Below are 91,611 nucleotides of genomic sequence, written 5' to 3'. Positions count from 1 at the left end.
CGGCTTTGCGGACGGCTTGCGCCGTCAACTCGCCCCGCAGGGCACCCATGTCCTCGAGGTCCTCCCACCGTCTACGGACACGCCCATGAACGCCGAAGCCACGGGGAAGAAACTGACTCCCGAGCAGGTGGCGGCGGTCACGATGAAGGCTCTTCAGCGGGGGCGGAGCATGGCATTCCCCGGTCAGACGAAAGTCATGCCCGCCATGCTGCGCATCGCGCCGGGCATACTGCGACGCGTCGTCGCCGGGCTCTGAACCCCATAGGAAACCCTTGACGGTGCAGGCCAGTGCAGTCAGGACGTGCCCGATGGGCGTTTTCCGCAGGCCCCGGTGGCGAGTTCGGGCGTCCCAGGACGAGCGGTCTGCCGACGTTCGACACCGTCGTTGCGGACCAAGTCGAATTCCTGACCCGCCACGTCCTGAACAAGTGACCGGCCGGTTCCGGATTGAAAGGATTCTCCATGTCCAAGTTCCCCCTCCAATTGGTGCCTTCCCGCAGAGCGCTGACGACCGGGCGCTTCATCGTCGCGGCCACCCACTTGTTCAGCCCGCGACTGGCCGCGCAGTTTTTCCGGCTCGCGGCTAGCGGCACTCCCGCGATCCCTTATTCGCGGATGTTCGCGATCCGCAACGCTGCTCTCGGGCTGGGGCTGCAACGGATGGACAGTTTCACCAGGCCCCAGCAGCAGCAGTTTCTTGCGGTGAACATCGTCATGGACTCGGTCGACGCCGCCGCTTTCCTGGCTGCGGGCCTGCGGCGCGACGTCAGCCGTACCTCGGCCATGCTGTCCGCTGCCGTGGCTCTTTCGGCGGTGGTAGCCGGTTCCACGGCCCTCATCGAGCACAAGCGAGCGGCCGCCCGAGAAACGGGGCCAACAGCGACGGCGCTGTCGAACAGCGACTGCAAGTGACCGCACCGGCGTGGCCCCGCGGCTGATCCACCGCACTGCCTCCATTGGTTGGAAGCCGCAGAGGCCGGGTCACCGGCTGCTCGCACTGGTGGTGATCGCGGGGCGGACGTCGAGAGCGAGGATGCCGCCGGTGAGGGTGAGGGCGGGGCGGCCGGGGGTGGAGAAGACGAGGCCGGAGCTGAAGCCCCAGGACCTCACCTTGACTCCGATCCACGACGGCGCGCTCAACGACCGCAACAACGGCCTACCGCACCAAGTACGCCGCCGCCCTCGCCTACGTCCCGCTGGTGGTCGCCGACCGGTGCCGCGCCGCCACCCTCGAGCTCACCCCCCGCTGACCGAAGCCGGCCAGTCCCTCGCAAGGAATACCTCGTGACCACATTCGCCTTCATCCGAGGACTCGGAATCCGGCTGGGCGGACGTGGCACGGGTGGATCTCATCTGATGCCGACTGGCGTGTGGCGTCGGCGATGCCCGCTCGGGTTCACATCTCGTCCACAATTGCTCTCGGCGGGGGTCTTGTTGGTGTCGCGGATTGCTGCTCGTCGTGCTTCGGACCCGGCTCGGATCGGGCGCTTCCGGGTGGTCGGGGTGCTGGGCGCGGGTGGGATGGGCACTGTGTACGCCGCGGTAGGGGAGCGGGGTGAGCGGGTAGCGGTGAAGGCTGTGCACGCCGGGCAGGCTGCAGATGACCAGTTCCGGGCCCGATTCCGGCGCGAGGTGCAGGTTCTGATGTGCGGTCGGTGCTTGGTGGGCCGGAACCGCGTCGGCTTTCCCCGGCGGCACGAGGGCGGTACTGCTCCGCGGCCAGGACCAGATCGGCGGCGCGCCGCATCGGACATCTCGGGGGCTCGTGGCCGACGCGCCGCATCACGATGACTGAGTCGACAGCCGTGGGCGTCGTGGTGGGGTTCGACTGATCAAGGACCCGGCTTCTCGCCGCAGCTTGTCACTGTGTTCTCGCCGTGCGGTTGTGGCCGCGGCCTGTCACGGACTCGGATGCTGCGATGAAGGCTTGTACGAGGGGACGGTTGTCTCCTCGGCGGGTGGCCATGAAGATCCGGCTCATGGTGGGAGGTCCGTCGAGTTCGAGGCGCCGGGCACCTGCGGGGAGCAATGTCGTGACGCTGTAAGGGGCGATGGTGACGCCAAGGCCGGTGGCGACGAGCAGGATGATGGTGTGCCAGTTTGAGCACTCCTGCGCGGCCTGGACGTCGATGCCGGCGTCACGCAACAGCTGCGTGTTCAGGTCGAACGCCTGGGCTCCCGCTGAACGCGGGAACAGGATCAGCGGGTCGGTGGCCAGCGCCGCTGCTTCCACATGATCAGCCCTTGCGGCTGGGTGGTCCGCGGGGACGACGGCCACGAGTCGTTCCGTTGTCAGCGGGGAAAGGCCGATGTCGTCCCGCTCATCAGCATCCCGCACGATCCCGATGTCGGCCGTGCCCCGCTCCAGAGCCGCCAGGACATCGACGGTGAAGCCGTCGTGCAGTTTGACCTGGACGTCTGGGCGGCAGCGGGAGAATGCACGGATCCGTTCGCCGACGATCGCCGTCGCGGAGGTGATGAAGGCGATATCCAGGCGGCCGGCCTCGCCGCGTCCGACGCGGCCGGCCTCGTCGAGGTCGGCCGCCAGGCGGCCCAGAAGGTCCCTCGCCCGTGGCTGGAACGCCGCTCCCGCGTCCGTGAGGCGGACACTTCGTGAGGTCCGCCGGAACAGCTCAACGCCGATGATCTTCTCGAGGTGCTTGATCTGCTGGGACAGGGCGGGCTGAGCGATGTTCAGTCGCCGGGCGGCACGGCCGAAGTGCAGTTCCTCGGCCACAGCCAGAAAGTACCGCAGGTGCCGGAGCTCGATTCGCTGATCCATAGTTCAAGGTTATTGATACGGGCTACTGCGTGTATTGGACATATGAGTACGTGGGGCCGGAGGCTGGCGGGGAACTACACCCGAAGGGAAACCCGCCTCATGCCGCACCCCTCTGCTCCCACTGTGGTTTCCTCGATCGCCTCGCCATGTGATGCCGATGCGTTCCGCGCGTTGAACGAGGAGTGGATCTCTCGCCTGTTCACCCTGCAGGAAGAGGACCGGGCGGTTCTCGGGGACCCGTTCGGCCGCATCGTGGACCTGGGCGGTGATGTGCTCCTGGCGCGCGAGCGGGGCAGCGGCGCTGCTGTCGGTTGCGTCGCGCTCTTGGCTTATCCGGACGCCGTGTTCGAGCTGGCGAAAATGGCCGTGGCCCCCGCCGCGCAGGGACGCGGCATCGGCCGCCAACTCGTAGCCGCAGCAATCGACCGAGCCCAGGCACTTGGTGCGGCCCGACTGTTCCTCGGCACGAACAGCAAGCTGGCTTCCGCCATCCACCTGTACGAGGAAGCCGGATTCGTCAGGATCACCCGCAGCCGTCTGCCCGTAGCCGACTATTACGCCCGCGCCGACATCCTCATGGAACTGAGGTGACCCCCGACAGCGTCCGGGGCTCTGCGGAATTGTTGCCGTCCTGCAGTGGTGTCCGCGGCGCCCTGGAAGTGACTGGCTTCGTCCATGACCAAGAGTTATCCCGCAGCACTGGGCTCGTCCCAGCGCCTGCCATGCTGCTGACGCGCACCCCCTTCGCTCTGATGCCTACAAGAAGGTAGGCCGCACGGTGTGGGGGAGGCGCTCAGTCCAGAGCAGCGGTAACTGCCTCAGACACCGTCAGCCCCGCCTCCTGGATCCGCTGACGCATGTCTCCTTCGTACAGCCAGGCGCACGCCTCGATCGCTGGGTGGAGTTCAGCCAGGATCAACGCCGCACGTTTCGGCACGTGGGTTTCTTCCCTCCAAGCCGTTCCACAGCGATCGATCGCCTCGCGCAGCTGAAGGAGCGCCTGCTCGTCGAACCCCTCGTTCATGCGCAGGGGGATCACAAAACGATCCGCCGCCTCTTCCAGACGACTGACCGAGTCTGTCTCCATGTGTGCCTCCGTCTTGGGCCGTTCGCAGCGCAGTAGGACGATCTTCTCGCGGCTGGTGTGATCACGGCGGCACAGGCGTCCTGGATGGCACCGTTCAGCGGGCTGAGCCCGCGCTGCTTCGGCAAGCTCGTGACCGCTCTGCGCCGCGAGGCAGCGGACACGGTCCGCCGAGGCCGGCCATGGGGCCTGCCCTTGGAGGACCGCGTCCTGCTGGTCGCGGCGTACGGGCGCACCAACGTGACGCTGCGCCAGCTCGCGCCGCTGTTCGGAATCTCGAAGCCTGCGGCCGACCGCGTCATCAACCGCCTCGCACCGCTGCTCGCCCTGCGGCCGCGCCGCCGGTTTTGCAAGGACGCTGTGCTCCTCGTGGACGGCACCTTGGTCCCCACGCCTGAGCATGCGGTGGCCGAGCAGACGACGGCTACCGCGGCACTGGCCTGGTGCTCCCGCACCGTCGTGAAGCAAGCCGAACAAGCGACAGAAGGCGGCGGTCACCAAAGCGTGAGTCGGCCCCAGGGGGTGGTGCCGGGGGCCGTCGGTTCACTGATCCGCGGCGCTCAGCCGACCAGTCCCGTCATCGTGTGCGGCCCTACCGCCGGTTCGAGCAGCGACAACGTCCGCTGCCGCGCATCGAGACCGACGCGGATGCCGACCGGCATCGGCAGATTCGGGCCGGCATGCCCGAACTCGACGTTTCCCAGGACCGGGATGTCACGGTCGCCGAGGACGTCGAGGACTATCTCGGACAGGGTCGGGGACGCGCCGGGCTCGAGTCCACTGACCTCGCGCGGAACGCCAACGACCATGCCGGAGATCCGATCGAGGATGCCGCTGTGTCGCATCACCTGCAGATAGCTCCACACGTACGATGCCAGGCCGCCCGTCTCCTCCCAGAACAGCACCGCGCCATCGAACCATTCGAGCGGCAGCGCGAAACGCGTCGCCTGCGCCAGCACGATGCGATTGATCACCCCGCCGATCAGCCGACCTTCGACACGACCAGGACGCCAGCACTCCCACGTCGGGCTCGCATGCAGCGCACCGATCGCCGCGGTACCGGTCAGCAACCCGGAGTAGAGCTTCTCGAGTTCCGCTTGGCGCGCCACGGGCGCAGACTGCCAGTGCCCGCCGAAGCCAGGGACGGCCATGTCGGCATGGAACCCGACCAGACCCGTGCGCGCATAGAGCACCAGATGCAGCAGCGAGATGTCGCTGTAGCCCAGGATCGGCTTGGGGTCGGCCCTGATCGCCTCGACGTCGATCAGGTCAAGGTAGCCGAGCGCCGTCTGGCCACCGTCACTCGCGATGATCGCGCGCACCTCAGGATCCCGCAGAAGACCATTGAGCTCCCCGGCGATCTCCGCCGGCGTGGCCGCGCTCCACCAATGGCGGCGTCCTACTGCGAGTAGCGGAGCCCGACGCACGCGGAATCCTATCCGCTCGAGCACGACCACCGTCCGCTCGACGTTGGGCTCGTAAGCGGCCGGAAGCGGACCGGACAGCGATGCGATGACAACGAGATCTCCGGGCCTCAGGGCACGCGGTCGAAGCAGTCGTGGCAGTGCAGAACCGGTCATGGCGTCAGTGTTGCCGGTGCCATTGGCAGGGGCATGCGATTTTCGCCGGTCGTCCGCCCCCGCGCAGGCCCTTCTCGCTGCGGATGCGGGCTCGCTCGCGGCGCTGGGCCGCGAGGACAGCTGGATGGCGGGCGTTGGTGTTGCGCCAGCGCAGGTAGGCGTGCAGGGCGTGAGTCTGGACGGTGTGGTTGAGGTGGTGGGAGTTGGCGACGGTGAATTGCCGCAGTTTCCCGAAATGGGTCTCGATAGGGTTGGCCCAGGACACGTAAGTCGGGGTGAAGCACAGCTCGACCCGGTTCTTCCTCGCCCAGCGCCGGATCGTGCCGCCCTTGTGGGCGGATAGGTTGTCGGACGGACGTCACCGCACATCCAACCGGCACGACCACCAACCCGACGAACCGCTAGCCATGCCAGGTCAGTTGATCATTGCGGGACTACCTTTAGCGGGGCGCGCTATCTGCGCCGCCACGGGAGTTCCGCCTGATAGTCGTCCTCGTGGGTGAGGCCCTTGATGATGGCCTCGCCGATCTCTGCGAACTGGCGGACCTGGTCAGGCGTGAGGTGGTCGAACATCGCCCGGCGCGCCGCCGCGACGTGGCCGGGGGCTGCGGCGGCGAGGACGGCGAAGCCTTCGTCGGTGAGTACGGCGAGTTGGCCGCGCTGGTCCGTCGGGTCGGCGGTGCGTCTCGCCCAGCCGCGTTTTTCCAGCGCCGACAGTGCGTGCGAGAGCCGGCTGCGGGTGACCTTCAGGTGCTCGGCGAGGTCACTCATCCGCAGCGACCTGTCGGGGGCCACGGACAACCGGCTGAGCAGGTTGTACGTCGCGTGTGACAGGCCGGCGGCCCGTTGCAGCTGCCGCTCCAGGTAGTCGCCCATCAGCGTGGAGATGTCGATGTAGGCCAGCCAGGCGCGCATCTCCTCCTCGGAGAGCCAGGGGGTGTCGCTCATCGCACCAGCATATCCGAAGGTTTGTACTCTCAAACAAATCGGGCTATCGTCGCCCCGGATGTTTGAGAGCTCAAACTCTTGGAGGCGTCATGAGGATCACCAGGAAAGCCGGGGCCGCGCTGGTGGCGGCCGTCGTGGCGATGGGGGCCGGCGCGAGCTACGCCGCCGCCGCTGCGAGCACGAAGGCAACGCCCGACGCGTCGGGCGAGCAGGCAAAGCTGCAGGCGCTCTACCGCCAGGCCGAGGCCGATGGCGGCGAAGTGACCGTCTACATGGGCGGCGACAAGCCGGGACAGTGGGATTTCATCGCCAAGGCGTTCGCCGCGCAGTTCCCCGGCGTCAAAATCCATCTGGTCACCGATCTGAGCAAGGTCCACGACGCTCGGATCGACAACCAGATCGCCACCCACGACCAAGTGGCTGACGTGGCCGTGCTGCAGACCGTGCAGGACTTCGACCGCTGGAAGGGCGCCGGCCAGTTGCTGAAGTACCGGCCCATCGGCTCGGACAAGGTCTTCGACAACGCCAAGGACGCGCAGGGCTACTGGACCGGCGTGTTCTACGGCGCCTTCGCCGACATGGTGAACACCGAGGCGGCCGGGTCGGATCCGTCAGCGTTCACTGCGGCCGACCTGCTGAAGCCGGAGTTCAAGAAGAAGCTGATCTTCACGTACCCGAACGATGACGACGCCGTCCTCTACGACTTCAAGCTGACCGTCCACAAGTACGGCTGGAGCTGGCTGCGTTCCCTGGTCGCACAGAACCCCAAGTTCGTGCGCGGCACGCCGTTCTCGGCCGGACCCGTGGCGGCCGGGGACTACCTGGCGACGCTCGGCACGGCGGGCGATCCGACGCCGAACGCGACCATGATCTTCCCGGCGAACGACCCGTTCAACAGCTGGGTGCAGCACGGTGCGATCTTCAAGAACGCTCCGCACAAGGCCGCCGCGAAGCTCTTCCTGAGCTGGCTGACGTCGCGGACGGCCCAGCAACAGTTGATCGCTCCGTGGACCTGGTCGATACGCAAGGATGTCGCTCCGCCGGCCGGGCTGCGGCCGCTGGCCACATATCACCAGACCGATGTGGCCGGGTTTGAGGCGTTCATGAGCGACCGGGACGCGGTGGAGCGGTTCCGCTCGCAGGTGCAGCTCTACGTCGGCCAGGTCGTCGGTCCGGACCCGGCCGACCCGACCAACACCCTCGGATTGACTCCCGGCAAGTTCTGACCGGACCCGGTTCCGGGTGGGCGCCGACCACAGGGCCGGCGCCCACCGGCGCCCATCGACGTATCGGGACGGATGAGTTCGTCATGGACTGTGCCGAGCCGCCGCACGATCACTGGCCTGTGACTGCGATCGCGTGGCGGCTTGCGCACCTGGTCGATGCGTTCGGGATCCCGAGGAGTCCGATGCCATCGTCGTTTCCTGGATGCGGTTACTGAGATTCGAGGCGTGATGTCGTCGGCACGAAGGGGCCCGTGAACTGGGGGGCATTCCCCTCACCGAGCGACACCAGGCGGTGATCAACAATAATGGGGTGAAGCATGGGGGGCTGATCGAACATGCTGGCTCGGTGCTGCACAATGAAGAGCAACCGTTGTCCGGTGGGAACGTTAGCGCTGGTGTGGTCCGCGTCGGAGACACCGTTCGCCGCCCGACCGGACCGTGGACTCCCGCAGTGCACGCCCTGCTGACTCACCTGTATGAGGTGGGGTTCCGGGCGGCACCTCGCCCACTGGGCATCGACGACCAAGGCCGTGAAGTTCTGACCTTCGTGCACGGCCACGTGGTCTGGCCCGATCGGTTTTCTCTGCTCGAGTCCGCTCGGAACCTGGCCGGGGTGGCAGGGCTGATCCGGGACTTCCACGATGCCGTGCGGGGCTTCACACCACCGGCTGACGCGCACTGGCAGGTGTTGATCCCCGCCGAGGGCAGCGACATCATCGCCCATCACGATCTGGCCCCGTGGAACCTCGTGGTCGCAGGCGAGGCCGAGTGGGCCTTCATCGACTGGGACACCGCCGGCCCCGGTTCCCGTCTGTGGGACGTCGCGTACGCCATGCACGGGTTCATTCCGCTGTCCGCTCATCCGGACTGGCAACGCCCCGACGCCGCAGACCGGCTGCGCGTCTTCGCCGACGCCTACGGCCTCGACGAAGACGAACGCCGTCGCCTGGTTCCCCTACTCGGACGCCGAACGCGATCCATGCACGTCTTCCTGCGCGAGCAAGCCGCCCGGGGTGTCCAGCCCTGGGCAACCCTGTGGACCGAAGGCCACGGCGACGCCTGGCGAAACGATGCCGAATACATCGAGCAGCGCGAAGACCAGTGGAAGCACGCCCTGCTCGGCGGTTGATCTCGTCTCCGACCTCCGGCCCTGAAGGATGATCTTTCGCTGATGTCACTGGGCGACAGGGGATATCCCCAGTTCACAGGGCCTTTACTGTCGGCGACATCGCGCAGGAAAGCTCAGTAGTGCATTCATGCCGCAACCGCAAAGGTCCCGTGTGGGAGCGGACCCTGGTAGGACGCTGGGTGTGACGCGTAGACAACTCACCGACGAGCAATGAGCGGTGTGCATCGTCATATTGCTGGTGACGGGCCTGGTGTGAGGATCGTGAGCTACTCGCGCCGGTCGTCGGCCGGTGTCCACAGCGAAGACCGTCTGACATGTCGTTCGGGGCCGTTCTGGGGTTCTGCTGTGCTTGCCGCGGTACCGCTCCTGCGATCCGTCACCGGACTGGTTCGAGACTCAGGGCCCTCGTCGCCGAACTTCCGGTGGCGGTTTATCGAGCGGTGAGGACGTGTGCCCACGGCTCGTCGATGTCGGCCAGGCCCAGCACGGCGACCACGTTGTCGAGCATTCCGGCGCCGAACCAGCGCCGCACGGCGTCGTCGTCGCCCAGCAGTTGCCGGACAGTGTCGACCTGCTTGGCGTAGCACCGGCGCACAGCCTGCGCCACCAGCGGCTCGCCGACGGCACAGTTCGCGTGCATGAGGAAACGCAGGATGTTCCGGTCCGCGACGAGTGCGGCGTAGGCGCCGCGTGCGGCATCCAACGCTGTCTCGGGAGCCGGCCCCGCCCCACCCGACGCCGGCGCATGCGCGACCAGCGTCTCGGTCATGACGACGGACACGTGGTCCACCGCCGCCGCGAACAGTGCTTCCTTGTTCGGGTACAGGCGGTAGAGATACGGCTGAGAGATACCGACCCACTCTGCGATCTCGTGCGTCGTCGTACCGTAGAAACCTTTTTGCGCGAAGCAGTCGACCGCGGCGGCCATGATGGCCCGACGGCGTTCATCGCTCTTCGTGCTGGTACCGGCGGCAGGCATGGTCGTCAGTCAAACACGGCTCCTCTCAGCCTCCAAAAGTCACGCTGCGCTCAGAGTCCGGGCGCACGTCGGAAGGCGTGAGCGCCTCGATCGCCACCAGCGGGTTCCAGTAGTCCAGGTAATGGGTGATGAGCCCGTCGTCGTCGGTCCGCACGACGGAGATGCATGTCTGCTCGTACGGCTTGCCGGTCGGCAGCGCCGTGCCCTTCGAACGGAATTCGGCGATCACCAGGCCGGGATCGACTGTGTCGTGGAAGACCAGGTCGACGAACTCCACGTCGAAGGTCTCGGGAAAGTTGCTCATGTGCGCGACCAGCGCGTCCCGCCCCGTCACCCGCTGGGGTACGCCGGCCGGCGCGTAGGGGAACTCAAGCACTGCGTCCGGGGCGAACAGCTCCACCCATTCGTCGACGCGTCCTGCGGCGGTGAGGCGCAGGTGCTCGGCCAGGGCGTGCTGAGCAGAGGCGCGGCGGTTGGCGTGGTCTTCCGTGACGGTCATCTTCACTCCTGCATTAGTGGTCGACCTATAACCTACCTCACCGGCAGCGGTTACGCTTAGGGGGCCCCTGGAGGGCGCCCGCAGGATGCGCACCGGCACGGTCGGCGTGAGCTTCTCCAGCATCGATCTCGGCGCGCCCTTCGGCGGCGTCAAGGCCGGCGGACTGGGGCGCGAGCTGGGCCATGGGGGGCTGTCGGCGTACGTCGAGTTCAAGTCCGTCCATCTGCGCCGCTGAGTCGTTCGAGTTCGGCGGTGTGCGGTGCTCAAGGAAGGCGGCACTTGCCGGAGGCACCCTTAGCCGGCCGGCGGCTCGTCGGCTGGCTCATATGTGGATCAGGCTCTGTAGTGATGCGGTAATCAGGGCTTGAGGACCGCCAGCACATGGTCGAGCGAAACGCTGGCGGGGTCACTCATCTCGACGCCGTCGAACGTCTGCCAGATGCAGGCCGCGGTCCCGTCCTCCCGCAGCGGATGCAGATCCGCCAATTCCGCGTCGTCGCGGAAGCTGTTGAACGCTTCTTCGGAGTCCCACTCGACGACGAACAGCACCTGTCGCGGCGCGAGGCCACCCGTAAGGTGCGGACATTCGCCGCTGGGCGAAGAAGAACAAGGTCGAACTGTGCTTCACCCCGCCCTACGCCTCCTGGGCCAACCCGATCGAGGCCCACTTCGGCCCGCTGCGGCAGTTCACCCTGGCCAACTCCCACCACCGCAGCCACCCCGCACAGACCCGGGCGCTGCACCGCTACCTGCGCTGGCGCAGCGCCAACGCCCGCCCCCGACGTCCTCGCCGCACAACGCCGAGAGCGTGTCCGCATCCGCAGCGAGAAAGGCATCCGCTGGGGCGAACGCCCCCTCACCCCAGCGGCCTGAACACACCCGGCGAACCTGATGCGGTCACAGCACGAGCAGATGGTTGGTTGCTGTCGAGGCTCAGGATCCTGGGGCTAGGAAAAGGCTTTGACGCGCGGTTCGCTGTTCATCGATGGTGAGCCGGACGTCCGGACCGAGCGGTCACGAACCGCCGCGTCCGCGACGGCTACACCACGGTGAGGGAGTTGTGGATGATTGTTGTGTCGGCCGCTTCGGGGGCCTTCGGCCGACTGGTCATCGACCAGTTGCTGGCCCAGTGCCCCGCTGATCGCGTCGTTGCCGCGGTGCGCAATCCCCAAGGGGCCGCGGATCTCGCCGCTCGCGGGGTCCGTGTCCGCCTCGGTGACTACGATGACCCGGCAACGCTGCGCACCGCGTTCAAGGGAGCCGACCGGCTGCTGCTGATCTCCTCTCCGGAGCTGGAACCCTCCCGCCGCGCCGGCCAGCACCAGGCAGCCATCGACGCGGCGCGCACCGCCGGAGTCGGGGCGATCATCTACACCAGTTTCCTGGGTGCCGACACTCAGGCCCAGGGTGTCACCGCAGCTCATCACGCCACCGAGCGCACCCTGTTCGCAAGCGGGCTGCCCCACACGCTGTTGCGCCACCCCTACTACAGCGAGGCATTCCTCAACGCGGGCCTGCGCGCCGCCGTCACCTCGGGTGAACTGGCCAGCGGTACCGGCGGGCGTGGCATCAATACCGTTTTCCGCAGCGAACTTGCCGAGGCCGCCGCCCGCGTCCTCACCGAGGACTGCCACCTCGGCCGCGCCTACGACTTCACCGGCAACCTGTGGACCTACAGCCAACTCGCCCACACACTCAGCCGTATCTCCGGCAGACCCGTCGTCCACCGAGAAAGGCGCGGCCGCGCGCCCGGTGCCCAGGGCTGGCTTGAAGACCAGGTCCGTGCCGGCGCACTGGAGCGACAGACCGACGATCTCCAGCACGTCCTCGGCCACCCACCCGCCACCCTCGACCAGGCCGTCACCGCAATCCTCACCCAACCGACCCCACCAGCCGCCAGTCCTGCCCCGGAGTGACATCGCTCCTCCGCGGCAAAGGGGCAGCCACCGGCTCCAGGTGGTGATCGCCTGATCCGGGCGTAACTCGGCCCGCTGATGGGTAATCCGCGGCGGCTGGGCGCTCGGATCCGTCGGCGAGAGGAGAGAAGGCATCGCTTTGCTCAGCGCCGGCTTCCGCTTCTGCGGGTGGAGCTTCGCCGGGCGGACCAGCCGGACCCCGCGCCGGCCGAGTGCACTGCGAGGAAAGCAAGCCCGGCAAGCATGAGGCTCGTCGGGCTGAAGATCACCTCGGTCGACGTCTCGGTGACACGGATGATAAACGCGATGACGAAGAGGGCGGCTGCCACGAATGCCAGCACCTGGTGATGCGGTGAACGGGGCTACCGGGACTGCCGCTACCGGGAACATCCTGGGCTGCCAGCCCGCGGGTCGACCCATCTCGATACATGTCGAGCTCGTGAACAGATCCGGTGGGCGGTTTCACGGACGCGATCCGTGCCAGTATGGGAAATGGACAGGCCGCCACCGAGCACCCGGATTCTGATCGGATGCCGCGGCCGGCCGTCTGCGACAGTGAGGAGCGCCCCATGGGCGCGAACACGGCCGAAGCCGGGGTACCTGACTCCATTCATGAGCTGACGGACCGGCTGACGGCCTCCTACGCCAACCTGCTGACGGCTGCGATCGTGCGGGACGTGGTACAGGACTGCTACCAGCCGCTCAGCAACGCTCGCATCCCCACCTACGTGCCGATCCTCGTCGAGCACAGCAGCCGCGCCAAGCTACGGCAACTTACCCGGCGCTCCGATCCCACGGTTCTCCTTCGCGAGCACTCCGGCGGGATGCGAGGCCACTCGATGACGCGGGCGTATCGAAGGGTTCGAGTCGCCCTGACCCGCTCGCGGTAAGCGCGGCTCCCAGCGCCGGTGATGAGTGGCTGTGTCAGTTTCTGCGGGAGCCATTGCGCTGCCGCGAATCGTGATTGCAACCCCTGTGACGTGGCTGTCGTCATCTGCATGCGCGGGGTCTGTTGTCGCCGGCCGTCGTCGAGCAGTACTCCGATGGGCCGTGCATGAGGGCGCTGGGCAGTGCGAGGAAGGCGGTCTGACAGCGGCCGATGCCGCAGGGGACATGCCCTTTGACGAGGTCCAGGGCCGGGCCGTTGAGGCGATTATGGAGGAAGTGCGCAGCAGGAAGCACCGGCGGGCCGATGTCCTGCTGGAGCGGTTCGTGGTGAGTGCCCATCCCATCTCACCGCGCTCGGCGAGCTGCGGACAGCATGGCAAGAGGCCGATCACGACCGGTGTGCCGCCGATCGCCTCGTCGGGGACGTGCCGCACTCAGGGCGAGTGCTGCCACGAAGAATGCCGGTCAGGCGTAAGGGATCCCGTCGTTGGGGGGCCGTGATCCGGATCCGGTCCTCCCCGGCTCACATCGCTCAACCTGCACGTGCGCCAACTGCGGTAGCAGTGAGGCCAGTTCGATGTCACACGCGCCCGGCCTGCCCGAACGATGGGCGCCAGTCCCCGGCAACACCGACTGGATCAACACCTGCGAAAGTCTTGCAGGACCCATATGGGCGAGTTGGGTCGCGAGTCGTTCGGGGGTGCCTTTGGATGCTTGATCGGCGATGCTGTCGGGCGGCACGGGTGCGATGGTGTCCGCGGCCAGGGACTTCTACCTCTGGTGGTGAAGTGCAGATGCGCTGTTGTTGTGGTGGCCGTTTCGCTGGGGTGTGAGGCACCTTGCGCGCGGACCGACGGAAGGGGAGCTCCGGTCCCGCGTGATTCCCGGTGACTTCGCGCCTCCCATACCCGCACCGCGCAACTGAGGGGTTGGCAGGATCTCGGTTGCGTCGGCGGCGTTGGACCTGTCGGCCCTCGTTCCCGTGGCGCAGACACATTCCCGAGGCATCAGCGCCACGGTTCGGGCGGGACCAGCCGCGGAGGCGAGTTCGACGCGGCTGGTACTACCCTCCAGCCTCCTCCTAAAAGCCCGCTCGACCGGATTCAGCCTCGCGCATTTCCTCTACGCCAGGAGGCCGCACGGCCGACGGATTCCCATCCAACCGCACGCTGCGTGGGCACTTCGTCATGTCGCCCGCGCAAGCAGATCGGGGCGACTCGTCCTCCGAGCCCTCCAGCCAGTACGCGCCAGACAACTCAGCAAGCTCCATGCCCGCCTCAACGAGTCCCGACCGATCCGGCAAGGCCGAGTGACATCAAGAGCCATCGCGATTGATCACGCCGAGACCAGCTCAGCGACTCCCCAACACACCGCGAAACGGCTCCCGTTCGGACCTCCACAGCCAGACGGCGGTCTGGACGTCTTCTTCGCAGGTGCCGTCGCAGGTCAGGGTGAGAGCTCGGCATCGTCCTTGTCGTGTTCGCGGGCGGGCATGTCGCCGCGCGTGGCCTGTCGTTCAGTCCGGTATGTCGCTCGAGTCGGCGGACTGGGAGTCGTTGGCCGGCGCGGACTGCTCGATGCCGTCGTTGGTCGCGGCCCAGCTGGCCAGCAGGTTCAGGGCGTCCTGCGAGGGGGAGTGGGGCTCGGCGGTGTAGGTGAGGAGGAACTGGCTGGGGCCGTCGGGGAGCGGGAAGGTTTCGAAGGGCAGGTCGAGGTCGCCGACGACCGGGTGGTGGAGGAGCTTGACACCGGTGGTGTGCATCCGGACGTTGTGGGCCGCCCAGCGGCGTCGGAATTCCGCGCTGCGGGTGGACAGCTCCCCGATCAGGTCCGTCAGCCGCCGGTCGTAGAGGTCGCGGCCGGCCTCGGCGCGCAGCATGGCGACCGTGTCGCCTGCGACTTCGTCCCAGTGGCGGAAGAACTCGGTCGCGTGCGGGCTGAGAAAGACGAACCGGGCGTTGTTCGGTGGTCGTACCGGGTCGGCGTAGACGGGGGAGAACAGGGCGCGCCCGAGGTGGTTGGCGGCCAGGATGTCCCCACGTCCGCTGAGGATGAACGCGGGTGTGCCGGCCATTGAGTCGAGGACGCGCTGCACCGTGGGCCGTACACGCTGCTGGGCCGGGCGGCGGCGTGGCGGGCGGGTCGTGCCGGCGCCGCGCAGGAGGTCGAGCAGGTGGCGGCGTTCGGCCTCGTCGAGCTGCAGTGCTTGCGCGATGCCTTCGATGACGCTCTCGGAGACTCCGGTGGCGTTGCCGCGCTCCAGCCGGGTGTAGTACTCGCTGGAGATGCCCGCGAGGAGGGCGACCTCCTCGCGGCGCAGCCCCGTGACGCGTCGGCGCTCTCCGCCGTAAAGGGGCAGTCCGGCCTGCTCGGGGGTGACCCTGGCCCGTCGCGTGCCGAGGAATTCCCGGATCTCCGCACGGAAATCATCACGGATGTCACGGTTTGCGCCGTTGGAGTCTTTTCTGCCTGCCATGCGCTTCACTCTACGAGCGCATCCGCCCGCTTGGGGGTCCCTGTCAGTGACCCCCTCATCAGGGACTCCCACCCCCGCGTGACAGCCGGTTTTGTTGATGGTGCACCGCCCACGGCGGAGTGAACCGTCCAGACAGACGGCGCTCGCGCCGCCGGCCTCAGCCCCCTCTGCGGCGCTGCCGGCGTCACCCCCGCAACCAACGGGTGCCGGAGCACGGCACCTGAAAGGAAATCCTCCATGAGCAAGGTCATTCTCGTCACCGGTGCCGGACGCGGCCTGGGCACGGACATCGCCCGCGAGGCCCTCGCCGCCGGCCACCAGGTCGTGGCCACCGGCCGCCGCCCCGACGAGGTCGAGAAGTCCCTCGGCAGGCCGCAGGACAATCTGCTGGTCACCAGGCTCGACGTCACCAGCCCGGAGGACGCCGAGGCCACCGCGCAGGCAGCTGTCGACCGCTTCGGCCGCATCGACGTCCTGATCAACAACGCCGGGAACGTCTTCACCGGCTACTTCGAGGAGATCTCGCCCGCGCAGATGCGCAAGCAGTTCGAGACCAACCTCTTCGGCCCGATGAACGTCACCCGCGCCATCCTGCCGATCATGCGCAAGCAGCGCGCCGGCCACGTCATCACCATCACCTCGACCGCCGGGCTGGTCGGGATGGAGTTCACCTCCGCCTACGCCGCCTCCAAGTTCGCGGAAGAGGGCTGGATGGAGTCCCTGCGCTACGACGTCGAGCCGTACAACATCCACACCACGATCGTGGAGCCCGGCTACTTCCGCACCGAACTCCTCGTGGACGGCTCCACCACCTGGCCCGAGCTGTCCATCGACGACTACGCCCCGCGCACCGCACCCCGGATCGAGGGCATGAAGAGCATGAACGGCGAGCAGCCCGGCGACCCTGCCAAGCTCGCCCGCGCCCTGCTCACCATCGCCCAGCAGGAGGAGCCGCTGCTGCGTTTCGTCGCCGGTGCGGACGCCATCGAGGCCGCCGAGGCCAAGGCGAAGGAACTCCTCGCCCAGGCCGAGGCATCCCGCGAACTGGGCGGCGCCCTGGCCTACGACTACCACCACGCCTGAGCACCACGCCCCAGCACCCCGGCCAGGACGAAGGAGCCCGCCAGGTGCGCGTTTCGACAGCACGGAGAAAGTCAGCATGCCCCTCAAAGGCGAGTACGAGCCGAGCAAGGCGCAGTTTGTACGGGACCAGGTGGAGCTGTACGAAAGTTCCGGCGGTACGCAGGGAACGACGCTGAGTGTCCTGGTGGCACGGGAGGAAGACGAGAGGCTCCGGGACCTGCCCGTCGTCATCCTGACCACCCTGGGCGCGAAGAGCGGCAAGATCCGCAAGACCCCGGTCATGCGGGTGGAGAACGACGGCGTCTACGCCGTGGTCGCCTCCATGGCAGGAGCCCCCAAGCACCCGGTCTGGTACCACAACGCGGTGGCCGACCCCCGAGTCGAGCTTCAGGACGGCCCGGTGCGCCAGGACATGCTGGCCCGCGAAGTGACCGGGGACGAGAAGGCCCTGTGGTGGGCCCGAGCCGTCGAGGCGTTCCCCGACTACGCCGACTACCAGAAGAACACGGACCGTGAGATCCCCGTCCTCGTTCTGGAGCCGGCGGCCCACGAGCACTGACCCGGCGCAGCCGGTTCAGCCACGCGGACCCGCCGCAGCCTGGCCCTCGCAACACCAGGGTCGGACCACCCCCTGACAGCGGCCAGCTCCAATCCCCCATGGTCGGCCGCCCGGCCGCCTGGACGAAGCACATCACAGACGACCGAGGCATCGATGTCCTCGGCGGCCTGACCCATGACGACACCCACGCCGAGGCACCATGCCAGGCCGAGGCCGGCGGGTGCGCCTACGGCTCTGACCCGCTCCCCGGGCAACGGCGCCCGCGCCGGCGGCGCACGGATCACCCCTGCACGGTCCGCCAACGGGTAGCGCCCCACTACTCACGACTACCGACCGGCCTGACGGCCGTCACGACAAGGAGTACCTGATGAAGCACGTAGCACTGGGCGGCCTCGATGTCTCCCGCATCGGCCTGGGAGCCATGACCATGGCCGGCATGTACACCACGGGCGGAGGGCTCGACGACGCCGAGTCGATCCGCACCATCCACCGGGCCATGGACCTCGGCGTCACCCACATCGACACCGCCGAGATCTACGGCCCCTTCCACAGCGAGGAAATCGTCGGCAAGGCCATCAAGGGCCGCCGCGACGACGTCGTCGTGGCGACGAAGTTCGGCCTCGTCTCCCACGCCGGCGACGGCCCCGGCGTCATCGACAGCAGCGCCGGCAACGTGAAAACCGCGGTCGAAGGCTCGCTCAAGCGGCTCGGCACCGACCACATCGACCTCTACTACCAGCACCGCGTCGACCCGAACACGCCCATTGAGGAGACCATCGGTGCGCTGGCCGAACTGGTCACCGAAGGCAAGGTGCGCCACATCGGCCTCTCCGAGGCCGGTCCTGAGACGATCCGCCGGGCAACGCCGTCCATCCGGTGGCCGCGCTGCAGACCGAATACTCCCTGTGGACCCGTGACGTCGAGGCCGAGATCCTCCCGCTGCTGCGCGAGCTCGGCATCGGATTCGTGCCCTACTCGCCGCTCGGACACGGCCTGCTGACCGGGCAGATCCGCACCGTCGACGACTTCGCCGACGACGACTGGCGCAAGACCAACCCGCGCTTCATCGGCGAGAACTTCCAGCGCAACCTGCGCATCGTCGACGAAGTACAGGCCATCGGAGCCGAGATCGGCGCCACTCCAGCCCAGACCGCGCTGGCCTGGCTGCTGACCCGCGGCGACGACATCGCCCCCATCCCCGGAACCCGCCGGGTCTCACGCGTCGAAGAGAACACCGCCGCCGACGGCATCGAACTCAGCGCCGCTCAGCTCGACCGCCTCAACAACCTCACACCGGCCGCGGGCGAACGCCACAACGAGGCGAACATGGCCACCATCGACCGGTGATCTGACCCGCGACGTACTGACCCGTCGCACCCAACCAACCCCGCGTCCGTTCACCCATTTCACTGATCGCTGAAAAGGTTCTTCATCATGTCCAAGGTTCTCCTTGTCGTAGGCCACCCCGACCTGTCCCAGTCGAGGGCCAACAAGGCTCTGGTGGACGCCGTCCGCGAGCTGGCCCATGTCACCGTGCACGACCTCTACGCCACCTACCCCGACTTCCAGATCGACGTCGACGCCGAGCAGGCACTGCTGGCCGACCACGACGTGGTCGTCTTCCAGCACCCGGTGTTCTGGTACAACACCACCCCTCTGCTCAAGCAGTGGCAGGACAAGGTCTTCACCCTCGGCTGGGCCTTCACCATGGACGGCTCTCCCTCCAAGCTGGCCGGCAAGAAGGCCGTCGTCGCCGTCACCGCCGGCGTCCCCGGCGAGCACTACACCCCCGAAGGCGCGAACAAGACCACCATCGAGACGCTCCTCAGCAACTGGCACGCAACCCTGCGGCTGTGCCAGTTCGACATCCAGCCGATGGTCAAGCTGTACGGCACCGCCTTCGGCCTCTCCGACGAAGACCTGAACACAGCCGCCAAGCAGTACAACGAACTGCTTGCCACCTTCGCGGCCTGACCGCACTCCCACGAGCACGGCCGCCCTCGCTGATCGCAACGCAGCGGTGATAGCCCAGCCAGTCTCCGATTCTCCTGGCCGGATCGTGCCAAGCGGCAGAGGTGTGAAAGCCACACCTGACACCCCTGGGCGGGTCATTCGAGGTCAGACCATAAAGAAACAAGCTGAGGCGCGTACGGAACGAGGGCCCGGGCTCGCTGCCGGGGCCCTCGTGCGCGTATGTGTCCTGGGTGTCGTTACGCGTAGAACGGCCCCGGCGTACTCCAGGTCGTGTTACCGAAGACGTTAGCGTCGTCGATGGTGACGCTGACGTTCGTGACCTTGAGGCCGTACTGGGTGGGTGTCATACCGTCGGGGCAATCCACCTGCACGGGCGCGAAGTTGACGTAGAAATGCGGCCCGTACTCGCCGGAGTAGTTCCGGTGCGCGTAGAGGATGTAGTTGCTGTCGGGCTCGTAGTACGTCGCCGACAGAGGCTGTTGCTGGGTACGGACCACGAAACTGGTGCTGTGGTCGAACGTGCCGTCCGCGCGCAGACAGCCGAACGTGCGGGCCGTGTCGGCGTACGCCTGGAAGTAGCCGCCGGTGCTGCTCAGGCCCGCGATGTAGCCGGGCTGGTTGCGTACGTTGTGCAGTACGACGCTCAGCTTGAAGCCGCCGCAGCCTGCCGTCGGGTCGTAGTCGTGGTAGATGAGCTGGCACTTGCGGTCGCCGAAGTAGGCGGTGGGATCCGGGTTGTAGGGCTGGGGTACCACGGCGCCGTAGAACTTGACGGTCGCGGAGATACCGCCGTCCGTGGCCGCTGGGATCTCGACCGTGGTGGTGGCCTGGGCGGTTCCTGTACCGACCAGGACGAGCAGGGCCCCCGCCAGTAACGCCGTGGACAGCCGCCCCAGCGCTCTGCGCATGCTCCGCATGTGTGACTTCCCCCCTGTGCACGTGGTGCACGCTCACATGAACAGTGACCTGGGCACGCTATCCACCCCTGCGCTCCCACAACCGGGAAACGTCCCAGCCCTCACAACCGGAACGGATGGTCAAGGCCGGTGAGGATGTCGTCCCTGAGTCCCGAGTCGCAGGTCAGGCGGGTGCCCGGTGGGAGTAGGCCTGCGCGGGCGTGTTCAGCCGGTTGTAGCTGGTGTTGAGATGGCCCGAGATGCCGTACGACTCCTGGTCCGTGTCCGTGTCCGTGTCCGGCTCTGGATCCGCGTACGCCAGCTCCGGCCACAGCGCCCCGGCAGCGGGCGTCATCGAGGACCTCAACCGGCCCCCGGTGGCGTTGAGTTCGGCGAGCCAGCCGCCTCCTCCCACATCGGCGCGAAGAACAAGTGCAGCTCATGCGCGGTGATCCGAGATTCCTCTCCAGGTTGGAGTGGATTCTCTGGTGAGGCGGCGGGCCAGCAGGGCGATCATCGCAAGGCAGATCATGGCGGTGGAGTGGGCCGGGAGGGTCTCGTAGTCACGGATCAGGCGGCGGTGGTGCATGAGCCAGCCGAGCGTCCTTTCCACTGCCCACCTGCGCGGGAGGACGGTAAAGCCGCGGGCGCCGGACGCCCGATCAAGTTCCCGGTCGGCACGCGGACCCCGTCGAACACCACGCGCGGGGACGGGCAGGCACGATGCCCCATCGCGTCCAGCGACGGACCGTAGGAGAGGCCGGGGGAGGCACCGGGGACCGCGATCACCGAAAGAGTCCGATTGGAAGGTCCGTACCCCGCTCGGCAGGCGACCGAGAAGAACTCCTGGGCCCCCGCCCTCCCAGCCGTATCGGTTGGTAGTGCAGGCCTTGCGTCCGCCGGTTTCACCACTCACTCGTCGCCATCCCGGCGCGTGGTGGTGGCGAAACCGGCGGACGGGTCCGGGGCGTCGCAGTTCGCGCTGCCGCCGTCCTCGCTGGAGGTCAGGGCGGCCATCGGGGTGCCGTCGTCGGCCAAGAAGGGCGCGAGGAAGCGTCGGCGCTGTTTCGGGCTATCGCCGATCAGCACCGAGTAGAAGCCCAGGCCGGAGGAGAACAGACTGCAGGACACGCTCATGTCGCCCTGCGAGATCTCCTCTCCCACGATCACGAGGTCGAGGACGGACCTGAAGGGGGCTCCAGGGTCGGTGGGAATCATGGCCTTGAGGTAGCCCGCCCGTACCATCTCTCGCTAGATCGGCTGGGTCGCCAGCAGGCGCCCCTCGGAGGTCGGAATTCCTGCGCTGAAGCGCTCCACCTGGGTCTTCAGTAAAAAGAAAGATCCGCGGAGACCGTTTCCCAGATTGAATTGAACCACAGGTGGGATTGCTCAACGAAAACGGTATCGTTTGCTGCAGCTTCGCCTGAGTTGAAGCGTCTTTGCAATGAAGCATCTGTAGTGGCGTCGAAGACATCGTGAGGCGTGTCATCGATGGTTTCCTCAAAACGTGACACCATGCAGTAGGCGAAGAGTGCCTCCGCCCCATTGATCAGGTAGAGCTCTGCCATCGGAGTGAAGGGGACGGCTCGGAAGGAGACCTGCACGTCAATGCCGTGCGATCTGTGAAGTGAGAGCAGTGCGGTCCTGAGTGAGTTTGCGTTTGTATTGCGCTGTATCAGCCATCGGGTATGCAGCGGATCGTCGGATTCGGGAGCTTCGACTGGCACCGGAAAAGCAAGGCTGATATCGCGACTCGGCATTAGGACTCTGACGTTGATACTTTCTGGCCTGATCCTGCCTGCGTGTATGTCCTGAATTGGACGCGCTACCGCCAAGGCCAGTGCTTGACCGGTCACGCACAGTGCGTCTACCTCTACTTGACCCGCAGAAAATCCTTCTGATATTCGATCCCCAAGGCCGACCATGGACGGAAGCCACAGAATGTCCGCGGTGGCGGCTGAAGTACCCTTGGCTGCTCGGGTCTCGCCATTCTTCTCGACCAGCTGAATCCACTGGCGAACATTTGGGGGAGGCAGCTCAGCCCAACGAGTCAGGAGGCGTACGACATCGAGGAAGCGGTCGGCGTCACGAGGGGCGTGATTTCCGGTGCGCCAGTCACTCAATGTAGCAACAGGTACTCCGGTTTCTCGCTGGACACGGACCAGCGTCAGACTGCTTCCCTCGGCGGCCAGGCGAGCACGCGCGGCATCCCACAAGTCCGTGAACGCCTGCATGGGTGGTGACGTCATATGCCGTCCCCGTCTCACGACTCAGGACCCTCCGAGTCGGAACTTCCGACTCGGAACCGAGTGTATGAGTCCGGAATCCGGATCGTCACGAGATCTGTGGGCTGAGCACGTGCTCTCCCCCCAAATGGAAACCAACAGCGTGGCGTTGGCCCGCTCGGTACCTCAGGGGGTTCACGTGGTTGAAAGGGCTCGGAACAAGCTCACGCTCCAGCGTCTTGGACGCACTGCTCTGTTCGGGATCGTGCGCGGTGCCAGCGCTGCCATGGGTAGTGCTGTGGTCGCCGGCCTCGTCTGGTGGGCGCAGAACAGGTGAGGCGCCAACGCACCTACACACTCCGGGTCTCAGTAGCTCTTGTCGTTCCGATCTTGAGGGTTGAGTGCCGAACGGGAGCCTCGATCGGGTGATCGCAGCTGCTCGGGGCCATGAAGGCAGGGGCCTCTTGGTAGCTCGGGGTTGCGAAGCCAACCGAGATCCAGGAGACCCTGTTGCCGCCGATGTACGTGCTGGCGCCGTTGGAGTTCAACTCGGGCGCATCCACGTGTGATTGTGCCGCTCACCGGTTCGGGAATGCGGCCGATCACCCGGAACGTGTTCGGCGGTATCCCTCGGACATGACGGACGCGGAGTGGGCCGTGGTCCGGCCGCTGCTGCCAGTGCCCGACTGGATGCACGGTCGGGGCGGCCGGCCGGAGGCGTACTGCCACCGGGCGATGCTCGATGCGATCCGGTATCTCGTGGACAACGGGATCAAGTGGCGGGCGATGCCCGGGGATTTCCCGCCGTGGGACCGGGTCTATGCGTTCTTCCGACGCTGGCGTGACCATGGCCTGGTCCGCGAGTTCCATGACCGGCTGCGCGGACAGGTCCGCGAGAAGCTGGGCCGGGACACGGAGCCGACGGGCGGGGTGATCGACTCGCAGTCGATCAAGGCAGATGCCGTCGTCGGATCGGACAGCCGCGGCTTCGACGGCGGCAAGCTGGTCAACGGGCGCAAGCGGCACGTCGTGGTCGACACCCTCGGCCTGCTGCTCGCGGTGATGGTCACGAGCGCGGACACCGGCGATCGCGCTGCCGCCCACACGCTGATCGGGCAGGTAGCCGAGGCGCATCACCGCCTCGCCCTCGTCTGGGCCGACGGCGGCTACACCGGCAGCCTCGTTGAGCACTGCCTGGCCGCGTTCGCCATGGTCCTGACGATCGTCAAACGCAGCGACGACATGCGTGGCTTCGTGGTACTTCCCAAGCGATGGATCGTCGAGCGGTTCTTCGCACATCTGATGCGAACCCGCCGCCTGGTCCGCGACGTCGAGCGCCGCACCACCAGCGTCGAGGCGATGGTCGCCCGGTCAATGGTCCTGCTCATGACCCGCCGCCTGGCGAGGCCACGCCCGGCCCGAGCGTGAACCGGCCCGGCTGCTGCTCGGCCAGCCGGCCGCGGGCCACCAACCGCTTCGCCTTCGACCGCAGCGCCTCCACCCGCGCCGGCACCACCTCCATGCCGAAGGCGGCAGCCATCTCCTGGCAGGTCGCCGGGTCCTGTCCGAGCCGGGCCCGGTCCGCGAGCAGTTGCAGGATGCGCTGGTAGTCCACCGACAGCACCGACCAAGCCAGCCCCTGGCGCCACACCGGCACCTGCGACTTCGGCTTCGCCGCTCCCGGCGACGACGATGCCGTTTCGGCCTGCCCGTCGGCGGCTGGTGCTGTCCGGCCTGCCTGGTCGTGGCCATGGCCGCTCTCGTCCGCAGGGGTCAGCACCTCGTCGACCCGCGAGCGGGCGATGGCCCATTCCTTCCAGTCCCGCTCGGCCAGGGCCAGTTCGGCCTGGATGCGGTCGGCCTCCTCCCGCAGCTCGTCCACGCAACGGCGAGCGGCGAGTTCGCGCTGTTCCAGCAGCCCCACGACCGACGGCATCCACGACCTCCACAGGAGCGGCGACACGACAGGCCACCACTCCCACGCGATCGCCAGCCCTACGCCCAACCAGCGGAAACGCAGTCCTCAAGCCCGGAAAGATAACAGCTTCCAAACCAGTAGTGCCGTGCGACACCCATTGGGTAGCGTGCGGCTATGGGGATAAATCTGGGCGAGGGTGATGGCTGCGAACTGCCCGCTACCGCTGTCTGCTGGCTCACCGACGATCCGTTCCCGGGCATCATCCTCGTGGAGTTCGCCGACGTCTACGACCGCCCTCACCAACTCGTCGGCAAAACCGCCTACTTCGGCGGAGACCTGCAGCCGACCTCGCCCTACCCATGCCCCACCAGCATCCAGTGCACGATCGAAGAGATCGCCGACGACGTCGCCACGGTGAGCACCTGGTGGCTGGAGGGCGGCCCCAACGACACACGCTTCGTCTTCGACGTCTGGCTCGACACCCTCACACCCATTACCGACGCCTGACCTGGCGCCATCGCTCTGATGTGGCGTGGGCCCACCTCGTACTCGCTGCGTCCTCCCCTTGGGGAGCTTGGGTTCGACGGGCTCGACAGTCCCCGCTGACCTGCTGCTACACAGCGTCATGACCTGAGGCTGTCTCTGGGTGGATGACCGGTGTTCCCCGTGGTCGCCCGCAGTATCTGGCACGGTTCTGGCGCGACACGTAACTCTGTGGCCGCAGTGCGGCGTCACGCCCGACGATTGGCGCCATGGATGTCGTCGTTCAGCGGGTGTGCACGTCGTGGACGAAGAAGTCGCGCGGCGGCTCTGAAGCTGCGCGCAGAAACGCCGCGGCGAGCTGCCTCAGCCGCATGACCGTTTCGGTCAACTCGACGCTCTCATAGAGCCGTTCACCGTGGATCGCCTTGATGGCGGACTGGGTGTCGGTGGTCAGACGCTGCGCGCAGGAGGCGTGGGCATCCGGTGCGGGAGGGTCGGTAGCGGCGAGGAGGAGGTCGAGCGCGTCGTTGTGCTGGGTGTACTGGTCGGCCAGGTGGAGCAGCCGTTCGACGGGCGTGGGCGGTGGCGCCACGTCGAAGAGCAGGGATTCGGCGGGCGGCTCGGTCATGAGCGACGCCGCACGGTAGGGCAGGGGTGAATGGGCTTGCCTCCCGTCGAGTTGGGTAAAGCCGTGGACCTCGGTGGTGCTTAGGCGGCAGGGCCGAAGTCGCTCTGCTTCGGGGTGGCCTTCGCGATGGCGCGGGCGGTGATGCCCTTGGAGGCGTGGGCGGAGGCGGCGGGCAGTTCGGCGGCGCCGGGCTCGAGATACCAGGGGCGAAGATCGAGCATGGCCGCGCGCATGCCGGTGGCGAACGAGAGCGCGGTGCCCTTGGGCAGCGCACGGATGGCGTCGGCGGCCAGGATGCGTTCCTGTCGCATGGACACGGAAGTGGACTTGCCGGACTCCGAGGTCGAGGTGGAGGTCGTCTCGACGTCGGGGTCGCCGATCAGCCGAGAGAGCTTGTCGGCGAAGTCCGGGTCATCGATACCGGAGCCGATGACCTTGATGGTGGAGGCGGACCACATGGCGTCCATGCCCGCGTCCCCCCAGACCTTCTGGCCCTGGCGGTAGGACTGCAAATGACAGATGAGAGGCTCGGACGGGTGAGTGAGACACCAGTGAACACCCTGCAATACCGCTTTGACGGGCCAGAAGACGCTCCTGTCCTGATCCTCGGTCCCTCACTGGGCACCACATGGCACATGTCGTAGAAGCCGTCCAGGGCCGTCCATCCAGTCCTATGCGGACACGTATGTCCGGTTTCGGGATCCTGTGCCGGGGGGTGTCCACGGGGTCTCTGATGCGCGCGTGACACCTGACGGCACGACGAAGCCCTGCCGGTCTGGTCCGGCGGGGCTTCGTCGTGCGGCTGGTCAGGACGGTTTGGTGCTCGTGCTGACGGCTCCGTCGTACCTCCGGCGCGCCCTTCGGGCAGTGACGACGCAGGCTGCGCAAACAGTCCAGGACCAACTTGCCGAGGCACTTCGCGAAGAGGTCGGGTGCTGGCGGGAGGCGGCTGCACTGGGGGATACTGCGATGCCCTGGAGCGTCGTCTCGCAGAGTTGGGCAGGGTTCCGGATGAGGCGGATCCGGCTGCGTCCCGACGCTGGCTGGAGGGGGCACGTGGCTACGTGCAGGTGATCGATCCTCTGAAAGAGCCTCGGGGGATGCCGAGTCACATGATCCGATCCCCGAGGAGCTGAGGCCGTATCTGCAGGCGAAAGCATCCGCGATGTCGCGCTGATCGGCCTCATCCGCGTCCAGCTGCCCGTCCGCCGGTTCTGAATTCGGTGCGGATCCGCTCAGCGGTGATGCCATACGAGCGTGTAGCGCCAGAACAGATGTCGTCGCAGCCGTGCGCCGGGAAGTACGTTTCTGGTTTCACGGACGATGTCGTCGAAGGTCATGTCCGCTGGGCGAGTAGGGGCCGTCATGGAGTCGGCTGGGAACTCGGCCATCGCATCCGCGACGGTGAAAGTGACGGCGAGCGCAGATGGAGTCAGCTTCTGGGCCTGAGCGGTGATCGCCGGATCGGAATCGACTCCCTCCACGGTGAACCGTTCAAGAGCCCCCAGGGCGCGAGGCGACAGAATCTTCATCCGCTCAGTCCATCAAGTAGGGCAGGGAAGGCCGATCTCGCGTAGTCCTCGGCTCCCGCGCCCATATCCGTGCGCCGGAAGCCGTCTCCGGCTGTCCGGCGCACGGGCCTGAGGCCCGTCACGGCCAGATGGACTTCAGCTGCCACGCCTGCAGGTGGTCGAGGGTGGCTGTGCCGCCTTCGGCGAAGGCGCTGACACCTGTGCTGGAGGGGTCGGGGAAGATCTGGTCGGTGAGAGTGACCTGTTCGCCGCGCGTGTTCTGGGCATAGACCTCGACGGAGGAGGCGTCGACGAGGACGTGCAGGCTCAGCCGGCCGCCGTACAGGTCGAGGGGAGCAAGCTGGACGTCGGTGAAGGTCGGGTCGAAGTCGGTGTCGCCGGAGGCGGCGCGGTCAATGTAGACCTCGCCGGTGGCGGTGTCGTAGCCGATGCGGGTGCGCTGCCCGTTGCCGGTGCGGACGTCTAGGCCGGAGCGGTCGGCGGTGCCGGGGGTGAGATCGGCCTGGAGTTCCAGGCTGCTGCCGTGGACCGCGAGCGGGGTGGTGGTCTTCGTGACGCGCGTGCTGGGCACTCGGGTGGCGGCGCCGCGCAGGTCGGTCAGTTCGCGGATCGGCTGCTGGATCAGCTGGACCTTGCCGTTCACGGTCTTCAGGGTGAGCTGGCGGGGGAACGTGTCGGCGCTGCGCCACGGGGAGGTGGGGATGGCCTGCGCGTAGTTCCAGTTATTCATCCAGGCGACCATGGCGCGGCGGCCGCCGGGGGCATCGGTCCAGGTGTTGGCGGCGTAGAAGTCCGCGCCGTAGTCGAGCCAGTGGGCGCGCTGAGTGGTGGACAGGGCGGGCTTGTCGGCGGCGGTGAAATCGTCGGCGAGGACGTGTCCCCAGCCGCCGGAGTTGGCGTCCACGATCTGGATCTGGGCCTTCTTGCCCTTGTAGGCCATGGTGTTGAAGGAGGCCCAGTCGAGGTTCTCGGAGTCGGCGCCGGTGGCACTCTGGACGACCTTGCCGTCGACGAGCAGGTTGACGCCGGCCTCGGTGGAGGCGGGCTTGATCTGGGTGTCGGAGAGGACGACCTGGTCGAGGTTGAGGTGGCCCCAGCCGCTGGTGTTGTCGTCCACGATCTGGATCTGGGCCTGCTGGCCCTGCAGGTCGGACAGGTCCCACGACGCCCAGTTCAGGGCCTCGCCGTTGGCTCCGGTGGCGGAGCGCACCACCTTGCCGTCCACGACGAGCTCCACCGCGGTGGGGGCGTCGGAGCTCGCGGGGTGGTAGCCGCCGCCGATGAGGAAGTTCAGGTACTTCTTGTCGATGGTGAAGGCCGGCGAGGTGAGGGTGCCGGTGGAGGCGTCGCCGCCATGGAAGCTGTTGGCCAGGCCGCTGCCGAGGTAGCCGGAGACCTGCTGTTGGTCTCCGATGGCGCCCTGGGCCGGTCCGCTGCCGAAGGCGTCGCCGGTGGTGGTCCAGTCGCCGATGGGGCTGGTGTAGGCGCTGCCCTCGAAGTCGGCCAGGGTTTCACCGGTGGGCGTCGGCTGGTCGCCCAGGACGGCGTCGGGGTCGTACGGGTGGTTGCCGCCGCCGACCTTGAAGTTGATGTAGTTGTTGCTCACCGTGAACTCGGGCGAGGTCAGTGTGCCGGTGGAGCCGTCGCCGCCGTGGAAGCTGTTGGCGAAGCCCTTGCCCTCGATGCCGGTGACCTGCGACTGCCAGTCCACCGCCCCGGTCGCCGGCTCGCTGCCGAACGCGGTACCGGTGGCCTTCCAGTCACCGAACGAGCCGGACTCGAAGTCCTGCATGACGGTGCCGCTCGGCGGGGTGTACGTGGTGCCGGCGTCGTCGGAGGTGAACTTCTTGCCGTCGAAGTCGCCGACGAAGTACTGGGCGCCGGAGCCGCCCGCGATGCCGCCGGGGTTGAGGTTGACGGCCAGCACCCACTTGGTCTTCTTCGGGTTGCCATCGACCGGTAGCGGGAACAGGTCCGGGCACTCCCACTCCCCGCCGGTGGCGCCGGCCGGGCCGAAGTCGCTCTGGTGGGTCCAGTGCTTGAGGTCGGCCGAGCTGTAGAAGGCGATCTTGTGCTGGTCGGCGAGGGAGACCGCCATCAGCCAGCGCTGCATGGGGGCGTACCAGAAGACCTTGGGGTCGCGGAAGTCGCTCGAGCCGATGTCGAGCACCGGGTTGTCGTAGTACTTCGTCCATGTGGTGCCGCCGTCGGTGCTGTAGGCGAGGGCCTGCTGCTGCTTGCCGCTGGCCTTCTGCGCGCTGGTGTACACGGCGACGAGCGGCGGGTTCTTCTTGGTCCCGAAGCCGGTGGTGTTGTTCCTGTCCAGCACCACTGCGCCGGAGAAGATCATCTCCTGGTCGTCCTGCGGGATGGCCACCGGGAGCTGCTTCCAGTGCACCAGGTCGGTGCTGACCGCGTGGCCCCAGGACATGTTGCCCCAGGTGTTGCCGGACGGGTTGTACTGGAAGAACAGGTGGTACTTGCCCTTGTAGTAGATGAGGCCGTTGGGGTCGTTCATCCAGTTCTGGGCCGGGGTGAAGTGGAACTGGGGGCGGTACTTCTCGTGGTAGGGGGTGTCGGCCATGGCCGGTGAGGCGGCGACCAGGCCGAGCCCGGACAGGACGGCCAGTGCGGCCAGGAGTCCGCGGCGCGGACGAACGGTTCTGGACATGGCGCTCCTTGCAGGCGTGCGGGCTTCGGCTCAGCCGGAGGGGACTGACGCGTGACGAGTGACGTTTGACGCGTGTCGGGTGCGGGCGGCGGCTTGGCCGTGGCCTCGTCCAAGGCGACGGGTGAGCCCGGCTGTGGGGCAGCACGGCACCGGCGGCTCCAGCCAGGGCTGGAAACGTTTCGCCGAACGTACGGGCAACGTGTCGCCGAAGTCCAGACCCTGTGCGGGAAAACTCCCGAATGCGAGGATGAGGGCGGCTGCACGGTGCCATCGATCCCCGGGAGAAAACGTTGTCCAGCGAGCAGAACGGCACGGGTCGGCGACCGGCGACCATGCGCGACGTCGCGACCATGGCCGGGGTGGGGATCGCCACCGTGTCGCGGGTCATCAACGGCAAGCCCGTCACGCCTGACCTGGCGGAACGGGTGACGCGCGCCGCCGAGCTGCTCGGCTACCGCCAGGATCTGACGGCCAGCAGCCTGCGCCGGGCCGACCGCCGCACCCACACCCTCGGCCTGGTCCTGGAGGACGCGGCCAACCCCTTCTCCGCCGCACTGCATCGCGCGGTGGAGGACGCCGCCGCGGAGCACGGCCTGCTGCTCCTGGCCGGGTCCACCGACGAGGACCCGGTCAGGGAGCGCGGCCTGCTGAAGACCTTCACCGCACGCCGGGTCGACGGCCTCATCGTGGTGCCCACCGGACAGAACGACTCCGACCTCGACGTGGCGTGCCGCGCCGGCACACCCGTCGTCTGCATGGACCGCCCCAGCACAGCGCCGCAGGTGGACAGTGTGACGGTGGACAACCGGGCGGGCGTGCGGGCGGCGGTGAAGAGGCTGCACGAGGCAGGTCACCGGCGCATCGCCTTCCTCGGGGACCTCCGCTCGATCTGGACCGCCGAAGAACGCTACGCCGGGTTCGTGGAGGGGCTCGCCGAGGTGGGCTGCGTCCTGCACCCCTCCCTCGTGCGGCGCGGCCTGCACGGCGCGGAAGCCGGCCAGCAGGCCACCCGCGAACTCCTGGCACTCGCCCACGCGCCCACCGCGCTCGTCTCCGGACAGAACCTCTTGACCGTCGGCGCCCGCATGGCCCTGCAGGAGCTGCAACTGCAGCACCGTGTGGCGCTGATCGGCTTCGACGACCTGTCCCTCGCTGACCTGCTCGAACCCGGCATCTCGGTGATCGCCCAGGATCACGCCGCGATCGGCCGGGAGGCCGCGAGCCTGCTGTTCGAGCGACTCGAAGGCGAGGGCGGGCCCGCCCGTCACCGCGTGCTGCCCACCCGCTACCTCGCCCGTGGGTCGGGCGAACTTCCCGCTCCCGAGGACAGCTGACGACTTCCCCGTGTACGAGTTGTTTCCGGTGTGTTGACGGCGCGAGCCTCCCGGTGCTTCACTGCCGGAACCGGTACCGAAACCGGTTCCGGCACCGCTTCCGGTACCGGTACCAGTTGCACGGATATCTGTACGATCAGCCCTTCGGTGCGAGAGGACGTCTCGCGCCTCTGCGTGGAGGGAGAGGAGGTGGCATGGGAGTCACCATCGCCGACGTGGCCGCACGGGCTGGCGTCAGCAAGACGACGGTCTCGCGAGTGCTGAACGGCAAAGGCGAGATCAACGAGAACACCGTCGTGAAGGTCCGCGAGGCGATATCGGAGCTGGGCTATGTGCCGAGCGCCGGGGCAGTCGGGCTCGCACGCGGCACTACACAAATGATCGGCATGCTGGTCCCGGACATGGCCTGGGCCTGGGCCGGGATCGTGCAGGCGGTCGTCGAGACACTGGAGACCGAGGGTTTCGGGCTGCGCATGCTGACCTCGAACCGCGGTGAGGAGTCACTGCGCAGGCTGGGTCTGCAGGTCGCCGCCAGGTCGTTCGACGGTCTGCTGGTGATAGAGCCCGAGGGCACCCTGGGGTACATCACGGAACTGCACGAAGCGGGGCTGCCGGTCGTCCTGATCGACGATCGCTTCCAGCGGCCGGGATTCCCCTACGTGGCCACCACCAACCGGGAGGGAGGTGCGCAGGCCGCGCGGCACCTGCTGGACATCGGGCGCCGCCGTCCCCTGGTGATCACCGGTCCCGAGGCATTCGGCTGCACCGGGGAACGGCTGGGTGGCTTCGTCGACGTCTATGCGGAAGCCGGGATCGAGATCGGCCAACGCAGCATCGTCTGCGGCGACTTCGACTTCGACTGCTGCCGGAGCGAGGTCGCGCGCGCTCTCGCGGACGGCCTGGAGTTCGATTCGGTCTTCGCGCACAACGATCCCTCGGCGGCCGGCGTGCTCGCCGCCTTGCACGAGGCCGGTCTTTGGGTCCCGCAGGATGTCGCCGTGGTGGGGTTCGACGACGTCGAGATGGCGTCGTACACCTATCCGGCCCTGACCACCATCCGCCAGCCGATGAGGGAGATGGGTGAGGCGGCGGCGCGTCTGCTGCTGGACCACGTGCGCGGATCGCCGAAGGCCGCCCCCTCCCGCATCATTCCCACCAGCCTCGTGGTCCGTGGCTCGACGTTAAAGCCGCATTCGAACTGACGCCGCGTCATCGCATGCGCTGCGCGTGATGTCAGTGCATCTCGAACCGTCCGTCTCCGCCAACCTGCCTGCCCCGCAGGCGGGGACGGACTCCAGCCAGCCATGGAACCGACTCGACCGGCCCTCGGGCAGGGCGGTAGGTCGTCCAGCTCCACCCGAGCCCACCTGAAGCCGCTCCACGCGGCGGCCCCAACCGGCCTGCTCACCGGTCGACTTCACCACGATCCAGGCGGGACCGCGTTCACGCGTCCCCGCCGAGGCGCCGTTTCCTCCGGCGCCCTCCCCATCCGGAATACCGGACCACACCCCGGGCACACCCCGCCCGGCCGCCACCTACACCGCGTCGGACGCTCCAGCCGCCACCTGCCGCTGACCGTCGATGCCGCCGCCACCGCAGACGACCTTCACCTCACGGGCCGACCCACCCGGGCCCCACCCGTGTCCACTCTTCGCCGCCCCCTGCGCCCGTATCGCTTTTAACGGCAAGGAGCCGCCCCATGCGTACGTCTACTCGTCACACTGTCAGAACCGTCCAGATCCTGTGCGTCACCGTCACGGCAGCCCTGGTGGCCACCGGCTGCGGCCGGAGCGACGACTCCGGGCCCGGTAAGGACGCACCCGCGAAGCTCAGCAGCGGCAAGGCCACCGGCAAGGTCGTCATGTGGTCCATGGGCGACACCGACAAGAACCTCGAGGTCCTGGCCAAGAAGTTCGAGCAGCAGAACCCCGACGTCAAGGTTCAGATCACGGCGGTGCCCTGGGACGGCGCCCACGACAAGCTGACCACCGCGATCGCCGGTGGCAACACACCGGACATGTCCCTGGTCGGCACGACCTGGATGGCCGAAATGGCCGCCATGAACGGCTTCCAGGCCACCCCGACGTCGATCAAGTCGTCGGACTTCTACCCCGGCCAGTGGGACACCACCAAGTACAAGGACACCTCCTACGGCGTGCCGTTCATCGCCGACACCACGGCGGTCTACTACCGGACCGACATCACCACGAAGGCCGGCATCAAGGGCGCCCTGGCCGGCGACCGGGACGGATACCTGAAGGACCTCAAGGCTATCCAGGCCACCGCCGGCAAGCAGAACCCCAAGCTGCGCCACGCCACCGGGCTGGTGATGGGCTTCAACTCCTGGCTCTTCCTGCTGCCGATGGTGTGGCAGGAGGGCGGTGACATCTACGACGCCAAGACCGGGAAGTTCACCTTCGACTCACCCGAAGTCACCAAGGCACTGGAGTACTACGCAAGCGTCCCCAAGCAGGGCCTGGCGCCGACCGACAAGGCGGACAACCTGCAGGACTTCCGGGACGGGCTGACCGCCACGTACCAGGAGGGCGCCTGGGCCGGCGGCAGCCTCCACAAGGACTCCCCGGAGCTCGACGGCAAGTGGAAGACCATGCCGGTGCCGTACACCAAGAAGCCCGCGGGGTTCGCCGGCGGCAGCGACCTGGCGGTGTTCAAGGACGCCAAGAACCCCGACGCGGCATGGAAGTTCGCCCGGTTCCTCACGGAGCCCGCCAACCTCGCGACCTACGCCAAGGCCACCGGCAGCCTGCCCCCTTCGCCCCAGGCGTGGACGGAGGGGAAGCTGACCGAGGACGAGAACATGAAGGCGTTCGCCGAGCAGCTCGAGGTCAGCAAGGCGCCGCCCGCCATCACCACCTGGCAGCAGATCGCCGACGCCATCGACTCCGAACTGGAGAAGCTGACCCTCGGCAAGGCCACCGTCGCCGAGGTGCAGAAGACGCTGCAGTCCAAGGCCACCAGCATCGGCACCGGCCGCTGAGCGCCGACGCGTGAGCAGCCCTCGTACGGACGGATGACATCCATGTCCACGAAAACGCTCCCCGGGCGGGGCGACACCCAAGAGCAGAGCACCGCACGGTCGGAACGGAGTGCCGATCGCTGGCACTCCGTGCTCCGGGGCACGGCGCGCGGCAGGCAGGCCCGCGCCGCCTGGATACTTGCCGCCCCGTTCCTCGCGCTGTTCGCGGCCTTCCTGCTGCTGCCGGTGGTGTGGTCGCTGCTGATGGGCATGACCGACACCAAGAACGCCGACCTGCGCACCCCGCTGAACGTGTCGTTCGTCGGGTTCGACAACTACGTGCGGCTCTTCCAGGACGAGCAGTTCCGCCACGCCCTGCGCAACACCGCCGTCTTCGTCCTGGTCGGCCTGCCGCTGACGCTGGCCGCCGGGCTTGCCGCGGCGGTCGCTCTCGACCGTGGCATCCGCCGCTTCCGGGCCGTGTTCCGGGTCGGTTTCTATCTGCCGGTGATCACCAGCATCGTGGCGGTGGCCGTGGTCTGGAAGACGCTCCTGCACCCGCGCTCGGGACTGGTGAACACCGTCCTGGGCTGGTTCGGGATCGACGGTCCGAACTGGCTGGCCGACACCCGGTTCGCCCTGCCCGTCATGATCCTTATGGCGGTGTGGCGCAATCTCGGCACCGTCATGATCATCATGCTGGCCGGGCTGCAGTCCGTACCCCAGTCCCTGATGGAGGCGGCCGAACTCGACGGCGCCGGAGCCTGGCAGCGGTTCTGGCGGGTCACTTTCCCGCTCCTGCGCCCCGCCCTGCTGCTCACCGCCGTCACCACCGGCATCGGCTACCTGCAGTTCTTCGACGAGCCGTTCGTGATGACCGGCGGCGGACCGCTGGACTCCACCCTGTCGGCCACGTTGTACGCCTACAACCAGTTCGGTAACGGCAACTACGACATGGCGTCGGCCGCCGGCTACGTCATCTTCGTCCTCATCGTCGCGCTGACCGTACTGCAGTTCCGGCTGCTGCGAGACAAGGACTGACGCCCCCATGACCACAGTCGCTTCCTCCGCCACGCCCTCGACCACGAACCGGGCTCTACGACACCGCCGCGTCCGCCAGACCTGGGGCCACCCCTGGCTGTACATACCGCTCGCCGGCGCCCTGCTGCTGATGATCGCGCCGTTCCTGTGGATGCTCTCCGGCTCCTTCAAGCCCGAGGCCGACATCCGCAGAGTGCCGCCCGTCCTGATCCCCACCGCGCCCACCACCGGCAACTACAGCGAACTGTTCAGCAGGCTCGACTTCACGAGCATGTTCGCCAACTCCCTGATGGTGGCCCTCGCCGTCACAGCGGGAAACCTCCTCTTCTGCTCGATGCTCGGCTACGCCCTGGCCAAGCTGGACTTCCGCGGTCAGCGCGCCGTCTTCCTGCTGGTCATGGGGACGCTCATGGTCCCTGGCCTGGTCACCTTCGTACCGCTGTACGTGCTGGTGGCCAACATGAAGCTGACGGGCTCCCTGCTCGGGCTGATCCTGCCGTTCCTGGCCGGCCCGTTCGGCGTGTTCCTGATGCGGCAGTTCATCTCCACCCTGCCCGACGAGCTGATCGACGCCGCCCGCGTCGACGGCTGCCGCGAGCTGGCCATCTTCTGGAGAATCATCCTGCCGCTGACCAAGCCGGCCCTCGCCACCCTCGGGATCATCACCTTCCTCGGCTCCTGGAACAACTTCCTCTGGCCGTTGGTCGTCGCCCAGAACGAGAGCCAGTACACCCTCCCCGTCGGCCTCGCCCTGGCCAGCAGCGGACAGTCCTTCACCAACTTCGGGATCCTGCTCGCGGGCGCTGTGATCGTCCTGCTGCCGGTGATGATCGTCTTCCTCCTCTTCCAGCGCCAGTTCGTGGCGGGCATCGCCACCACCGGCCTGAAGTGACACACCGGCGGCGACCGTTGACCTGCGGTGCCCGTCCGCCCGTTCGCCATCAACTTCCTGACCCGTCACGCCCGATGACCTGTGACGACTGATGACTTGGAGTCCATAGTGGGAGAGCCCGTCCGCACCGCGGTGTACCTGGATCCGGAAGCTTCCGTGGAAGCGCGGATCGAGGACCTGCTGTCACGGATGACCCTGCCGGAGAAGGTTGGGCAGTTGCTGATGCTCGACGCACAACACGGGGACCTTGAGGACATCGTGTCGGCCAAGCTGTCCGGGGCGGTCCTGCATGTGACTCCCGAGCGGATGCCGGAGGCCATGGAACGGGCCCAGCGGACACGGCTCGGAATTCCGCTGCTGACCGCCGACGACTGCATCCACGGCCACTCGTTCTGGCCGGGCGCGACCATCTTCCCGACACAGCTGGGCATGGCCTGCACCTGGGATCCCTCTTTGCTCCACCGGGTCGCCCGTGCATCCGCGACTGAGATCGCCACGACCGGAATCCACGGGACGTTCTCGCCGGTGCTGTGCATCACCCGGGACCTGCGCTGGGGCCGGATCAACGAGACGTTCGGTGAGGACCCGTTCCTGATCGGTGAACTGGGGGCCGCGATGGTGCGCGGCTACCAGGGCGAGGGCCTGAGCGACCCGACAGCCGTGCTGGCATACGCCAAGCATTTCGCGGGCTACTCCGAGACCCTGGGCGGACGCGACGCCAGCGAAGCGGATCTCAGCCCGCGCAAGCTGCGCTCGTGGTTCCTGCCCCCGTTCGAGCAGGCGGCTCGTGCCGGCTGCCGCGCGTTCATGCTGGGTTACCAGTCGATCGACGGGGTGCCCATCACCGCGAACGAGTGGCTGATCAACGACGTCCTCAAGGGCGAGTGGGGCTTCACCGGCACGCTGGTGACCGACTGGGACAACGTCGGCCGGATGGTCTACGACCAGCGGACCTGCGCCGACTACGCCGAGGCGGCGGCGGTCGCCGTCAACTCCGGAAACGACCTCATCATGGCCACGCCGGCGTTCTTCGAGGGCGCCCAAGAGGCAGTCGCCCGCGGCCTGGTCGCGGAGAAGCAGATCGATGACGCGGTACGGCGGGTCCTGCGACTGAAGTTCGAGCTCGGACTCTTCGAGGACCCCCGCCTACCCGACCCCGAACGGCAGGCGCAGGTGATCGGCTGCCGCGCACACGCCGACCTCAACCTCGAGACCGCCCGACGCTCCCTCGTGCTGCTGCGCAACAAGGGGATCCTGCCCCTCGAAGGCGGGCTGACCGCAGACGGAACCGGTCGCGCCGCAGGCCAGGGCACGCCGCGTACGATCGCGGTCATCGGCCCCAACGCCGACAGCACGGAGGCCATGCTCGGCGACTGGGCGGGTGCCACCGGCCAGGTGCCGTGGATGCCCGAAGGACATCCCCGCGAGTTGGTGGAGACCGTGCTGGACGGCCTTCGCGCCATCGTCCCCGCCGACTGGACCGTCACCCACGCCCGCGGAGCCGATATCGAAAGCCCCGCCTTCGACCCCGACCAGTGGTCCCTCGGGCCCGACGGCCAACCGCAGCCGCCCGTTTTCACGCCCGCCCCCATCAACGAGGCACAGCTTCGGGAGGCCGTCGCCGCGGCTGAGGCCGCCGACTACGCCGTCGTCGTCGTGGGGGACACCATCGCCCTGACGGGCGAGGTGCGCTCCACGGCCACCCTCGACCTCCAGGGAGGCCAGATCGCGCTGCTGGACGCGGTCGCCGCCACCGGCACGCCCATGATCGTGGTACTGCTCCAGTCCAAGCCGAGTACCCTCCCCGACTCGGCACTGAACGCGGCAGCACTCATCGAGGCGTTCAACCCGGGCATGCGCGGCGGCCGCGCCATCGCCGAACTCCTGCTCGGGCTGATCGAGCCCAGCGGCCGGCTGCCGGTCTCCTTCGCCCGCCATGTCGGACAGCAGCCTGTCTTCTACAACCAGGTGCGAGGCCAGCACGGTGACCGCTACGCCGATCTCACCCAGGACCCCCTGTTCGCGTTCGGTGAGGGCCTGAGCTACACCACTGTCACCTACTCCGACCTTGTCGTGCACGAGGGCGACGTCTCCGCCGACGGCACGGTCCACGCCACGGTGCGACTCACCAACAGCGGAAGCCGCCCAGCCCTGGAAACCGTCCAGGTGTACGTCAGCGACCTGACCACGAGCGTCACCTGGGCCGAGCAGGAGTTGAAGGCTTTCACCCAGGTGGAGATTCCGCCCGGCAAAACCCTCGACGTCGGCCTCAGCATGCCTGCCGCACGCTGCTCCCTCGTCACGGCTGACAACCGCCGAGTGGTCGAACCAGGCGAGTTCGCGCTCCGCGTCGGGCCCAGCTCACGGCGGGAGCAGCAGCTGAGCGCGCAATTCCGCATCCGGGCCTGAAACGCCGCTTGCAGGCCATGTGAAGGCCGCTCGAAGTCCCCGCCCAGCCGATCCCTGACCCGGCTGGGCGGGGCCCTCTGAACCACCGAAAGGCACGCGTGTGTCCACCACACCCCGCGATGAGCACTACCCCGTGGCGCACCTGCGCCCGCCCCGCAACTGGCTCAACGACCCCAACGGGCTGGTCTTCCACGACGGTCACTACCACGTCTGCTACCAGTACAACCCGTACGGTGCGATACACGCGAACCTGCACTGGGGTCACTTCCGCAGCCCCGACCTGCTGAGCTGGGAGCCGCTGCCGATCGCCCTGTCCCCGACCCCGGGTGGCGTGGACGGCGACGGCTGCTTCTCCGGCAACGCCGTCTCCGACGGCGACCGGCTCGTCGCCTTCTACTCCGCGCACCTCGTGGAGCGCTCCCCTCAGCACCAGCCGGTCACTTGCGCCGTCTCCCACGACGGCGGCAGGACCTTCAGCCCGCGGCGCGAACTGCTCATCCCCGAGCTGCCCGAAGGCTGCACGATGTACCGCGACCCGTACGTCTGGCGGGACGGCGGCGGCTGGCGGATGCTGGTCGGCGCCGCCCTCGCGGACGGCCGCGCCGCCGCCCTCCTGTACGAGTCGCCCGACCTGGAAAACTGGACCTACCGAGGGCCCTTCGCCACCCGTCACCCGGAGCCCATCGGCGGCACCGAGGAGCTCACCGGCGAGGGCTGGGAATGCCCCCAGTATCTCCCGGCAGCCGGCGGACAGGGCGCCCTCATCTTCAGCACCTGGACCGAACCCACTGGCCCGATGCGCGTCGCAGCCCTGATCGGCGAAGAGCACGACGGCCACTTCAAGGCTGGCGCACCGGTGTGGGTGGACCACGGCCCCGACTGCTACGCACCCGCCCTGCTGCGGTCACCCGGCGGCAGATGGCTGCTGTGGGGCTGGTCATGGGAAGCCCGCGACCAAGCCTGGGCCGTCGCGGACGGATGGGCCGGCGTCCTCACCCTGCCCCGCGAGATCCACGTCGGCGCCGACGGCACCCTGCGCCAGCAGCCCGCCACCGAACTGCTCGCGCTGCGCGGCGCACACACTGTGCATGCCGAGGGTGCGACCCATGACCCGAAGCCGGTGGAACTGGGCAGTGTGGGACCGGCCTTCGACCTGGCGGCCCGTCTGGAGCCCACCGGAAACGCCGGCCTGCGGCTGCTCACCACCCCCGACGGATCCGAGCACCTGGACATCCGCCTCGATCCGGACGCGGGCGAACTGGTCGTCGACCGCTACCACGCCTCACTGGACCCCCGGGCCCACGGCGGCACCTACCGGATGCCCTGCCCCACCGGCCGACCTGCCGACCTGCGCGTGGTCGTCGACCACTCCATCGCCGAGATCTTCCTGATCACCACCGGCCAGGTCCTCACCCTGCGCTTCTACCCGACAGGGCAGGGCTCGTGGCGACTTCAGGCCCGCACCGCACCGGGCACGCGCCTCGGCTTCACAGTCGACGCATGGGAGCTGCACCCGCTCGTGATCAAGACGCCGACCACCGGCGCCGCAGAGCAGTACTGAACCAACAGGTCTGAAGGAGGATCCTCAATGAGCTCGTACGGTCTTGGACGACGTCAGTTCCTCACGACCGCCATCGGCGTCGCCGCCGCCTGGACCCAGGTTTCCGGCAACGCTGCCGCCGCCACCTCGTCACGCAATTCTTCCGTGCAGGTCTGGCTGACCGACATTTCGTCCAAGAAGTGGGTCGTCGGCCAGAGCGATGTGCTGTTCCGGACGAGGAACACGGACAACCCGCTCACGATCAAGGTCGACGACAGCGTCAAGTACCAGAAGATCCAGGGCTTCGGAGCGGCCATGACCGACTCTTCCGCCTGGCTCATCAATAAGCTGTCCACCGCTGACCGAGCAAAGCTGATGCAGAAGCTGTACGACCCCTCGAAGGGCATCGGCCTCAGCCTGATCCGCACGCCGATGGGCGCCACGGACTTCAACGCGTCCGGAAACTACTCCTACGACGACATGCCGGCGGGACAGACAGACCCGACGCTGTCCAACTTCTCTGTCCAGCACGACGAGAAGTACATCATCCCTGTATTGCGGCAGGCTCTCGCACAAAACCCGTCCGCCAAAATCATGGCCAACCCATGGAGCCCACCAGGCTGGATGAAGACCTCGGACTCCATGATCGGAGGCACCCTCAAGAGCGAGTACGCTTCCACGCTGGCCGACTACTTCGTGAAGCTGATAAAGGCTTACGGCAGGGCCGGTGTGCCGATTTTCTACATCTCGCCGCAGAACGAGCCCATGGGCACCCCCAGCTGGCCCGGCATGTTTCTGTCCGCCTACCAGGAATCCGCAGTGATCCAGGAGATCGGCCAGGCGTTCGCGGCCAACCGCATCTCCACGAAGATCCTGGCCTGGGACCACAACTGGGATGTGCCCTCGTACCCCGAGACGATCTTCAGCGACCCAGCCGCCTCCCAGTACACGGCCGGCACCGGATGGCACATCTACAGCGGCAACCCGACGTACCAGACGCTGGTCCACAACGACTTTCCGGGCAAGGAATCCTACATCACGGAAGCCAGCGGAGGCGTCTGGCAGGGCGACGACGAGACAGCGTTCAATGACGCCCTCGGCACGTGGATCATCAAGGGCATGCGCAACTGGGCCAACGGCGTGATGCTCTGGAACACCGCGCTCGACCCCGACTTGGGGCCGCTCAACAGCGACACCAACGGCATCCCCATGTGCCGGGGACTGGTCACGGTCGATCCGGACAGCGGACAAGTCACCTACAACGTGGACTACTACGCACTCGCTCACGCCAGCCGGTTTGTGAAGGTCGGAGCGCATCGCATCTACTCGAACACCTTCGGGGAAGGAAGCATCGAGAGCGTCGCGTTCCAGAACCCGGACGGCTCCAAGGTCCTGATCGCGTACAACTCGGGGAGCGCCGCGAAGACCTTCAGCGTGGCGGACGGAACGCAGTCCTTCGACTACACCCTGAACGCCGGCGACGCCGTCACGTTCACCTACACGGGCCGGCGCAGCGGCGGAACCCCCGCGGCGACCAATGTCTTCGACCCGACCCATGACTTCACTTTCAAGTCGGCGTCCGGTGCCGTGACGATCACGTACGACCCGGCGCTCCTGCCCTACCAGAATGCCGTCCGTACCGGGAACAAGCTGCTCACGTACTCCCTGCCGATCGGAGCGTCGATCCGGACACCCGGATCCTCGCTGAGCCGTGGCAAGTGGACCGCCACGGCCTCGTCGAGCCCGGACTGGGGTGCGGCCTCGAACGCGATCGACGGCGACATCAACACCCGGTGGAATCTCGGCCAGGGGACGACCAGCGGCGCCTGGTTCCAGATCGATCTGGGGAGCCCGACAAGGTTCAACAAGATCATATTCGCCACCGGAGAAAGCAACTCCTTCGACTACGTCACCAAGTACCAGGTGTATGTCTCGGATGACGGGGCCGAATGGGGCAGCGCGGTCGCGAACGGCAGCGGGAACATAGGGAAGATAGCCGTCACGTTGCCGGAGCAGACGGCACGGTACCTTCGCATCGTCTGCGTCGCGGCATCCGGTTTCTGGTGGGGCATCGCCGAGATCAATGTATACGGATCCCCGAGCGGCACCGGTTCCATCGCAGCCCCGACAGCGGTGCCCAAGGGCCTGCAGCTGAAGACCTGGACCAGTCCGGAAGGGGCACAGGTCACCGCGGTTTTCAACGGCACCGCCGGCAGCCAGAGCTTCCCGGTGTCCGCCGACGGCTCGTACACCTACACGCTGCCGAGCGGGACCTCGGCCATGTTCACCACGCAGAAGCTGTCCAGCTTCCCCGCGCCGGTCTTCAGCAGCCTGAAGCCGAAGCAAGGCATACCGCGCGCCAAGTTCACGATCACCGGTTCTCACTTCGGTGACGCGCAGGGGCTGGGTACGGTGCGTTTCGGGAAGCACTTCGCCGAAATCGACAGCTGGTCGGACACGAGCATCAGCGCGTACGTGCCGAGCGGGCTTCCGGTGGGGACGTACAAAGTCTCGGTGAACGGCGCCGGCGGAGCGGACGCTGGTTCAGCTTCGTTCGACGTCATAGACCTGGGCCCCGCGCTGTCGCGGACGGGCTGGACGGCAACGACCTCGGACACAAGCCCGTACAACGACGGTCCCGCGAACATGCTGGACGGCGATTCCGGCACCCGGTACAGCTCCGGAAGGGGCCAGTACGACGGCCTGTGGATCCAGGTCGACATGCAGCAGACCCAGACGTTCGACAAGATCCTTCTGGATTCAGGCAGCAGCACCGGCGACTATGCGCGAAGCGCGGACGTCTACGTCTCCACGAACGGAACCGACTGGACCAAGATCTCTTCCATAGAGGAAGGTCAGCGAGTCGAGCTGATCTCCTTCCCGACTCGGACAGCTCGCTACATCAAGATCGTCAGCACCGGCGATGTCGCGAGTAACTGGTGGTCGATCGCGGAATTCACCGTGTACAACTGATCTCGGGTTCTCATGGCCGGAGTGGCACGCCTGGCCGAGGGCGTGGCTCCGGCCACAAGAGCTCGTAACACGATCTTGTTGAAGTGTCCTGACGGCGTGACCGAGTGCCGATTTGGCCGTTCGGGACGGTGTGCGCACTCGGCCGCGGATCATGGACGAGGACTTGTGGGCGCTGATCGAGCCGCTGCTGCCGCCTTGGCCGGAGAAGTCGCCGGGGCCGCACGGTCCGTAGGTGATAGACGTGCAGCCGGTTCGACTCGGCTCCGCAGCCCGGGGATGCAACCGGGCCGTCGGGCGTCCGCGCCCGAACCCAGATCCGCTCGCCCTCGTCGACCACATCCTCGACGTCAGCGGAGCCAGCCCGAAAACACCGTACTCACAGGCATCCACCCGCCCCCGTCATAGGGGCGTCTGTTTCGCGCACTTACTGCGGGACTGTCAAACGAGTGGTGTAACTGGGGTAGTTGAGGGTTAGTGACGGGCTGCGGAGAGGCGGCCGTCGAAGGTGATGTCGAAGGCGTTGAGGGCGGTTTTCCAGCGCATGGTCCAGCGGGCTTGTCCCTTGCCGGTGGGGTCGAGGGACATGATCGCCATGTAGACGCACTTCAACGCGGCCTGCTCGTTGGGGAAGTGTCCCCGGGCTTTGACAGCCCGCCGGATGCGAGCATTGACCGACGCGATCGCGTTGGTGGTGCAGACGATGCGCCGGATCTCGGTGTCGAACCGGGCAGGAAGGGGATGAACTCCTCCCAGGCGTTCTCCCACAGTTTGACGGTCGCCGGATACTTCCTGCCCCAGGCATCGGCGAACTCGGTGAACCGGTCCAGGGCGGCCTCCTCGGTCGCAGCGGTGTAGACGGGCTTGAGCAGACGCGCGATCTTGTCCCAGTCCTGGCGGGCGGCATAGCGGAAGGAGTTCCGCAGCAAATGGACGACGCAGGTCTGCACGATCGTCCGCGGCCAGACCGCCTCCACCGCCTCGGGCAGGCCCTTGAGCCCGTCGCAGACCAGCATCAGGACGTCGCCGACGCCGCGGTTCTTGATCTCGGTGAGGATGTGCATCCAGTGTTGGGCACCCTCGCCGCCGTCACCGGCCCACAGCCCGAGGATCTCCCTCCGGCCCTCCACCGTGACGGCCAGGGCCACATAGATGGGCCGGTTCGCCACCGCACCGTCCCGGATCTTCACGTGGATGGCATCGATGAAGATCACCGGATAGACGGTGTCGAGCGGGCGGTTCTGCCATTCGGCCATGCCCTCCAGGACCTGGTCGGTGATGGTCGAGATCGTCTGGCGGGAGACCTCGGCGCCGTAGACCTCGGAGAGGTGGGCCTGCACCTCTCCGGTGGTCAGGCCCTTCGCGGCGAGTGAGATGGCCATCTCGTCGACACCGGTCAGACGCTTCTGCTGCTTTTTGACGATCTTCGGTTCGAAGGAGCCGTCGCGGTCGCGGGGCACGGTTGTCTCCACCGGCCCGACGTCGGTCAGTACTGTCTTGGAGCGTTTGCCGTTGCGGGAGTTGCCGCCGTTCTTGCCGGCCGCATCGTGCTTGTCATAGCCGAGATGGTCGACGATCTCGCCTTCCGTGGCGGACTCCAGCAGCCGCTTGGTCAGCTGCTGGAGCAGCCCGCCTTCACTGGTCAGCTGCAGCCCCTCGGCCTGGGCGCGGCCCACCAGCTCCTCGATCAACTGGTCGTCAACGGCCCTCGCCGACACCACACTTGCGGACTCGGCACTCTCGGACTCGGACACGTTCTCACTGGTCATCGATGCATCTTCCATGATCGGGAGTTACACCGAACGTCTTACAGTCCCAGATGTTGCGGGGCTGGACGTTGTTGGCGCCAGGCAACGGGCGGGGACTCAGTTCGAGGGGTGGGCGTCGTCGGCCGTACGCGCGGCAGCGTGAGCGAGGCCGGCGAAGCCATGGCAGAGGCCGTTGTCCGTCGTGGCCTTGAGCTGTTCGGGGTCGGTGAGGGCGGCCACGAGTGCGTTCTCCACGTCGATCTGGTGGCTGGTATCGCCGAGCGCGAGCGCGGCAAGTTGCTGGGCGCGGGCGAGGCCGGCGGTGCCGTAGCGCCAGGACGGCCGACTGGGGGCTGACGAGCCGACACGCCCCCTGCGCAGCTCTCCCTGAGTGACCCAGTACGGCCAGACCGGCCCGCCGCCTGCCTTGTCCTTCCAGCGGTCCAGCCAGGCCACGATGGTGCGCAGTGCTGCATGGTGCCCATCGGTGACGGAGCCGCTCCGAGCGGCAAGGGCCAGGAGCGCCAGTACGCCACCGATGCCGTGCGCCATACCGGTGTTGGCGTGCCCGCGAGGGCGGCCCACCCTGTTCATCGAGCGTGCAGCGGCAGTGGTCAGGCCCTACACGCCGACCAGCCCCTGTTGACGCAGGACTTGCAGCCCGAAGATTCCTGCCTTTCTGACGTCAACTCCTCCTGTGTCGGGGTCGGACCGGGCGAACGCCTCGACTATCTCCTCCAACGACCGAACGCCGTCGCAGAGTTCGAGCAGGTCGGCCGAGAGCTGGCTCAGCAGGACGTACGAGGCCTCCTCCCCGTCCCTGGTGACCCGCGCGAGAGTCGAGCTCCCGGCGGGCAGGCGAGCGAGGCTCTCCTTCCGCCTCAGGTAGGCGATGAGCTGCTCGTAGTCGACCGCAAGCCTGATGAGTGAGATGCTCGACGGAATGTGTGGCACCCCGGGTCGGGCATCGATTGGGCGCTGATGCTCATCAGCCTGCTTTCTCAGTCGGCACACCTCACGTTCAAGCCTGACCATGTTCAGGATCACCGTGTGGCTCGGGTTCGACGTCGGTGTGAGATAGGCGCTCTGCAGGAACTGGAACAGCTCGTGCTGGAAGTCTGGATGCGCATAGTAGGCGGACACGTCGAAGGACGACTTCCACTCCTGGCCGATTCGTGGAAGGCGCCATGCGCGCCATGCGTCGAAGACGGTGAGCAGGTCTCCGCTGTCCTGGTGGAGTGCGATCAGCAGCCATCGGAAGCGTTGCATCCCGATAAGGACGAACTCCCGTAGCTCCTTGAGATAGGACTTGTCCAGCCACTGGGTGGGCACCGTGTAGAAGTTGGGGAAGACCTTCGGGTACGACGCGATCAGCTCCCGGTCCTGGGGGCTTTGTTGCCAGCCCTGGTGGGACATGTCCGAGTAGATCCCGTCCAGGGTGAGCTGATCGGCGTAGCGGCGCTGGATGGGGGTGTCGGCGAGTGGGGCGAGCAGGTGCAGTTGGGGTTCCACGTGGTCCAGGCGCAGCGCGTCCATGAGGAACGACACGGTTCCGCGTAGGTCGTCCGGTGTCTCTTCCGGGAAGCCGGTTATCAGCGAGGCCGCTGTCTTGATGCCGTAGCGGTCGGAGCATTCGAGCCGCTTCATCGCTTCGTGGAGGTCGATGCGCTTCTTGATGATCTTCTGGAGCCGGGCGGAGCCGGTTTCGATGCCGAAGAAGATCCCCCGGCAGCCTGCGCGGTGCATCAGTGCGATGAGCTCCTCGTCGATGCAGTCGGTGCGGGCGCTGCAGGACCATTCGTAGCTCTCGCCAGCCTGCAGCAGCGTTTCGCAGAACTCCACGACCTTGCGCCGGTCCACCGTGAACATGTCGTGGACGAGGTCGAATGCGGTGATGCCGTACTGCTGCTTGATCTGGCGCATCTCCTCAAGCACCCGTGCCGGCGACTTCAGGCGGAAGCGGCGCCGAAAGAAGTCGTTGGTGGAGCAGAACTCGCAGGCGAACGGGCAGCCGCGGCCGAGTTCCAGGGGAAGGTCGCGGCACTCGTCGATGTACGGGTGGAGGTGGAACGCCGGCGTGGGCAGGGCGTCCAGGTCCTTGATCACTGGGGCGTTCGGGTTGCGTGTCACCTCTGCGCCGGAGCGGAAGGTAAGGCCGGCGATCGGCGCGGGCGAGGAGCCCGTGTCGATCGCGTCGAGGAGCAGCGGCAGAGATTCCTCGGCCTCGCCGCGCACCACGAAGTCGATGAAGGGGAACGCCCGCATCGAGGGCACGTCCACCACGGAGGCCTGCGGGCCACCGAGGATGATGGCGGCGTGCGGCTTGGCCTGTTTGATGCTTTCGGCGATGCGGAGGGTCAGTGGGTAGCTGCTGCAGATCGTGCTGAAGCCGTAGACGTCGGCAGGCAGCGACGTAATCCGCTCGGCCGCGAAAGCGGAGAACTCCACGGGCGTCCGTGCGGCGCCCTCTGTGTCGCTGTTCCTGGCGTGGAGGAACTCCTGGTACCACCGGTTGAGGTCGACGACGATCGGCTGCCGGCCCTGCTGTTCGAGCACCGCGGCCAGGCTCAGCACGCCCAGCGGCACATTCTCGGAGACCGTCTTGATGGTGCGGTTCTCTGCCACGGAGGCGTCCTGGTACTCCGTCACGGTCGGCGGACTGATCAGGCACACTTTCATCTCTGTGATCCCTCCTGAGGACCGGGGTGCACGATGGGTGCCAGCGCGCCGGGCCCCGCCGGGTGGGTATGTGGCGAGGCCCGGAATCCGTACGGTGACCGGAGTGGTCAGAGGCCCACCGACACGCTGATCGACACCGAGATGAACGCCTGGGCGTCATGGCCTTGCATGGATTCGACGATGTTGTTGCGGAACTTCTCCTGGAGGGCGGTGAGCTCGGTGTTGCTCAGGCCCAGGTCCGGAACGGAGACGACTACCTGTTGGGTTGCTTGCTCGCTCATGAGTTCCTCTTTCGGTGAGATGGATTGCTGCGGCTGAACCGCCTGGCAGTGGGGTCGGAAGAACCTGTCCGCGAGACCCGCATGCGTCGGCGGGGCTGCCGGTCGATCGCGTCGCCGCGGTGGCGCTATCCGGGATCACGTTCGCGCGCTTGACGGAGTGTCTCGGCGATGACGTCCCGCAGCGATCGTTCTATTGCTGTGTGAAGCGAACGTGACGGGCGGCCAGCGCGTCGGACGAACCGGAACGGGCGCTCGAACTGTCCGATGGTGAGGAGCTGCTCGCTTTCACCCGAATCGGATTCACCGCGGAGGCGCTGATACGAGACGCCCAGGCCTTTGACGTGTGCGGGAAACCTTTCCCGATCGGCGTCGTCGAGGGTGACATTGCCGTCACTGAATTCCTCGATGTGCCTGCGGAGTTCTGCGAGCCATGCGGGGCGGGCTCCGGACGCGGTGAAAGCGCGGGACATGGCGACGTCTATGTCCTCATCCGAGAATCTGGAGAGATCTGGTTCACGGAACTGGGCGAGGTCTCGGGCCGCCTTCTTGTAAATGGCGCCATATACGTTGTCGGCCATCATCTGTCTCGTTTCCTCGCAGGGGGTGACTGCACGAAGGGCAGTCACCCCCTGCGGAGCGGTGGTGCCGGTGCGTCAGACCAGAGCCAGGACGTACGGCGCGAGTTCGAATACCGTGGGGAGGACGTCGCCGGCGAAGTCGGCGATGTCGTCGACGGCGTCGAAGATGTCGCCGAAGATGTCCTTCGGCAGGTGCGCCGCCTTGTCTGAGGCCTCCCCGTCGGTGACCATCTCGATGATCACCGGGGCGAGGTGCGTGAGGCTGGTGACGACGGCTTCCCAAAAGTCCGGGTTGTCGATCAGCTTGCGCGGCACCTTCCTGGCAATGCGGGCAGCGACGTCCTCGGTGGCACCCTTGGTGAGCTCTTCGGGGTACAGGTCCCAGTAGAGCTGGGGGAAGCAGTTGGTCATGGTCCACGATGTGTCGAGCACCTGGGGCCACCAGTCCTCGTCGGTGAGGCTCTTGTTGCTGACCAGGCGAGGAGCCTTCGGCTTGACGCCGACCGCCTTGCTGGCGGCGGCAAAGGCGGGCGTGAGCATCGTGGCGTAGGCCAGGACGTCGCGCTGGGCGGTGGTCCCCGCTCCTCCTGTCTGGTAGCCGGTCTTCGGCTTCCCGCCCGGCTTCTTGGACGGAGTACCGGTCGCCGCCTCGATGATCGGCTTGATGACCTTCTCGACTGCTCGTTCTACTTGCGTGGTGGTCACGGTCATGGTTGCTGTTTCCTTTCTTGACTTCGCGGGCTGCGATTTCCGTCCGAGGGGATTTCCGGATTCACCGCTCATCAGGGAGGCGATGAAGTCTTCCACCCAGCCGCTTATCTCCGATTCGGTTGCGGGCGGCTCCGAAAGGAATGCCTCGGACAGGCGGAATTGCTGGTCCTGGGGAGCGAAGCAGCCGGGGGTCTGCTCCATCTCCAGTTCGTCGAGCGAATCGGCGGTGCGTTCGATCAACTCGCTGACGGTGCTTGCTGCGTCCATCTGCTGCAGCAGCGCGTAGGTGAAGGCCGACAGGCCGTCGGTGTCCTCGCTGCCTGCCGCTGCGGTCTCCCGGGCCGCGCAGGCCGTCAGCAGTACGGCGTTGACCTCGACCTCGGCCCGCGCCTTGACGCCCTTTCTGCCGGGCCCCGAACCGGAGAAGAGTTTGGTCTTGGAACGAGCCGGCACACGACCGAAGAGCTTCAAGGTCGGGGCCTTGCCTCCCACCAACTCCTTGGCCTGCGCTTTGACGGACTCGTAGGGAGGCACGAACACCTTTGCCCGCGTGGTTCTGAAGCGCTGTTGCGGGTCGAAGTAGTCCTTGTTCATGCCGCCCGAGTGGCAGGCATCGAGGACAACGGTGAGCGTCCCCGGAGGAACCTGTCGGCTGCGTTCGACCAGTTCCGTGTCCTCCAGGAACTGATCGCGGTCGTGGCAGACCAGGACCTCGACGTAGCCTCCGTCGCGCCGGTCGCGGTACCCGTGCGACGACTGGTAAAAGACACAGCGGTCTCCGGGCTGAACGTCGGACAGGAGCCAGTCGAGTCCGTCGCGAATGTTCGCCAGGGTCGCTTCCTCGTCGTGGAGCATGTTGATCTCGGAGTCTCCGTCGGAGAACTCCAGCTGCTCCAGAAGATCCCGTACCGCGTAGCTGTCCTTTACACAGCTATTCAGCTGATTGCCAGGGACCTCATATTTGTCGATGCCGACCAGCAGAGCACGGTTTGCCATGGATTTTTCCTTTCACGGGCTGCGGCTTGACACATCTCGATCCCATCCGCCGGAATGCGACAGCCGGGATCCGCTCGTGGACACGGCCGCTCGCCGGCGACACCGACGGGACCGGCGACGAGTTGGCACGTGACGGGCGTCTCAGGGGGACCTGAGAGCCCGGCGAAGTGACCTGCCATCAGTTCATCTCTCTATTTCTGCCGAGATCCCAGCCCTGCAGCGCAAAAGAATCGATTCCTCTCTTGCAATGCAACCGTGCAAGCCACGAACCGCGTCAACCTGCAGCAGAAGGAATAGCCGCTTTCGACTACGTCAATGGTTTCGCCACCCGCTCGACTTGGGCAAATCGGGAGAACTTGAAACCGCTGACTTAAGGAGGAGGAGCTTCCGATGCCGCGGCCGGGGCAACGCAAAGCCACCGTGGACAGCAACGTGTCCGACCGAATCGCCGTCCGCCTCCTCGTGCACACCTTTCCACCGGACCTTGTCGATCACGTGGTGGCACAGTGCGGACGGGCCGAGCAACGCAGGCGCATGCTGCCTGCCCGTACGGTCGTGTACTTCGTCCTGGCCATGTCTCTTTTCTGCCAACGCAGTTACAAGCAGATCGTGCAGCTGCTGGCCGACTCGCTGGCCTGGTCCAACCGAGGCGACGACCTCCAGCCGCTGCTGTCCCCGACGACCGCAGCACTGTCGCGGGCCCGTGCCCGCCTCGGCCCCGAACCGCTGGCCGCACTCTTCACAGAGACTGTCCAGCGCAGCAGCACTGCGCGTCCCCGCTGTGAGCGATACCGCACATGGCGCGTGCTGACCGCCGACACCGCATGCGTGGACATCCCCGACACCCCTGACAACAGGGCCCGGTACAGCATCGCGAGGGCAACCAGTGAGCAGGAGCCGCCACCACGTGCCGTACTTCCCCAGGTCAGAATCTCCGTGCTCGCGGAATGCGGGAGCCACACCATCACCAGCGCGGCGGTGGGGCTGCGGTCCACGGCCGCCGGCCCCGCCCTGTCTCACGAGCTTCTCGCCGCGCTGGCCCCTGGCGACCTCGTACTCGCTGAATGCGAGGCAGCCGGGCTGCACTTGCTGCCGTCGGTGTGCGCCGCAGGTGCCGATCTGCTCTGGTGGATCAAAGCCGGCTCACCACTCCCGCCGCACACACCCCTCCCGGACGGCTCCTATCTCAGTGGAATCGGCGGCCCGCCCGGCACCCACCATGATGTACGTCTCATCACTGAGGGGCCGGACTGGCTGGTCACGACCCTGCTGGACCACGAGGCCGACCCCGGCCCCCGCCTTGCCGCACTAGCCCGTCAGTACCGGAACACCGCAGTCTCGTTCCAGGCGATCGGCACACTGTGGCATAACAGCCCACTCGTGCTGCGCTCCCGCTGGCCAGCCGGAGTCGAGCAGGAGATCTGGGCCCACCTCCTTGTCCACCACACCCTGCAGTCCTTGATGCACCCGCCTTAAGTCAGCAGTGCGCTCGTGCGGCAGGTCAGTCCCGGCGAATCAGTTCCGGGACGCTGCGCCGACTTCCCGCCCTGGCCGCGCGTGTATGCCTTCTTCGCCCGCTGGCGGGACACGGGACTGGTCACCGAGCTGCACGACCGGCTGCGGGAAGCCGTCCGCGCCGGCGAAGGCCGCAGCACCGAGCCGAGCGCGGGCGTCGTGGACTCGCAGTCGGCAAGGCGGACGCCGCCACTGTCACCTTCGCTTCACGGGGTTACGACGCCGCCAAGAGGATCAACGGACGCAAGCGGCACCTGCTCACCGATACCCTCGGACTCCTGCTGGACGTGGCTGTCACGCCGGCGTCCACGACCGACCGGGACGCCGCCCGCATCCTGCTGCCCGCGGCGATCAGGCGCTTGCCGCGCCTGTCTTTGATCTGGGCCGACGGCGGTTACCGCGGCCACCTCCAGGACTGGGCTGCCCAGCACCTCAAACTCGTGCTCGACGTCGTCCGCCGAAGCGACGACGTCAGCGGCTTTGCGGTCCTGCCCCGCCGCTGAGTCGTGGAAAGATCCTTCGCCTGGTTCCTGCGCAGCCGGCGCCTGGTCCGGGACTACGAACGGCGCACCGACACCAGCAAAGCCGTCATCCGGTGGTCGATGACCACACTCATGACCCGCCGCCTGGCCGCCCGCCACCAGCAGCAGGAACCAGTTCGGGCGCGGACAGCATGAACCTGCCCGGCTTCTCCTCGACCAGCCAGCCCCGTTCCACCAGCCGTTTCAGCCGGACCCTCGCGCCCTTGACGCGGGAGACGGATGCGCTGTCCCAGCCCAGCACCACCGCCGCCCGCCGGGCACCCAAACCGTCGGCTCCCGCGTCCAGGGCGGCGGCCATCAACGCCTGGTAGTCCACCGAAAGGTCCTCGAGACCGGCCGCGTTCTCCCGGTGCGGCACTGCGCGTCGCGGCCCGACCGGCTTCCTCCGCGACGCCCGACAGCCGCCACGGTGGGCTCTTCGTCCTCGGCCAGAGCCTCCAGATACTGCTCCAGACCGATCACACGGCGCCTGAGCACCTCTTGGGCGTCCGCCAAGTCCGCCCGCACCCGCGCCAGTTCGGCTTCCAGGTCCTCCACCCGCACCACCGCCGCCTTCTGCCGCGCTTCCAAAACCGCCCGCATCGACGGCATCGGCCACCCCCACATCATCCCGACCGGCAACCAGTCGAGACTTCCGTGACAGCTGCAAGCCCATGTCTGACCAGCAGAATCCGCACATCAGGTTCGGAAAGAGAACGACCTCTCAAAACCAGATCACTGGTACGTCCTGTGAGGCGTCGTTGCTAGCGCATCAGGAGCCCTTGGATTCGGAGTCCGTAGTGGACGCGGAGTCGGTGCAGTTCCCATAGGCCTACCGCGGTGACGGAGAGGGGGGCGCCGAGGATGAACAGGTATCGGATCACTGTCGGTACGCCTTCGTGGGCGCCGGTGAGCAGGTCGATCAGTGCTGTCTCCCAGGCCAGCGCCATGATGAGCAGTGGTGGCACGGTCTCGTGGATGTCGGCGGTGCGGAAGACGTGCTGGACGGCGAGTCCCACGCCCCAGACGACGAACGGCGTCACCCAGAAGAGGATGAAGAGGGTGGACGCGAGGATGAGGCCTTTCGTCGCAGTGAAGTGGCCCTCCACGAGGGGTTCTTGGCCGTCGAAGAACCCGGAGAGCACGATGATCGGGAAGACGGAGGCTGCTGCCATCATGGCCGCGATCGCGCCGAAGCACCTCCCCGCCCGGCGCAGCAGGTCCCGTCGCGCCGGCGGAGCGGCGAGGGCGTACAGGATGGCGACAACGACGGGGAGGGTTGCCGCCAGCGCGAGGGCGCTGGTCCACGACGTGTCGACCTGCTCGTTGGCGGCATCGCTGAGCTTGGGGGCGAGCTTGTAGGTGTAGGACATCCACAGGAACGCGCCCACGCCGACCAGGGTCCTGATCTTCCGCATCCGCGCCACCTCGGGATCCGAGACGATGCCCGGCCGTGACGGGGTGAAGACCCTGCGCGCGGTGTGGATGGGGCCGATCCGCCGCCGCAGCCGGCTGATCGGGCCGCCCGGCGGCAGCGGCGGCCCCGGGTAGGGCGGCTGGGGCTGTGGCGGCACGTAGGGCTGGGGCGGATAGGGCTGAGGTGGCTGCGGCTGGTAGGGCTGCGGCTGCTGGGGCGGCTGTCCGCCCGGGTTCCAGTTGCTCATCGTTCGTCCCCCGATATGCGCGTGTGCGCCGCGATGGGCGCGATCGCCGAGTGTATTGAGCACACAGGGGCTGCGCACTCCTCGCCCCTGGGCGTGCACCGAACAGCCACACTTATGCAGGCATGCTTGCTTGTTTTTCTTCGGTGCTGTGGCGCGTGATCTGCGTGGCGCGCCGCGGCCTGCCGCCTACGCCGCCGGCCAGGCCGCGGTCGGGCGCACGTCGCCGCGCATGAGATCGGCACGGCTGCCTGCGCGATCAAGGCCGCCCGCGCTGCCGCGCCGCAGGGCGAGAGTGAGGCTGCGGGGCGCGTGGAGTGCCGGTGGCAGCGCGACCGGCTCCCGGAAGGGATGCGCGAACTCGGGCTCGACGGCCGGCGATTGCGCAACGGCTTGTGCTGGTCGGTGTGTGACTGCTGAGGCCGATCCACCGGCACTGTGCCGGGCGCAGCGGAATTTCAGTGACGGTCGGCCCCGCCGGAATGCCGACCGTCACGCGTGTGGGGTACGGACGGGGCTGGTACGGATCGTGATGGTTGGGGGCATGCGGTGTCCGGGGTGCAGGCCTGCCGCCCCGGGACGCGGGGCAAGGGCGGCGGACCGCCACAGCCCCGCTGCCGGAGAGCGCCGCATGCGTTTCCGTGCCCCGTTCATGCATGTCAGCGCTTTACGCCACCATCGACTGGTGGCTGGCCTGATGGCATGACGGTAGTCATGACGCTGCGCATTCCCGATGAAGTCGCTCCTGCGATCCGGGCGGGTGCCGAGGCGGCCGGGATGAGCCTGAACGCGTATGTGGTGCGTGCCGCCCGCCGTCAGGCCACTCTCGATGCTGCGCGCCAGCTCGCGGCGCTCGGTCTCGGCGATGACCTGGCGGGCGAGGGCGACGCCCTGCGGTGAGACGCGGTGAGATCTGGACTCTGCCCGACGGCCGGGACGTTCTGATCGTTTCTTTGACCGGCTTGGAGGAGGCCTACGGCGCGGTCCTCGCGATCGTCCTGTACCCCTCGGCCCGCTACCCCGACACCGCCATGTCCGTCGTGGTAGGAGATCCGGTTCCGGCGACCGCGGTCGCGGTCAACCTCCAGCAGCTGCGCACCACGCGCTTCGACGGGGCGAGCTGCCGCGGCACGGTCCCTGCCGAGACCATGGCCCGGGTGGACCAGGCGCTGTGCGCCGTCCTCGACCTGTAGCCGCTGGTCCACGGCCTGGTGGTGTCCGTCGTGCTCGGCGACCGCGTACCGGGCGGGCTGCTGCGGCTGGGTGTGTCGGGTCATGGCGGAACTCCCTCTGCCCAAGGGGCGGGAGGCGGCGGTAAAGGCCGGCCGGGATGGAGGTCAGCTCCTGTGTACCGGCGTGTGGGTGGAGAAGACGTAGTGCCCCAGCCCGCGCAGCCTGTCGGTGGTGTCGTCGACGGCTTGGGGGCTGTGGTCGGCGGGGCGGATGTAGGCGTCGGTCTCGCTGTTCCAGGTGAACCCTTGGGCGGCCAGGGCCTGTGGGGTGGCGGGGGTGAGGTCGCCAGGGGACTGCGGTGCGGTGACGAGTCCGTGGGCGGGGTCGGGCGCGACGAGGAACATCGGGTTCCTTCCGCGCGGGCGGCCCGCGGTCGGGGCGGGTGGCTGGTCAGTGGGTGATGGTGACGGTGTGTTCGGCGTGCTGGACGGCGAGCGCGGCATGGATGGAGGCGCGGGTCTCCGCGCTGGGGATGGAGGAGGGGAAGTGCGGGGCGAGCACTGCGTCGGCCAGGTTGTTGTCGGTCATCGGCGGCGTGTGTCCGCTGCGATGGAGGGCGACGGCGGTCGCGGTGGCGACACGGGTGCGGTGGTAGGCGGTGGCCTTCCCGGCCGTGGCGTCGATGCCGAGTGCTTGGCGCGCGGTGGGGACCCGGTTGCCGGTTACGGCGACCGTGCTGTCGGTCAGTCGCCCAAGTCGCTCACGGCTGCGGACCCACAGACCCGGCGGGCATGCGGGCCCCAGGTCGGTGAGGGCGGTGGGCCGTTCGTCGTCCGTGGGGATGACGGACGGGCAGGTCAGCTCTGCTCGGGCGAGTTCCTCGGATGGGCGGTAGGAGGCAAGGAGTCCGCTGCTGTCGCTGCGGACGCGCCGGGCCCGCACCTCGGCCGGGGTGTACTTGGCGAGGTCGGCGGCGAGTTGGCCGGGGCGAAGTGGGCGGCGAGCGCGGTGCGTGCGGCGCAGTCGGACAGGGCGCGTGCGGGCATGGGCGGACGGCCTTTCGGGCAGGGCGCGGCACCGGCAGGCGAACCGGTGCCGCGCCGGGGCGGACGAAGAGGGGGGGAGTGATCAGCTGCCCACGGGAAGAGGAGTGCTGTTGGCGGCTGCTGTGGAGTGGCCGAGCTAGGACCAGTTGGCGGACCGCTTGTGCTCCGATCACAGGGGTGGGCTGCGCTCTCGTCCAGGGGCCGGTGCCGCAGTGGCGGGCTGCGGCACCGGGGGAGAGGTGACCGGGGGAGTGGTGACAGGGCGGGCGGTGCCTACGACGTCGGTCAAGACATCTCAGGGGTTAAGAAGTCAAGCCCTACGGCCAAGACCGCCTTCCCGCCGCGCTGTCCGGCGGGAATCATCCAGGATGGGGGCATGACAGGGGAAGCGAGCGAGATCGTTCTGAGCAAGCAGGATCTTCGTGAGGTCACCGCGTTCGCTGCGGCATGCGCGGAGGTTGTCCTGGAAATATTTGAGGCTGATCAGCCGGACGACTCGCGGCCTCGAGATGCCATCAGTGCCGCGTGGGCATTCGCCCGGGGCGGGGAGCGCGGGAAGTCTTTGCGCGACACAGCGTCGGCAGCCCTCAAGGCGGCCAAGAGCGCGCATACGGCGGCTGCGCGCGAGGCAGCGTGGGCAGCGATGTCTGCGGCAGGCGCCGCCTATCTGCATCCGTTGGCCAAGGCCACCCAGGTCAAGCACATTCTCGGAGCCGGCGCTTACGCAGCCCGAGCGGCCGAGATCGTCGCCGACGACGATCGGAGCGTCGGTGCTGAACGCCTCAAGCGGATGATGCCCCGTGCAACACCGGTCGTCGTTGACGTGCTCAAACGCTTCCCGGCAGCGCCGGATGGCGGCGGACGGGTTGGCGAGTTGATCCGCATGCTGGACGCTGACCTCCGCGCCCTGGCTGACTAACTCTCCGTGTGCGGATGGCGCAGCTCGCGGCCGGATCCCGCGTCACGCGGATGCTTGAACCAGCGGTGAAAATGCGCGTTGTTCATCGAACGGCTGCCGGGTCTGCAGGCAGTGGTGGAGCTGGCCGAGGAAGCGGTTGAGCAGGTGGCGCCGGGCGGCGTTGTGCCGCTCGCCGTGCTCGCGTCGGCAGCGGTAGTGAGCGTTTGCTCCGGGTGATGTCTGGAGGGCTGAGAAGGCCCAGAGGAAGCCGGCGGGCATGAGCCGGTTGTTCTCGACACGATGGAGGCTGGAGCCCGCGGGGTCGGCGCAGGTCTGGCGGTGTCCTGTCAGTGCTGTGTCAGGAAGGTGTCGATGGCTGCCCAGGTGGCGTTGGGGGCTTCGAGGTGGGGGAGGTGGCCGGCTTTGGGGATCTCGGCGAATTGTGCGCCGGGTATCGCGTGGGCGACGGCCCGTCCGTATGTGGGTGTGACGATCCGGTCGCTTTCGCCCCACACCACCAGCGTCGGGACGTTCACCGCGCCGAGCCGGCCGAGCAGCGTGAGGTCGCTCATGCTCGTGCCGGCGACGGCGGCCATGGTGCGTGCGTTCGCCTGCTGGATCGCGCGCTGCTCGTCGGTGAGGCCGGCCGGGTCGATGTATCCGCGTTCCGGGTCGTGCCAGGCGGCTTCGGCGAGGGCGCGGGCGTCGAGGGCGAAGAAGTCTGCGATGGGCTCGCCTTCTACTTCTGCTCCGACGCCGTCGATGTCGATCACGGCTGTGATCAGTCCTGCGTAGCGCTGGTCGTGGACGGCCTGCGCCGCCATCTCGAGTGCGATCCATCCGCCGATCGAGGATCCGATCAGGACGACGTCATGCTCTTTGTGCTCCAGCAGACGGGTGAGATAGGCGGCGGCGAGCCGTGCGACCGAGGTGAGGGAGTCGGGGCGGGGTGTGCCGTCCCAGCCGGGGTGTGTGGGCGCGATGGCGTGCATGGTGGCGGCGAGGTGCTCCACGACGGGCGCGACGGTGCGGGGTCCGCCTCCGCCGTGCAGTACGAGTGCTGTGCGTGATGCGGGCGGGCCGGCCTGGATGACGGGCAGGTCCTCGGGCAGGGCGATGGGCATGATGCTCCCTGGTGAGTAAGCATGTTGATATAAACTTGTTGATACAGTAGCAGTATGACGACCGACCTGGAAGCTCTCGGACTGGCGATCAAGCGGGCGCAGTACCGCAACCACCGCACGATGGATGCCGCGCTGCGCGAGATCGGAGTCAGCCTTGTTCAGTGGGATGCGCTGCGTGCCATCGAGCGGATGCCGGGGGCCTCCGGGCATGAACTCGCCGTCGCGACGTTCCAGAGCGATCAGGCGTTCGGCACCCTGGCGAGCCGGCTGGTGGAGCGTGGGCTCATCGTCCGCTCCGCAGGCCACGGGCGACGCGTCGCGCACACCCTCACCGAGGCGGGGCGCACCGTACTCGTCGAAGGCCGGCAGGTGTCGATCGGCGTACTGCAGGATCTCTTCGCACCCCTCGACGATGCGCAACGCACCGCATTGCTTCGATCGCTGCGGAAACTCACCGAGGGCATGTGATCCGGCATCACGCGGCCCTGACAGCGGCTGATAGAAGGGGCGCTGGGGCCTGCGCTTACAGGTGTCCCGGGTCGCCGTTGGCGTTGAACCTTGTCAGGGAGCGCTTCAGCAGCTCCAGGAACTGTCGGAGGTCATCGGCCACCTTGTCGAACTCCGGTTCGTCCAGTGACGCCGTCCGCGTCCGGTAAACGGCCCCGTCGGGCCCCGCGACGTGGATCAGGCCGCCGCCGTTCGAGCCGATGACCAGGCCATCGGCCTTTTGGTCCGTGCCGACGTCGACCACGCCGTACTCCTGGAGCCGCAGCAGGACGTCACTGGCCGGATCGAGGAAGTAGCCGTTGCCGACGTCCGCCCAGCTGACAGCGCCGATGTTCTCGTAGAAGGTGACCAGGTCAGCTGGTGCAGGGGTGACTTGGGCGAGCGTGCGCGCTGCGGCTTGATCGTCGTGGTCGGCCGGCCGGACCTGGTTGATCCCAGGGGGATAGCCGTGCCGATGCTCGAACTCGCCTGTCATGGCCGTGAGAGTCCCGGAAACTCTGTCTGTCCACGAGGCCAGCCAGGCAGGCGAAAGCGATCGGTCACTCATGAGGCCGGATCATGGCATGAGCCACGGACATCCATGGAGTGCCCAGCGGTTGCAGTGTCAGCGCAATGCCCTTAGTTGCCGATGGGTGATGAGGCAGCAGGCGAGTTTGAGCAACGCTTTGTGGATGTCGGCTGCCCTTGGTGTATGTCTGGCCGTACGTCACGTCGAAGGTATTCGTGGGGTAGGCGGTGGGGGCGGCATCGGCAGCCGGAGTCGCACCTAGGGCCTGTGTGAGGTCGTGATCACACCTGCTGGCCCACATCCCCTGCAGCCGCAGGCGACGTAGCGGCCGATGTGTCAATCGAGCGCTGCGGCTGCTTCGGGGTGCTCGTCGTCGTCCGTGGGGGCGGCATCTTGCGGCGCGAGGGCGTCGGGGCTGGCGTAGTGGCGCAGCAGCCACCAGCCGTCCACGGCTTGAAATACGTATGCACACGCCTGCCACCAGTCCGGGGCCGCGCCAGGGGAGCGGACCTGGAAGAAGTCGTCGAGCCCGTGGACGGCCAGCATCGGCGAGACGGCGCCGATCGCGAAGGCCGGTGCCGTCGAACCGGTCACGGGTGGCTGATCTCCCTGGTAGGAAGGTTCCTGTGGGAGATCATTTCGCTGCGGCGATTCGCCGGTTTCGGTTGCGCGCGGGGCTGACCCAGGAGGCGCTGGCGGAGCGTTCCGGCGTCTCGGTCAGCACGATCCGCGGCATGGAGACCGGCAGACGCCGCAACCCCCAGCTCGCGTCGGTGCGCCAACTGGCCGCGGCGCTCGAGCTGCGGTCGGTGGAACTGGACACATTGCTGGCCGCGGCGGCGGGCGCGGCGGAACCCTCGACCGTCCCCGTGCCGCGCCAACTGCCTGCCCCGCCCGCGCCGTTCGTGGGCCGTCTGGAGGAACTGGACCTGCTGGACGCCGCGATGCGGGCCGGTTCGGGTGAGGCGCCCAACGTGGTCGTCGCCGCGATCGCCGGCGCCGGCGGAGTGGGCAAGTCGTGGCTGGCGTTGCACTGGGCGCACCGCAACGCCGACCGCTACCCCGATGGGCAGCTCTTCGTCGACTTACGTGGCTTCAGCCCCGACAGCGATCCGATGGATCCTGCCGTGGCGGTACGCGGATTCCTCGACGCGCTGGGTGTCGAGCCCGACCGCATCCCCGTCGCCCCGCACGCGCAGGAGGCGTTGTTCCGCAGCCTGATGGCGGACAAGCAGATGCTGTTGCTGCTCGACAACGCTGTCGACACCGCCCAGGTCACCCCGTTGCTGCCGGGCAGCGACAGCTGCGTCGTGGCGGTCACCAGCCGCAACCGACTGTCGGGCCTGATCACCGGGCACGGTGCCCACCTGCTGTCCGTGGACACACTGCCCGACACCGAGGCCCGCGCGCTCCTTGTCGCCCGGCTCGGCGCGGCACGTATCGAAGCCGAACCAGCGGCCGTGGGTGAACTCATCCGGTTGTGCGGCGGGTTCCCGCTGGCGCTGAGCATCATGGCCGGGCGGGCCCACACCCATCCGCACCTGTCGCTTGCCGAGCTCGCCGACGAATTGCGCGACGACGCCCTCGACGTACTCGAGGACGCCGATCCCGCGGCGAGCCTGCCCGCCGTGCTCTCGTCGTCCCATCGCGCGTTGACCGACGGGGAGGCTGAGGTGCTCGGGCTGCTCGCGATCGCCCCCGGGCCCGACACGAGCCTACGGGCCGCCGCCAGCCTCATCGGCCGCGACCTGAGCCGGACCAGGGCCGTACTGCGCAGGCTGGAACAGGCCTCGCTGATCAGCCGGGACGCAGCCGGCCGCTACCGGATGCACGACCTGATCCGGCGCTACGCCACCACCGCCCACGCCCCGGCCGACGACGCACGGAGCACGGCGCTGCGGCGGGCCCTCGCCTACTACACGCACACCGCGCATGCCGCCGCCCGTCTCCTGGACTCCCACCGTGAGCCCATCGAGCTCGGACCGCTGGACCCTGGCTGCCTACCTCCGGCGCTGCCCGACATCCCGGCGGCGATGGACTGGTTCGACACCGAGCACCGTAACCTGCTCGCCGCGCAACGCACCGCCGTCACGCACGCGTGGCACGGTACGTCATGGCAGCTGGCCTGGACGCTGAACGACTACCACTACCGGCGAGGCCACCGCCAGGACCAGCTCGCCGTGTGGCGGATCGCGGTCGACTCCGCGTGTCGGCTTCCCGATCCCGGCGCCCAGATCCTCACCCACCGGCTTCTCGGCCGCGCGCACGTCGTGCTGGGACACCACCAGGAGGCGATCGACGCCCTGAACCAGGCGCTCGCCCTGAGCGAGCAGCAAAACGATCGCGCCCTGCAGGCCCAGGCGCACTACACGCTTGCGTCGATCTGGCCGGACGGCCGTCGGGCGCTGGAGCACGCCAGGCGCGCACTGGACCTCTACCGCGGGCTCGACCAGCCGATCGCGGAGGCCAACGCACTCAACGCCGTGGGCTGGTACGCCGCGCTCCTCGGCGAAGCCGACGACACCGCCCGTCGGCACTGCCAGGCCGCCCTTGCCCTGTACCGGCACCACCGGGACGTGAACGGGCAGGCGCAGACCCTGGACAGCCTCGGCTACATCGACCACCACAGCGGCCGCCACCTCGACGCCGTCGAGCACTACCGTCAGGCCATCGGCCTGTACCGGGATCTCGACAACCTCTACGAGGCCGCCGACACGCTTGAGCGGCTCGGTCATCCGTACGTCGCCCTCTGCCGGCACGACCGCGCCCGAGAGGTGTGGCTCGAAGCCCGCGATCTGTACCGGCGGCAGGGCCGTGACCAGGAGGCCGAGGAGGTGCAGCGACAGCTCGATCGGCTTTCGGTGGACCGTTCACGCGTGGACGGTCCGTGAACTGTTCCCCCTGACGACCCGACAGCAGGATGGTTCTCGCAAGCCGAAACCGACCACGAGAGCCTCGAGGCTCCCAAGGGGGAACACGCCACATGCGCATGAACACGAAGGTCGCGGCCACCGTCTCGGCGCTGGCCATGACCACGGGACTGCTGGCCATGTCCGGAGCAGCTACGACCGCCACTGCCGCGGACGGCTGCAGCACAAGCCCGGTGACCGGGACCGCTCGCTCGGCGGTCGGAGCCAGGGGTCAGCTCTTCGAGCTGAGGTACAACGGCTCCGGGAATAGCACCTGTGCCTGGGGCCGGGTCACCAACGGCTCCGTCGGCATGCACGTCTGGGTCGACCGCAGCCACGACGGCGGCAAGACCTGGGAGCCGCAGCTGGGCTGGCGCCAGGTCGACGCGGGAACCAGCGTGCACACCGAAGCCTGGAGGGACGCCAACGGCTACCTCATGCGGGCCTGCGGGGACTCCGGGTACAACACGGCGATCACCTGCACCGGCTGGTACTAGGGTCCTGCGTCCGGATGGGCCCGGTTGTGCACCGGGCCCATCCGGCGGGCTGCGTCAACTCACCTTGAGAGGACGGGGTCGGCGCAGACAGCCGCGAGCGCGTTCTCTGTGTCCAGGTGACGGCCGTCGTCGCTGCGGGGGGAGCGCGGCGAGTTGGCGGGCTTGGGCGGGGCCGGCGGTGCCGTAGCACGATGGCGGCCGCCGCAGCCGAGTTGACCCGTTCACCGGCCGTGATGCAGGTTGTTCAGCCGCGGGAGTCCGGGCCATAGAGCGCAGTGATGTCTTTGGACGTTGCCCGCCGACTGTAGGTCGGCGACTGAGGCCACCCCTCGGGGGAGTCCTGCCACTCCTCCTGCCGTCCGCACGACAGGGCGTCGATCAGCGGGAAGGCGTGGGTGTGCTAGGTGCGGTAGACGGTGTCGCCGTCGCGGAGGAACACGTTGACCGCGAATCCTGCGTCGGGTGGTTCACCGACGTCGGCCCCGAAGGAGCTGTTGGCAGTCGAGTACCACGTCGTCTGGTTGCCGACCCGCTGTCGGTAGGCGAGTGCCTCTTCGATCGGGCCCTGGGTGACGACGACGAATCGCGCATCGTAGTTGTCCAGGAACTCCAGGCGGGTGTACTGCGGTGTGTGGACGATCGCGGAATTCCCCAGGACAGAGTTCACGTAATTCCCCAGGGGGTGGTTGCCTCAACCTCCTGTGCGCGCGGTGCCGGTCGGCAGATGGGCGACCACGAGAGCGGCAGCTTCTTCAGGTGTGGCTCCTGCGCCGAGAAGGGCGGCGTAGCCGGACGCATAGACCTTGTAGGGCGGCCCACTGCAGACGATGAAGGGCAGGTTGTCTGGCTCGCACCAGGCCGTGGCGATGTCAGGGGCTTCGGGCATGCTCTGATCATCCAAGATCGCGGGGGGCTGCGTTAGGATCTCCTGATCATGGACGTGGTGATGGGGAACGAGATGATCGCCATCCCGCCGGGGCAGGTGACGCTGTCGGACCGGCGGACACAGCGCAGTTGGTCGGTCGAGCTTGCGCCCTACCAGATCGCGGCATTCCCGGTCACCCAGGCGTTGTACGCACAGATCACAGGCCAGCGGCCCAGTACCACCCCTGGGGACCAGTTGCCCGTCGAGTGCGTCTCCTGGTGGGACGCGGCGCGATTCTGCAATGTCCTGTCCCAGCGCGCCGGCCTCACGCCCGCGTATCACTTCCGTGCCGAGACCGAAGACATCGAGTGGGACCCGTCGGCCGACGGGTATCGGCTGCCGACCGAAGCCGAGTGGGAGCACGCCTGCCGGGCCGGGACGACCGGGCCGCGCTACGGGGATCTCGATGAGATCGGCTGGTATCGCGGTAACTCGCACGAGCGCATCCGGGAGGTGGGTGGCAAACGCCCCAACTCGTGGGGGCTTTACGACATGCTCGGCAACGTCTGGGACTGGTGCTGGGATGTCTACGACGCCGAGATCTATGGCGCCTATCGGGTGCTCCGTGGCGGTGGTTGGTTCGATGAGCATTGGAGCTGCCGGGCCTCCGCGCGGCGCCGCAGCCACCCGACTTTCCAGGTCGACGACGTGGGATTCCGCGTCGCGCGTTCTGTCGTGCGTTGATCCACGTCGAGTGCAGTCCGGCCCGTGCGGGGTCGATCCGGCGATAGCGTGATCCTCATGACGGCTGAAGACGAGGCGCTGGTCGGCGCAGCTGATCTCCCGCTCCGGGCACCACCCGGGGTCGATCTCCTCCAGCGCCTCCATACGGACCTGTGACAGCTCCCGGCATAAAAGAGCCGGTCTCCCCGGCCGCGCGGCGTGCGGTGTTCTCACGCGCCTTCTTGGCCCCGGCCCGCTGATTCTTGATCCAGGTCCCTAGTGCATGGCCGTCCCACACCACGGAGTTGCCAGGCAACAGGTGGTGGTGCACCCGCAGGCTGGTCCATCGCCAGCGGCATGGTCGAAGGAGCAGCAGGCCATCTGATCGCGGACCGGCTCGACATCACCGGCAGCAGAGGGAGCGTTCCCGGCGCCGAAGCCCTACTCACCCTCCGTGCCCTCATCAGCAACGGAGACTTCCCGCACTACTGGATCTTCCACGCTCAGCGGGAACGCGCACGCCTCTGTCCCGACCCCGACCAGCACCACTACGAACTCGGAGCCTGACCCTCAAGCTGACTGAAAAGGAGCCGCACCCAACCAACTTCACCCCATCGCAAGCCCTACTTGGGGTGCCGGCGGCCGAAAGCGCGCGCGAGTTCACCGACCGGAGCCAGTACGTGTCCGCCCTCGCCCGGGCACCACCACACCGCCGCACCGTCCCGCTCCGAGCCGTGGACGCCGAGGTCATGCCGGGGACATACCGGCCAGACCTGCCAGGTCCATTCGAGCAGGCTCTCCTGGATCAGGACCGCCAGGCTGGTCAGTGTCATTGTCGGGTGGTCGCACATATTCGGCAGGACGGGGCCGCCCCAGCTGAGCCGTTCGCCGCCGGCAAGGCGGACACCGGCTCCCACCGGGAAACAGTCTTCCAGGATCTCGATCTCCGGTTCGCCCTCGATCCCGCGCGTGGGCAGGTCACGGGCCACAATTCGCAGCGCGGCGCGCAAGGTCTCCAAACGCTCGGGGGCAAGATCGAAGCCGGGATCGAAGCCCACTTCGTCCAGCATGCGCCGGGCCAGGGCAGTCATCTCTGCCGGCGACACCTCGGCTGGATTCCGCTCGACGACCTCCAGGACGGCGTCGGTGTCATGGAACCAGTCGAGCAGTTCGCAGGCGAGGGCAACGACGTCCTGGGCATCGAGGTCGCCCTCGCGCAGGCCGAGGTAAACCTTTCGCTCCAACAGTTCAGTATCCGCTTCGTACTCAGCCATGGCGTTGCTCACCGGCCCAGTATCCCGATGCGGCGCGGCTCCCCGCCGCACGGTTTTCCGGCGTGACCCGACGCACTCAGCAGCGGAACTACGACCTCACCCTCTGATCGCGGCCGTCACTCGAAAAGCGCTGCGGCAGCTCGGCCCGCTGTTTGGTGTGTCCAGGTCGGCTGCCGCGCGGATCATTGGTCATCTCGGACCGCTACTCGCCATGCGGCAGCGCAAGCGATTCCGCAGGGAGGCCGTGCTGATCGTGGACGGCACTCTGGTCCCTACCCGTGATCACGCTGTCGCCGAGCAGTCGAAGAGGTATCGGTACTCGACCAACCACCAGGTCGTGATCGACGCCGATACCCGGCTCGTCGTCGCCGTAGGCCGGCCGCTGCCCGGCAACCGGAACGACTGCAAGGCATGGGAACTGTCCGGAGCGAAAACCGCTGTCGGAAAGGCCGTTGTCATCGCCGACGGCGGATACCAAGGCACGGGCCTGGTCATCCCGCACCGCCGGGAGCGCGGTCAGGACGAACTACCCGCCTGGAAGGAGGAGCACAACGCGTCCCACCGTAGAGTCCGGGCCTGTGTCGAGCATGTCTTCGCCCGCTTGAAGACCTGGAAGATCCTTCGCGTCTGCCGCCTGAAGGGCGATGGTGTCCACCATGCCATGCTCGGCATCGCCCGCCTGCACAGTGTCATCCTCACCGGCTAGGACCAGGCACGATGCGCCTGGTCAGCCGGGCTTTGTCATCCCGCCCAAGGGAGTTCGGCGTGGCGACAGTTTGCGGTGGCTGATCCGCCAGCCGTCAGCGGTGCGCACCACGGTGTCCTCGTAGGAGACGGAACCGCAGGAGCCGTCGGCCTTGATACCCAGCCCTTTGGAACGGACATGAACCTGCCCGTCCGCCGACGCGGTGACGACGACGTTGGTGACGTGATGCGCGACAGGGTTGGCCGCTCCCAGCGCCCATGCCGCTTCTCGGATGGCCGCCACTCCGCACAGCGACTCCTGGCCGAAGTCGGTGAGGTCGTAGACCACATCGGCGGTGAACAACTCTGCTAACCGGTCAAGGCTTCCGTCGTCAACAAGATGACCATGCAGCGAGACCAGTTCGGTGATGGCCAAGCGATCTTCCAGAGCGAGCGACACACGCGTCCTCCCCGACCCGGCGTGGAGAGCACCAGGCCAAGCATCGATCCGACGTCAGCACGGCACCACACTGCCCAACGAGTTGGGGCGCATCCGACAAGAGCAGGGGCGTGCACGTCGTGATCGTCTCTTACCGACGGTCAGCCTGCCACCGACTTGTCCACCTGTGCTCTGTCACCGTCAGAACGCCTCAGGCAGAAGACCGCGCCCGGGCGTAAACGATGATCGTCGGCTGCACCCCGACAGCCCCCCAATTCGTGCCGATCCGATCAGGGTGAGATGAAGATGAGTGCGGCGGTCGGCAGGAGAGTACCCAGGATGCTGAGCGACCAGTAGCCGCGAGCGTCGAGCGAAGTCCGGCGTGCCAGAGGCCGGTTAGCGGCAGACCAGAGCAGCAGGTAAAGAGCGACGATGGGGACGATGATCACCAGCCACAGGGCCATGCCGTCGTTCTCCGTGGGTTCCCGAGGGCCCGCCCAGTTCGCTGCCAGGAACCAGAGCAGCCAGATCGGCACCATTGCCGGGACTCCAAGCAGCAGGTTCACGCCCAGGGCTGTGTACCAACGTCCGGCCATCTCGACCCCTCCCCGTAATCGTCTGCGGAGACGGTACAGCGATGGTCCGGGGGCGAGTGATGGAACATGGTGTCGTGTACTGATCTGCACCGTCTGTCGGCGAGTGAACCCGGTACGCGCGTCCCCCGCCGCCTCAGCCGTCTACCAGCGCCTTCCCGACGACTCCAAGGCTGCGCGTCGTTCGGGGCTGACTCTGTTGGCATGGTGGCGGGTGTCGGTGCTGAACGACCCCAGCCCCGGCGGCTTCCTGTCGACGTCCTCGCGGGTGCTGGCGCGGTACGCGCTGGTGCCCCTCGCGGGGGTGGAGTTGGCGGGCCGCAGCGATGCTCTTGTCCCAGCCCGCGTGAACGGGCGGTGTCGACGGCAGGCTTGATCGCGTCTGGGGTGTGATTCGGGGGACGCCGGGGCGCTGCATGGAAGGGACACGGTTGGCGTGCAACCTGGGCTGCTGCAGTCGGAGTGTGAGGGGGTGCCGCGTTCAGCGGTACCGGGTTCGACATCTACTTGGAGGGAGGAGACCGTGCGTAAAGCCGTGCTCGGCTTGTTCGTGGCCCTGGTGGCGGCACTCGCGGTGGCGCCGCTCGTCGACGCCGGTACCGGCCAGACCCAGACCGTCGCATGCTGCGGCGGCATGCCAGGCCATCCGTAAAGGGGAACGCGTCGTTGGGCCCGGTCTGTGCCTGCGTGCAGTCCGGGCTGCGTTTGCCCGTCCTCGTGGCTGAACAGGGGCCGGCAGGCTATGCACCGGGCACGGACTCGGGTATGTCCGCAACCGCAGTACCGGCGTGAGCCACCCCCCTTCCTACTTGCTTTCCTAGGGACCCTAGGTTAAAACTAGAGCCCCTAGGATCATGGGGAGGGTGAATGCCGCGGGCGGGGCTGACGGCGCAACGGGTGACGATCGCGGGCGCCGAGCTGGCGGATGAGGTCGGGCTCGACCAAGTGACCATGTCGCAGGTGGCGCGGCGGCTCGGCGTGAAGGATGCCAGCCTCTACACGCACGTCCGTGGCCTGGAGGATCTGCGCGGACGGATCGCGCTCCTGGCTGCGGACGAGAAGACCATTCGTATCGCGGAGGCGACCTCCGGGCGGGCGGGTAAGGACGCGCTGGTCGCGTTCGCCAACGCCTGGCGGGAGTACGCCCACACGCATCCCGGCCGCTACACAGCGACGCAGACCCCGATCCAGATCGACCCTGAACTGGCCGCAAAAGCGCCCGGACCACGGCGTGCGGTCGAGCTGACCTACGGCATGCTGCGCGGCTACGGACTCACCGAGCCCGACCTCACCGACGCGGTCCGGTTGCTGCGCAGCACGTTCCACGGCTTCGTCGCCTTGGAGGCCGCGGGTGGGTTCGCGCACGAGCGTTCGCCGCAACAGTCCTGGGTCCGCGCCCTCGACGCCCTCCACACCCTCCTGGAGCACTGGCCCCTGTCCCGAGAAAGAGACTCCGCATGACCGACCCGACCATCGGCAGCCTGCGCGTGAACGGCGCGACCCTGCACTACGAAGTGCGCGGCCAGGGCCCGCTCCTGCTGCTGATCCCCGGAGGGGCAGGCGACGCGGCCTCCTTCGACGGCATCGCCGACGACCTGGCCGCCGAATACACCGTCGCGGCCTACGACCCGCGCGGCATGTCCCGAAGCACGCTGGACGACCCCGAGGCCGAACAGCGAGTGGCCGAGCACGCCGATGACGCGTTCCGGATGCTGGAACTGCTGTCGCCCGGTGAGCCCGCGCGCGTTTTCGGTTCCAGCTCGGGCGCGATCGCCGCCCTGCACCTGCTCACCGCCCATCCCGAACGCATCGACCGTCTCGTGGCGCACGAGCCGCCGGTCGTGGAGGTCCTTCCGGACGCGTCCGAACATCGCGCGCTCGTTGCTCGCGTACAGGCAACGCTCCACGCAGAGGGGCTCATGCCGGCGATGGCCGTGTTCGCTGAGGGTCTGAAGAAGGACGGCGACACCACCGAGCCGAAGGCCGGGATCAAGCTTCCGCCGCAGGCCGCGGCGCGGATTGAGCGGACGATGGCCAACCTGCCCTACTTTGTTGGGCGCATTGTGCCCGGCTTCATGTCCTACGCCCCGGACATCCAACGGCTGGAGGAACTGTCGGACCGGCTCGTACTCGCCGGCGGCGAGGACTCACGCGGCGAACTGCCCTACCGCCCGGCCGCTTTCCTGGCCGAGCGCCTCAGCACGGAACTCTGGCACTTCCCCGGCGGGCACACCGGCCTGACCACGCACCCCGCGAAGTTTGGCGAACTCCTCCGGAAGGCCTTCCGAGCCTAGACCCGAAACAGACTCGCCTGGGTCGGCACCCACCCAGGGTGGTCAGTGAACGTCACGTCCGTAACTGGCGGTACATGAGGAAATCCTCGTGGCCGATGTCATGCTGGTCCACAGCGCGGGCCCTTTTCGGGGGCGGTGACGGCTTCTTCGAGGAGCACTTCCGCGCGGGTGCTGCAGCCCCCTCGGTCGGCGTCGATCCAGTGGCGGAACTTGGTGCGTTCATAGCCGGTGCGGTCTTCGTCCTGGACGGTGAGGGCGGCCAGCGCGTCGCGGACGGGTACGGGGATGCTGTCGCCGGGAGCAGCGTGCGCGGTGCTGGGGGTGAGCAGAGCGGTGAGGGTGCAGACGGCCGCGGCGGCGGTGCGGGCAAGACGCACGGGGCGGGATTCCTCTCGAAGATCACCAACAGGTCCGGGATCTTCGTAGCGGCAGCGGGCCGCCTCACGTGCGGGCTTCGGTTCTTGGCTCACTCTCCTGGGTGGGTAAGTCGCATCATCGATCCGCGTGTTCCCAGGTGTCCTGCCGCTGGTAGGGATGAATTCCCGGCGGCTGGGGTGGGAGAAGGAGCTGGTTCGCCGCGCGCGGCGGGCGCTTGAGTGCCAGACTGGCCGGGTGCCCGCCAGGCTCCCCCGTCTTGGCGGGCACAGCCGTGTCCTGGTCCGGTGTCGAGGCGCGTTGCGGGCAGAGCGTGCCGTCCGGCTGGGGTGGGCGGCGGTGCTGTGGCTGGGGTAGCCCCGACTCCGCAGCTCGGAAGCGGCCGACCGGTGGACCTGGCTCGTGATCGTTGCCTATGCCCAGCTCCGACTCGCCCGACCGCTGGCCACCGACCTCCGCAGGCCCTGGGAGAAGCCGACCGAGCCGAACAGGCTCACGCCCGCCCGCGTCCGCAGAGTGTTCAGGAACCTGCACGCGAAGACCGGCTCCCCGGCTGGTGCACCGAAACCATCAACGCCCGGACCAGGAAGGCCGTCAGGCTCAAAGAACCAGCGACCGGCCACCCGGCACGACGTCGGGCGAGTCCTCGCCACCGGCGAGGCGTTCAGCCGTCCCGCCCACCACAAAGTCGGCACCAAGCCCCGCCGCGGGGCACCTGAAGTCCCGCCCGCCTGAAACGGCAGGAAGCCGACCAGGTTGAATGGCTCCATGGCGAGACGGAAGCGGGAGAAAAAGAGACGATCTCCCATCGGCATGCCGAAGGACATCATCCTGCTCGCGACGCCGGAAGGCTGGCGCCACAGTCTCCTTACCGAGGACGGCGGGATGCACTGCGGGCGCCTCACCGACGTTCCGGTCAACGCCGCCCAGCCGAGGCACAGGCCGCCGCAGCGGCCATGGTGGTGGGACTCGCGCACGACTTCCACGAAGCGCGCGTCGACGTGACCTGGGATCCGCCCCGGGAACCCGGGTCCTGGACCGCACAGGTCACCGTTGTCGCGTCCCCGCCGAACGCCTTTGGTTAAACGACAAGCTGAATCGCGGCATCTATTGGGCCATGGCACTCGTAGGGGAGGCTGCTATCGCTGGCCTCGTGTACTTCGCCTGGGCCCTGGCCGTGCTCAAGGCCGCGCTGCTGGCCACCGATGCTTGTTGTCCGCGGACAACAAGCATCGGTGGCCAGCGGGAGCGCAAGACCATCTCTGCGTCACGAGTAGCTGACCTGTCTCAGCGAAGATGCACCGGTCTCACTGAAGATTGACGACCGGCCTGTTCGTCTCATCGAAGTTTCACCAGACGGGACCGGCGAGCCGGGTCTGGATGATGGCGGCAGCGTGCCACCAGCGGCTGTTGGACGGCCCGGGGAAACCCCTGTGCGGGTGCTCGCTAGGCTCGCGCCATGTCTAACGATCTCGGTTTCACGTGCTCATGCTGCGGCGACCACCATGCAGAGCTCCCCATGAGCTACTCGACCATGGCCCCGGACGTCTGGGATCCCAGCTTCGAGAGTGATCCGGACAGCATGCTGTCGTCCGACCAGTGCGTGATCAAGGGCCAGCACTTCTTCATCAGGGGGTTGATCGAGATACCTGTGATCGGCGGCCAGGACGTGTTCTCCTGGGGTGTCTGGGTCTCTCTGAGCAAGGACAATTTCGCCCGTGCTCTTGAGGTGTGGAACACGGAGGGCCGCGAGGCCGAGAGGCCGTACTTCGGCTGGCTCAGCACCGAGCTCGCGCTCTATTCCGAGGGCACTACCAACCTGAAGACCAACGCCCACACGCGACCGGTCGGCAAGCGCCCCTTCATCGAGCTGGAGCCCACCGACCACCCGCTCGCCGTCGAACAGCGCACCGGGATCACGCAGGACCGCGTGCGTGAGATCGCCATGGCTGTGCTGCATCCGGCCTGAGTCATCACAGGTCAAGGCTTGGCGAGGGCGCGCGGTGGCGGAGGGAGCCGGACGGTTTCCTCGGGGAAGAAGACGTCGTAGAACTTGTAGCCGTAGGCGGCCACGAACCTGTGGTGCAACAAGTGGGCCTTGACCGATTGGACGAGCGGGTCGGTCTCCTCGGGCGCGTAGCCGCCCAGGACGTATCGGCGGGTGACCTCTTCAGCCAGCCAGCCGATGTGTCCGGACTGTCTGGCTCTCCGGATCCACTCCGCGTTGGCCAGGAGCCCAGTGAGGGTGACGATCTGCGGGTGAAAGAGGATGGCGAGGGTCATGGATGGTGAGGCAGCCTGCCCTCGAACGTCGCGTAGGTGGAACTGCGCCTCGGCGATCCCGCTCGAGCCACGACTCGTAGCCCACGTGACCGACCATCGTCACCGCCCAGTACCAGCCTGCGAAGCTCTCCCCGCCCTTCGTCCAGCGGAACGGACGTACCCACTCAACCTCTCGAAGCGCACGTCCCAGGCCTTGCCCAACGGCAACCTATGACGCTCCGCAGACCTCAGAAAGTCCAGCTCAAACGCCGAAAGCGCCTCGTCACCGAATGCTCGTGCAGGTGTGGCCACCGTCGTCCCGCCCCTCGCAAGCCCAACAGCCGCGAACGTAGGGCAGCGACCCGTCAAACTTCAGTGAGAACGGTCAAACTTCACTGAGACGAGTCAGTAGCGAAGGTTCCTGACAGCCGAAGGCCCTCGTAGGCGAAGCAGGCGCGCCGAGAGAATCGTGGCTGACCGTCGCTTCGCGGTACTTGCACAAGGTCGTCAGGCGACGTCGTGCAGCAGCGGCACATCCCTTCCATGGAACGGGTTGAGGTCACGGCAGCCGGGGCATCGTCTCGCCAGACACCCCATCCACTCCGGCTTTCTGCGCAGGCGGACCGGATTCGCTGCCGGAGACCTGAGCTATGGCTGGTTTCGCTTGATGTTGCCGACAAACAGTCGGCCAGCTGCGTAAATGCACACGAGCATCCCCAGGAGTACCCAGCCCCCCTTTACGCCGGAGACTATGAGAAAGACAGAGAAGGCCACGCCGAGGACGACGAAAATGGTGGCGAACAGCATGTAGCGCTTGACCGCTGCTCGCTGTTCAACGGTCCATCCGACTCGAGGCACGATTCCTCCCAAGTGACGGCACGCGGGCCGGACACACGTCCGGCCCGCGTGGTGGTTTAGCCGCCGACAGCGTTCGACGCTATCTGGCCGGCGCTCCATGAGATGTCGTAGCATCCGGCTGCCGCATCGAGCCATCCCCCAAGCGTTGCCGGAGCCGCCGCCGATACGGCGCTTCCGCAGATTGCGGCGGTGACCCCACCCGCCAACGCTCCGGCGACGTCGCCCCAGAGGGCCCTGCTGGCCCGGCCCCTTGAACCAGGTGCCAGGTGCCGGTGGCGAGGTCACCGATCGGCCCGAGGGCGTCGGCCACCCCGGTCGGGCTGAGCAGACCATTTGGGTCGGTCCGGTTGATCGGGTCGCCGCCTGTGTAGAGGTAGGGGTTGGTTTCCTGTCCGGAGGGGTCGGGTTGGGTGAAGCGGCCCAGCTGGGGGTCGTAGTAGCGGGCGCCCATCTTGTACAGGCCCGTCGGGTCGAGGTAGGCGCCGCTGTAACGGAACGGCTGGGGGGGCTGCCTCCGTGGTGGTCCCTCGGGGCAGGCCCGTCGGGCCGTAGGCGTAGGTGTGGGTGCGCTTGCCTGCGTCGTCGACGAGGCCCTGCGTGTGGCTGCGCTCCGGGCTCGTCTTCAGCGTGCGGTTGAGGAACAGTGCAAGCAGGTCGTCATCGCTCATACTCCTCAGTGCGGCCGCGGCGTCGAACGTTACAAGGGGCACCGGAATCGTTCTCGCCCGGCGAACCGTTCCTCGGCACCATGTGCCCCGAACTCCCAGACGCTGGCGGGGCCGCCGTCAACTGACCGCTGAGGTGAAGGAACGTCGTCATCACTCGCCTTGGCCGTGACACCCGCACACGCCTCTCCCTTGAGCGACGCACCGACCTCAGACCTCGACGCCCCGTCTGCCGCGCTGGCGCAACAGACGGGCATCCTCAACGTCCACAAGGCCGCCGACCTGCAAAGGTTCGCCGAGGCCCAGGACTGGTGACCATCTACTATCTGCGGCCCCGGCCCCGGCCTCGCCGAGACCGGCCTGGCAATCGGACCCACCTGAGCAACCCGGTCACATCACGAGTGCAACCTCATCAACGCAGGGCGGCCGTGACTGCCTCGGCCAGGGTCACGGGCGGGCGGCCGATAAGGCGGCGCAAGTCGCCGGAGTCGGTGTACATCTCGCCGCGCTTCATACCGCGGTCAGCGTCAGCGAGGACCTCCGCCAGCTCGGCGGGCAGGCCCACGGAGGCCAGTACCTGGGCGAATTCGGCCACCGGAAGGTCAGCGTAGGAAACCTGCTTTCCGGCCGCAGAGGAGATCGCGGCGGCGAGCTCGGTCAGGGTGAAGGATTCGTCCCCGCCGAGCTCGTACACGGCGCCGGTGTGGCCTTCGCCGGTGAGGACAACCGCTGCGGCCTCGGCGTAGTCGGCGCGGGACGCGGCGCTGATCCGCCCGTCGCCTGCGGCGCCGACGACCGCGCCGTTCTGCAGGATCTGCGACAGTTGGCTGGTGTAGTTCTCCAGGTACCAGCCGTTGCGCAGCAGCACGCTGGGGATTCCGCGGTCCCGCAGATACCCCTCGGTCTCGCGGTGCGTGGCACCGATGACGGTGGTGGCCGCGTCCGCGTGCGTCGTGCTCGTGTACGCCACCAGCGACACCCCCGCGGACGCCGCGGCGTCGATCACGCGGCGGTGGTTGGCGACCCGCTCGCCCACGGGGACCGAGGCCGAGATCAGCAGCAGCCTGTCCGCCCCCGCGAATGCCTCGGCCAGGCCGTCGGTGTCCGCGAAGTCGGCGCGGCGTACCGTGATGCCTCGGTCGGCCAGATCCTTGATCCCGGCTATGTCCCGGCCGGTCGCGATGATGTCCGCGGCCGGGATCCCGCGCCGCAGCAGTGCCTCGACGGTGAGCCTGCCCAGCTGGCCGGTGGCTCCGGTGACGACGATCGGCATGATGGTCATTCCTTCCTTCCGCGCGTGCCTCGCACGCCCGCCGCGGTCCGTCCGCCGCGGGATGAAACACAGAATGACCTGCACACTCTCTTTTGGGGAGTAGCCACTTCCTGGTAGGGTACTTACCGCAGCGAAAGCATTGAGGTGAGCCGTATGGCTGCTGTCGAGAAAGTGATCGGGCCCATGCCGTCATTCGATCCGTACGAGCGCGGCTGCCCGTCGCGGGACCTGCTCGACCAGATCGGCAGCAAATGGGCGGTCCTCGTGCTGGGCGAACTCGGCCGGAACGGGACCTCCCGGTTCAGTCATCTCCGGCAGGCGCTGGCGGGCGTGAGCGAGAAGATGCTCACCCAGACACTGCGCACCCTCGAACGCGACGGGCTGGTCAGCCGAACCGTCTACCCAGAGGTGCCACCGCACGTGGAGTATGAGCTGACCGCACTCGGCCAGACGCTACGCGAACCGCTGAAGGCGCTCACGGAGTGGTCCGTGCTCCACATCGAAGAAGTCGTCACCGCCCGCGAACAGTACGACGACCGCACCGAGCGCACCAGGTAATCAGCGACGGCCGGCGGTCTATTCACAGACGGCCCCCTCACCGAGACCGGCCCGACAATCAGACCCACCTGAGCCCCAGCTGCACCGCCTGACCCAGAGGGGCGTGGCCGACCAGCTCACCCCGCCCCGAGGGACTGCCGCACTGGCCATATGTGCGCGCTGTCGATGACGCGTTGGCCGCTCGCGGTATCCCGCCCGGTTCGGTACGGGCCGACTGCACCACCCGCGACCACGGCGGCCTGACCACCTACATGTGGCTGACCTGGGACGCCAGCCGTACCAGCTACCGCAGCAGCGGCATCCGCCTGCACTGGCAGGAGCGCCGCGGCTGGTTCTACGCCCTCACCGGCCTCAACACCCGCGACGTCCTCCTTTACGTGCCGCTCGCCCCGCTGCGCACCGTCGTCCGTGACCCGGAGCAGGTCACGGACGTCGCCGACCATCTGGTCCGCTTCCGTCAGATCCCTGATGCGGAGTACCGCACGGAGTGGGGCGGGAGAGGAACCGCGCGCGGCCGCCGGCGCCTTCCGCCGCGCCGTCCTTGGCCTGCCGCCGCTCGGACATCCCGAGACGGCCACCGGCCCCGGCAGGGCGCCGGACGCGGAGAAGGAGCAGGGCATGCAGCTGACGATCGACACCCTCACCGACACCTACGAGCAGGCACTCGCCGCCGTGCAGGCCATCTACGGACACAACGAGGACGTCCCGCACGGCCGTTCACTGAGCGACCTCGGGCAAGCACTCCGGCCGGGCCCCGAGAACGCGAGCGGCGACAGCCCGGGGGCGGCCGGGACGTAGCCTGACCGGCTGCCCAAGGGCAGCGGACCCCGGGCGCTCGCCGTCGTCGTGCTGCGGGAGGCCGAAGGCAGGCTGTCCGTCCCGCTGGGGGCACCGTGCGCTGCGTCCAGAACGAAGGCGGGGCGGTTTGTAGCCCAGCGGACGAACGGCTTCGACAAAAACCAAAACCACAAGGATCCGCTGTCCGGCGTCACACGGAGCCACTCTGTCGTTGCCGTTCAAGAGGTAAGAAGGACCGCGTACGCGAAGACCAGGCGGCGGTCCAGCCACCCCGCCCGGACGAGGAAGCGATGCTGGGCGTCCGACGTCAGCACCAGCTCGCCGTCGGCCTTCCACTCCAGGACGCGTGACTTGGCGGGCTGGTCGCCGCCCTCCGAACCCATGTCGGCCACGGCCTGTACGGCGCCCAGCAGGAACTTCCCGGCGCCCTTCTGGACCATCTCGGTCACCCCGCCCTTCGCCCACTCCGCGCTGCTCACGATCTCGGCGTGCCCCGGCTGTTCGATGCGCCAGGTCGGCTTGAGCGCGTGCTTGAGCGGGGGGATACGGCGGACCGCGCCGACGACCTGGCCCTGCCCGTCGCGGACGGCATAGCGGCGGGCGCCGTCGACCTCCTCGGGACCGTCGACGGAGCAGAGCAGACTCCGGCCCTCCACGTCCTCGTACAGGCGGAGATCGCTCGCGGTCCCCTGCGGGGGAAAGAAGGCGCAGGGGGCGTGGACCCGCTGCATGCCGCCGCCGTGCGGGACTCGGAAGGCCCGGACGCCGAGCACGGGACGTTTGCGCCCGCCGGTCGCCGGCCGCTCCTCGTCCCCGATGGCGAACTCCCAGGCGTCGGCCCAGGGCACGACGGGGACGGGAAGCTCGTCGACGTGCTTGTTCTTGCCGAACACCATCTGCCTCCACGCTCGCTGTGCCGGGCCGCACTCCTGCCGTCTGCCGCCCTACCGTTTCACCGGGCACCCTAACTTGACGCTCTACGGGCTGGTCCGCGTCATCCGTACGGCGTCGTCCGTCAGCCTCCGAGGACTGCACGACCGATGTGGTCATGGTCAACGTGTGCCGGCGTCTGACCGGGCGGCCATCGCGCGGCCTCCGCACGGTGGCCGCCCGGGATGCGTCGGGCCTTGGCTGAGGTGTGGTCAGAAGATGCCCTTGTACCCCTGCCATCCGGTCGCGATCTTCGTACGGGCCCCGAACGAGCCCTTCCCGCTACCCGTGTTGCGCCAGATCGCGCCCGAGGTGTCCCGGGAGATGATGTCGGCCTTCCCGTCGCCGGTGATGTCGCCGACGCCGACGATGACGTTGTACGACGATCCCCAGTTCGTGGCGAGCTTTACCCGCGCCTTGAAGCCGCCGGTGCCGTTCCCGTCGTAGCGCCACAGGGTGTTCGACTTGTCCTGGGCCAACAGGTCTCCGCGGCCGTCGCCGTTGAAGTCGCCGACGCCCACGATCTTCTTGTACGTCTTCCAGTTGTCGTAGAGCTTCACACGCGCCGACAGCTTGCTCGTGCTCGTGCCCTTGTAGAGGTACACGGCGCCGGTGGAGCTGTTGCGGGCGATGAGGTCGGGCCGCCCGTCGCCGTTCACGTCCCCCGGCGAGGTCAGAACGTCGTACTGGTTCCAGCCCGTGCCGAGCGAGGTGCGCGGTGTGTCGGTGAGGAAGGCCTGTCCACGCCAGGTCCGGTACGTCCTCAGTTCACCGCTGCTGAAGCGGACGAGGACGTCGTTCTGACGGTCGCCGTTCAGGTCGCCGAAGGGGACCAGGGTCACGGTAGAGGGCCAGCCCGAGGCGGGCATGGCCTTGCCGAGGCCTCCCGTGCCGTTGCCCGGTCGGTAGCTGATGACACCGGACGAACTGAGGGTCATCACGTCGCCGATCCCGTCGGGCGCCCAGGTGTCGTAGTTGGTGAAGTCGCGGCCCACGGCTGCCCCGTAGGACACGCGCACCGTCTTGGTGACCGACAATGCGGGCCCCGAGCCGTCGGCGGGCTGCGCCGTCAGCTTGAAGGTGTACGTGCCGTTGGGGACGTACACGCCCTTGTCGTCGCGGTCGTCCCACCGCGTGGTCAGGTTGCCCGAGACCTCGCCGCCGGCCAGCGTGCGGACCACCGTGCCGGTGGCCTTGCTGGTGAGCGTGGCCTTCCAGGAGGCGGCAGGCTTGGAGAGCAGCCCGCGCCACTGCCACCACTCCTCGCCGCCGCTGTTGCCCGCCACCTGGGACTCGATCACTCCGAGGGCCTGCGTGGCGACATTGCTGGGCACGAGGTGGATGCGCCGGTCGGCGTCGACGTAGGCCACGGGTCCGCCAAACTTGTCGACTGTCCAGGTCACCCCGCGCCGGCTGGCGGCGCCGGCCGCGAGGTCGCCGATCTTATGGGTGGCTGTGGTGCCGTCGGCGAACGAGGTGAGCAGGAGCGCGCCGGCCGCCGTGTCGTGCCGTACAACAAAGCCGTCGCCCAGCAGGGCCTCGCCGGAGGGGACGGCGATGTTCTTCTTCGCCGTACGGTCCCATACCCCCGCCTTCGCGGTCGGGCCGCAGGACCAGTAGATCCAACGGCCCACCGTCTGCAGCTCCTTGGCCGCGCACGGGGCGCCGGTGGCGATCGTGTCGGTGACCTTGCCGGTCTTGAGGTCCTTCGCGGTGACGACACCTGTCCCGGAGCCCGGCGTCCACACCTTGGTACCCCAGACGGAGGCGGCCGTGACCGAGCGGGTCACGATCGGCTGGAGGTCGGAGTACACGCCGAGGTCGCCGATGTACTGCTTGGCCGGGGAGGAGCCGTTGACGATCGCGTAACGGCCAGTGACGTCGAGGAGGGCCCCGGAGGCGGAGGGCACCCGGAAGAAGCCAGCCGCGTCGTTCTTGAACACGGACTGGACGTACGAGCCACTGGCGGGGTCGGAGTCGGCGGTGAAGGTCACCGCCCTGCCGTCCCCGGTGGCGTACGGGCCCACGTTGTAGCCGTCCCAGTCCTGCCAGGTGGGTGCGCCCGGCGTGCCGTCGGCGGCGATCGGCCGGGTGAAGTACGCGCCCATGAAACTAGCGTCGGCCTCGTCGGTGGCCAGCATGCCGTTCTGCAGCGACAGCCGGTCGATCCTCGCGGCGACCGGCGGTACCGCGGTCAGTTCCGTCAGCGCCGGGGCGGCCGACCCCGTGTCGGCGACCCGGCGCACCGCCCAGCTGCCGGAGTCGCTGCCGCCCACGGCCAGCAGGCCGCCGTCCGGCGCAGTGACGAGGGAGGTGTTCGCGTGCCGCAACACGGTGACCGGGTCACCGCCCGCCAGGGGCACGGCCATCAGCCGCTCGCCGGACTTGTCGACCCAGTCTTGCGGGCTCCCCGGCACCGAACGGGCCACCACCAGCCAGTTCCCGGCGATACCCACGGACGGGGTGCCCTCCGTACCGGGCAGCTTCAGCGCCGTTGCGGGGGCGGACAGGTCGGCGCGGTCCAGGACGTGGGCGGACCAGAGACCAGACCACCACACCAGCCGGTCCGCGCTCAGCGCGACGCCGGTCGGCACGACGTTCAGCACCACGTCGCCGGTGACCTTCGCGGTGGCCAGGTCGACCAGCATCAGGTGCTGCACACCGTTCGGCTGCGCGTAGTTGAGGACGGCGGTGGTGCTGTCGCCGCCCAGGACGGTGAAGTTGGAGGTGATACCACTCGGCCATCCCTCGACGGGGGTGCCGTCGACCGGCGCGCCCGCACCGTAGAGCCACGGTGTGCGGTTGCCCTCGGCGTCCCGGGCCTGGGTCAGCACGTGGCTGCCGAAGGTGGCCTGGTAGGTGCCGTGGGTGAGGGCGACGCCCGTGCTGGTCCCGGCGGCCATGTCCCTGAGGACGACCTTCTCGGTGGGCGAGACGACCTCGGCGACGACGTCGGACGACGAGCCCAGGTAGCCGGGGATCTCCAGGGAGGGCAGGTCGCCCAGTTCGCTCGTCGCACCAGTGGCGTACGACGTCCACAGATAGCCGGAACGACCCTCCTGCGCATGCAGATAGCCGCCCGGCCCCGCGCTGCGGATCCGGTCTGCCCGCGGGACATAACGGTTGGACTGGAAGACCTTCTCCGCCGCCAGGGCGGTGCCGGCGGAGGCGGGGGCACCGAGGGTGATCCCTCCGGCGGTCGCGGCGAGGACCGTCAGTGCGGCTATGACCCCGCGGGCAGTGGTGCGTCTGGCCAACGTCGGCTCCTGGGCCTGTGGTCGAGACAAAGGCAGAGCATGACGGGACGACGGCAGCCCAACAGGCGCATGCCACATGAACGTTGGAATCTTTCCGGCCCCCCGGCCGTCCCCCCAAGCACGGTTGAATGAGGCTAACACCAGCCAGTGCGGCCGCGCTGGTCAGTCCTGCTGCCGCCGCCTGCGGCGATGAGGGTGTGCGAGCGGCGGGGGCGGTTGGGAAGACGGGTTGGCCCCGCTGTTCGAGGTGTCGACGTCTGCAGCCGCTTGGCCAGCCAGCAGCGCTCGGCATCAAACCCAGCACAACCGCCAACTACGCGGCCTGGTCCCGGCCATCGGGAACGGCCTGGTGATCGGCAGGAGAACTGCGGTGTGGCTCCGAAGGTGACCGCGGTGTTCCTCTGCTGGCGCAGAAGGCAGCCAAGGAGTGACCGACGGCTGGCGTCACGCTGTCCCGAACAGTGGCACGTCGCCCGGCGCGATGTCGGTGCGGATAGCTGGTACCAGGCACGTATTCCAGGGCTGCGGTATTCCTGCGCCAGTAGGGCCTCTTGGCGACAGGCGCTGGGTGGCGCCAGCGGCCCACGCTGTCTGTGGCGACATCCACGGTGACTTCGGCGACGCGGGCCGACCCATGAGCCTGACCGTGAGTCTCGCGTTCCTCAGGTCGTGGTCAAGGGGGTGTGTGATAGCGGCGACGGTGTTCCTGACCCGGGTGGCGGGGGCGCCGACCAGCTGATCGGTGCCCCCGCCACCTGACGGACTACTGGTGCCGGACCGTCCTGAGGGATTCCAGGTGTGGGTCTGAGCCGGTCGGGCCCGTGCGGGCCACGGTGTCCTGCTGACCGCCGTTGGTCCGGGCCGCGTAGGTGCTCTGCAGGGACGTCGCCGGGATGACGCCGTTGTAGTACGGGTGGTACACGAACTGGCTCGCGCTCGCGCTGATCGCGGCGCCCGCGGTGTCCAGGGCGGCCTTGGCGACCGAACCGGTGCCGCCGAACGCGATCACGGAGTTCGTGCTCGCCGACTCGCGCAGCAGGTAGCTCTTGACCTCGCTGGAGAGGCTGTCCTTGGCGGTCCACAGGACGGGCCCGAAGACGTTCATGGCCGCACCCGCGGAGACGCCGCCGCGCCAGGAACTGGTGTAGGCGAGTGCGGCGGTGCTGGGCGCGGACCACCAGAACTTGGCGATGGCGACCGAGGTGGCCTCGTTCGTCGGCGCCGTGATCGGGTAGTACGAGAACGTCGACGGCCAGTTGGAGAAGTACGTGTGCGTCAGGGCGTACTTCGCCGAGGAACCCACCGTGATGATCATGGTGTTGTTCGGGTTCAGGCTGTTCAGGTACGACTTCACCGACGAGGTCAGCGAGTTGCCGTTGTTGAGCACGACGCTGCCCGCGCTGCTCGTGCCGTCGGCCCCGGCCGCCGCGGCGGCCGCGAGCGCCGAGTGGTAGTCGGTGCCGGTGGCCAGGAAGACGTACTTCGGGCTGCTCGTCACCGACTTGGCGACGGCGACCGAGGTGGCGTAGCGGTCGGTGCCGGACAGCCGCTTCGGGGTGAAGCCGAGCGAGCTGACCTGCGAGGAGACCGTGCTGGTCAGGATGGACGTGCCACCGATGAGGTAGACGTTCGAGCCCGGCTTCAGGGTGCGCTTGAGCTCGTTCTTCACCGCGGTCGTCAGGCCGCTCTTGGTGGTGCCGAGGACCGGGCCGTGCTTCTTGCCGGCGAGGGCGGGCGCGGTGAGCGAGTACGCCGAGTCGTCGCGGTTGATCAGCACGGCGGCCTTGGCGTCCATCAGGCCCGGGACCTTGGTGCCGCCGTAGGTGTTCCAGGTCCAGCGCGAGGAGGCGATGTTGCTGGCGTAGACGTCGGAGCCCCAGACACGGCCCGCGGAGTTCTTGCGCAGCGGCTGCCAGCTGGGGTTGCTGCCCTTCGGCGTGCCGGGGATCGCGGTCGGCGTCCCGGTGGCCACGTCGACGTACTCCGTGGTGTGCACGTCGGAGCTGTCGCCGGAGGTGTGGACGTCGGCGATGAGCCGGGTGCCGGTCGGCGACCAGGACGGGTTCGCGTAGCCCCGGCCGTCGGTGGTGATCTGCTTGATGTCGGTGCCGTCGGCGTTCGCGGTGAACAGCTGGCTGAGGCCGCCGTTCACGTTCCGCACGAAGGCGATTTTGGTGCCGTCCGGGGAGAACGCCGGCTGTGCGGCGTCGGCGATGACGCGCTTGACCGTGTTCGCGGACGAGTCGTAGACCCAGACGCCGTCGTTGTCGTAGCAGCCGTAGTTGATGCGGCGGGAGAAGGCCATCAGGCCGTTCGGGCTGACCGTCGGGTCCTCGTCGCAGACAGAGGCCGGCTCCTGGGTGGCCGACAGCAGGGGCTTGGGGGCCCACGCGCCGTCGGAGGGGCCGTAGACGAGCTGGCCGCCGGTGGAGTAGACGATGTAGCGGCCGCCCCACCAGAAGGCGATGTCCTTCTGCTCGGCGCTGGAGCGCACGCCCGTCGCCCAGGGCAGGCTGAACCGCGAGCTGCCGTCGGGCCGTTCGCTGGCGAGCTGGCCCCATTCGGAGACGATCCGGCTGCCGTCCGGAGCCCAGGCCGCGTAGTTTCCCATGTGGGTGCCCACCTGGGTGGCGGTCCCGGTGGCCGGATCGACCAGCGTCGGGCCGTCGGTGAGGATCTTGCCCTCGGTGCCGGGCCAGGGCCCGGCGTCGGCGGCGGCGCCCGGAGCGCTGGCCAGGGTGCCCACCGCGGCGAGCGCCGCCGCGGTCGCGAGCGCCGCGGCACGGCGGCGCGTGAACTGTCTCAAGTTGTTGACCCCCCATGGATCACGAACACAGGCCCCGCACAGGGGCGGAGTAACTGTAGATGCCACGGGGATGCATGGGAACAGAGTTTCGGGGGAAAGGCATCACGTTTCGCATGCGGCCGCTCGCCCCAGCAGCAGCTCCCGCTCCCGCTCGTTGCACGTGAGCCCGGCGGCCCGCAGGAACTCCTCGCGCGCCCCCGCGGCGCGGCCAGCTGGTCTTGGGCGAGCTTGTCGGAGTACCCCTTCGCGTCGACCTGGCAAGGCGCCGAGACCGGCAATGCCGACTTCAGCCAGCGCATGATCAACGCGACGCTAGAGCGAGGACGGCGGCCGGGCTCTGAGCCGCTTCTACCTGTATAACCGCATCATCGAAAAGGACAAGTTCCTGGTGTGGATCAAGTAGCTGCCAGGTCGGAGGACTCCCGTATGAGCGACGCTGTCGAGACGGGGAACGGCCTCGTCCCTGTTCAGCACCATCAGTTCGACATCAGCGACGAGGACGGGTCCGCCGGCGACGGCCTGGACCGCGGCCACAACGGCCTCGTCCGCGTCACCGACGGTGCCATCACCGTGATGACGGGCATCCACACCGGCGACGTCGACGTCACGGTCACCCTCCACCACACCGAGCCCGCACCCGACCGGGGCGGCTGGCAGGAGATCGTCGAGATCTCGCCCGACTCGGCGTCCGGTGAACTCATGGTCCGCGGCATCATGGACGACTTGGACGAGGAACTGCCCGCTCTGTCGTTCAACGGGCCCGGCAGCTACCGGCTGCGCATTCACGCACGCGGTCGGGACACCGCCGTCGACCAGGCGCCCGACGAGGTCACCGAGTGGTACCTCATCCAGGCCTGGCCGGCACCCGCCCACGAAGTAACGGTGCTGCGCCAGACCGACACGTACGGAGCATCAGTGCGCACGCACTGACCGCAGGTGGTGGCACGAGACCCCGGCCTTACCGTGGCGGGTGGCCGGGGTCTTGCGGTGCACTTCGTTGACCATCCGGTTCAACGAGGGCTCGACGGCTGACGTCACGCCGTACGTGCCGCGGGAGCGCGGTCCGATGCCGGGCCGGCCGACACGGTGGGCCCGCGCCGACGGCGTGCGACGCGGACCCACCGGGACCCTACCGTGCCTTGGACGGATGGTGGTGAACACGCTGCCGGTCAAGGCCCGCTGCTCATAGGCTGGTTGGTGGCGTACGGCGGCAAGGTGCGGGGGCATGGATGGCTGGCACGGGGGCGTCTGACGGTGCGTCGGACGAAGTGTGGTTCATCAGTCATGCGGGTGCGGATCGGGCGTGGGCGGAGTGGATTGCCTGGCAGCTCCTGGAGGCCGGCCTCGAGGTCGACTTGGACTGCTGGGACTGGGGTGCGGGGGAGAGTTTCATCGCGAAGATGAACGCGGCGTTGGAGCGGGGCCGGATGTTGGCCTTGTACTCCCCGGCGTATTTCGATCCCGAGCGTTTCACCACGATGGAGTGGGAGGCGATGCTGGCGATGCGGGAGAAGATCACCCCGGTGCGTATCGCTGACACCATGCCGCCGCCTGTCCTGCGTCCGCTGATTGCTCCGTCCCTGTTCGGCATCGAGGAGGGCGAGGCGCGTCGGGTGTTGCTGGCGGCGGTCAACGGTCCTTCCCGGCCGCAAGCTGAGCCGCCCTTCCCCGGCTCCGGCGGGGTGCTGCGGCAGGTGGGCGCGAGTGGTCCGCGTCTGCCGGGCAGTCTGCCGCGGGTGTGGAATCTGCCGCCCCGCAACGCCGCCTTCACCGGCCGCGACGGCCTCCTCATCGAGTTGCGACAGGCTTTGGCCGTGGGCAGCCGGGTGGCGGTGCAGGCCTTGCACGGGCGCGGTGGGGTGGGCAAGACGCAGCTGGCGATCGAGTACGCCTACCGGTTCGGGGGTGAGTACGAGCTGGCCTGGTGGATCGCCGCGGAGGATGCGGCCCTGATCCCCGATCAGCTCGCCGCGCTCGCTGCCCGGACCGGGGCCGCGCCGGTCGGCATGCCGGTGGCGGAGGCGGTGCAGCTGCTTCTGGAGGAGTTACGAACGCGGTCGCGGTGGCTGCTGGTCTTCGACAACGCCGAAGAGCCCGAAGCCCTGTCCGGTTTCCTGCCCGGTGGCACCGGCCATGTGGTGATCACCTCTCGCAACCCCAACTGGCAGGTATTCGCGACCTCGCTGGGCGTGGATGTCTTCTCCCGCACCGAATCCTGCGCCCTGCTGGGTACGCACCACCGTGTCCTGGACGAGGCCGAGGCCGACGCTCTCGCCCAGGCTCTGGACGACCTGCCCCTCGCTCTCACCCAGGCCGGCTCTCTGCTGAGCGGCGGCTTGTCGGCTGCGGATCTGAGGAGCGAACTGGCCGCGAACACCGTGGCGGTGCTGGCCGAGGGCCGGCCGGCCGGGTATCCGGTGTCGCTGGCCGCGCAGATCCGCCTGAGTGCCGACTGCCTGGCAGCGGAGCATCCGGGCGCGCGGCTGTTGCTGTCGGCGCTGTCGCTGCTGGCACCCGACCCTTTCCCTGTCACCGTCTGCGCCGGCCACCTCCCCGACGACCAGGCCTCCGCACCGCTGGCCGAAGCCTTGGCATCGCGTCTGGCGGCTGGCCCGGTGCTGCGGGCGATCGGCCAGCATAGTCTGGGCCGGGTGCGGGACGGCAGCGTGCAGCTGCACCAGCTGACCCAGGCGGTCCTGGCTGACCAGCTCACCCCGCCCCAGCACGAGGACGCGGTGCGCGATGCCGAAGCCCTCCTGACCGCCGCCCACCCCGGCAACCAGGGGTGGCCGCAGCATTGGCCGGCCTGGCAGGTGCTGCTCCCGCACGCCTTGGTCATCGAGCCCACCCGTCTGACCACCAGCCGGGGTCGGGAGGTGATGCGTGCGGGGTGCTGGTATCTGATGGAGCGCGGGCAGGCACGCCCGGCCCGCGAGCGCCTGCAACAGCTGTACTACACCTGTCTGCAGCAGTTGGGCCCCGACCATGACGACACGCTGAACGTCGCCAATGCCCTGGCCCGCGCCTACGGCGACACTCAGGAGCATGAAAGCGCCCGCGCCCTGGACGAAGACACCCTCGCCCGCCGCCGACGCCTCAAAGGCGGCGACGACCCCGCCACCCTGATCAGCGCTGGCAACCTTGCCATTCGGTTGTGGGCGCTGGGACGCACGAGGAAGCCCTCGCTCTGGACGAGAGAACTCTCGAGGCGCTGCGTCGGGTGTTGGGGGTGGAACATCCGGACACGCTGCGCACGGCGACCGGACTGGCCGCCGACCTGGCGGACGTGGGTCGAGTGGAGGAGGCGGTGGATCTGGGTGAAGAGACGTTGGGGGTGCAGCGTCGGGTGTTGGGGGTGGAGCATCCGAACACCCTGGCTACGGCACACAACCTGGCGGTCCGGTTGGCGGCTGTGGGTCGGGTGGAGGAGGCGAGAACGCGCTGCGCACCCTGCGCCACCACGGTGTGATCGAAGCCCGCTACCGGCAGTTCGTCGTCCGCGACGTCGACGCGCTGCGCCACTTCGTCGGGGCCTGACACCACCCCCGGACGTCGCCTTTCCCGCGCAGGCCCGCCCTACCGGTATCGGCCCGCCCGGACCCACCACCCTTACCCGGACGCCCCCCGGTGCACCCCTGCGCCGTTCGGCGTCCCCTTCACCTGGAACGGACTCCTACCACGATGATCACCACCATGCTGGCGATCGGCACGGGCGCCGGCACCCTTGCGGTGTCGACCGTCTCCGCGCTCACCGCCGGCGTCCTCGGCACTTACACCCTGCTGCACCACCAGCAGGTCTTCGCATGGATGCGCAGCATCCGCCGCACAGACCAGACGAACGCCGAACTCGACAAGCCCGACCAGTGGCTCGCCGACCTCTACACGGCCCAGTGCCGCCTCGCCCACAAGCCCTGCCGCGCAGGCGACTTCGAGGACATCACCCAGATCGGCACCATGCTCCGGGGCGTCGCCGACCACACGCCCGCGATCGCCGCCGAGCTGGCCCGGGTCCTCGAACGGATCGAGGAGTACGTCGACACCGCGCTGCCCGAGCCCGGACCCGGTCCCGCGGTGAAGATCCCCGTCCTGGAGCACCGCATGCAGTTGGGTGAAGGCGATGAAGCAGGACAGCGCCCGCGGTGAACTCGCCCGGGCGGTGGTGGCCGCACAACAGAAGATCACCCAGCTCAAGCGCGGCTGACCACACGTCACGAGGCAGAAGCCGCCCTCAGACCCTCCCCGCAGCGGCACCGGATCCGTCGCCACGGCCAGCCACGCTGGTCCCGGATCCGGTGCCGTGGGGTGGCACCCGCAGCAGCGAGCGCCCTGCGGCCTGGTGAATGCCAGGGGCGGGCATGGGCTTCGGCCTCTACGCTTGCACCGGTACGAACGCGTGGTTTCGGGGGGACACGATGGCCACGATTGAGGCATCTGGCAACGCGCCTGACGGTACGTCTGACCAGGTGTGGTTCATCAGTCATGCGGGTGCGGATCAGGCGTGGGCGGAATGGATCGCCTGGCAGCTGTTGGATGCCGGTCTTGAGGTGGAGCTGGACTGCTGGGACTGGGGTGCGGGCCCCCTCATCACCTCTCGCCTCTAGGATGAAAGCGTGCTCAAGCCCCCGCCGCGTCCCGGCCGCTGGATCGCCGCTGTGGCACCTCTCCTGCTGCTCACCGCTTGTACCACCGACGAGACGGCGAAGGTCTCGGTGGACCAGGTCGTCGGACATTGGCAGGGGCCGGACGGGGAAGAAATCACCTTCTCCGCCGACCGGAAGTTCACCGCGTCGGGCCTCGATTCGAAGAAGCTCGCCGGGGAGGACTGCCCCGGGGGGAAATCGGCCGGTGGATGGGGATTCTTCGTCGACGACACCAACGGAGGCCACATGTCGAAGGCCGCGAAGTCCGGCTCTCAGGTCGGCATCGGTCTGGCACGCAAGTACTGGGACTGGAACTGCACGATGAATTTCGCCGTGGTGGACGACGGCAAGACACTGTGCGCCACCAATGACCCCGACGTCGCCTGCGGCCTCGACGTGCGCTTCACGCGCAGAAAGTGACCGCGTCACCACGGCTTCGCTAGTGCTGTGACCGAGTAGGTTCGCCGGGTCGGTGGTCGTGGCGGTTGGATAGGGGATGACGCCCGATCTGACCGCTGGAGGTGCGGTGGCTGAGCCTGTCCGTGTGCGCAGACTGACTGACCAGGAGGGGCAGAGACTGCAGCAGATTGTACGCCGGGGCAGCACCAAGTTCGGTGCGGTACCGGCGAGCGATGATGCTGCTGGCCTCGGCCGGCGGGAACCGGGTGCCGGTGATCGCCCAGCTGGTGCAGGCCGACGAGGACACCGTCCGCGACGTGATCCACTGCTTCAACGAGATCGGCCTGGCCTGCCTGGACCCTCGATGGGCGGGAGGCCGTCCCCGCCAACTCAGCGATGACGACGAGGACTTCGTCATCGCGAAGGCCACCACCCGCCCCGCCAAACTCGGCCAGCCGTTCACCCGCTGGTCACTGCGCAAACTCGTCGCTTACCTGCGAAAAGTCCACGACCGTGTGATCCTCATCGGTCGCGAGACCATACGCGGCCTGCTCGCCCGCCGCGGCGTCACCTTCCAACGCACCAAGACCTGGAAGGAATCCCCCGACCCGGACCGCGAGGCGAAGCTGGACCGGATCGAGGAGGTCCTGGACCGCTTCCCCGACCGGGTGTTCGCCCTCGACGAGTTCGGACCGCTCGGAATCCGGCCGACCGCAGGCTCGGGCTGGGCCGCCGGAAGCGCCCCGACCGGATTCCAGCCACCTACCACCGTACGCACGGGGTGCGCTACTTCCACGGCTGCTACTCGATCGGCGACGACCGCCTGTGGGGCAACCACCGCAGGAACGGCGCCGCGAACACGCTGGCCGCGCTGAAGTCGATCCGCGCGGCCCGACCCGACGGCGCACCCATCTACGTCATCCTGGACAACCTGTCCGCCCACAAAGGCGCCGACATCCGCCGCTGGGCGAAGAAGCACAAGGTCGAGCTGTGCTTCACCCGACCTACGCCTCGTGGGCCAACCCCATCGAAGCCCACTTCGGACCGCTGCGGCAGTTCACCATCGCCAACTCCAAACACCCCAACCACCCCAACCACACCGTGCAGACCCGGGTCCTGCACGCCTACCTGCGCTGGCGCAACGCCAACGCTCGCCACCGCGATGTCCTGGCCGCCGAACGCAAGGAACGCGCCCGTATCCGCAGCGAGAAAAACATCCGCTGGGGCGGACGCCCCCTCACCGCTGTTGCCTGATGCGCGGCATGCCACCCTCACCGCTGGCCATCAGCCTGACAAAGGCAGCATGCCCGCAGTGAGGAAAAACGTGACGGCGTATGTAAAGCGACCTGCGCGCACTGCGTCGTCGAACTTCGCCACGAAGCGATCCGCGTCAAGGGGGTCGAGGTAGCCCAGGGCTGCGGCGGTGTGCGCCCATGTGCGCAGGCCCATGACATTGTCGGCCGCCGACGGATCGCGCACGACCAGAGTCCGGGCTTCCACCGTGATGTCGTGGAGGCCGCGGGCAGCGAGCAGCCCGGCGTGCTGGTGGGCCAGCGTGCCGTTGCGTAGCCCCACGTCGGCTCGGAAACGCAGCACCCGGCGGGCAAGCTCCTGGTCGTCGATGTCGAGTACCTGGGTGTCGTAGTCCGGGTCTGCCAACGCGACCCGGCCGCCGGGGCGGATCACCCGCAGCAACTCGTCCAGCACCTGGGCCGGTTCGACGACGTGCTGCAGGACTCGGTCAACCCATGCGCCGTCGAACTGACCTGCCACGAACGGCAGCCGGTGCCCATCCGCGACAGCGGAGTGTGGCAGTCCTCGGTCCCGCGCCTGCGCGATCATCGTCAAGGAGCTGTCGACCGCGACGACCTCGGCCCCATAGCGCGAGCGCAGGGCCAGGGCGGCGTCCCCGGTACCTGCTCCGACCTCAAGGAACAGTCCGCCAGCCTCAACATGCAGGAACTCTTGCAATCGCTGTTTGTAAGCGGCATAGAACGGCTCCGCACTCAACCGGTCCAGGACGTGGACCCACTCGCCAGGCCGGGGCTGCATGTCCACCGAGGTGAAACCGTGAGCAACACTGTGATCGTTCATGGGAGCACGCTAGACGTGCCAACCAAGCCGGTGAACCTTTGCAGACAGAGCACTAGGTCTGCCCGGAGGCTACCGGCGTCTGTTCCCGCACTCCGTTTCATGCCACTGCCTTACGCCACCGCTTACGTCGCCACCGCCCTGCCCGATCCTGGTCCGGCGGTGAAGGTCTCCCTGCTGGAGCACGGCACGCAGTTGGTGAAGGCGATGAAGCAGGAGAGCGCCCGCGGCGAGCTCGCCCGGGCGGTGGTGGCCGCCCAGCAGAAGATCACCCAGCTCAAGCGCGGCTGACCGCCACTGCCAGCGGCACCGGATCCATGTCTACGCAACCGGAGCTGCGTACCGGACCGGTGCCGCTGGCCGTGATGCCTAAGCCCCGTGCGGTCAAAGCGAAGAAGCGTGAAGAGTCGGTCCAGCCATACGCCTGCGCCCTGCGCTGGACTGTTCAGCACAGGAGGCGGTGTCGGGGGACAGGTCCGCGCCGAGGACCACTCCAGAGAATCGGCACCCAACCCCCTGGCATGACGGATCTTTGAAACGGCTGGGCACTCAGGTTCGGCGCTGCTTGAATGCCCCAGTGATCGAACTAGTGGTTGTCCTGGCTGCGGGAGGGCTGACGGCTTGGTTGTTTCGCCGCAGAGTGAAGCAGCGGGCCGACAGTGCCGCCCAGGGAAATACGGTCAAGGTTCCCTGCCTGCTTCGACATCCTTCGTTTGAAGGCCGATGGCTCAGGGGGCGGCTGGTGATTGGCCCCGCCGCAGTGGCCTGGGAGCCACGGACCAGGGCTGGTGCGTCAGTGTCACTCTCGGAGGGGTTGCGGCACGTCGGCGTGCGTGCGCCGTCCTTGCGCGAGGCGATGAAGATCAACGGTGGGTCCAGGATTGTTGAATGCACCTCTGCCGCGGGGGTTGTGCTTGTTGCGGTGATGCCAAATGAGTTGGATCACGTGCTCACCGCGTTGAACAGCGGCAGAGCACAGTAGGCAGCGCTTCCGTCAGGGCTGGGTGGGGTCGGTGGTGAAGCGCTCGGGGTAAGCCGGGCGGCGTAGTGGCCGACCCGTAGAAGTCGCTGTCATGGAAGGTCTCCCGGCCTGGTGTTCACCGTTCTACGCTGGGCTGTTCAGCACAGTGGCGGGGTGTCGGGGGACTGGGATGGGTGCGGGGGCGTCTGACAGCGCGTCGGACCGGGTGTGGTTTATCAGTCATGCGGGTGCGGATCGGGCGTGGGCGGAGTGGATCGCCTGGCAGCTCCTGGACGCCGGCCTTGAGGTGGAGCTGGACTGCTGGGACTCGGGCGCGGGCGACAGCTTCATCGCGAAGATGAACGCCGCGTTGGAGCGGGGCCGGATGCTGGCCTTGTACTCGCCGGCCTACTTCGATCCCGAGCGCTTCACCACAATGGAGTGGGAGGCGATGCTGGCGATGCGGGAGAAGATCACCCCGGTGCGTATCGCCAAGGCCACCCCGCCGCCGGTGCTGCGTCCGCTGATCGCCCCGGACTTGTTGGGTCTGGACGACCATGCTGCCCGCGAAGCACTGTTGCGGGCGGTGAACGGCCCGTCCCGCCCGAACGGGGCGGCGCCGCGGCCGACGGGGATGCTGTCCCGGATCGGCGGGACCGGCCCCCGCCTGCCAGGCTCCCTGCCACGGGTGCGCAACCTGCCCGCCCGCAACGCGGCGTTCACCGGCCGCGACAGCCTCCTGATCCACCTGCGTGAGGCGCTCGCCTCCGGCCAACGCGTAGCCGTCCAGGCTCTTAACGGCCGGGGCGGTGTGGGCAAGACGCAGCTCGCGTTGGAGTACGCCTACCGATTCGCGGGCGAGTACGCCTGGTGGA

The 91,611-nt window shown here is 67.8% G+C and carries 83 protein-coding genes and 18 pseudogenes (1 of these 101 cut by a window edge); 54 read left to right on the top strand and 47 right to left on the bottom strand.

Translation table 11 applies throughout. The features are described from left to right. Together CRP56_RS47960 and CRP56_RS45690 are read left to right on the top strand one after the other, a co-directional pair. A pseudogene (locus CRP56_RS47960) lies at positions 1-256 on the top strand (hypothetical protein); the annotation flags it as partial. A 206-nt stretch (positions 257-462) separates the two neighbouring features. Beyond that, entirely contained in the window at positions 463-912 is a 450-nt protein-coding gene (locus CRP56_RS45690) for a hypothetical protein (protein ID WP_218878149.1), read from the top strand. Positions 913-981: 69 nt separating this feature from the next. Here CRP56_RS45690 and CRP56_RS48975 read toward each other — a convergent pair whose 3' ends face one another. Together CRP56_RS48975 and CRP56_RS45685 are read right to left on the bottom strand one after the other, a co-directional pair. Continuing rightward, complete coding sequence (locus CRP56_RS48975; protein WP_257042408.1) at positions 982-1,110, bottom strand: hypothetical protein; 129 nt, start codon at positions 1,108-1,110, stop codon at positions 982-984. Positions 1,111-1,861: 751 nt separating this feature from the next. Continuing rightward, positions 1,862-2,782, bottom strand: a complete 921-nt coding sequence (locus tag CRP56_RS45685) for a LysR family transcriptional regulator (RefSeq protein ID WP_097276046.1) — start codon at positions 2,780-2,782, stop codon at positions 1,862-1,864. A gap of 123 nt (positions 2,783-2,905) precedes the next feature. Here CRP56_RS45685 and CRP56_RS45680 point away from each other — a divergent pair, with 123 nt between their 5' ends. Continuing rightward, on the top strand, positions 2,906-3,373 hold the full coding sequence (locus tag CRP56_RS45680; protein WP_097276044.1) for a GNAT family N-acetyltransferase: 468 nt from the start codon (positions 2,906-2,908) through the stop codon (positions 3,371-3,373). A gap of 202 nt (positions 3,374-3,575) precedes the next feature. Here the strand turns inward: CRP56_RS45680 and CRP56_RS45675 are convergent, their stop codons facing one another. Further along, on the bottom strand, positions 3,576-3,869 hold the full coding sequence (locus CRP56_RS45675) for a hypothetical protein (protein ID WP_097276042.1): 294 nt from the start codon (positions 3,867-3,869) through the stop codon (positions 3,576-3,578). Positions 3,870-3,953: 84 nt separating this feature from the next. Between CRP56_RS45675 and CRP56_RS45670 the strand changes: the two are divergent. Then, positions 3,954-4,280, top strand: a pseudogene (locus CRP56_RS45670) (helix-turn-helix domain-containing protein); the annotation flags it as partial. A gap of 146 nt (positions 4,281-4,426) precedes the next feature. Here the strand turns inward: CRP56_RS45670 and CRP56_RS45665 are convergent. From CRP56_RS45665 to CRP56_RS45655, 3 genes and pseudogenes are all read right to left on the bottom strand, one after another. Next, positions 4,427-5,446: a S66 peptidase family protein gene (locus tag CRP56_RS45665; protein ID WP_097276040.1), complete on the bottom strand. Its 1,020-nt coding sequence runs from the start codon at positions 5,444-5,446 to the stop codon at positions 4,427-4,429. Between the two features lie 4 nt (positions 5,447-5,450). Continuing rightward, positions 5,451-5,795, bottom strand: a pseudogene (locus CRP56_RS45660) (transposase); the annotation flags it as partial. 104 nt (positions 5,796-5,899) lie between these two features. Continuing rightward, positions 5,900-6,394, bottom strand: coding sequence for a MarR family winged helix-turn-helix transcriptional regulator (locus tag CRP56_RS45655; RefSeq protein WP_097276038.1), 495 nt, complete (start codon positions 6,392-6,394; stop codon positions 5,900-5,902). Between the two features lie 122 nt (positions 6,395-6,516). Between CRP56_RS45655 and CRP56_RS45650 the strand changes: the two genes are divergently transcribed. Both CRP56_RS45650 and CRP56_RS45645 read left to right on the top strand, forming a co-directional pair. Continuing rightward, a complete protein-coding gene (locus tag CRP56_RS45650; RefSeq protein WP_257042407.1) occupies positions 6,517-7,620 on the top strand; it encodes an ABC transporter substrate-binding protein in 1,104 nt (367 codons plus the stop codon). A gap of 370 nt (positions 7,621-7,990) precedes the next feature. After that, positions 7,991-8,749 (top strand): phosphotransferase enzyme family protein, encoded by a 759-nt coding sequence (locus tag CRP56_RS45645; RefSeq protein ID WP_097276036.1) that lies wholly within the window; start codon positions 7,991-7,993, stop codon positions 8,747-8,749. A 430-nt stretch (positions 8,750-9,179) separates the two neighbouring features. Here the strand turns inward: CRP56_RS45645 and CRP56_RS45640 are convergent, their stop codons facing one another. Together CRP56_RS45640 and CRP56_RS45635 are read right to left on the bottom strand one after the other, a co-directional pair. Then, positions 9,180-9,728, bottom strand: coding sequence for a TetR/AcrR family transcriptional regulator (locus CRP56_RS45640; RefSeq protein ID WP_097276034.1), 549 nt, complete (start codon positions 9,726-9,728; stop codon positions 9,180-9,182). A 25-nt stretch (positions 9,729-9,753) separates the two neighbouring features. Continuing rightward, on the bottom strand, positions 9,754-10,227 hold the full coding sequence (locus CRP56_RS45635) for a nuclear transport factor 2 family protein (protein ID WP_097276032.1): 474 nt from the start codon (positions 10,225-10,227) through the stop codon (positions 9,754-9,756). 85 nt (positions 10,228-10,312) lie between these two features. On the opposite strand from CRP56_RS45635, the gene CRP56_RS47070 reads away from it, so the two are divergent. Then, on the top strand, positions 10,313-10,462 hold the full coding sequence (locus CRP56_RS47070; protein WP_107484068.1) for an aldehyde dehydrogenase family protein: 150 nt from the start codon (positions 10,313-10,315) through the stop codon (positions 10,460-10,462). A 122-nt stretch (positions 10,463-10,584) separates the two neighbouring features. Here CRP56_RS47070 and CRP56_RS45630 read toward each other — a convergent pair whose 3' ends face one another. Next, complete coding sequence (locus CRP56_RS45630; RefSeq protein WP_218878147.1) at positions 10,585-10,776, bottom strand: hypothetical protein; 192 nt, start codon at positions 10,774-10,776, stop codon at positions 10,585-10,587. A gap of 35 nt (positions 10,777-10,811) precedes the next feature. Between CRP56_RS45630 and CRP56_RS48970 the strand changes: the two are divergent. From CRP56_RS48970 to CRP56_RS45610, 3 genes and pseudogenes are all read left to right on the top strand, one after another. Continuing rightward, positions 10,812-11,100: pseudogene (locus CRP56_RS48970) on the top strand (IS630 family transposase); the annotation flags it as partial. Positions 11,101-11,291: 191 nt separating this feature from the next. Next, positions 11,292-12,143 carry an NAD(P)H-binding protein gene (locus CRP56_RS45620; protein WP_179851420.1) on the top strand — a complete coding sequence of 284 codons (852 nt, stop codon included), beginning with the start codon at positions 11,292-11,294 and terminating at the stop codon, positions 12,141-12,143. A gap of 569 nt (positions 12,144-12,712) precedes the next feature. Further along, the gene (locus CRP56_RS45610; RefSeq protein WP_097276024.1) at positions 12,713-13,033 is read left to right on the top strand and encodes a three-helix bundle dimerization domain-containing protein; all 321 of its coding nucleotides are present in this window, start codon (positions 12,713-12,715) and stop codon (positions 13,031-13,033) included. A gap of 1,514 nt (positions 13,034-14,547) precedes the next feature. On the opposite strand, the gene CRP56_RS45600 is transcribed toward CRP56_RS45610, so the two are convergent. Beyond that, the gene (locus CRP56_RS45600) at positions 14,548-15,507 is read right to left on the bottom strand and encodes a helix-turn-helix transcriptional regulator (RefSeq protein ID WP_097276019.1); all 960 of its coding nucleotides are present in this window, start codon (positions 15,505-15,507) and stop codon (positions 14,548-14,550) included. 237 nt (positions 15,508-15,744) lie between these two features. Between CRP56_RS45600 and CRP56_RS45595 the strand changes: the two genes are divergently transcribed. The 4 genes and pseudogenes from CRP56_RS45595 to CRP56_RS45580 all read left to right on the top strand — a co-directional run bounded on the left by CRP56_RS45595 (position 15,745) and on the right by CRP56_RS45580 (position 19,123). Next, positions 15,745-16,590 (top strand): SDR family oxidoreductase, encoded by an 846-nt coding sequence (locus tag CRP56_RS45595; RefSeq protein ID WP_097276016.1) that lies wholly within the window; start codon positions 15,745-15,747, stop codon positions 16,588-16,590. Between the two features lie 76 nt (positions 16,591-16,666). Next, positions 16,667-17,149 (top strand): nitroreductase family deazaflavin-dependent oxidoreductase, encoded by a 483-nt coding sequence (locus tag CRP56_RS45590; RefSeq protein WP_097276014.1) that lies wholly within the window; start codon positions 16,667-16,669, stop codon positions 17,147-17,149. Between the two features lie 367 nt (positions 17,150-17,516). Then, a pseudogene (locus CRP56_RS45585) lies at positions 17,517-18,496 on the top strand (aldo/keto reductase). Positions 18,497-18,583: 87 nt separating this feature from the next. Then, positions 18,584-19,123, top strand: coding sequence for an NAD(P)H-dependent oxidoreductase (locus CRP56_RS45580; RefSeq protein WP_097276012.1), 540 nt, complete (start codon positions 18,584-18,586; stop codon positions 19,121-19,123). 236 nt (positions 19,124-19,359) lie between these two features. Here CRP56_RS45580 and CRP56_RS45575 read toward each other — a convergent pair whose 3' ends face one another. The 5 genes and pseudogenes from CRP56_RS45575 to CRP56_RS47380 form a co-directional block, all read right to left on the bottom strand. Further along, complete coding sequence (locus CRP56_RS45575) at positions 19,360-20,031, bottom strand: hypothetical protein (protein WP_143665033.1); 672 nt, start codon at positions 20,029-20,031, stop codon at positions 19,360-19,362. 172 nt (positions 20,032-20,203) lie between these two features. Further along, positions 20,204-20,374, bottom strand: a complete 171-nt coding sequence (locus tag CRP56_RS47955; RefSeq protein ID WP_179851419.1) for a hypothetical protein — start codon at positions 20,372-20,374, stop codon at positions 20,204-20,206. Positions 20,375-20,458: 84 nt separating this feature from the next. Beyond that, positions 20,459-20,671 (bottom strand): annotated as a pseudogene (locus CRP56_RS49450) (transposase); the annotation flags it as partial. Positions 20,672-20,931: 260 nt separating this feature from the next. Further along, a complete protein-coding gene (locus CRP56_RS45560) occupies positions 20,932-21,264 on the bottom strand; it encodes an acyl-CoA dehydrogenase family protein (protein ID WP_097276005.1) in 333 nt (110 codons plus the stop codon). A gap of 80 nt (positions 21,265-21,344) precedes the next feature. Further along, a complete protein-coding gene (locus CRP56_RS47380; RefSeq protein ID WP_143665032.1) occupies positions 21,345-22,253 on the bottom strand; it encodes a GntR family transcriptional regulator in 909 nt (302 codons plus the stop codon). A 510-nt stretch (positions 22,254-22,763) separates the two neighbouring features. Here CRP56_RS47380 and CRP56_RS45555 point away from each other — a divergent pair. Next, positions 22,764-23,672, top strand: coding sequence for an IS5 family transposase (locus CRP56_RS45555; protein ID WP_097276003.1), 909 nt, complete (start codon positions 22,764-22,766; stop codon positions 23,670-23,672). Here CRP56_RS45555 and CRP56_RS45550 read toward each other — a convergent pair. Next, on the bottom strand, positions 23,629-24,180 hold the full coding sequence (locus tag CRP56_RS45550) for a hypothetical protein (protein ID WP_097276001.1): 552 nt from the start codon (positions 24,178-24,180) through the stop codon (positions 23,629-23,631). The two genes, CRP56_RS45555 and CRP56_RS45550, sit on opposite strands and share 44 nt — an antisense overlap. Positions 24,181-24,336: 156 nt before the next feature. On the opposite strand from CRP56_RS45550, the gene CRP56_RS45545 reads away from it, so the two are divergent. Continuing rightward, positions 24,337-24,669: a hypothetical protein gene (locus CRP56_RS45545; protein WP_097275999.1), complete on the top strand. Its 333-nt coding sequence runs from the start codon at positions 24,337-24,339 to the stop codon at positions 24,667-24,669. 259 nt (positions 24,670-24,928) lie between these two features. Here the strand turns inward: CRP56_RS45545 and CRP56_RS45540 are convergent, their stop codons facing one another. From CRP56_RS45540 to CRP56_RS45515, 4 genes and pseudogenes are all read right to left on the bottom strand, one after another. Continuing rightward, positions 24,929-25,273 carry a hypothetical protein gene (locus CRP56_RS45540; RefSeq protein WP_179851417.1) on the bottom strand — a complete coding sequence of 115 codons (345 nt, stop codon included), beginning with the start codon at positions 25,271-25,273 and terminating at the stop codon, positions 24,929-24,931. Between the two features lie 80 nt (positions 25,274-25,353). Then, positions 25,354-25,785: pseudogene (locus CRP56_RS45535) on the bottom strand (TraM recognition domain-containing protein); the annotation flags it as partial. Positions 25,786-26,508: 723 nt separating this feature from the next. Continuing rightward, positions 26,509-26,757: pseudogene (locus tag CRP56_RS45520) on the bottom strand (hypothetical protein); the annotation flags it as partial. Positions 26,758-26,923: 166 nt separating this feature from the next. Beyond that, the gene (locus CRP56_RS45515) at positions 26,924-29,476 is read right to left on the bottom strand and encodes a glycoside hydrolase family 32 protein (protein WP_097275993.1); all 2,553 of its coding nucleotides are present in this window, start codon (positions 29,474-29,476) and stop codon (positions 26,924-26,926) included. Between the two features lie 290 nt (positions 29,477-29,766). Between CRP56_RS45515 and CRP56_RS45510 the strand changes: the two genes are divergently transcribed. The 8 genes from CRP56_RS45510 to CRP56_RS45475 all read left to right on the top strand — a co-directional run bounded on the left by CRP56_RS45510 (position 29,767) and on the right by CRP56_RS45475 (position 42,642). Next, positions 29,767-30,810 (top strand): LacI family DNA-binding transcriptional regulator, encoded by a 1,044-nt coding sequence (locus CRP56_RS45510; RefSeq protein WP_257042401.1) that lies wholly within the window; start codon positions 29,767-29,769, stop codon positions 30,808-30,810. A 194-nt stretch (positions 30,811-31,004) separates the two neighbouring features. Further along, on the top strand, positions 31,005-32,012 hold the full coding sequence (locus tag CRP56_RS45505; protein ID WP_097275989.1) for a LacI family DNA-binding transcriptional regulator: 1,008 nt from the start codon (positions 31,005-31,007) through the stop codon (positions 32,010-32,012). Between the two features lie 497 nt (positions 32,013-32,509). After that, positions 32,510-33,808, top strand: coding sequence for an extracellular solute-binding protein (locus CRP56_RS45500; protein ID WP_097275987.1), 1,299 nt, complete (start codon positions 32,510-32,512; stop codon positions 33,806-33,808). A gap of 42 nt (positions 33,809-33,850) precedes the next feature. Continuing rightward, positions 33,851-34,828 carry a carbohydrate ABC transporter permease gene (locus tag CRP56_RS45495; RefSeq protein WP_257042400.1) on the top strand — a complete coding sequence of 326 codons (978 nt, stop codon included), beginning with the start codon at positions 33,851-33,853 and terminating at the stop codon, positions 34,826-34,828. Positions 34,829-34,835: 7 nt separating this feature from the next. Next, positions 34,836-35,720: a carbohydrate ABC transporter permease gene (locus tag CRP56_RS45490; protein WP_097275983.1), complete on the top strand. Its 885-nt coding sequence runs from the start codon at positions 34,836-34,838 to the stop codon at positions 35,718-35,720. A gap of 108 nt (positions 35,721-35,828) precedes the next feature. Further along, positions 35,829-38,129 carry a glycoside hydrolase family 3 N-terminal domain-containing protein gene (locus tag CRP56_RS45485; protein WP_097275980.1) on the top strand — a complete coding sequence of 767 codons (2,301 nt, stop codon included), beginning with the start codon at positions 35,829-35,831 and terminating at the stop codon, positions 38,127-38,129. Between the two features lie 100 nt (positions 38,130-38,229). Beyond that, positions 38,230-39,690, top strand: coding sequence for a glycoside hydrolase family 32 protein (locus CRP56_RS45480; RefSeq protein WP_097275978.1), 1,461 nt, complete (start codon positions 38,230-38,232; stop codon positions 39,688-39,690). A gap of 27 nt (positions 39,691-39,717) precedes the next feature. Then, positions 39,718-42,642: a discoidin domain-containing protein gene (locus CRP56_RS45475; protein WP_097275976.1), complete on the top strand. Its 2,925-nt coding sequence runs from the start codon at positions 39,718-39,720 to the stop codon at positions 42,640-42,642. 471 nt (positions 42,643-43,113) lie between these two features. Here the strand turns inward: CRP56_RS45475 and CRP56_RS45470 are convergent. The 6 genes and pseudogenes from CRP56_RS45470 to CRP56_RS45450 all read right to left on the bottom strand — a co-directional run bounded on the left by CRP56_RS45470 (position 43,114) and on the right by CRP56_RS45450 (position 49,632). Next, positions 43,114-44,408, bottom strand: a pseudogene (locus tag CRP56_RS45470) (IS256 family transposase). A gap of 102 nt (positions 44,409-44,510) precedes the next feature. Further along, positions 44,511-44,963, bottom strand: a pseudogene (locus CRP56_RS45465) (lanthionine synthetase LanC family protein); the annotation flags it as partial. A 45-nt stretch (positions 44,964-45,008) separates the two neighbouring features. Next, the gene (locus CRP56_RS45460; RefSeq protein WP_179851416.1) at positions 45,009-47,012 is read right to left on the bottom strand and encodes a B12-binding domain-containing radical SAM protein; all 2,004 of its coding nucleotides are present in this window, start codon (positions 47,010-47,012) and stop codon (positions 45,009-45,011) included. Positions 47,013-47,173: 161 nt separating this feature from the next. Continuing rightward, positions 47,174-47,347, bottom strand: a complete 174-nt coding sequence (locus CRP56_RS47950; RefSeq protein WP_179851415.1) for a hypothetical protein — start codon at positions 47,345-47,347, stop codon at positions 47,174-47,176. A gap of 125 nt (positions 47,348-47,472) precedes the next feature. Beyond that, the gene (locus CRP56_RS45455) at positions 47,473-47,928 is read right to left on the bottom strand and encodes a hypothetical protein (protein WP_097275972.1); all 456 of its coding nucleotides are present in this window, start codon (positions 47,926-47,928) and stop codon (positions 47,473-47,475) included. Positions 47,929-48,000: 72 nt separating this feature from the next. Further along, positions 48,001-49,632 carry a caspase family protein gene (locus CRP56_RS45450; RefSeq protein ID WP_097275970.1) on the bottom strand — a complete coding sequence of 544 codons (1,632 nt, stop codon included), beginning with the start codon at positions 49,630-49,632 and terminating at the stop codon, positions 48,001-48,003. Positions 49,633-50,052: 420 nt separating this feature from the next. Here CRP56_RS45450 and CRP56_RS45445 point away from each other — a divergent pair, with 420 nt between their 5' ends. Together CRP56_RS45445 and CRP56_RS49200 are read left to right on the top strand one after the other, a co-directional pair. Beyond that, positions 50,053-51,108 carry a transposase domain-containing protein gene (locus CRP56_RS45445; RefSeq protein WP_179851414.1) on the top strand — a complete coding sequence of 352 codons (1,056 nt, stop codon included), beginning with the start codon at positions 50,053-50,055 and terminating at the stop codon, positions 51,106-51,108. Next, complete coding sequence (locus CRP56_RS49200; RefSeq protein WP_097275966.1) at positions 51,027-51,650, top strand: transposase; 624 nt, start codon at positions 51,027-51,029, stop codon at positions 51,648-51,650. Before CRP56_RS45445 ends, CRP56_RS49200 begins: the two co-directional genes overlap by 82 nt. A 109-nt stretch (positions 51,651-51,759) precedes the next feature. Here the strand turns inward: CRP56_RS49200 and CRP56_RS45430 are convergent. Then, positions 51,760-52,271 (bottom strand): annotated as a pseudogene (locus CRP56_RS45430) (hypothetical protein). 161 nt (positions 52,272-52,432) lie between these two features. After that, entirely contained in the window at positions 52,433-53,332 is a 900-nt protein-coding gene (locus tag CRP56_RS45425; RefSeq protein ID WP_257042397.1) for a hypothetical protein, read from the bottom strand. Between the two features lie 699 nt (positions 53,333-54,031). Between CRP56_RS45425 and CRP56_RS45415 the strand changes: the two genes are divergently transcribed. Further along, positions 54,032-54,229 (top strand): type II toxin-antitoxin system HicB family antitoxin, encoded by a 198-nt coding sequence (locus CRP56_RS45415; protein ID WP_257042396.1) that lies wholly within the window; start codon positions 54,032-54,034, stop codon positions 54,227-54,229. A gap of 53 nt (positions 54,230-54,282) precedes the next feature. Beyond that, positions 54,283-54,522, top strand: a complete 240-nt coding sequence (locus tag CRP56_RS45410) for a hypothetical protein (protein WP_257042391.1) — start codon at positions 54,283-54,285, stop codon at positions 54,520-54,522. A gap of 144 nt (positions 54,523-54,666) precedes the next feature. On the opposite strand, the gene CRP56_RS45405 is transcribed toward CRP56_RS45410, so the two are convergent. Continuing rightward, positions 54,667-54,906: a hypothetical protein gene (locus CRP56_RS45405; protein WP_097275958.1), complete on the bottom strand. Its 240-nt coding sequence runs from the start codon at positions 54,904-54,906 to the stop codon at positions 54,667-54,669. Positions 54,907-54,952: 46 nt separating this feature from the next. Further along, complete coding sequence (locus tag CRP56_RS45400; protein ID WP_097275956.1) at positions 54,953-55,444, bottom strand: hypothetical protein; 492 nt, start codon at positions 55,442-55,444, stop codon at positions 54,953-54,955. A gap of 480 nt (positions 55,445-55,924) precedes the next feature. Here CRP56_RS45400 and CRP56_RS45395 point away from each other — a divergent pair, with 480 nt between their 5' ends. Then, positions 55,925-56,467 (top strand): putative immunity protein, encoded by a 543-nt coding sequence (locus tag CRP56_RS45395; RefSeq protein WP_097275954.1) that lies wholly within the window; start codon positions 55,925-55,927, stop codon positions 56,465-56,467. A 42-nt stretch (positions 56,468-56,509) separates the two neighbouring features. Here the strand turns inward: CRP56_RS45395 and CRP56_RS45390 are convergent. Both CRP56_RS45390 and CRP56_RS45385 read right to left on the bottom strand, forming a co-directional pair. After that, a pseudogene (locus tag CRP56_RS45390) lies at positions 56,510-56,743 on the bottom strand (IS110 family transposase); the annotation flags it as partial. 50 nt (positions 56,744-56,793) lie between these two features. Continuing rightward, the gene (locus tag CRP56_RS45385; RefSeq protein ID WP_097275952.1) at positions 56,794-57,570 is read right to left on the bottom strand and encodes an alpha/beta fold hydrolase; all 777 of its coding nucleotides are present in this window, start codon (positions 57,568-57,570) and stop codon (positions 56,794-56,796) included. A 54-nt stretch (positions 57,571-57,624) separates the two neighbouring features. Between CRP56_RS45385 and CRP56_RS45380 the strand changes: the two genes are divergently transcribed. Next, a complete protein-coding gene (locus CRP56_RS45380) occupies positions 57,625-58,038 on the top strand; it encodes a MarR family winged helix-turn-helix transcriptional regulator (RefSeq protein ID WP_097275950.1) in 414 nt (137 codons plus the stop codon). Between the two features lie 55 nt (positions 58,039-58,093). Here CRP56_RS45380 and CRP56_RS45375 read toward each other — a convergent pair whose 3' ends face one another. Both CRP56_RS45375 and CRP56_RS45370 read right to left on the bottom strand, forming a co-directional pair. Continuing rightward, positions 58,094-58,552, bottom strand: coding sequence for an SMI1/KNR4 family protein (locus CRP56_RS45375; protein WP_097275947.1), 459 nt, complete (start codon positions 58,550-58,552; stop codon positions 58,094-58,096). Positions 58,553-58,921: 369 nt separating this feature from the next. After that, positions 58,922-59,179 carry a hypothetical protein gene (locus tag CRP56_RS45370; protein WP_179851413.1) on the bottom strand — a complete coding sequence of 86 codons (258 nt, stop codon included), beginning with the start codon at positions 59,177-59,179 and terminating at the stop codon, positions 58,922-58,924. Between CRP56_RS45370 and CRP56_RS45365 the strand changes: the two genes are divergently transcribed. Together CRP56_RS45365 and CRP56_RS45360 are read left to right on the top strand one after the other, a co-directional pair. Continuing rightward, entirely contained in the window at positions 59,161-61,476 is a 2,316-nt protein-coding gene (locus CRP56_RS45365) for an ATP-binding protein (protein ID WP_257042389.1), read from the top strand. The two genes, CRP56_RS45370 and CRP56_RS45365, sit on opposite strands and share 19 nt — an antisense overlap. A 92-nt stretch (positions 61,477-61,568) precedes the next feature. Then, complete coding sequence (locus tag CRP56_RS45360) at positions 61,569-61,991, top strand: glycosyl hydrolase (RefSeq protein WP_097275943.1); 423 nt, start codon at positions 61,569-61,571, stop codon at positions 61,989-61,991. Between the two features lie 244 nt (positions 61,992-62,235). On the opposite strand, the pseudogene CRP56_RS45355 reads toward CRP56_RS45360, so the two are convergent. After that, positions 62,236-62,622 (bottom strand): annotated as a pseudogene (locus CRP56_RS45355) (DUF899 family protein); the annotation flags it as partial. Positions 62,623-62,682: 60 nt separating this feature from the next. Beyond that, positions 62,683-62,877, bottom strand: coding sequence for a DUF6193 family natural product biosynthesis protein (locus CRP56_RS47375; protein ID WP_143665031.1), 195 nt, complete (start codon positions 62,875-62,877; stop codon positions 62,683-62,685). A gap of 48 nt (positions 62,878-62,925) precedes the next feature. On the opposite strand from CRP56_RS47375, the gene CRP56_RS45350 reads away from it, so the two are divergent. Both CRP56_RS45350 and CRP56_RS45345 read left to right on the top strand, forming a co-directional pair. Further along, a complete protein-coding gene (locus CRP56_RS45350) occupies positions 62,926-63,600 on the top strand; it encodes a formylglycine-generating enzyme family protein (RefSeq protein WP_097275941.1) in 675 nt (224 codons plus the stop codon). Between the two features lie 312 nt (positions 63,601-63,912). Continuing rightward, positions 63,913-64,146: pseudogene (locus tag CRP56_RS45345) on the top strand (ISKra4 family transposase); the annotation flags it as partial. Positions 64,147-64,202: 56 nt separating this feature from the next. Here CRP56_RS45345 and CRP56_RS45340 read toward each other — a convergent pair. Further along, positions 64,203-64,865: a hypothetical protein gene (locus tag CRP56_RS45340; RefSeq protein ID WP_097275937.1), complete on the bottom strand. Its 663-nt coding sequence runs from the start codon at positions 64,863-64,865 to the stop codon at positions 64,203-64,205. Here CRP56_RS45340 and CRP56_RS45335 point away from each other — a divergent pair. Beyond that, positions 64,852-65,559 carry a transposase gene (locus CRP56_RS45335; RefSeq protein ID WP_257042387.1) on the top strand — a complete coding sequence of 236 codons (708 nt, stop codon included), beginning with the start codon at positions 64,852-64,854 and terminating at the stop codon, positions 65,557-65,559. The two genes, CRP56_RS45340 and CRP56_RS45335, sit on opposite strands and share 14 nt — an antisense overlap. A gap of 21 nt (positions 65,560-65,580) precedes the next feature. Here the strand turns inward: CRP56_RS45335 and CRP56_RS45330 are convergent, their stop codons facing one another. Next, the gene (locus tag CRP56_RS45330) at positions 65,581-65,997 is read right to left on the bottom strand and encodes a nuclear transport factor 2 family protein (protein WP_097275935.1); all 417 of its coding nucleotides are present in this window, start codon (positions 65,995-65,997) and stop codon (positions 65,581-65,583) included. 269 nt (positions 65,998-66,266) lie between these two features. Further along, positions 66,267-66,572: a hypothetical protein gene (locus CRP56_RS45325; protein WP_097275933.1), complete on the bottom strand. Its 306-nt coding sequence runs from the start codon at positions 66,570-66,572 to the stop codon at positions 66,267-66,269. A gap of 103 nt (positions 66,573-66,675) precedes the next feature. Between CRP56_RS45325 and CRP56_RS47370 the strand changes: the two genes are divergently transcribed. The 4 genes from CRP56_RS47370 to CRP56_RS45315 all read left to right on the top strand — a co-directional run bounded on the left by CRP56_RS47370 (position 66,676) and on the right by CRP56_RS45315 (position 68,863). Beyond that, the gene (locus CRP56_RS47370) at positions 66,676-66,945 is read left to right on the top strand and encodes a hypothetical protein (protein WP_143665030.1); all 270 of its coding nucleotides are present in this window, start codon (positions 66,676-66,678) and stop codon (positions 66,943-66,945) included. A gap of 147 nt (positions 66,946-67,092) precedes the next feature. Next, positions 67,093-67,221: a hypothetical protein gene (locus CRP56_RS48945; protein WP_257042385.1), complete on the top strand. Its 129-nt coding sequence runs from the start codon at positions 67,093-67,095 to the stop codon at positions 67,219-67,221. A 215-nt stretch (positions 67,222-67,436) separates the two neighbouring features. Next, positions 67,437-68,030: a TetR/AcrR family transcriptional regulator gene (locus CRP56_RS45320; protein ID WP_097275931.1), complete on the top strand. Its 594-nt coding sequence runs from the start codon at positions 67,437-67,439 to the stop codon at positions 68,028-68,030. After that, positions 68,027-68,863 (top strand): alpha/beta fold hydrolase, encoded by an 837-nt coding sequence (locus CRP56_RS45315; protein ID WP_097275929.1) that lies wholly within the window; start codon positions 68,027-68,029, stop codon positions 68,861-68,863. The genes CRP56_RS45320 and CRP56_RS45315 overlap by 4 nt, the downstream gene beginning before the upstream one ends. A gap of 98 nt (positions 68,864-68,961) precedes the next feature. On the opposite strand, the gene CRP56_RS48110 is transcribed toward CRP56_RS45315, so the two are convergent. Beyond that, a complete protein-coding gene (locus CRP56_RS48110) occupies positions 68,962-69,240 on the bottom strand; it encodes a hypothetical protein (protein ID WP_373559794.1) in 279 nt (92 codons plus the stop codon). A gap of 355 nt (positions 69,241-69,595) precedes the next feature. Here CRP56_RS48110 and CRP56_RS49195 point away from each other — a divergent pair. Together CRP56_RS49195 and CRP56_RS45295 are read left to right on the top strand one after the other, a co-directional pair. Then, a pseudogene (locus tag CRP56_RS49195) lies at positions 69,596-69,973 on the top strand (NF041680 family putative transposase); the annotation flags it as partial. A gap of 724 nt (positions 69,974-70,697) precedes the next feature. Next, the gene (locus CRP56_RS45295; protein ID WP_097275925.1) at positions 70,698-71,207 is read left to right on the top strand and encodes a DUF2199 domain-containing protein; all 510 of its coding nucleotides are present in this window, start codon (positions 70,698-70,700) and stop codon (positions 71,205-71,207) included. An 11-nt stretch (positions 71,208-71,218) separates the two neighbouring features. Here CRP56_RS45295 and CRP56_RS47365 read toward each other — a convergent pair whose 3' ends face one another. Both CRP56_RS47365 and CRP56_RS48940 read right to left on the bottom strand, forming a co-directional pair. Beyond that, positions 71,219-71,521 carry a hypothetical protein gene (locus CRP56_RS47365; protein WP_143665029.1) on the bottom strand — a complete coding sequence of 101 codons (303 nt, stop codon included), beginning with the start codon at positions 71,519-71,521 and terminating at the stop codon, positions 71,219-71,221. Between the two features lie 916 nt (positions 71,522-72,437). Further along, the gene (locus CRP56_RS48940) at positions 72,438-72,809 is read right to left on the bottom strand and encodes an RHS repeat-associated core domain-containing protein (RefSeq protein ID WP_373559793.1); all 372 of its coding nucleotides are present in this window, start codon (positions 72,807-72,809) and stop codon (positions 72,438-72,440) included. A gap of 406 nt (positions 72,810-73,215) precedes the next feature. Between CRP56_RS48940 and CRP56_RS48935 the strand changes: the two genes are divergently transcribed. After that, the gene (locus CRP56_RS48935; protein WP_257042384.1) at positions 73,216-73,338 is read left to right on the top strand and encodes a hypothetical protein; all 123 of its coding nucleotides are present in this window, start codon (positions 73,216-73,218) and stop codon (positions 73,336-73,338) included. Positions 73,339-73,435: 97 nt separating this feature from the next. Here the strand turns inward: CRP56_RS48935 and CRP56_RS45275 are convergent, their stop codons facing one another. Then, positions 73,436-74,305, bottom strand: coding sequence for an SDR family oxidoreductase (locus tag CRP56_RS45275; protein ID WP_097275919.1), 870 nt, complete (start codon positions 74,303-74,305; stop codon positions 73,436-73,438). 144 nt (positions 74,306-74,449) lie between these two features. Here CRP56_RS45275 and CRP56_RS45270 point away from each other — a divergent pair, with 144 nt between their 5' ends. The 3 genes and pseudogenes from CRP56_RS45270 to CRP56_RS47360 all read left to right on the top strand — a co-directional run bounded on the left by CRP56_RS45270 (position 74,450) and on the right by CRP56_RS47360 (position 75,652). Further along, entirely contained in the window at positions 74,450-74,854 is a 405-nt protein-coding gene (locus CRP56_RS45270; protein ID WP_097275917.1) for a winged helix-turn-helix transcriptional regulator, read from the top strand. 152 nt (positions 74,855-75,006) lie between these two features. Beyond that, a pseudogene (locus tag CRP56_RS49440) lies at positions 75,007-75,279 on the top strand (DUF6292 family protein); the annotation flags it as partial. A 43-nt stretch (positions 75,280-75,322) separates the two neighbouring features. Beyond that, positions 75,323-75,652: a hypothetical protein gene (locus CRP56_RS47360; RefSeq protein ID WP_143665028.1), complete on the top strand. Its 330-nt coding sequence runs from the start codon at positions 75,323-75,325 to the stop codon at positions 75,650-75,652. 218 nt (positions 75,653-75,870) lie between these two features. Here the strand turns inward: CRP56_RS47360 and CRP56_RS45260 are convergent, their stop codons facing one another. From CRP56_RS45260 to CRP56_RS45250, 3 genes are all read right to left on the bottom strand, one after another. Next, on the bottom strand, positions 75,871-76,548 hold the full coding sequence (locus CRP56_RS45260; RefSeq protein WP_097275913.1) for a hypothetical protein: 678 nt from the start codon (positions 76,546-76,548) through the stop codon (positions 75,871-75,873). A gap of 246 nt (positions 76,549-76,794) precedes the next feature. After that, on the bottom strand, positions 76,795-79,839 hold the full coding sequence (locus CRP56_RS45255) for an FG-GAP-like repeat-containing protein (protein WP_101924623.1): 3,045 nt from the start codon (positions 79,837-79,839) through the stop codon (positions 76,795-76,797). A gap of 763 nt (positions 79,840-80,602) precedes the next feature. After that, positions 80,603-82,645 carry a cell wall-binding repeat-containing protein gene (locus CRP56_RS45250; RefSeq protein WP_097275908.1) on the bottom strand — a complete coding sequence of 681 codons (2,043 nt, stop codon included), beginning with the start codon at positions 82,643-82,645 and terminating at the stop codon, positions 80,603-80,605. Positions 82,646-83,071: 426 nt separating this feature from the next. Between CRP56_RS45250 and CRP56_RS48930 the strand changes: the two genes are divergently transcribed. From CRP56_RS48930 to CRP56_RS45210, 7 genes and pseudogenes are all read left to right on the top strand, one after another. Then, entirely contained in the window at positions 83,072-83,575 is a 504-nt protein-coding gene (locus tag CRP56_RS48930; RefSeq protein ID WP_257042381.1) for a hypothetical protein, read from the top strand. A 299-nt stretch (positions 83,576-83,874) separates the two neighbouring features. Continuing rightward, positions 83,875-85,467: pseudogene (gene fxsT / locus CRP56_RS49435) on the top strand (FxSxx-COOH system tetratricopeptide repeat protein); the annotation flags it as partial. 332 nt (positions 85,468-85,799) lie between these two features. After that, positions 85,800-86,114, top strand: a complete 315-nt coding sequence (locus CRP56_RS45230; protein WP_097275904.1) for a tetratricopeptide repeat protein — start codon at positions 85,800-85,802, stop codon at positions 86,112-86,114. A gap of 212 nt (positions 86,115-86,326) precedes the next feature. Beyond that, the gene (locus CRP56_RS45225; RefSeq protein ID WP_097275902.1) at positions 86,327-86,788 is read left to right on the top strand and encodes a hypothetical protein; all 462 of its coding nucleotides are present in this window, start codon (positions 86,327-86,329) and stop codon (positions 86,786-86,788) included. Between the two features lie 197 nt (positions 86,789-86,985). Further along, positions 86,986-87,246 carry a toll/interleukin-1 receptor domain-containing protein gene (locus CRP56_RS49430; RefSeq protein WP_097275900.1) on the top strand — a complete coding sequence of 87 codons (261 nt, stop codon included), beginning with the start codon at positions 86,986-86,988 and terminating at the stop codon, positions 87,244-87,246. A gap of 9 nt (positions 87,247-87,255) precedes the next feature. Further along, on the top strand, positions 87,256-87,705 hold the full coding sequence (locus tag CRP56_RS45215; RefSeq protein ID WP_097275898.1) for a hypothetical protein: 450 nt from the start codon (positions 87,256-87,258) through the stop codon (positions 87,703-87,705). 106 nt (positions 87,706-87,811) lie between these two features. Continuing rightward, a pseudogene (locus CRP56_RS45210) lies at positions 87,812-88,938 on the top strand (IS630 family transposase). Between the two features lie 30 nt (positions 88,939-88,968). Here CRP56_RS45210 and CRP56_RS45205 read toward each other — a convergent pair. Further along, positions 88,969-89,778 (bottom strand): methyltransferase domain-containing protein, encoded by an 810-nt coding sequence (locus tag CRP56_RS45205; RefSeq protein ID WP_097275896.1) that lies wholly within the window; start codon positions 89,776-89,778, stop codon positions 88,969-88,971. Between the two features lie 99 nt (positions 89,779-89,877). On the opposite strand from CRP56_RS45205, the gene CRP56_RS45200 reads away from it, so the two are divergent. Both CRP56_RS45200 and CRP56_RS45190 read left to right on the top strand, forming a co-directional pair. After that, on the top strand, positions 89,878-90,066 hold the full coding sequence (locus CRP56_RS45200) for a hypothetical protein (RefSeq protein WP_097275894.1): 189 nt from the start codon (positions 89,878-89,880) through the stop codon (positions 90,064-90,066). 860 nt (positions 90,067-90,926) lie between these two features. Further along, a protein-coding gene (locus CRP56_RS45190) for a toll/interleukin-1 receptor domain-containing protein (RefSeq protein WP_179851410.1) crosses the window boundary here: on the top strand, positions 90,927-91,611 show its 5' portion. 212 nt of this gene lie beyond the right edge of the window; the window shows 685 of its 897 coding nt (coding positions 1-685); it begins with the start codon at positions 90,927-90,929; the stop codon falls past the right edge of the window.

The sequence above is a fragment of the Streptomyces sp. TLI_55 genome (assembly GCF_900206255.1).
In the GTDB taxonomy this organism is placed as follows: domain Bacteria; phylum Actinomycetota; class Actinomycetes; order Streptomycetales; family Streptomycetaceae; genus Streptomyces; species Streptomyces aquilus.
This window is presented reverse-complemented; position numbering and strand designations above follow the sequence as displayed.

Bases quoted from the DNA above. Each gene is read 5' to 3' on its own strand.
- CRP56_RS45690 (WP_218878149.1), top strand. From the start codon at position 463: ATGTCCAAGTTCCCCCTCCAATTGGTGCCTTCCCGCAGAGCGCTGACG.
- CRP56_RS45685 (WP_097276046.1), bottom strand. From the start codon at position 2,782: ATGGATCAGCGAATCGAGCTCCGGCACCTGCGGTACTTTCTGGCTGTG.
- CRP56_RS45675 (WP_097276042.1), bottom strand. From the start codon at position 3,869: ATGGAGACAGACTCGGTCAGTCGTCTGGAAGAGGCGGCGGATCGTTTT.
- CRP56_RS45665 (WP_097276040.1), bottom strand. From the start codon at position 5,446: ATGACCGGTTCTGCACTGCCACGACTGCTTCGACCGCGTGCCCTGAGG.
- CRP56_RS45655 (WP_097276038.1), bottom strand. From the start codon at position 6,394: ATGAGCGACACCCCCTGGCTCTCCGAGGAGGAGATGCGCGCCTGGCTG.
- CRP56_RS45640 (WP_097276034.1), bottom strand. From the start codon at position 9,728: ATGCCTGCCGCCGGTACCAGCACGAAGAGCGATGAACGCCGTCGGGCC.
- CRP56_RS45635 (WP_097276032.1), bottom strand. From the start codon at position 10,227: ATGACCGTCACGGAAGACCACGCCAACCGCCGCGCCTCTGCTCAGCAC.
- CRP56_RS47070 (WP_107484068.1), top strand. From the start codon at position 10,313: ATGCGCACCGGCACGGTCGGCGTGAGCTTCTCCAGCATCGATCTCGGC.
- CRP56_RS45620 (WP_179851420.1), top strand. From the start codon at position 11,292: ATGATTGTTGTGTCGGCCGCTTCGGGGGCCTTCGGCCGACTGGTCATC.
- CRP56_RS45610 (WP_097276024.1), top strand. From the start codon at position 12,713: ATGGGCGCGAACACGGCCGAAGCCGGGGTACCTGACTCCATTCATGAG.
- CRP56_RS45600 (WP_097276019.1), bottom strand. From the start codon at position 15,507: ATGGCAGGCAGAAAAGACTCCAACGGCGCAAACCGTGACATCCGTGAT.
- CRP56_RS45595 (WP_097276016.1), top strand. From the start codon at position 15,745: ATGAGCAAGGTCATTCTCGTCACCGGTGCCGGACGCGGCCTGGGCACG.
- CRP56_RS45590 (WP_097276014.1), top strand. From the start codon at position 16,667: ATGCCCCTCAAAGGCGAGTACGAGCCGAGCAAGGCGCAGTTTGTACGG.
- CRP56_RS45580 (WP_097276012.1), top strand. From the start codon at position 18,584: ATGTCCAAGGTTCTCCTTGTCGTAGGCCACCCCGACCTGTCCCAGTCG.
- CRP56_RS45575 (WP_143665033.1), bottom strand. From the start codon at position 20,031: ATGCGCAGAGCGCTGGGGCGGCTGTCCACGGCGTTACTGGCGGGGGCC.
- CRP56_RS47955 (WP_179851419.1), bottom strand. From the start codon at position 20,374: ATGACGCCCGCTGCCGGGGCGCTGTGGCCGGAGCTGGCGTACGCGGAT.
- CRP56_RS45560 (WP_097276005.1), bottom strand. From the start codon at position 21,264: ATGGTACGGGCGGGCTACCTCAAGGCCATGATTCCCACCGACCCTGGA.
- CRP56_RS47380 (WP_143665032.1), bottom strand. From the start codon at position 22,253: ATGCAGGCGTTCACGGACTTGTGGGATGCCGCGCGTGCTCGCCTGGCC.
- CRP56_RS45555 (WP_097276003.1), top strand. From the start codon at position 22,764: ATGTACGTGCTGGCGCCGTTGGAGTTCAACTCGGGCGCATCCACGTGT.
- CRP56_RS45550 (WP_097276001.1), bottom strand. From the start codon at position 24,180: ATGCCGTCGGTCGTGGGGCTGCTGGAACAGCGCGAACTCGCCGCTCGC.
- CRP56_RS45545 (WP_097275999.1), top strand. From the start codon at position 24,337: ATGGGGATAAATCTGGGCGAGGGTGATGGCTGCGAACTGCCCGCTACC.
- CRP56_RS45540 (WP_179851417.1), bottom strand. From the start codon at position 25,273: ATGACCGAGCCGCCCGCCGAATCCCTGCTCTTCGACGTGGCGCCACCG.
- CRP56_RS45515 (WP_097275993.1), bottom strand. From the start codon at position 29,476: ATGTCCAGAACCGTTCGTCCGCGCCGCGGACTCCTGGCCGCACTGGCC.
- CRP56_RS45505 (WP_097275989.1), top strand. From the start codon at position 31,005: ATGGGAGTCACCATCGCCGACGTGGCCGCACGGGCTGGCGTCAGCAAG.
- CRP56_RS45500 (WP_097275987.1), top strand. From the start codon at position 32,510: ATGCGTACGTCTACTCGTCACACTGTCAGAACCGTCCAGATCCTGTGC.
- CRP56_RS45495 (WP_257042400.1), top strand. From the start codon at position 33,851: ATGTCCACGAAAACGCTCCCCGGGCGGGGCGACACCCAAGAGCAGAGC.
- CRP56_RS45490 (WP_097275983.1), top strand. From the start codon at position 34,836: ATGACCACAGTCGCTTCCTCCGCCACGCCCTCGACCACGAACCGGGCT.
- CRP56_RS45475 (WP_097275976.1), top strand. From the start codon at position 39,718: ATGAGCTCGTACGGTCTTGGACGACGTCAGTTCCTCACGACCGCCATC.
- CRP56_RS47950 (WP_179851415.1), bottom strand. From the start codon at position 47,347: ATGAGCGAGCAAGCAACCCAACAGGTAGTCGTCTCCGTTCCGGACCTG.
- CRP56_RS45455 (WP_097275972.1), bottom strand. From the start codon at position 47,928: ATGATGGCCGACAACGTATATGGCGCCATTTACAAGAAGGCGGCCCGA.
- CRP56_RS45450 (WP_097275970.1), bottom strand. From the start codon at position 49,632: ATGGCAAACCGTGCTCTGCTGGTCGGCATCGACAAATATGAGGTCCCT.
- CRP56_RS45425 (WP_257042397.1), bottom strand. From the start codon at position 53,332: ATGAGCAACTGGAACCCGGGCGGACAGCCGCCCCAGCAGCCGCAGCCC.
- CRP56_RS45415 (WP_257042396.1), top strand. From the start codon at position 54,032: ATGACGGTAGTCATGACGCTGCGCATTCCCGATGAAGTCGCTCCTGCG.
- CRP56_RS45405 (WP_097275958.1), bottom strand. From the start codon at position 54,906: ATGTTCCTCGTCGCGCCCGACCCCGCCCACGGACTCGTCACCGCACCG.
- CRP56_RS45395 (WP_097275954.1), top strand. From the start codon at position 55,925: ATGACAGGGGAAGCGAGCGAGATCGTTCTGAGCAAGCAGGATCTTCGT.
- CRP56_RS45385 (WP_097275952.1), bottom strand. From the start codon at position 57,570: ATGCCCATCGCCCTGCCCGAGGACCTGCCCGTCATCCAGGCCGGCCCG.
- CRP56_RS45380 (WP_097275950.1), top strand. From the start codon at position 57,625: ATGACGACCGACCTGGAAGCTCTCGGACTGGCGATCAAGCGGGCGCAG.
- CRP56_RS45375 (WP_097275947.1), bottom strand. From the start codon at position 58,552: ATGACAGGCGAGTTCGAGCATCGGCACGGCTATCCCCCTGGGATCAAC.
- CRP56_RS45360 (WP_097275943.1), top strand. From the start codon at position 61,569: ATGCGCATGAACACGAAGGTCGCGGCCACCGTCTCGGCGCTGGCCATG.
- CRP56_RS47375 (WP_143665031.1), bottom strand. From the start codon at position 62,877: ATGCCCGAAGCCCCTGACATCGCCACGGCCTGGTGCGAGCCAGACAAC.
- CRP56_RS45350 (WP_097275941.1), top strand. From the start codon at position 62,926: ATGGACGTGGTGATGGGGAACGAGATGATCGCCATCCCGCCGGGGCAG.
- CRP56_RS45335 (WP_257042387.1), top strand. From the start codon at position 64,852: ATGGCGTTGCTCACCGGCCCAGTATCCCGATGCGGCGCGGCTCCCCGC.
- CRP56_RS45325 (WP_097275933.1), bottom strand. From the start codon at position 66,572: ATGGCCGGACGTTGGTACACAGCCCTGGGCGTGAACCTGCTGCTTGGA.
- CRP56_RS45320 (WP_097275931.1), top strand. From the start codon at position 67,437: ATGCCGCGGGCGGGGCTGACGGCGCAACGGGTGACGATCGCGGGCGCC.
- CRP56_RS45315 (WP_097275929.1), top strand. From the start codon at position 68,027: ATGACCGACCCGACCATCGGCAGCCTGCGCGTGAACGGCGCGACCCTG.
- CRP56_RS45295 (WP_097275925.1), top strand. From the start codon at position 70,698: ATGTCTAACGATCTCGGTTTCACGTGCTCATGCTGCGGCGACCACCAT.
- CRP56_RS47365 (WP_143665029.1), bottom strand. From the start codon at position 71,521: ATGACCCTCGCCATCCTCTTTCACCCGCAGATCGTCACCCTCACTGGG.
- CRP56_RS48940 (WP_373559793.1), bottom strand. From the start codon at position 72,809: ATGGGCGCCCGCTACTACGACCCCCAGCTGGGCCGCTTCACCCAACCC.
- CRP56_RS45275 (WP_097275919.1), bottom strand. From the start codon at position 74,305: ATGACCATCATGCCGATCGTCGTCACCGGAGCCACCGGCCAGCTGGGC.
- CRP56_RS45270 (WP_097275917.1), top strand. From the start codon at position 74,450: ATGGCTGCTGTCGAGAAAGTGATCGGGCCCATGCCGTCATTCGATCCG.
- CRP56_RS47360 (WP_143665028.1), top strand. From the start codon at position 75,323: ATGCGGAGTACCGCACGGAGTGGGGCGGGAGAGGAACCGCGCGCGGCC.
- CRP56_RS45260 (WP_097275913.1), bottom strand. From the start codon at position 76,548: ATGGTGTTCGGCAAGAACAAGCACGTCGACGAGCTTCCCGTCCCCGTC.
- CRP56_RS48930 (WP_257042381.1), top strand. From the start codon at position 83,072: ATGAGCGACGCTGTCGAGACGGGGAACGGCCTCGTCCCTGTTCAGCAC.
- CRP56_RS45225 (WP_097275902.1), top strand. From the start codon at position 86,327: ATGATCACCACCATGCTGGCGATCGGCACGGGCGCCGGCACCCTTGCG.
- CRP56_RS49430 (WP_097275900.1), top strand. From the start codon at position 86,986: ATGCCAGGGGCGGGCATGGGCTTCGGCCTCTACGCTTGCACCGGTACG.
- CRP56_RS45205 (WP_097275896.1), bottom strand. From the start codon at position 89,778: ATGAACGATCACAGTGTTGCTCACGGTTTCACCTCGGTGGACATGCAG.
- CRP56_RS45200 (WP_097275894.1), top strand. From the start codon at position 89,878: ATGCCACTGCCTTACGCCACCGCTTACGTCGCCACCGCCCTGCCCGAT.